The organism is Burkholderia cenocepacia, from assembly GCF_900446215.1.
GTDB lineage: Bacteria > Pseudomonadota > Gammaproteobacteria > Burkholderiales > Burkholderiaceae > Burkholderia > Burkholderia cenocepacia.
On sequence record NZ_UAQZ01000001.1, the window covers coordinates 1612044 to 1723730 of the forward strand.

A 111687-nucleotide genomic window follows, 5' to 3' on the forward strand; every position below is an offset into this window, starting at 1 on the left:
GACCACCGGCCACCTGACCGCGCAGGACGCGAACGGCAATGCGGAAGCGTCGATGTCGTATGTCGCGTACACCGCGCCCAGCACGAACGGCAAGCCGCGCCCGGTCACGTTCGTCTACAACGGCGGGCCCGGCTCGTCGTCGATCTGGCTGCGGCTCGGCTCGTTCGCGCCGACCCGCGTGGCCACGCCCGATCCGCTGTTCGGCAACAACTGGCCGAACTACCCGCTCGTCGACAATGCGGAGAGCCTGATCGACACCACCGACCTCGTGTTCATCGACCCGCCCGGCACCGGGCTGTCGGAAGCCGTGTTGCCGAACACCAACCAGAAGTACTGGGGCTCCGACGTGGACGTGAACATCATGCGCGACTTCATCCAGCGCTACCTGAACGTCAACAGTCGCGGCACGTCGCCGATCTACCTGTACGGCGAATCGTACGGCACGCCGCGGACCGACATGCTCGCGCTCGCGCTCGAATCGGCCGGCGTGCACCTGACGGGCATCGTGCTGCAGTCGTCGATCCTGAACTACTTCGCGGATGCGGTGGAAGCGGTGGCGATCACGCAGTCGACCGAAGGGCTGCTGCTCGATACCGATACGGTAGCCGGCTACCTGCCCGGCTACGCGGCGGTCGCCGCGTACTTCAACCAGGTGTCGCCGGCGCCGGTGAACCAGGATCTGTACGCATTCCAGACGGAACTGTTCACGACGCTGATCTACAGCCAGCTGCAGAAGTACTCGCAATCGTGGGTGTTGAGCCAGCTCGGCATTCCGGATGCGCTCGGCACGCCGGTGTTCCCGAGCGATGCGACGCTCAGGCTGTGGTCGATCCCGTCGAGCCTCACGCAGCAGGCGCTGCGCGGCTACTTCAACGCGAATCCGTTCGGCACGAGCCTGCTGCCCGGCACGACGATCGGCCGCTACGACGGGCGCGTGTCGTTGCCGAACTCGGACCCGCGGCTGCAGACCGACGGCGATCCGTCCGACATCCTGATCTCGCAGCCGTTCACGAACGCGCTCGCGACGCAGATGCCGGACTACCTCGGCTATACGGCCCCGAACGCGACGTACCTGCCGCTGAACGACAACATCATCGGCGTCTGGGACTTCTCGCACGACGGCCAGCCGATGCCGGACACGATCCCCGATCTGCTCGGCGCGCTGCAGCTCAACCCGAAGCTTCGCGTGCTCGCGGAGAACGGCTACCACGATCTCGCGACGCCGTTCTTCAACACCGAGAAGCAACTCGCGCGGCTGCAGACGGTGAAGGGCCTGAATCCGAAACTGCAGGTGAACTTCTTCCAGGGCGGCCACATGACTTACCTGGACGACGTCGCCCGTCCGCTGATGAAGCGGGACCTGCAGACGTTCTACAAGGGCGCGCGGATTCCGACGGCGCTGACGCTGCACACGCTGCCGCCGCCGTGGCCGGATGAAAACCCGCCGAGCGTTCCGACCGGCAGCGTCCCGGGCGCGACGGCCGCGACGACGCTGGCGGCAGCCCCTTGAGCGACGGCGTCCTTGTCGAAGGAACCCACTCTTCATCCATTGAATGCGAGCGATCATGTCCCTAATCCAATTGATGCGGCGTATGTCTCCGTTGATCGTGCTCGGTGCCGCGATGAGCAGTGCCTACGCGTTGCCGCCGCAGGCGGTGGCGCCGGTGAAGCTGCCGCACGGCGGGCGCGGTGTCGACGGTCCGTTCTTTCCGGCCACGCGCGCGGCGCCGGTGTTGCCGTCGACCGGCGCGGCGTTGCAGCAGCAGGCGCAGCAGCGCGTCGATGCGCGGCTCGGCGCCAATACCGTGCTGAGCAACGGCGCGGCCGTGACGAAGGCGCAGGCGCAGAGCAGCGGGCTCGGCTTCGTGTCGAAGCACTTCGACGAGATCGATGCGAAGCACACCGGCCGCGTGACGATGAGCGATGTACGGCAGTTCATCCGGCAGCGGCAGGTGCAGGCGCAGCAGGAACAGCAGGACGAGTGACGTAGTCGGGCAGGGCGGCGGCCGGCGCGATGGCGATCGCACCGGCCGCCGACTATTCAGCTGCGCGGGGGCGGGGTCGCCCGGCTTCCGTTGCATGTTTTCATCCCGCGTGCCGGAGAAGCGGGCGACGGCTTATTCCGTTTGCCGGTTGTCGCGTCGCGGTCCGAAGCGCGCGCGATAGTCGCGCGGCGAGATGCCGACGCGTTTCGAGAACGCACGCTGCAGCGCGTCCACGCTGCCGAATCCCGAGCGTTCCGCGATCCGTTCGAGCGGCCAGTCGGCCCGCTCCAGCAGCGCCTTCGCGCGCTCGACGCGCGCTGCCAGCACGTACTGCGCGGGCGATAGTCCGGTCTCCTTGACGAAATGGCGCGCGAACGTCCGTTCGCTCATGTGCATGCGGGCGGCCAGCGCGGCGACGCCGAGGTCGGCGGCCGGATCGTCGGCGATGTCGGCGAGCAGCGACCGCATGCGCGGCGTCGCCCCGGCCTGGATGTCGAGCCCGACGCTGAACTGCGCCTGTCCGCCGGGACGATGCATGAACAGCACGAGTTCGCGTGCGATCGCGAGCGCGGTCGGCGCACCGCAGTCCGCCTCGACGAGCGCCAGGCACAGATCGATACCGGCCGTCACGCCGGCCGACGTATGGAACGGCGGATCGCTCACGTAGATCGCGTCCGGCTCGATCCGCGCGTCGGGACAGAGCGCCTGTAGCGCCGAGCACGAACGCGCCGGTGCAGATGCTCGCGATGCGCCGCGTGCTCGCGATCCGGGTGCGGAGCCACGGCAGCACGCCGGCTTCCGACGCGGCGTGCCGTAGCGCCGCTTCATCGCCGCCCGCGACGATGATCGTGTCGATTCGTTCCGGCAGTGCCGCGAGGGCGGCCGCGCCGGCGAGCCGCAGGCCCGCGTGCGTGACGATATCGTCCCCGTGTTGCGACGCGAGCGTGAGCCGGTACGGAACGGCGTGATCCGGAAGATGACGGTTCGCGACCGCGAACACTTCCATCGGCCCCGTGATGTCGAGCGACTGGACACCTGCGAAGCCGACGACGACGACGTCGCGTGCCGAACGGGTTGACTGAGGCATGGCGGAAAGTGCGGTGGAGTTGTCCTTGTGACCGCGAGCATGATCCTTGTAATTTTCCGGACATGCAATCGATCGACACGGGTGGGCGATGCGGGAACGGAAGACAGGCGGCGCGGTGCTGCTCGTATGCGGGCTGCTGGGTGCGTGGGCATGGGGGTGGCCGGCGCGGGCGATGGCGGAGGACCCGCCGGCGGCGGCCCGGACGCTGACGATCGGCATGCCGAAGGCGGGCCGCCCGCGACCGCTCGTTGCGATCGTCGCGGACAACGCCGGAACGGAGACGACCGATTTCATCGTGCCGTACGCGATTCTGAAGCGCTCCGGTGCGGTCGATGTCGTCGCCGTGTCGGCCGACGAAGGCGCGGTCGAACTGATGCCCGCTCTGCGCGTGCTCGCCGATACCACGTTCGACCGGTTCGACGCGACGGTGCCCGCGGGGGCGGATGTCGTGATCGTTCCCGCGATGCATCGCGCGGACCGGCCGGCCGTGCTGGCCTGGCTACGCAAGCAGGCCGCTGCCGGCGCGACGATGGTGGCGATCTGCGATGGCGCCGAGGTGCTCGCGAACACCGGCCTGCTGCGGCATCGCACCGCGACGTCGCACTGGTATTCGCGCGAGCGCCTGCGTCGCCGCTTCACCGAGACGAAATGGGTCGACGATCGTCGCTACGTGATGGACGGCAACGTGATGACGACGACCGGCGTGTCCGCATCGATTCCCGCTTCGCTGGCATTGTTGAGCGCGCTGGCCGGGCCGACCGCCGCGCGCGACACGGCGCGCGGCCTCGGCGTGCAGGCATGGGGCGATGCGCACGACGGCAGCCGCTTCGGGGTGACCGCGCGCGCGGTGGCGATCGCATTGATGAACCGCGTCGCGTTCTGGCGGCACGAGACGTTCGATCTTCCGGTCGAAAGCGGGTTTGACGAGCTGCCGGTCGCGTTGAGCGCCGACGCGTGGGCGCGGACCTGGCGCAGTGACGTCGTCGCGACGGCCGATGCGGGCGTGGTCGAGTCGAGGTACGGGCTGCGGTTGCTGGCGCAGCCGGCCCATGGCCGGCACGCGCGCGTGACGACGTCGGCCGGCTGGCGGGGCGAATCGACGCTTGCCGGTGTGCTCGCGGATATCGCGGCGCGCTACGGCGACGCCACATCCGGGTGGGTCGCGTTGCAACTGGAGTATCCGGAGTAGCGCCCGCCGCGCTTACTTCACCCATTCCGCGAGCCGCGGATCGGGATAGGGCAGGAGATCTTGCGACGCGGTGGGCTCGGCCACCCATTTCTCGCCGTTCCAGTGGAAATCGGCCTGCGTTTCCGATCCGTGGCCGTTCGAGCGGATGGCCATGGTGCAGGCGGCCTGTCCGGGGTACGTCGGGTTCTTGGCACCGATGCAGGACCCGAGAAACACCATGACGTCGCCGAGGCCGAACCGCTCCTGCATCGCATAGGTTGCGTCGAGGTCGGAGAGCCGGTCCGGCACCGGCGTCGCGTCGCATGCAGCGACGCTCGCGGCCAGCAGCAGCGCGGCGGCGCGGCCGGCGCGCCGCCAGTGGTACGGGCCGTGGGCGGAAGGTGCGTCAGCGTCGGCGCGCTGCCGCGCGCGGGCATGTGACGGGCGGGGCATTCGGCGTCCAGCGGATGAACATGGCGGCCATTGTGACGGATTTCGCCGGCCGCCGCGACGTTCGCCAGGGGATCGACATGAAACTGCCGTGCCTCGACGTGCCGCTACCCGGCGCCAGCCCCGACGCGGCGTGATGGCGGCTCGCGTGCCGCGCGCGCGAACGCCAAGCCGCGATCACCGTCATCCTGAACGGCCCGCCGTGTTCCGCCGCATGCGCGACTGCGCCGTTCGCGACGTCGAGCGCGAAGCCCCTCACGTCGAAATGCCCGAGGTCGAGCGACCCGCCGCGAACGCGCCCGGTCATCGGCGTCACGGCTGCCGTCGGGTACATCCATTTGCCGCGCAGCGTCACGGCGGGGACGTTCAGGCCGTCCGTCGTGCAGACAGCCGGTTCCACAGCATGCCGGAGCGGCTCCCGCTGCGGCAATACGCAAGCACCGGCTTGGGCAGCGTATCGACCAGTGCGCCGAACGCGTCGACTTCCGCGTCGCCGATGCGATCGCGTTCGACCGGCAGGTAGCGCGCGTCCATCCCGAGTTCGCGCGCGGCCGCGGCGATTTCCTCGAACGCCGGCTGGTCGTCGCCTTCGCCATCCGGCCGGTTGCAGATCACCGCACGGAAGCCGGCATTGCGGATCGCCTTCAGGTCGGCCGGCGTGATCTGCCGCGACGCGGTGAAGCCGGTCGCCGCGGCCGCGCGACATTGCTCGATCGCTCGCGCGAAACAGCCGATCGCGAAGTCGACGTCCTGCTCCGTCGTGAACCGCCCGAAACTGATGCGCACGGTGCGACCGGCCGTTTCCGCATCGAGGCCGATCGCGGTCAGCACGTGGGACGGCGCGCCGCTGGTCGAATTGCACGCGGAGGTCGACGACACGGCGAGCGCATCGCCGAGCATGAACGGGAAGAAGCCCGGCGCATGCACCGTCAGGCTCAGCGTGTGCGGGATGCGGCGGGCGGCGGCCGCGTTCTGCGTGACGTCGCCGAGCGCGAACAGCGCGCCGGTCAGCCGTGCGCCGAGCGCCGCGATTCGCGCGGTCTCGCCGTCGAGTTTTTCCGCGGCGAGTGCGCACGCGACGCCCATGCCGACGATCTGGTGCGTCGCGAGCGTGCCCGAACGCAACCCGCGCTCGTGGCCGCCGCCGTGAATCTGCGGTGCGATCCGGCTGGCGATCTCGCGGCGGACGAACAGGGCGCCGATGCCTTTCGGGCCGTACACCTTGTGGGCGGACATCGACATCATGTCGATGCCGAGCGCGCGCACGTCGATCGGCGTCTTGCCGAGCGCCTGCGCGGCGTCGACGTGGAGCAGCGCGCCGGCGGCGTGCACGATGCCGGCGATCGCGCCGATGTCGGTCAGCGTGCCGATCTCGTTGTTCACGAGCATCAGCGACACGAGGCCCGTGTCGGGGCCGATCGCGGCCGCGACCGCGTCGGCGGTGATTTCGCCGTGCGCGTCGGGCGTCAGGAAGGTGACCTGCGTGCCGTGCTTCGACAGGTTCGCCATCGTGTCGAGAATGGCCTTGTGCTCGAGGCGGCTCGTGATCAGGTGGCGCTTGCCGGTCGCGTTTTCCGCATAGCCCTTCAGCGCGAGGTTGTTCGATTCGGTGGCGCCGGACGTCCAGACGATTTCGTCGGCATCCGCGCCGATCAAGGCGGCGACCTGCGCGCGGGCGTGCTCGACCTTGTCTTTCGCGAGCCGGCCGGCGGCGTGCGAACTGGAAGCGGGGTTGCCGAAGATGCCGTCGAAGCCGAGGCAGGCCGTCATCGCTTCGATCACGCGCGGATCGGCCGGGGTGGTGGCTGCGTAGTCGAGGTAGTGCAGCGGGGTGGGTTCGCTCATGTCCGTCTCTTGCTGATTGCGTAGTGACGGAAATGATACGGGGGACAGAAGGGAAAAAGGATCCAAAGTTGGCTGGCGATTCAGCTCGATGTGGAATAATATTTTCTCTGTTTATGAAGTTGGGGAATTTGTTTCTCGGTGGGCCAATTGTGCGCGGGGGCACCGGCTCGACCGGCGGGTTGGCCTGCCGCGGTCGGCCGGGTCGCACGGAGAAGCGTCGCGGGCCGGCATGGCAGCTGGCCATCGTGTCGCCGGGTTCGAGCCTGCCGGCGCCCGGCGGCACGTCGGGTCACGCGCGCATCAAGTCTCGATGAGATTGAGAAACTGCCGCACGCGCGGGTGCGTGCTCGCGGTAAAGAACGCATCGGGCGTCGTGTCCTGCACCACCACGCCGTTCTCCATGAACACCACGCGATCGGCGACGTCCTGCGCGAAGCGCACTTCGTGCGTGACGACGAGCATCGTCATTCCGTTGCCCGCGAGTTCCCGCATGACCGCGAGCACGTCTTCCCGCAATGCCGGATCGAGCGCGGAAGTCGGCTCGTCGAACAGGATGACTTCCGGGTCCATCGCGAGGCCGCGGGCGATGGCGACGCGCTGCTTCTGGCCGCCGGACAGTCGCGCCGGGTATTCGCCGGCCTTGTGCGCGAGGCCCACGCGGTCGAGCAGGTGCAGCCCGCGCTCGAGCGCTTCGCTTTTGCGCACGCCCTTGACGCTCACGAGCCCCTCGATGACGTTTTCCAGCGCGGTGCGGTGCGGAAACAGGTTGAACGACTGGAACACCATCGCCGTACGCTGGCGGATGGCCTTGATGCGTTTCTGCTCGTCGCGCGACAGCGCGGTGCCGCCCGCGCGTTCGATTTCGATGCCGCACACCGATACCTTGCCCGCATCGGGCAGTTCCAGAAAATTCAGCGAGCGCAACAACGTGGTCTTGCCGGAGCCGGACGGCCCCATCAGCACGACCACTTCGCCGCGTGCGACACGGAAGTCGACGCGCCGCAGCACGACGTTTTCCCCGAAGGACTTGGCCAGCCCCTGAACGACGATGGTATGCATAGGTGTAGTCATTGAAAGCGCCGCGACACGCGGCCTTCGAAGATCGTCTGGACGATCGTCAGGATCTGGTTGATGACCCAGTAGATCAGGCCGACCATCAGGAACATCTCCATGTAGCGGAAGGTCGACGCGCCGACCTGGTCGGCCACGCGGGTGAGTTCGACGACGGTGATCGTGGACGCCAGCGACGTATCCTTGATCAGCGCGATCATCCGGCTGCCGACGGGCGGGATCGCGATGCGCAGCCCCTGCGGCAGGATCACGCGCCACATCATCTTCCAGTAGTTCATGCCGAGCGAATGCGCGGCTTCCCACTGGCCGCGATCGACCGCGTTGATCCCGGAGCGGAAGTTCTCGCTCAGGTACGCCGCGGAGAACAGCGTGAGCGCGAGCAGCGCGGCCGGTACCGGGTCGAGCGTGATGCCGTAGCGCGGCAGCCCGAAGTAGATCAGCAGGATCTGCACCAGCAGCGGCGTGCCGCGAAAGATCGACACGTACGCGAACGCGATGCCGCGCAGGAAGCGGATCGACGACACCCGCGCGAGCGCGACGGCGAGCCCCAGCGCCGAGCCGAGCGCGAACGAAGCGAGGCCGAGGAACACGGTCATCGTCACCGCGCTTTCGAGCAGCGGCAGCGACCGCACGAAGAGATCGAGCATGCGTCACTCCTTCTGCGCTTTCGCCCGCGCGATGTTGCCGACCATGTCGTAGGTCGGGCCGACCCAGCGCTTCGCGAGCCGTTCGAGCGTGCCGTCGGCGGCCATGTCGTCGATCGCCTTGTCGACGGCGGCGAGCAGCGCCGGTTGTCCCTTCGCGAGCGCCGGCGCGGACAGCTGATAGATCAGCGGCTCGCCGACTTCCTTGACCGGCAGGTGATTCACGTTCGCGTATTTCATCCCGCCGAAGTGGGAAATGATGACCGCATCGAGGCGGCCGCTGCCGAGATCGTTGAACACGAGGCCGCCGTTGTCGTACGCGCGAATGTCGGCGTCCTTCAGGTGCGCGCGTGCCCAGGTTTCGTTCGACGAGCCCGTGGTCACGCCGACGCGCTTGCCTTTCAGGTCGGCCTGCCCGTGAATGTGGGTGTTGTCGGTGCGCACGAAGATCCGGAAATCCTCGACGCCGTACGGTTTCGCGAAATCGACCTGCTTGCTGCGCTCGGCCGTCGGCGTCAGGTCGTTCATCACCAGATCGTATTTGCCGGCCTTGAGCCCTTCGACGAAGTTCTTGTACGCGTCCGCGACGAACACGACCTGCTTCACGCCGATGCGCTTGCCGACTTCGCGCGCGACTTCGACGTCGTAGCCGGCCGGCTGGTTGCGCTCGTCCAGCAGGCTCCACGGCGGGCTGCTCTGCGTGTTCGCGACGCGCAGCGTGCCGCTGCCGCGCGCGGCAGCGAGCAGGTCGGCCGCGCCGGCATCGAGGCTCGACAACGCGAGCGCGCCCGCGATGCCGAGCGTGGCCAGGCCTCTGGCCAGAACGCGGGTGGTCTGAGGGTTCATGGTGTCTCCTTGGGTGGTGGCTTGTTCCGCACGGCGGGTGTGTACGAGCGCCGCGTTACGCTGCGTGGTTTCTGACGTCGGTGAACGCGGCGAGCCCCGTGTACAGATCGTCGATCAGCAGCTCGGGGGCTTCGAGTCCGATCGACAGGCGCACGATCGGCTGGTCGGTCAGCGGGAACCGGCGCTGCGCCTGCAGCGGCGCCGGGTAGTACGCGGCGAGGCTGTGGACGCCGCCCCAGCTCGCGCCGATCGCGAAGTGGCGCAGCGCATCGAAGAACGCGGTGAACGCGGCTTCCGGCGCGGGTTCGAGCATCAGCGAAAACAGGCAGCCGTTGCCGGAGAAATCGCGCTTCCAGATCGCGTGCCCCGCGTCGGACGGCAGTGCGGGAAACAGCACCTGGCGAACCGCCGGATGCGATTCGAGCGCCTGCGCGACGCGCAGCGCCGCCGCGCTTTGCGCATCGAAGCGCACCTTCAGGGTGTCGAGGCCGCGCAACACGAGGAAACAGTCGTCGGGGCTCGCCTGCTGACCGAGGATGCTCTGCGTCTCGCGCAGCGTCTCGTAGTAGCCGAAGTCGTTCATGCTGATCGCGCCGAGCAGCAGATCGGAGTGACCGCCGAACAGCTTCGTGGCCGCTTCGACGCTCAGGTCCACGCCATGTTCGAGCGGTCGAAACGCGAGCGGGCTGGCCCACGTGTTGTCCATCATCGTCATGATGCGATGGCGGCGCGCGACGTCGACGATCGCCGGCACGTCCGGCATTTCCATCGTCACCGTGCCCGGCGATTCCATGCAGATCATCCGCGTATTCGGTTTCACGTACCGCTCGATGTCGGCGCCGATCGCCGGTTCGTACAGCTCGACGTCCACGTCGAACAGCGCGAGCCATTTCTGCGCGAAGGTCTTCAGCGCGCCGTAGCACGCGGCCGACACGAGCAGGTGATCGCCGCCGCGCACGAAGCCCATCACGGACGTCATCAGCGCGGCCTGCCCGGACGGCGCCAGCACGCAGTGCGCGCCGCCTTCGAGCACGGCGATGCGGCGCTCCAGTTCGCGCGCGGTCGGCGTGCCGGTGATGCCGTAGCTGTAGCCGTCGGGCTGGCGTTCCTTGCGGCGGGCGAAATCGTCGAGCGAGTCGAATACGACGGTCGAGGCACGCATGACCGCCGGCGACAGGCTGCGGAACGGTTGCGGAGGGAGCGGCGGGGTGGTCGTCATGATGCGGGTCGGGACTCCATGGCTGGAAACGGGATGACAAGCAGTTTTACTTTCGCGCCGGTTTGCAGCAACATCGGAAATAATTAGGTTGATAAGCCGGAGTTATAGGTGAGCGTGCGCGATATCGAGGTGTTCCGGGCGGTGATGAACGCCGGCAGTACCAGCAAGGCGGCCGGCGTGCTGGAGATTTCGCAGCCGGCGGTGAGCCAGTCGATCCGGCGGCTCGAGGGCATGGCCGGGTTCCGCCTGTTCGAGCGCGTGCGCAGCCGGCTCGTGCCGACGCAGGAGGCCGTCGCGCTGATGCGCGACGTCGACCGGTACTTTCTCGGCTTCGAGGTGATCGAACACCGGATCCGCAGCCTGCGTTCGTATGGGTTGGGGCGCCTCGCGATCGCGTCGCTGCCCGCGCTCGGCACCGGCTTCCTGCCGCGCGTGATCGCGTCGTTCGACGCGGCGGCGCGCGACGTGCAGATTTCGCTGCAGGTGATGAGCTCCCGCGAGGTTCACGAGAAGGTGTCGGCCGGGCAGGTCGATTTCGGGCTGATGTCCGACGAGATGTCGATGGCCGGGCTCGAGCACTCGTCGTTCGTCAGCATGCCCGGTGTCGCGGTGATGAATGCCGCGCACCCGCTGGCGGCGAAAAGCGTGATCAAGGCCGACGATCTGTCGCAGGCGCCGTTCATCGCGCTGAACCCGGAGGACAGCACGCGGTTGCGGCTCGAAACGCAGTTGCGCGGGCTCGGCGTCGTGCTGAAGCCGCTGGTCGAAACGCCTTATTCGCATACCGTATGCGAACTCGCGCTGGCCGGCGTGGGCGTCGGTTTCGCGCATCCGCTGGTGGCGCTCGACTTCGCACAGCGCGGGCTCGTGGTCCGGCCGTTCGACGTCGATGTCGCGTTTACCGGCGTGCTGGTGTTTCGTCCGGGTACGCCGATGTCGGAGAACGCGCGCGTGTTTCTCCAGCACATGCGGATCCAGCTGGAGGCCGACCGGCATGCGCTGGCGGCGTTGTCAGGCAGGAAGGGGCGGGGTAGTGCGCGGGGGCCGGGCGGTGGCGGTTGAATCGACAGCTGCTCGGGGGCCGTCCACCGATATCCCGATGTCCATGAGGGATTCCCCCGTAGCACGTGGCCACGCGCCCGTTCGACGCGGTACCCGTTCGCTCCGCGCGTTCCGGTAGCGCCTCCCGGTCCGCCGCGCCCGATTGTTTGCGTTTCGCGAATGGCGCGTTCGCCGGTTGTTCCATACCCGATCGGCGTCCGCGCACCTATCGTGGTGGCGTCGGCCGAGCCCGTTCGATGCGTCGAATCGGGACGCCGGCCGGCACTTCCTCGCGATTCGCGTCGCACACAAAAACCATCGGACACGAACCGTGCGCAGGCGCTGCGGCGCGCGCGGGCGAACCGGCGTCCACGGAGACGGACATGAAAGCAAACGAGTGGGATACCTCATACGAGTGGAAGGCGGTCACGCTGCTGGCGCTCGGTTTCGGGCTGGTCGGCCTCGACCGCTGGCTCATCGCGCCGCTGTTTCCTTCGATCATGAAGGACCTGAACCTGAACGCGCAGGACGTCGGCAACTGCATCGGCGTGCTCGGCCTGTCGTGGGGCATCTTCGCCGCGCTGATGGGCGGCATCTCGGACAAGATCGGTCGCCGGAAGGTGCTGATTCCGGCCATCATCGCGTTCTCGCTGCTGTCGGGCTTCTCGGGGCTCGCGGGCGGGTTGCTCGGCCTGATGGCGATTCGCGGGCTGATGGGCGTCGCGGAAGGCTCGTTCTGTCCGACGAGTTTTGCCGCGACGGCCGATGCGTCGCATCCGCGGCGGCGCGGCCTGAACCTCGGCCTGCAGCAAAGCGGCTTCGCGCTGTTCGGGCTCGCGCTGTCGCCGATCATCGCCACGCAGTTGCTCGGTTTCGTGTCGTGGCGCTGGGTCTTCGCGCTCGTGGCCGTGCCCGGCCTGGTCCTCGGCGCGATCATGGTGTTCGTGATTCGCGAGCCGAAGGTCGCGCAGGACGTCGCGTCGGAGCATGCGCCCGCGTCGCTCGGCCACGTGCTCAAGCGCCGCAACATCCTCGTGGCGATGGCCGCGCTGTGCTGCGCGATGACCGGCGTCTTCGTGCTCGGCGCGCTGCTGCCGCTGTACCTGACCGATTACCTGTCGCTCGGCACGCAGAAGATGGGCCTCGTCGTATCCGCGATCGGCTTCGGCGGCTTTCTCGGCCAGTTCGGCCTGCCCGGCCTGTCCGATCTGGTCGGCCGCCGCATCGCCAGCATCGTCGGCTTCGCGGGCACGGCCGTGATGCTCTACGTGTTCCGCGGCCTCGGCCCGCAGCCGCTCGCGCTGTTCGGCGTGCTGTTCGTCGCGTCGTTCTTCACGCTCGGGCTGGTGTCGCTGCTGTCCGGCCCGGTCGCGACCGAGGCCGCGCCGGTCGGCCTCGTGTCCACGTCCATCGGCGTGGTGGTCGGCGTCGGCGAGATCTTCGGCGGCGGCATCGCGCCGGCGATGGGCGGCTACGTGGCCGCACACTTTGGCATCCAGAACATCCTGTGGCTGCCGATGGCCTCGGTGCTGCTCGGCATCGTGGTCAGCCTGCTGCTGAAGGAAACCGCGCCGGCCGTGCTGCAGCGCCGCGCGATCGTGCAGCCGGAGCTGGCCGCCGGAGAGCAAGCGCGGTAATGCCGGTGTCGATGGGTCGGGCGATTGACATCGATTTCGCGACACAGTGACGCCTTTCGCATGACACCGCCTTGTATCCGCACAGGTAGACTGCCGGTTTCGCTGTCGAAAAAGGGCGCGGTATGGACCGGTTTCTGAGCATCGAGGCATTCGTGAGGGTCGCGGAGGCGAGCAGCTTCGCCGAGGCGGCGCGGCAGCTGGGTGTGACGAGTTCGGTCGTGACGAACCGCATCCAGCAACTGGAGAAGTTCGTCAACGCGCCGTTGTTTCACCGCAGCACGCGCCACGTGCGGCTGTCCGAAGTCGGCGAAACGTTTTACCGCGAGTGCGCCGAGGTGGTGGGCCGCGTCAACGAGCTGACCGACCAGATGCGCGAGCTGCGCGCGACACCGACCGGGCGGCTGCGCATCCAGATGCTGCCCGGCTTCGCGCTCGATCACTTCGGCAAGCCGCTCGCCGCGTTCAACCAGCGTTATCCGGGCATCCAGCTCGACATCATCGTCAACGATCGCGTCGTCGACCCCGTCGAAGAAGGGTTCGACATCGCGTTCCAGATCTTCCCGCCGATTTCCGAGTCGCTGATCGAGCGACGGCTGTTCACGGTCCGGCGCCTCTTCTGTGCCGCGCCCGCGTATGTCGACGCGCATGGTGCACCACAACATCCGCGCGATCTGCTGCAACACACGACGGCGCTGTATTCGGGCTACCCGTCGCGCAACCGCTGGACGATGACGCGCGGCGACGAGGTCGTCGAGATGGAGTTGCCGGGCATGATTCGCTCGAACTCCGTTCATCTGTTGCGCGAATACGCGCTGACCGGCGGCGGGGTCGTCTGCCTGCCCACGCTCGTGGCCAGCGACGCGCTCGTCGCGGGCCGCCTGGTGCCGATCCTGACCGACTACCAGCTCGCGCCGCTGAGCTTCGCCGCCGTCTATCCCGCCACGCAGCGACAGGCGTTGAAGGTGAAGGCCTTGGTCGAGTTCCTCGCGGAATACATCGGCGACGAATCGCCGTGGGACCGGCCGCTGCTGGCGCGCGGCTGGGTACGCTGACCCGCGCGGATTATTCGCGAAACGCAAATGCCGTAATCGCCATCCGTTGCCTTGTTGCTGGTGTGCGTTGCCCCTAGAGTGGAATCCAACAAGCGGTTCAACTCAGGAGACAGACATGACCAGCACGGCATTCCACACCGTCTTCGGTTCGCTCGACGGTTACCGGAAGGGCGAGATCGAAATCACCAGCGGCAGCGCGCAGCACTACGCCTTCTCGAACGTCTTCGAGGTGGCGTCGAAGTCGGCCCCTTACGAAAAGGTCGTCGCCGGCAAGAACCTCGAATACGTGATCGAAGTGCTGCGGACCGACGGCCAGTCGCCGTGGTTCGCGTGCGCGCACGACGAGTTCACGATCCAGATGGACGGCGAAGTCCGGATCGACTTCATCAAGCTCGACCACCCGCCGCAAGCGGGCCGCGGCACCGTGAGCGCAGGCGCGCATCCGGCCGGCCGAAACATGGGGTACGTCGTGTTGCGCAACGGGCATCAGGCGCTGTTGCCGGCCGGCTGTGCGTATCGCTTCACCGCGAGCCGGCCGGGCGTCGCGCTCGTCCAGACCGTGCTCGGCGAACTGTCCGTCGAGAAGTGGGCCGAGATCTGCCTGCACTGACCGTCCGACCGCATTCGACTATTCCAGGAGACACGTTATGGCCACCCTCGAGACCCTCGACCTTTCCACGGGCTTCGCCGCCGATCTGGTGCGATCGACCGAAGCCGATGCCGTCACCGGCTACCGCCGCTTTCAGCTCGGCGAATTCGCATTCCAGCGCGACGAATATTTCGTGAAGATCAGCTGGCCCGCGAAAGGCCAGACCCGCACGCATGCGATGCCGGCCGACGCATTCCTGCGCGCGATGATGCGCGACGTCGCGTGGGGCTTCTTCTACGGCTGGGTGAATTTCGACCACGTATTCGGCACGCGCAATCACTACGGCAAGGTCGACATGTATGCGGGCACCTTCAACGGCATTCTGAAGGACGCCGGCGTCGACTACACCGAGACCTTCGACACGCCGACGATCATGGCGACCTTCAAGGCGATGCTGCACGACTGGACCAACGAAGGCTTCGACCCGTTCGCGGCGCCCGAGGAAACGGGCACGGCGTTCGGCCGCAAGCACGGCGACAACGGCGCGGCGATCGAGCGCACGCGGATCGCGACGCGCCGCATGCCGGGGCTCGAAGGCGACTCGCCGTTGCGCGACGACCTGCCGGTCAACCGCGCGTTTCTCGACGTCGCGCAGGACGAGCCGGAAGTGCACGTCGAGCCGGGCTTCGAGGGCGAGCTGCACGCGTTCAACCTGTTCAAGTACCTGTCGCGCTCGGACGTGACGTGGAATCCGTCGGTCACGTCGGTGTGCGGGCGCAGCCTGTTCTGCCCGACCACCGAGGAATTCATCCTGCCGGTCTTCCACGGCAACGACCGCGTCGAATGGTTCCTGCAACTGTCCGACGAAATCGTGTGGGATATCGGCGACAAGAACACCGGCGCGCCGCGCGCCCGCATCACGATGCGGGCCGGTGACATCTGCGCGATGCCGGCCGATATCCGGCACCAGGGATATTCGACGAAGCGCTCGATGCTGCTGGTCTGGGAAAACGCGACGCCGGATCTGCCGCAACGCTACGAGAGCGGCGAGCTCGCGCCGTACCCGATCGCGTTCTAGGCCGCGCGTCAGTGTCTGCTTCCGCTTCCGCATTACACCGAGGACGATTCATGCAAACCCAACTCTTCATCGACGGGCGCTTCGTTGACGCCGTCGATCGCGGCACGATCGACGTGCTGAACCCGCACGATGGCTCCGTCATCACGAAGATCGCGGCTGCCACCGCGGCGGACGTCGATCTGGCCGTCGACGCCGCGACGCGCGCCTTCCCGGCCTGGTCGGCGATGCCGGCCGCCGAGCGCGGCCGCCTGCTGCTGCGCCTGGCCGATGCGATCGAAGCGAACACGGAAGCGCTGGCGCAGCTCGAATCGCTGGACACCGGCCACCCGATTCGCGATTCGCGGGCGCTCGACGTGCCGCGCACGGCGGCCTGCTTCCGCTATTTCGGCGGCATGGCCGACAAGCTGCAAGGCTCGGTGATACCGGTCGACACCGGCTTCCTGAACTACGTGCAGCGCGCGCCGATCGGCGTGGTCGGCCAGATCGTGCCGTGGAATTTTCCGCTGATGTTCACGAGCTGGAAGATGGGCCCGGCGCTGGCGGCCGGCAACACGGTGGTGCTCAAGCCGTCGGAAATCACGCCGCTGTCGACGTTGCGCATCGTCGAGCTGATGGCCGAGGTCGGATTTCCTGCCGGCGTCGTCAACATCGTGCCCGGCTACGGCCATACGGCCGGCCAGCGGCTCGCCGAACATCCGGGCGTCGGCAAGATCGCGTTCACCGGCTCGACGGCGACCGGCCGGCGAATCGTCGAAGCATCGCAGGGCAACCTGAAGCGCGTGCAACTGGAACTGGGCGGCAAGGGCGCCAACATCGTGTTCGACGATGCCAACCTCGACGCGGCCATCAACGGCGCCGCGTGGGCGATCTTCCACAACCAGGGGCAGGCGTGTATCGCGGGGTCGCGTCTGGTGCTGCACGAACGCATCGCGGACGCGTTTCTCGAACGCTTCGTCGCGCTCGCGTCGTCGATCCGGATCGGCAATCCGCTCGACCCGAATACCGAAATGGGGCCGCTCACGTCGAAGCAGCACCTCGATCGCGTGCTGTCGTATGTCGACGTCGCGCGCGAGCAGGGCGGCCGCGTGCTGACGGGCGGCAGCGCGCCGCAGGACCCGGCGCTCGCCAATGGCTATTACGTGCGCCCGACGATCGTCGAGGCGAAGCATGCGACCGACCGCGTCGCGCAGGAAGAAGTGTTCGGCCCGTTCGTCACCGTGCTGCGCTTCGGCAGCGACGACGAAGCGCTGGCCATCGCCAACGCGACGGAATACGGGCTCGGCAGCGGCCTGTGGACCAACGACCTGTCGCGCGCCCACCGGATGGCGGCGCGGATCGACGCGGGCATGTGCTGGATCAACTGCTACAAGCGCGTGAATCCGGGCAGCCCGTTCGGCGGCGTCGGCAAGTCGGGCTACGGCCGCGAGATGGGCTTCGAGGCGATGCACGACTACACGGAAGCGCGCTCGGTGTGGGTCAACGTCGACGGCAACGTGCCGCCGCATTTCAAGCGCTGAGGCCCGTATGGAGCGCTTCGTCTATCAGGGCACCCCGTCGCGCGTGGTCTTCGAATGGGGCGCGCTCGACAGGCTGCCGGACGAGCTGTCGGCGCTCGGCGCCCGCCGCGCGCTCATCCTTTCCACGCCCGAACAGCAGCCGCTCGCCGATCGCGTGAAGGACGTGCTGGGCGAACGTGCGGCCGGCGTGTGCGCCGAGGCCGTCATGCACGTGCCGGTCGAGGTCGCCCGGGCGGCGCGCGAGACGGCCGCCGAACTGGGCGCGGATTGCTGCATCGCGATCGGCGGCGGTTCGACGATCGGGCTCGGCAAGGCCATCGCGCTCGAATCGTCGCTGCCGATCCTCGCCGTGCCGACGACCTACGCCGGCTCGGAGATGACGCCGATCTACGGGCTCACCGAGGGCCGGTTGAAGCGCACCGGGCGCGACGCACGCGTGCTGCCGCGGACCGTGATTTACGACCCGTCGCTGACGGTGTCGCTGCCGCCGGGTATTTCGGCGGCGTCCGGTGTCAATGCGATGGCGCATGCGGTCGAGGCGCTCTACGCGGAAGACGCGAACCCGGTCATCAGCTTGATGGCCGAGGAATCGATTCGTGCGCTCGGCGAAGCATTGCCCGTCGTGGTGCGCGATCCGCAAGATCGCGCAATGCGCAGCCGCGCGCTGTATGGCGCGTGGCTCGCCGGCACCTGCCTCGGCGCGGTCGGCATGGCGTTGCATCACAAGCTTTGTCACACGCTCGGCGGCACGTTCAACCTGCCGCACGCGCAGACGCACGCGGCGATGTTGCCGCATACCGCGCATTACAACCACGCCGCCGCGCCCGACGCGCTGCGTCGCGTCGCACGGGCGCTGGGCGGGAGCGACGCGGCTGACGCCGGGCCGCTGCTGTTCAGGCTGAACGCGCAACTCGGCATCGCGCCGGCGCTCGCCGATATCGGGATGCCGCAGCAGGGGCTCGACGAAGCGGCCGACCTCGCATGCAGGAACCCGTATGCGAACCCGCGGCCGATCGAACGCGCGGCGATTCGCGCGTTGCTTCAGCACGCATGGGAAGGACGCGCGCCGCATTGAACGCCGGACAGGCGAACGGAGAACGACGTGATGAATGACCAGACCGGCCTGCACGGCTTGCACCGCGAAGCGATGTTCTGCTTCGTCCTCGATCGGAGCTGATCGCCATGGCGCGTTTTTTTGCGGTGTTTGCCACCGACCAGCCGGGCATGCGTGACGTGCGCGACCGCATGCGGCCGATTCACCGGACATATCTGCGCTCGGCGGCCGAGCATGGCGTGTATGTGCGGCTCGGCGGCCCGACGCTGGACCCGCAGGACGATGCGATGAACGGCACGCTGCTCGTCGTCGAGGCGGACGACATCCATGCGGTGATGCAGTTCATCGGCAACGATCCGTATGTGAAGGAGGGCCTGTTCTCGCGCGTCGAGGTGCGCCCGTGGGACTGGAGCCTCGGCAACCCCGAGCACAGGGTGTGAGCGATGGAAGCGAAACAGCTGTGTCGCGTGGCCGATGTGCCCGACGGCGGCGCGCGGGTCGTCGACGAAGCCTGCATCGGCCGTCCCGTCATCGTCGTGCGGCGTGGCGAGCAGGTGTGGGCGTACGTGAATCGTTGCCCGCACTTTTCGGTGCCGCTCGATTTCGTGCCGGGCAATGTGTCGTGCTACCGGTCGCAGGTGTTGATGTGCGCGCATCACAGTGCGTTGTTCCGGTTCGATGATGGCGTGTGTATCGACGGACCCTGCACGGGGGCCGGGCTGGAAACCGTGGCCGTCGAGGTGGACGCATCCGCATGGATCGTCTTTCGGGGCGCTTGACTTGGCGCATGTTGAATGCGTGCGCGTCGATGCGGGTTCACCGGGAATTGTTCTGAATTGATCGATCGGTAAAACCCATTTCCGGTGTTGATGTGACTGCCTGAATCAACGCGATTTTCCACGAAGCAATGAGCGAACACCCGCCTCGCAGCGGGTGACGGACTCGCATTTTCATAAAAAAGACGGAGACGACATGAAACTCAGGTTTGGTGTATTGGCGGTGCTTGCCGTGGCGCAGGGCGCATGGGCGCAAAGCAGCGTGACGATGTTCGGGCTGATCGATTCCGGCATCACGTATGTCAGCAACGAGGGCGGCGGAAAGAACGTCAAGTTCGACGACGGCATATTCGCGCCCAACCTGTTCGGCCTGCGCGGCATCGAGGATCTCGGCGGCGGGTATCGCGCGACCTTCGCGCTCGTGAACCAGTTCTCGATGGCGAACGGCAGCATCATCGGGACCGGGATTTTCGGGCGCAATGCCTACGTGGGGATCGAGAGCGACCGCTTCGGCAGCATCACGCTGGGCAATCAGTACGACTTCATGGTCGATGCATTGTTTTCAAAGGGCAACGCGATTTCGCGGGACATTTCCGGGCTGTACGGCTTTCGGAACGGCCCGTTCCAGCGTCTCGCGCTGCCGGGCAATCCGACCGGCGCATTCGACTGGGACCGTACCGCAGGCAGCAAGCCGATCGCGAATTCGGTCAAGTACAGCTCGCCGACCGTCGCGGGTTTTTCCGGCGGCGTGATGTATGCGTTCGGCGGCGTCGCGGGTTCGATCGGCGCGGACAACGCCGTCAGCGCCGGCGTGAACTACGAGCTCGGGGCCTTCGGCGTGGGCGCGGCCTATACGAACGAGAAATACGGTCCGGCGCCGGGTGTGCCATCGACCAGCGTGCGCAACTGGGGTGTCGGGATGCACTACGACTTCGGTGTCGTGACCGCGAAGGCGCTGATGACCACCGTTCGCAATTCGTTCAACGATGCGGGCGTGTGGATGGCCGAGGCCGGCGGCTTGTGGCGAATCAGGCCGGACGTCGTGCTGGGCGCGAAATACATGTACATGAAGGGCAATGAAGCGTTGAACGACGACCATGCGCATCAGGTCAGCGTCGCGCTTCAATACCTGTTGTCGAAGCGGACGATGGTGTATGTGTCGGCGGATTATCAGCGCGCGAATGGCGGCGCGAATGCGCAGGTGAACGGCGTGCTGGATCCGAACGGGGCGTCGAGTTCCGCGAGTCAGGCGGTGGCGCGGGTGGGGGTGCATACGGTGTTTTGACGGGGCGGCGGTGCCGCGCTTCAGATGCGTCGTGGTGCGTCGCGTATGCGACGCCTGTCGTTGGACGGATCAAACGGAAAACGGGCCAGGCGGCCCGTTTTCTTTTCCACTTTTACGGCGTTTGCGATTGCCATACTCGCTTACGCGAGACTCATGACGACGCCGTTACTTGCGCCGAAGTAGTCCTTGACCACCCGTTTCGGCAAGGCCGTGCGGGTCAGTTCCGACAGATTGCGCAGGAGAGGGACGTCGCCGCCGCTCGCCTGCAGCGTCATTCCGCCCAGGGCGAAACAGGCGATGGCGTCCTCCAGTGTGCCTTGCGTCATGATTTCGGTAATGCGATTGACATTTCCGCGCAATTTAATGCCTTCCGCGATGCCGAGTTTGCTCATATTTGCCTCTTTTTCTAGAGAAGGTTGGCCACGAAGTGTGACTGGAGCGACTTTAGGCCATGGCGTCGTGTTCGGGCAGTCATGCTAAAGTGATTGCATGGTTGATAAACTGAAAGCGCGCACCGAGCCCCTGTTTGCTCGTATCCCGGCGAGTCTGAAGCGGAATCTGGTCGCCTCGGCGCAAGCGCGGGGAGTGGGCGTAGGCCAGGAGCTCGCCCGTCTTCTCGGGGAGCGCTTTGAATCCGGGTTGTCGGCATCGTTACAGCGCGGGATCGACGAATTCGGTCGTGCTCAAAGGGCCGAGCGAGCAGTGTGGCTCGAGAAATATCAGGTACTTCTCGAGGCGCATGTACTGGAGTGTGTAAAGGCGGCACAAAACGGCGATATTTCCGCGCTCGTCAAGCTCGGTGCCGATGTCCGAGCGGCCCGGCGAAATCGTCAACGTGGCCTTGCCGGGTTGAACTCCAGAATTGAAGCGCGAAAGCGCGAGTCGTTACAGGAACAGGCGGCAAAGGACGAAGCTGCGAGGGTTCGACAAAATTCCGCATTCGACACAGGCGGGCCTATCGAGGATTTTCAACTGCCTCCCGAGGAGCGGAGGCGGAGAAATTTGATCGCGCAGTTGGAAAAAATGCCGGTCGGCACTAAAAAGAATCTGGCTTTGCAGCTTGGGTGGCGTTCCATGTCTCGCGTAAGTCACATACTGACTCCCAAAGGGAAGAAAGGGCATCGGCCGATTTCCGCCGCGCTCGCAAAGGAAATTGCAAAAATTCTCGAAATCGATGTTGAGGTGCTCAACAAAATTGAGCCGAATCGTGACCTCGCGGCAATACTTCACCATGTCGACAAGCTGGAGAAGCTCTTCGATGACATTGCAAATGTCGGGCCTCGTTCCAGGTGAATGTCCGCACATGGCATACGCCTGACGGACTTCGCATCGCGGACCAGCCATTTCCCGTTCCCGTTTGTCTACGGCCGCAACGATTCGAGCGTGCCGTTTTACGGTGCGAAGGTCTTCCTGTCCGATATCGAGCAGGTTCTGTCCGCTTCCCCGATGCTGCACGACGCAATCAGCACCTTCCAGGTCGCCACCAACGAAGATGCGTACCTGACGAGCTTCCTGCACGTTCATCTCGAACGGGCGTCGACCAGTGCGCCGATACCGCTTGAGGACGCAGTACTGCATGCCGAGATGTTCGAGGGTATGAAACGCGTGAATCACGATTTTCGTGAGGTATCGAGGCTGTTCGATCCGACGCAGGTGATCGTGCATGTGCACGATCACGATACGGGCCGTTTCAGGGACGCGATATTCGGATCAAGAACAAGGACATCGCGTGAGAACGGGAGGAGGATGGGTTCGCGCTGCGTCGCCTCGCCTCGCCTCGCGTCGCGCCGAGCCATCCGGCGTATTCCCCTGTCGCTCTCCCGGTCCGGCAGCCTCGGCTGATCGTCCGCGAACTTGAACGTCGACGTACGCTCCCTCTCGTATGAGGGCCGGATCGGTGCAGGCACTCTAGCCGGAATGTGGCTTTTACTGGACAGCTTGTCAGCTTCCGGATTTTCGATATAATGAATCAACGTTCGGAATGTCGAACGTGAGAGTTCAAGCATCCAGAGTCGGGTTTCCCGACGCCAACCTGCCCTCCCGGGCAAGGTGGACGCCCTCGAGGCGATGCGGCCGATTGACGGCAACGAAACGGGAGCAGCGTGGCTGGCACCGGTTCGATAACCATTCATCCGGAGCTACCATGAGCCAAGTTTCCTCCGCTTCCCGCCCGACCGTCTGTGAAGACTGGTCGCACTTCCTTCCCGGTTTCACTTTGACGCATACGGTTCATCTCGTTTCGAGACGGAACCCGGGCATCGTCTCGACCGCGGCGGCCGTGCTCGAAGGGGAAACGGCTACGGTCGATCGGTGGGCCATCACCCGCTGTGGTGACGTTCTCGAGCAGAAGATCGTGCTCGGCGAAATGACGGAAGGGCAAGCGGTCCGGCTGCGTGAGCGGCTTGCCGCGCTGGAGGGGGTGCTCCGGACTCGGGTGGAGCACCATTTCGTGAGGGCGGCGGCGGCCGGAAGCACGCCGGAGAGCAGTCACTAGACGACGCATGCGCATCGTCGCTGTATCAGCCGACGAGGGGGAGAACCCGCTCCCCCTCACTCCACCGTCACCGACTTCGCCAAATTCCTCGGCTTATCAATATCCGTCCCCCGCGCCAACGCAGCGTGATACGCGAGCAACTGCATCGGCACCGTATGCAAGATCGGCGACAACGGCCCGTAATACTCGTTCAGCCGAATCACCTCGATCCCTTCACTCGGCACCAACCCACAGTCCACATCCGCAAACACGAACAGCCGTCCATTCCGCGCACTGACCTCATGCATGTTCGACCTGAGCTTCTCGAGCAGCACGTCATTCGGCGCAACCGCAATCACCGGCATTTCATTACTCACGAGCGCCAGCGGCCCATGCTTCAACTCCCCGGCCGGATAAGCCTCCGCATGAATATAGGAAATCTCCTTCATCTTCAGCGCGCCTTCCAACGCGATCGGGTAATGCATCCCGCGCCCGAGAAACAGCATGTTGTCGCGTCGCGCGAGCAACTCCGACCACGCCATGATCTGCGGCTCCAGCGCGAGCACCTTCGACATCGCATCGGGCAGATGCCGCAGCGCCCGCAGATGCTCCTTTTCCGCATCGTCACTCAACCGCCCGCGCACCTGCGCCAGTGACAACGTCAGCAGGAACAGCGCAACGAGCTGCGTCGTAAACGCCTTCGTCGACGCCACGCCGATCTCGATCCCCGCACGCGTCACGAACTGCAGCGCGCATTCGCGCATCAGCGCACTCGTCGCCACGTTGCAGATCGCGAGCGTATGCATCATCCCGCTGCGTTTCGCGACATGCACGGCGCCGAGCACGTCGGCCGTCTCGCCGCTCTGCGACACCGCAACCACCAGCGTGCGCGGATTCGGCACGCAGTCGCGATAACGAAACTCGCTGGCAATCTCGACGCTCGCCGGCAGCTTCGCGATGCTTTCGATCCAGTACTTCGCGGTCAGCGCCGCGTGATAGCTGCCGCCGCACGCGAGCAGCAGCACCGAATCGACGTCATTGAACACACGCCACGCGCCGTCGCCGAACAGCTCGGGCATGATCGACGAAACGTCGAGCAGCGTGTCGGCCACGGCCTGCGGCTGCTCGAAGATCTCCTTCTGCATGTAGTAGCGATACGATCCGAGATCGGCCGCGCCGCTATGCGCGGCGACGCGTTGCACCGCGCGCTCGACGCGCTGACCGTTCGCATCGACGATCCAGTAGCGATGCAGTTGGATATCGGCGACGTCGCCGTTCTCCAGGTAGGCAATGCGATCGGTAATGCCCGACAGCGCAATCGCGTCGGACGCCAGAAAATTCTCGCCTTCGCCGACCCCGACGACGAGCGGCATCCCGTCGCGCGCGCCGACGATCCGGTGCGGCTCGTCGCGGCACATCACCGCGATCGCATAGCTGCCGCGCAGTCGCGCGACCGCGCGCCGTACCGCGTCGAACAGGTCGCCGTCGTACAGGTGGTCGATCAGGTGCGCGATCGCCTCGCTGTCGGTCTGGCTCGCGAACACATAGCCATGCGCCTGCAGTTCCGCGCGCAGTTGATCGCAGTTTTCGATGATCCCGTTGTGCGACAGCGCGATGCGCGCATTCGCGTCGCTCGGCGAGAAGTGCGGATGCGCGTTGAGCGTGACGGGCGCGCCATGCGTGGCCCAGCGCGTATGCGCGATGCCCGTGTAACCGGACAACGCCAGCTCGGCGATCTCGCGCTGCAGGTTCGCGACGCGATCGACGCTGCGGGCGCGCGCCAGTGCGCGGTCGCGGTAGACCACGACGCCGCACGAATCGTAGCCGCGGTATTCGAGCCGCTTCAGGCCGTCGACGAGGTTTGGCAGGATGTCCCGCTGGGCAACCGCCCCGACAATTCCACACATATCGCGCTCCGTAAATGTCCTGTCTGGATCAGTGAGAGCGATGGTAGAGCCGGTGAAATGGAATTAAATTTCAAAAAACAAACAAATATGAAACAGACGGATGATTGTCTATCATGTTGAAATTAAATTTCACTCGCTAACCGGAAGGAGTGGCCGATGGCCGGCATCACCCTCGACGATCTCGACCTGCGCATCCTCGCGATCCTGCAGGACGATGCATCGGTATCGAACCTGCAACTCGCCGAGCGCGCGCTATCGTCGCCGCCCACCTGCATGCGTCGCGTGCGGCGGCTGACGGAGGCCGGCGTGATCCGCCGGCAGGTCGCGGTGCTCGACCCGGTCGCGATCGGCACGGCGGTTACCGCGTTGATCGAGATCAGCCTCGACCGGCAGACGGCCGAAGACTACGACGCGTTCGAAGCGTACGTGTGCGCGGAGCCGGCCGTCACGCAGTGCTATCGCGTGTCGCCGGGGCCCGACTTCGTCGTGATCGCCGATCTGGCCGACGTCGCCGAATACGACGAATTCGCGCGGCGGCTGTTCACCGGCGCGTCGAACGTCCGCAACGTGCGGACGTTTTTCTCGACACATCGCGCGAAATTCGAAGCGAACGCGCGGGTCGCGCATGCGATGCGCAAGCGCACCTAGCGTGCGGTAACCGCGTCGTTCGTCCCGCCTCACGCAGCCGGGGCCGCGTCCGCCAGTTGCAGCGGCTTGCCGTATCCGAAGCAATGCGCGGGCTCGGGAAACACGCGCTGCCGCACGTCGTGCGCGTACTGGCGGATCGCGTCGCGCATCACCGCGTTCGCATCCGCGTAACGCTTCACGAAGCGCGGCGTGTACGCATCGAACGCGCCGATCATGTCCTCGGTCACGAGCACCTGCCCGTCGCACGCGGGCGATGCGCCGATGCCGATCGTCGGGATCGTCAGCGTTTCGGTCAGGTGGCGCGCGAGCGCTTCGGCGGTGCCTTCGATGACGACGCCGAACGCGCCGGCCCGCTCGGCCGCGCACGCGGCGTCGAACACCTGCGCGGCCGAACGCGGGTCCATGCCCTGCGCACGGAAGCCGCCCGTCGCGTTGGCCTGCTGCGGCATGAGGCCGACATGTGCCATCACCGGAATGCCGCGATCGGTCAGGAAGCGGATCGTGTCGGTCATCTCGCAGCCGCCTTCGAGCTTCACGGCCTGCGCGCCGGTTTCGGCGAGCAGCCGCGCGGCGGAGCGATACGCCTGCGCGGGTGATTCCTGGAACGTGGAGAACGGCAGGTCGACGACGACGCACGCCTGCGCGGCGCCGCGCACGACGGCGGCCCCGTGTGCAATCATCATGTCGAGCGTGACGCGCAGCGTATCGGGCATCCCGTACAGCACCATGCCGACGGAGTCGCCGACGATGATCACGTCGGCCACGTCGTCGACGAGTTTCGCCATCGGCGCGGAATACGCGGTCAGCGACACGAGGCTGCCGATGCCTTTGGTCGAGCGGATCGCGGTGACGGTCTTGCGGGTGATGCGGGTATGAGCGCTCATGAGCGGAAGCCGTGTGAAAAAGGAGCCGCCACGGTAGCATCGCGCTCGTTCGTGCAATGACCTTCGGAGGACGTCTTATGTTGCTGGCGGGACAACCCGGCGACCTTTACGCGGTGCCGCCGATGGCGCGCCTGCCGCGGCCGCTGTACGTGCGGGCGTTCGGCATTCCCGGCAACGCGAGCGTCGATGCGCACAGTCATCCGTGGGCCCAGCTGATGTATGCGACGAGCGGCGTGCTCGAGGTGACGACGCCGTCGGGCCGGCAACTGCTGCCGCCGCACTACGCGATGTGGATTCCGCCGCACGTGCCGCACGCGGTGTCGACGCGCGATTGCGTCGCGTTTCACAGCCTGTATCTCGACGAAGCCATCGCGCGCCGCGACGTGAACGACGATTGCACGATCCTCTGCATGACGCCGCTGCTGCGCGAACTGATGATCGCGACCGGCGAGTTGCCGGTGAATTACGACGAGGCGGGGCCGGACGGTGCGCTCGTGTGCCTGATCGCGGACCGGATCGCGCGCATGCAGCCGGCGCCGCTCACGGTGCCGCTGCCGCGCGATCCGCGCCTGCTGAAAATCGCGCGCGCGTTGCACGCGGCGCCGGGCGACACGCGCAGTCTCGACGAATGGGGGCGTCAGGTCGGCGCGACGCGGCGCACGTTGTCGCGGCTGTTCCGGCAGGACACGGGGCTGTCGTTTACCGAATGGCGGCAGGCCGTGCGGCTGCTCGCATCGCTGCCGCTGCTCGATGCGGGCGCGCCGATCGGCACGGTGGCCGCGCAACTGGGTTACGACTCGACGTCGTCGTTCATCGCGCTGTTCCACGCGAAATTCCGCGTGACGCCCGGCGCGTATGCGAAGCGTGAAGCGCGCCGGCCGGTGTTGAGCGCGTGATGCGGTCCGCCGATCAGAACGCGAGCGCGTGCTGCATCGGATGATGCACACCGCGTGAAAGTTCTGCGCCTTCGAGCGACAGCAGCGCGCGTTTGCGGTCGATGCCGCCTGCATAGCCGGTCAGGCTGCCCGATGCGCCGACCACGCGGTGACACGGCACGATGATCGACACCGGATTGCGGCCGACCGCACCGCCCACGGCGCGCGCGCCGCTCATCGGCAGCCCGACGCGCTCGGTGATGTCGCCGTACGACACGAGTTCGCCGAACGGAATCGCCAGCAGTTCTTGCCATACGCGTCGCTGAAACGCGGTGCCGCGCAGGTGGATCGGCACCGAGAACGTGTCGCGCGCGCCGGTGAAGTATTCGGCGATTTCTTCCGCGACCTGGCGTGCGATGGGCGATGTGGCGAGCGCATCCGCTTCGCGCACGATCGCCAGCGACGGGAAGTATTTCTGGCCGACGAAGTACAGGCCGGTCAGCGCATCGTCCTCGATGCGCACGGCGATGTCGCCCAGCGGGCTCGGAATCAGATGAGCGGGCGTCATCGCAACCTCTCTCCATGAAGGCGCCACACGTGCAGCGCGGCATACGCGCGCCACGGCGCCCAGCGTGCCGCATGCGGCGCCGATGATGATACGCGCGTGCGCTCGGTGCGGGCGGGCAGCCACGCGTCGTCGGCGGGGAACGCATTCGGCCACGCCATCGCGCGCATCGCGACGTACTGCACCGCGCGTTCGTCGAAGCCGGGCAGCGCGCGCAGCGCGGCGAGCGTTGCGTCGAGCGGCGCCATCGGTTCGAGCGCGAGCGTGCCGTCGTCGACCGCGCGGGCGAGCGACACGATCGCGTGCGCCGTGTCGCGCTCGATGCCGATCGTTTCGAGGACCGAAGGCGGTAGCGCCGCCAGCGTCGCGGCGCAGGGCAGCGCATGCGCGAGGCCCGGCGGCGCGCCATCGACCGGATTGCCGAAGCGTGCCGCGATCCGTGCGAGCAGCGGCGTATCGGCCTGCGCCGCCGCAAGCTGCTCGCCCGCGATGGCACGGATCGCCATCTCGAGGCCATCGAACGCGCCGGGCACGCGCAGGCCCGGCGAACCGTTCGCGAGATCGCCGAGATGCGCATCGATCACGTCGGGGCGGCTGTCGAGATCGAACAGCCGGCGTACGCGCGCGAGCACGGCCGGCACGACCGGCGTCAGCGCGGGCGACACGGTGACGGCGAGCGCGAAGCGCTGCGGCACGTGCGCGATGGACAGCCAGCCGGCCACGAGCCCGCCGTCGTTCCGGTTCGGCAGTTCGACGATGCGTGCATAACCGTGCGCGTCGATCCGCTCGACGCCGTCGATCTGCCGCTGTGCGAGAAAGCGCATCAGGTCGGCCCACGCGAACGGGGGCCGGTACGGCAGCGGGAACGTCATGTCGCCGTCGGCCGACGCGCCGGCTCCTTTGCGCAGCCGCAGCGGATTGAGGCCGTAGCGCTGGCGGAACAGGTCGTTGAAGCGCCGTACGCTGCCGAACCCGGCCGTCGACGCGACGACGGCCACCGGCAGCGCGGTATCGGTCAGCAGCCGCTTGGCCATCAGCAGCCGCTGCGTCTGCGCGAACTCGACCGGCGACACGCCGAATTGTGCGCCGAAGATCCGCCGCAGATGGCGTTCGGTCACGCCGATGCGCCGTGCGAGCGCCGCGACGGAATGCGCGTTCAGGAAACCGTCGTCGATCAGCGTCGCGGCCGCGTCGGCGAGATTGCCGGACAGGTCGAGCAGCCCGTGGCCGGGCGCGAGCTCGGGGCGGCAGCGCATGCAGGGCCGGAAGCCGGCTTTCTCGGCGGCCGCGGCGGTCGGGTAGTAGCTGCAGTTTTGCGCTTTCGGCGGCTTCACCGGGCAGACCGGGCGACAGTACACGCCGGTCGTCGCGACGCCGACGAAGAACCAGCCGTCGAAGCGGCGGTTCCGCGAAAGCAGGGCGTCGTAGCAGGTGTCGGGATCGAGGCGCATGGGGCGACTGTAAACCATCCTCGCGGTCGATTCTGGCTGGAATCGGACATGTGTCCTGGCGGCCGCGCGCCCGTTGGTCCGCAGCGGGAAAATCAGGGGAAAAACGGTTAATACCAATCTGCGAAACAGTCGTCTCTTTTGCCGTGCCGAATTTGAGATGACTCATCGAAATCCCCGACTGACACGGCGCCGGCACCCGTCCTATCCTTTGAAAAACGTTTTCCAGATGGAGCGGCGAAACGGGCCGTGCGCCGCAGCGCACCGCCGTTCGCCCCGGCGCCGGTCGCCGGTCAACGAACTTCGTGCGGCGCGACGGGCGCGACCGTGCATCGGAGACATTCATGCCCTCTGCCGTCGTCGGCGCCGTGCGCGCGGCCGCCAGCCGTTATCGCTGGACCGTCTGTGCGCTGCTGTTTTTCGCGACCGTGATCAACTATATGGATCGGCAGATCCTCGGCCTGCTCGCGCCGATGCTCCAGCACGACATCGGCTGGAGCCAGGTGCAGTACGGCCGTATCGTGATGGCGTTTTCGGCGTTCTATGCGCTGGGCCTGCTCGGCTTCGGGCGCATCGTCGACTGGCTCGGCACGCGCGTGTCGTACGCGGTGGCGATGCTGGTGTGGAGCATCGCCGCGATGCTGCATGCGGCGGTCGGCTCGGTGACGGGCTTCGCGTTCGTGCGCGCGCTGCTCGGCATCGGCGAGGGCGGCAACTTCCCGGCCGCGATCAAGACCACGGCCGAATGGTTTCCGCGCCGCGAACGCGCGCTCGCCACGGGCATCTTCAACTCGGGCGCGAACATCGGCGCGGTGTTCGCGCCGGCGATCATCCCGGCGATCGCGGTGGCCTACGGCTGGCGCGCGGCGTTCGTGATCATCGGCGCGATCGGTATCGTATGGCTCGCCGTATGGCTCGCGATGTATCGCACCGCCGACACGCGCGCGCTCGCCGCGGAATACGACGAGCCGCGCGACGAAGCCGAAGCGCTCGACGCGGCGAACGCGGACGCCGGCGCGCCGCGCTGGGGCGAGCTGATCCGCAAGCGCGAGACGTGGGCGTTCCTGGTCGGCAAGTTCCTGACCGATCCGGTGTGGTGGTTCTACCTGTTCTGGCTGCCGAAGTGGCTCAACGAGTCGCGCGGGATGGACATGCAGCACATCGGCTTGCCGCTCGTCTGCATCTATGCGCTGACGACGGTCGGCAGCATCGGCGGCGGCTGGCTGTCGTCGATGCTGCTGCGCGCCGGCTGGAGCGTGAACCGTGCGCGCAAGACGGCGATGCTGATCTGCGCATGCTGCGTGCTGCCGATCGCGTTCGTGTCGCAGGTGCAGAGCCTGTGGGTCGCGGTGCTGATCGTCGGCCTTGCCGCCGCCGCGCACCAGGGCTGGTCGGCGAACCTGTTCACGACGGCGTCCGACCTGTTCCCGCGCCGCGCGGTCGCGTCGGTGGTCGGCATCGGCGGGATGGCCGGCTCGATCGGCGGCGTGCTGTTCTCGGAAGTGATCGGCCAGGTGCTGCAGCGCACCGGCCACTACTGGGTGCTGTTCGCGATCGGCGCATCGGCCTACCTGATCGCGCTGGCCGTGATGCACGGGCTCACGCCGAAGATGAAGCCCGCGAAACTCGACGCGTGATCGCGTATCGGCAAGCGAAAACGCCGCCCTCGGGCGGCGTTTTTTGTGGGCGGGGAAGCCGGGTGCCGCGAACGCGTCAGCCGGCCGGGGCCGTCGACGCGCGCATGATCAGCCGCGGCTCGAACGTCGAGTAGCTCGCGTCGGTGCGCCCCGCGAGCGCGTCGATCAGCTTCTGCATCGCGAGCTCGCCCATGTTTTCGCTCTGGATGTCGACGGTCGTCAGCGCGGGCGCCGCGTATTCGCCATACGGCACGTTGTCGACGCCGGCGACGGACACGTCCTGCGGCAGCCGGAAGCCGAGCGACGCGGCTTCCTTCATGAAGCCGAGCGCGATCAGGTCGTTGTAGCAGATCACGGCCTGCGGGCGCTGCGGCCCGAGCATCACGCGGGAGCACGCGCGCTCGCCGGCTTCGGCGGTCGGCGCATGCGCGTCGTGCACGTCCAGCGTGAGCCCCGCTTCGGCGAGGCAGTCGCGCGCGCCCTGGATCCGTTCGTCGTTCACGCGTGCGGTGCCGAAGCCGAGATACGCGATGCGCGTGTGGCCGAGGTTGAGCAGATGGCGCGCGAGCATGTACGTCGACAGCCGGTTGTCGATGCCGACGCTCGGAATCGGCAGGCCCGGGCTGCGACGCAGCAGCACGAGCGGCTTGTTGAGGTCGAGCATCCAGCCGGCTTCCTCGTCGGGCATCCGCGTGCTGACGATCAGCCCGTCGACGCGCTGCGCGAGCGCCTCGATCAGCGAGCGTTCGCGCGCCTGGCTCTCCTCGGTATCGACGAGCAGCAGCGTGTAGTCGTGCTGCAGCGCGACGCGGTTCGCGCCTTTCACCACGTTCGTGAAGTGCGGGTTGCTGATGTCGAGGATCACGAGGCCGATCGTGCGCGTGCGGCCGGTGATCATCGAACGCGCGAGCGGGTTCGAACGGTAGCCGAGCCGCTCGATGGCTTCCTTGAGCCGGGCCTCGACGGTCGGCGAGAAGCGCTGCGTGCCGTTCACGTACTTCGATACCGTCGCGACCGACACGCCGGCTTCCGCGGCCACGTCGCGGATCGTCGGGGAAACTTTTTTCATCGGAAGGGTAACGTTTTCGTTCGATAACGCCGGATTGTGGCAGAAAAAGCCGGCGCGCGGCCAGCCGTCGATATCGGGAAAGTGCGGATGGCTGCGAACGGGTTCGACCATTGACGTTCGACGGCGCGTCCGCGTATAGTTGGAAAACGTTTTCCGCTTCAGGTCAGATCCAAGGAGATTCGATGAACGCCTCATCCACCGCCGCGCGCAAACCGTTCGGCCGCCTGCTGCTGACGGGCGCGGCCGGCAACCTCGGCCGCCAGTTGCGCGGCGCGCTCGCCGACTGGGCCGACGTCGTGCGCGTCAGCGACATCGCGGCGCTGGACGACGCGGCCGCGCATGAAGAAATCCGCGTGGTCGACCTGGCCGACCGGCCGGCCGTGATGCAGCTCGTCGACGGCGTGGACGCGATCGTCCACCTCGGCGGCATTTCGGTCGATGCGCCGTTCGACGATCTGGTCGGCGCGAACATCACCGGCACGTACAACCTGTACGAAGCCGCGCGCAAGCACGGCGTAAAGCGCGTCGTGTTCGCGAGCTCGAACCATGCGATCGGTTTCCATCCGGTCACGGAAGTGCTCGACGCCGATGCGCCGCTGCGCCCCGACAGCCTGTACGGCGTGACGAAGTGCTTCGGCGAATCGCTGTCGAGGTATTACTTCGACCGCTTCGGGATCGAAACCGTATGTCTGCGGATCGGCTCGTCGTTCGAGGTGCCGAAGAATCCGCGGATGCTCGTCACGTTCCTCAGCTATCGCGATTTCATCGAGCTCGTGCGCTGCTCGCTGCTGACGAACCGCGTCGGGCACGCGATCGTCTACGGCGCGTCGGACAACCCGGTGAAGTGGTGGGACAACACGAAGGTCGGTTTCCTCGGCTTCCGTCCGCGCGACAGCTCCGAACAGTTCGCCGGGTTGTTCCCGGTGACGGCGCCGACCGCCGAGTACGACGATCCCGCACAGCGGTTCCAGGGCGGTGGATTCGTCGTCGGCGAGCCGATGGAGCGGAAGGCGTCGTAAGCGGTGTCGGCATCGCCGGCGTGATGATTCAGCGCAGGATGTCGGTCGCCTTGTGCCGTTCGTCGACGCCGTCGATCAGGATCAGCGGGCCGCTCGCGTGTCGCGCGCGCAGCGGCTGGATCTGCCGGTACGCATCCGATTCGTACCATGCGCGCGCCGTGTCGAGATCGGGAAACGCGATCGCGATCAGGTCGCCGCGCCATTCGCCTTCGCGCACTTCCGGGCGTGCGCCGTGAATCACGAAATGGCCGTCGTACGGCGCGAGCGTGCCGTCGATCCGTTCGAGGTATTCGACGATGTCGTCGCACATGTCGACGTCATGCAGGTGGGCGATGGCGTAGGCGGTCATGGCGGGCTCCTTGGCGTGATGCGGTTCGAGAGTCGATGGAGCCATGATCGCGGCGCGGACGGCGCGCGTCGATTACCTGCGACGTAAGCAAATCCTCGCAGCCGCGCCCGCCTCGCCGCCAGCCGGCCGCCGTCAATGCTTGCGGCAAGCCGGATCGTTGTTGCGCCGCTCGGCGGAATCGCACCAGTAACTCGGCCGCCACGCTTCGAACGAAACGGCCTTTGCCGCATTCGCACGCGTGACGCGTACCGGGTCGGCCTTCAGCGCATCGCCGTCCTGTTCGTAGTTGAATCGCCAGTTCCGGAACACTTCGCGATGGAACAGCCACGTGCGATGCGCGACGTCATAGCGAAACGTCACGCGGTCGCGCCAGTGGTTATGGCCTGCGAATACGCCCTGTTCGACGGTGAACATGCGAGGCTCGATCGTGAGCGCGTTCTCGGCGACGCCATCGAGATACGGGTCGCCCATGCCGCCTTCGTCGGCTTTCATGATCACGGTGTCGTTGCGGGCCGCCAGCCGGTAGCGTCCGTTCGCACCCTGCAGGAAGATCAGCAGCGGACGCAGCGACGGCGTCTGCATCGAATCGCCGGGCTGATGCGCGACGACGACGTAACCGTTGCGCGTGCCGTCGGTCAGGCGCCCCGATGCGGCATCCAGCGCTTCGTAACCGGCGGGCAGTTGCGCGACGATGTCGGCCGGCAGATCGGAGGTGTCCGGGCAACGGATCGACGAATGCGTGTCGTCGCACGTCGACGCGAAGGCACTGCCGATGCCGAACGTCAGCAGTACGGCGATGAAAAATCCTTTGATACGGGGGATCGTCATGCGGATACGGTCGTGAGGGTGCTCGGCGGAAGACGGTGCGCATGCGGCGACGCGTGTCGCCGCAGCGCCGGTTGATCGATGGGTGACGCAGTGTAGCCGGTCACGCGCGCTTGCGCGCCGGCCGCACCACAGGGGCGGACTCCAGCGGCTGGCTGGCCTGCTCGCACAGCCGGTCGAGCATCCGCTGCGCGGCGCCCGCGCAATCCTCGCCTTCGGGCTTGTTCTCGATTTCGTCGATCAGCGTCTCGAGGTGCTGCCGGTTCTGCGCGAGACGCCGTTCGAGCAGCGCGATTTCGTCGACCTTGTGCCGCAGCGCGACCAGCAGTTCGTCGTGCGGCCATGCGCCGAGATCGGGCGGCAGCACCGCGCGAATCTCGTCGAGCGAGAAGCCTGCGCGCTGCGCGCGATCGATGATCGCGAGCCGCGTCAACGCTTCCGGCCCGTATTCCCGATAGCCGTTCGCCTGGCGGCGGGCCGGTTCGAGCAGGCCGCTCGCTTCGTAGAAGCGGATGCGCGACGCCGCGAGGCCGCTCGCCTTCGCCAGTTCGCCGATTTTCATGATGGGCTCCAAAAGGGCTTGACCTTAAAGTTGACTTTAAAGTTATCGTTGGGCATCGTCAATCGAGGGTGTCCACCATGAATCTGTTTGCGCCGCTCACACTGCCCAACGGGGCGGTGATTCCGAACCGTCTGGCCAAGGCCGCGATGGAAGAAAACATGGCCGATGCGGACCACGCGCCGTCCGACGCGTTGCTGCGCCTGTACCAGGCGTGGGCCGACGGTCAGGTCGGCCTGATCCTGACCGGCAACGTGATGGTGGACGGCCGCGCGATGACGGGGCCGAACGGCGTCGTGCTCGAAAGCGACGCGCATCTCGACCGGTTCCGCCGCTGGGCGCAGATCGCGCGCTCGGGCGGCGCGCACGTATGGATGCAGATCAATCACCCGGGGCGCCAGATGCAGGCGGCGCTGGGCCAGACGACGCTCGCGCCGTCGGCCGTGCCGCTCGCGCTCGGCGCGCTGTCGAAGCAGTTTCCGGTGCCGAAGGAGATGACGGCGGCCGACATCGCCGACGTGCAGCAGCGCTTCGTGCGCGCCGCGCAGCTCGCGGAGCAAAGCGGCTTCACCGGCGTGCAGGTGCACGCGGCGCACGGCTATCTGCTGAGCCAGTTCCTGTCGCCGCTGACCAATCGCCGCCAGGATCAGTGGGGCGGCAGCATCGAGAATCGCGCGCGCCTGCTGCTCGATATCGTGAAGGCGGTGCGCGCGACGGTGTCGCCGGCCTTCGTTGTCGCGGTGAAGCTGAACTCGGCCGATTTCCAGCGCGGCGGCTTCAGCGCGGACGACGCGAAGCGGGTGGTCGAACTGCTGAATCCGCTCGGCGTCGATCTCGTCGAACTGTCGGGCGGCAGCTATGAAGTGCCGGCGATGCAGGGCGAGGCGCGCGACGGGCGCACGCTCGCGCGCGAAGCGTACTTCCTCGAATTCGCGCGCGACATCACGGCCGTCGCGCGGATGCCGCTGATGGTCACGGGCGGCATCCGGCGCCGTGCGGTGGCCGAGCAGGTAGTGAACAGCGGTGTCGCGATGGTCGGTATCGCGACCGCACTGTCGATCGACCCGAACCTGCCGCGCGACTGGCGCGCGGGCAAGGACAGCGCGCCGGTGCTGCAGCCGATCCGCTGGAAGAACAAGGCGTTGGGCGCGCTGGCGAACATGGCCGTCGTCAAGTTCCAGCTCACGCGGCTCAGCGAAGGGCGTCGCACGCATCCTCGGGTGTCGCCGCTGCGCGCGCTGGTGCGCCAGCAACTGGCCGCGCAGTGCCAGACGCGGCGCTACCGGAAGTGGATGGCCGGCCCGCGCGCGTGACGGGCCGTTTCGGGCGGGCAGCGGCGAGACCGGAAGCTGACCGACCCGCCGCCGCGCACGCATCGGCGGACGCGTTGCGCGGCGGCGCGCCGCATCAGAACCGGTAGTTCGCCAGCACCTCGACGCGCCGGTCGTTGCCGAGCAGATACTGCGTCTCGTTGTAGTACGCGGACTGCACGTAGCGGCGATTGAACACGTTGTACGCGCGGGCGGTGATCGTCGTGTCCTTGCGCGGTTTCCACGCGAGGCCGAGGTCGACGGTCGTGTACGACGGCATCACGAGCTGGTTCGCGGTATCGGCGAACCGCTTGCCGACGTACTTGACGCCCGCGATGCCGGTCCAGTCCGGCGCGAAGCGCCAGCTTATCCACAGGTTCGCGAGCCGCTGCGGCACCGACACCGGCACGTTGCCCGCGCGCGACACGGTCGTGCCGCCGGACGACTGCTGGAAATCGTCGTATTTCGCGCGCAGGATCGACACGTTCGCATCGACGCGCCAGTCCTTCGCGATCTCCGCGCCGACCGTCGCCTCCAGCCCGCGCGATGACTGCTGGCCGACCTGGATCGACTGGTTCGGATTCACCGGGTCGGCCGTCAGGAGGTTACGCTTCACGATCCGGTACGCGGCGAGCGTCCATTCGGCCTTGCCGTCGAGGAACGACTGCTTCACGCCGATCTCGATCTGCCGGCCGGTCGCGAGCGTGAAGTTGGCCTTCGACGCATTCAGCGACAGCAGCGAGCTGACCGGATCGGCCGCGACCGAATACTGGCCGTATACGGCGAGGCCGGGCCGCACGTCGTACACGGTGCCGAGGCGCCAGCCCGTGTTCGCGAATACCTTCGTGAACGCGCCGCCGTTCACGAGATCGTCGCGGTTCACGCTCGCATGGTCGTAGCGCAGCCCGCCGATCACCGACCAGCGCGGCGTGATCTCGAGCCGGTTCTCCGCGAACAGCGCGTACTGGTTCGACTGGCTACGGTACTTCGGAAACGTGCCGGCCGTGTTGAGGAAACTGCCCGGATCGACGTTGAACGGATCGACCGTCGACGTGCCCGCATACGGCGAATTGTTGTCGTGCTGGAACGTCGTGTGGTTGAACTCGACGCCCGCCGAAAACGTGTTGCGCATCCCGAACAGCGCGCTGCCGACGGTGGCCGTCGTCACGTTGCCGTATTGTTCCTGGTCGTGAAAGATCTCCGTGTAGCTGCTGCGCCGCGCCTGCGCGCTCGACGGCAGGTACGTGTAGTACTCGGCGTCCTTCCAGTGACGGTTGCTCTTCATCCGGTACAGCGTGCTCGTCACGTTCAGCGCGTCGCTCGGCTGCCAGTTCGCCGAGACGGTGGCCCAGCTGTCGCGGAACGCGATGTCGGCGTCGCCGACGTTGTAGTTTTTCTTGTCGAGCGCGCGATCGCGCGCACCGTCGACGAGCGGCACACCGAAATACTGCATCGGATGCATGAAGCCCTGCGCATACGACGCCGTCACGTACAGGTCGGGCGTCACGTCGTAGCGCAGCGCGCCGGACACCGACAGGTTGCGCGAGTCGCCGCGATCGACCCAGTTCGACGAGCGGTTGCCGCTGACGTCGAAGCGGTACGACAGCTTGTCGTTGATCGCGCCGCCGCTGCCGAACGCGGCGCGCGCCGTGCCTTCGGTGCCGCCGCCGACCTGCAGCTCGTTGCGGATCGGCGTGCGCGTCGGCTTCTTCGGCACGATGTTGACCACGCCGCCGATCGCGCCTTCGCCGTAGATCACCGAAGCGGGGCCGCGCAACACGTCGATGTGGTCGACTGACCACGTGTCGAACGGGAACGTGACGCCGATCGCGCCGTACGGGCGCATGCCGTCGTAGAGCTGCGTGACCGACGATGCACCGACGAAGCCGCGCGCGGCGAGCTCCGAGTTGCCGTTGCCGGGATGCGGCGATGCGCTGATGCCGGCGGCGCGGCTCACGGCGTCGATGATCGAGTTGTCGCCGCGCGTGTCCAGCGTCGCGCGGTTGATCTGCTCGACGCTCGCGGGCGTTTCGAGCGGCGACAGCCCGAGATGGCTGCCGGTGTCGAGCGGTTGCGTCAGGGCGGGCGCCTTCTGCGCGTCGACGAGAATCGGCGCGAGCGTGGCGCCGGCACCGTCGACGCCGCGTTCCTGTGCGTGGGCCTGCCCGGCCGGCGAGAGCGCCGCGAGCACGGCGGCGGGCAGCATCGATTTGAACTTCATTGTTTCGGTTTCCTTCGAATGGGGGAAGCGCTTGCGTCGATCACGCCGCGGCGCGCGCGGCGCGGCCGAACAGCAGTCGGTCGAGCAACCAGACCGCGACGATCGTCAGTCCCATCAGCGGGAACACGATGCCGAGCAGCACGAGCCCGGCGATCCAGCCGCGCATCGGCGGCGTGCCGCGTTCGCGCGACGGTGCGCCCAGCGTCCCGGCCGGGCGGCGCTTCCACCACATCACGGTGCCCGTGACGGCCATCGCGGCCAGCCCGAGCGACAGCACCGCGCAAATGATCTGGTTCGCGAGGCCGAAATAGCGGCCCATGTGCAGCGACGTGCCGTACGACACCGCTTTCGATACCGCGCCGTAGTCGCCATAGCGGATGTCCTTCAGGACCGCGCCGCTGTACTGGTCGACGTAGATCGTGCGTTCGGCCTTCGGGTCGGCCGGGAAGTACGACGCGGTGAACACGCCGTCCGCGCCGGACGGCAGCGCGAGCGTGTAGCCGCTCGTCACGCCGAGCCCGGCGACGATCGCGATCGCGCGGGCCAGCGGCAGCGGCGCGGGCGTCGGCGCGGACGGCGAATGCGGCACGGGCACGTTGCCGACCGCCCACGGCGTTTGCGGCAACGGCAGGTCGTCCATCACCATTCCCGGCATCGATTCGCCGGAATCGTGGTGATGGCCGGACGGCGCGGTGGCCTGCGCAGGCGCCTGCCCGGCCGTCGCGGCGGCACCGGGGCGCGTCGAGCGTACCGACGCGCCGCCCCATGCGCCTTCCGGCGCGCCGAGGTTCACGGTCGCGGCGAGCGCCTTGAAGTTCTTGCCCCACGAGCCCGACCACGGCAGCCCGGTCAGGATGAACGCGACCGTGCCGGCCGCGAGCCAGATGCCGGCCGTCGCATGAAGGCTCTTCCACAGCGGCCGGCCGCGCAGCGACAGGTCGGGCCGCAGCGCGCGCCCGACGCGTGCCGCGCCGCGCGGCCACCACAGCGCGATGCCGGTGCCGATCATCACGAAGGTCCAGCAGGCGGCGAGCTCCATCAGCCACTCGCCGGTCTTGCCGAGCAGCAGCTTGCGATGCAGCATCCGGTCGACCTGCATGAAGCGGTTCTCGACGCTCAGCGTGCCGAGCACGCGGCCGTCGTACGGGCTCACGTACACGCTCTCGCGGCTGCCGTCGCGCAGCCGAAAAACATACTCGGCGCTGCGGTCCGGCGCGGTGGCGACCTGCACGGATACCGGCGTCGCGTCGGCCGGCATCGCGGTGCGGGCGCGGGCGAGCAGCGTGTCGGCATCGAGCCGCGGCGTCGCGCGCGGTTCGACGACCAGCCGGTGCGGATACAGCAGCGGCTCGATCTGCGGCTGGAAGCCGTACAGCGTGCCCGTGATCGCGAGGATCACGAGGAACGGCATCACGAACAGGCCGGCATAGAAATGCCAGCGCCAGAGCGTCCGGTAACCGGCGCTGGCGGAACGGGCGGGCGCGACGGCCCGATCGACGGTGGTCGACATGGTGTGAACTCCTCGTATGCGTCGAGCGGCGGGACCGGCGCGGGCCGGCGGCCGTCAACGTGCGTCGCACCCGCGTGCAGGCCGCACCGCGGCAGGCGGCGCGGCACGTTGCGCGGACGATGCGCAGGGCGGCGTCGCCCGCGCGATGCGGGCTGGCGGGTGAACGCGTGAATCAGGTCGGGTGAAACGAACGGCGTGAACGCGCGTGCACGTCGACGTGCATGCGCCACGGGGTGGAACGTTCAGCAGAACCGAGGAGGGGCGCGGGAGGGCGGGCGATCGTCGAATAGCGATCGCACGAAAGGAAGACTGTCGAAGTGAACGCGGAAGCGTCGGGGAACCGCCGCGGGAAACAGCAGCACCAGCAGCACGAACGATGCGAGCGCGGTGAACAGCGCGGCGCCGAATGCGCACAGGCTGTCGCCGTTGCCGGAAGACGCCGCCTTGTCGGCGTGCGCGTCATGCTTCAGTGCATCGACGAGCGCCAGCGCGTCGTTGGCCGGCGTGATCGGCGCGCTCGCGTCGAAGCGGGCGGCCAGCGCGGCGGCGGTGACGATCAGCGGGCCCTGGCCTGAACACAGCACCACCGAGCCCGCATCCGGACCGTCCGGATCGAGCATCACGGCGCCCGACATCAGCGCGCGGGACAGCAGCGTCACGAGGAGGAACCCCCACAGCCACTGTCGTGCGACGCCTGGCCGGAGCAGGAAGCGGCGAAGTGCGTTCATGGCGCGCGATTGTACCTCCGTTTGCGTGGAGGGGCAGGCGGGCCGTGCGTGTGCGGGGTGGGTCGAGGTGGGTCGGGTTGCGTCAGACGGGACCGGAGTCCACACCCGATTGGTCTTCTTCGGTTGCGTCGTCGGCTGGCAGACCGGGGAGGTCGGCCGTCGACAGTCGCCTCATCGCGCGTTCGGTGTCGTTCGGGTCGAGGTGTTTCCGTGCGTTGCGCCCGTATTGCTTCACGAAGAGGCCGGGCTCGCCGGCCAGCCGGGATGTCCGGTTTCCGATGCGCATGCGGCGAGGTTATCCGGCATGCGAGCGCATCGCGGACGGCCGGCGCCGGCACGACGGCCGTGTGCGGCACGCGCTCCGTTGCGCCGGCTCACACCGGATACGCATCGTCGACCTTGAGGTTCGCGAGCCGGAACAGCGTGCGCAGCGTCTGCGGATGAATGTCGCGGTGCGCGGCGAGCGACGTCAGCATGAAATCGAGCACCTTCGCGTAGCGCAGCAGCACGAGGCAGCGCGCGAGATCGGGCGTGCGGCCGCGCATGTCTTCGGCGAGCGTGACCATTTGCGTCGACAGCGTGCGCGCCATCTCGAGTTCCATCTGCTGTTTCTCGGTCCAGTCGGGCAGCGGCTGTTCGAGCACCTTCGCGAGGAAGAGCTGGAACGACGTATCGGACGAATTGGGCTGCGCATCCATGAAGGGCCTCGTTGCGTGTGCACATCGTACGGGCGTAGCCGTTGGGGCGCCCGCGGGTGAATTCATGTCCGCGCGCCAGCGCGGCTTCTGCCCGAACGGAATGCAGATTCCGTACCAGCGCCGCCGGACGATTGTTGAGCAATGTTGAGCCGCGCTCCCGCATCGGTCGGCGAGTCCCGCCGGGACTGGATCGGGCTGGCGATCGAGGAGGGCGTCTACGCGCGCACGGCGGGCGGCGTCGGGCGCCTGCAGCGGCGCGACGAGGTGAAATGCTTCACGGATGTAACGTAACGCAGGTATCCGGCACGTCGCGCGTTTCCGTCGGCGCACGGCCGGCACGGCGCGTGTCGCGCGGTTCGGCCACGCCCGCCGTGCGTCCGCCGACGGGACCCGGCCGCGGGGAACGCGTGCCGCTGCGTCGCGCGAACCGGCGGCGGACGCGCCGGTTGTTTCAAAACAGAGACGGTCCGGCGTGCGGCGATCGGTTGCATGACCACGCAACTGGCCCAGCGATCGGCCGCACAATTGTCCATGGGCAGACGGCGCGGGTTTGCCAACAATCTCCGAACCATCCCCGCGAGATTCGACATGAGCGTCCACACCTTCTTCTCGGCCAATCTGCTGCTCGCCTACACGGCCTATTTCATCGGCACGGCCAGCCCCGGGCCGAGCAATCTCGCGATCATGTCGGTCGCCGCGAACCAGGGCCGCAAGGCGGCGCTGGCGTTCGCGCTCGGCGTGATTTCAGGGTCGATGTTCTGGGCGACGGTGGCGGCGCTCGGCGTATCGGCCGCGCTGCTCGCATGGTCGAAGCTGCTGATCGCGATCAAGGTCTTCGGCGGGCTGTACCTGCTGTGGCTCGCGTTCAAGTCGGCGCGCACGGCGCTGGCGGGGCCGCCGGCGGCATCGGCGAACGCGGCGCGCGAGCAGCGGCTGTCGCGCTTCTACGTGCGCGGCGCGATGCTGCACCTGACCAATCCGAAGGCGATTCTCGTGTGGGTGTCGATCGTCGCGCTGTCGTCGAACGGCGCGGGCGGCGCGCACGGCGCCGTCGTGCCGGGCTGCCTCGCGATCGGCTGCGCGGTGTTCGGCGGCTATGCGCTGGTGTTCTCGATGGACGGTGCGCGCCGGCTGTACGTGCGCGGCCGGCGTGCGATGGAGGCGTGTCTGGCCGTCGTGTTCGGCGTGGCGGGGGTGCGGCTGCTGGTGACGAACGTGTGAGGTGTCGCGCGCCGGCTGCGCGGGCCGCGAGAGGCGGTCAGCCCGCGCAATCGTCGCGCCGGTGACGGCGTCGTGCGTGCCGTCGATACCGGCGTGGCCGACGTGCCGGTTGACGTGCCCGCATCGGGCCTCGCACCGCCCGCTGCTGCGCGACCCGTGCAACGGCGAGGGCCGCGTCTTTCCGGGTACAGTGTCGGGCAACCCATGAAGGATGCACGAGGTACCGGAAGATGCTGATGGTTCGTCTTTTGCGCTGGTTCGGTGTGCTGGCGGGACTGTGTGCCTGCACTTCGGTGTTTTCCGCCGATCCGGCGACAAGCAATCCGCTGCTGTCCAAAGTACGTCCGTGGTGTATCGGCCGCCTGGTGTTCGATCGGCCGGTTTCGAGCGAGATCTCGAGTCAGCGTTACGCGTACCGCGGGGAGCAACTGCTCACGACGCACGAGGTGCCGCCGGATGCCTACCAGGCCGCCATCGCCGCTCGCGAGCAGGTGATGCGTACCCGGCTGCGCGCGAATCCGGTCGAGATGGATCGGAAGACCCGTCACGCGTGGCTGGAAATGGCCTTTTCCCCCGTACCGGATTCGCGTGTTTTCGTCTTCAACGAAGCGGCGGCGAAATCCGTCACATTGCCGTTCGATACCGAAGGCTATCTGTACGCGAACCGCACGCTCGTCCGCACGACGGGCAGCATCGGCGCCGATGCGCTGGATCGTGTCGAGGGCGTCTATGACGACACGTTCCGGCGCATCCGGATGCGCGACAACTGGGTCGTACCGACCGAACCGGGCTTCTGCTTCGACGGCGGGATTGTGACCGGATCGTCCACCTACCCCGAAGAAGTCAGGCAATCGTTCGCGTTGATGCCGGGCCGACCGGCGCTGCTCGTGATCCAGTCGCGCAATGCCTTCGGCGACGATCGCGAGCAGCCGTTCAGCCGTACGCTGCCCGCGTTGCGCGCGAAATTCGATCGCCTGCCCGGAAGCCATCGTCTCCTGCGCGAGGGGAAACGGTCGATTGCCGGCATGGATGCCGAGGAAGTGCTGTTCGAGCTCCGGGACGGCGCCGTCACGGCTTATCGCTTCTACCTGCTCGCGCCGGGCAATGCCGCCACGCTTGCGCAGCCGCATACCGCGATCGAGATGCTGCTGGGCGTGGCCGGGCAGAGCGACTTGCCGCCGGCGCAGGCCACCTCGCCGGTCGATGAGGCGCGCGCGCTGCAGGCATGGGACACGCTGCTGAACGGCCTGCACGCGCGACCGGGCGCGATCTGACCGGCGGCGGTGATGCGGGCGACGCGGGCGATGCGTTCGACCGGACGCCCCGCCGCGCCATGCACGGCGGGGGCCCCGCATCGAAGCGGCTTCAGAAAATGAAGCCCGTATTGATGAACTTCGAGTGGTGATCCGACACGATCGAGTCGAGCAGCTGCTTGCTGCCGTCGGTCTGCTTCGCCGCGACCATCGAGCGGATCGAGAACGCGCGCAGCGCGTCGCTCACCGACAGCGTGCCCTCGGCCGAATCCTTGCGTCCGGCGAACGGGAACACGTCGGGCCCGCGCTGGCACTGACAGTTGATGTTCACGCGGCACACCTGGTTCACGAGCGGATCGACGAGCGCGCCGATCTGCGCCGGATCGGAACCGAAGATGCTGACCTGCTGGCCGTGCTCCGACGTCGTCACGTAGTCGAGCGCGGTTTCCACGTCGTCGAACGGCGCGACCGGAATGATCGGCCCGAACTGCTCCTCGCGGTACAGCTTCATTCCTTCGGACACCGGATACACGACGGCCGGGTAGAACAGCGTCTTGCTGAATTCGCCGCCCTGATGGTTGACGACCTGCGCGCCCTTCGCCCTCGCGTCGTCGATCGCGTCCGTCATGTACGCGGTGCGATGCATGCCGGGCAGCGGGGTGATGCTGACGCCTTTTTCCCACGGCATGCCGATCTTCAGCTGTTCGAGCGCGGCGGTGAAGCGCTTCAGGAATTCGTCGACGATCGAGCGATGCACGAGCAGCATCTTCAGCGCGGTACAGCGCTGGCCGTTGAACGACAGCGCGCCGAGCAGGCACTCCTTCACGGTGAGGTCGAGATCGGCGTCGGGCAGCACGATCGCCGCGTTCTTCGCATCGAGACCGAGGATCGCGCGCAGCCGGTGCGACTTCGGGTGCTGCTTCTTCAGGTGATCGGCGACCTTGCTCGAGCCGATCAGCGCGAGCACGTTGATCTTGCCCGATGCGAGCATGTGCGGCACGACCACCGCGCCCGGCGCGTAGATCGTGTTGATCACGCCCTTCGGGAACGCGTCGCGGAACGCTTCCAGCAGCGGCTCGAACAGCAGCGTGCCGTACTGCGGCGGCTTGAACACCACGGTGTTGCCCATCAGCAGCGCGGGGATCAGCGTCGCGAAGGTTTCGTTCAGCGGATAGTTGTACGGGCCCATGCACAGCACGACGCCGAGCGGCGTGCGGCGGATCTGGCCGATCGTGCCCTCCGCGATCACGAAGCGCGAGTTCGCGTTGTCCAGCTCCTTCAGCGCGTCGATCGTCTGCGTCATGTACGTGACGGTGCGGTCGAATTCCTTCTGCGAATCGGCGAGGCTCTTGCCGATCTCCCACATGATCAGGTTCACGACGCGTTCGCGCTGCGCGACCATCCGCTTGATGAAATCCTGCATGCACGCGATGCGCTGCTCGACCTTCATCGTCGGCCACTCGCCGCGGCCGGCGTCGTACGCGCGTACCGCGGCGTCGAGCGCCGCGTCGCTTTCCGTTTCGCCCATCACCGGATAGCTGCCGATCTCGACCTGCTCGACGCCGCCGTCCGGCTGCCGCACGCACACGGGCGACAGCACGGTCTTGGTCGCGCCGTCCCACGGTCGCAATTCGCCGTCGACGAGCGACACGCGCTGGTGAATCGGCGAAGCCAGCCGGAATTCGGCGGGGATGTCCTGTAAGGCGGGAAAGAGGTGCTGCAGGGAGGCGGAATCGGGCATGACGGTCTCGTTTGACGGGGGTGTCCGGGAAGGACGGGCGATGCGAATCCTGAGCTGAATGATCCTCGATCCTGAATCGGCATCATGACCTGCACGCGACGGCGCGTCACGCGGGAACGTGGCCGATTCAGCGAATGGAACCAGTTCCATTAAAAAGGAACGCCGTCACGAATGCAACAATGACCGAATCGCGGCAGCGGCATCGTAAGTATTTAGAAAGACTGTTTCCGAATCGCCGGTATAACGGCCTGGGTGCAACCGCAAACGTTTTACTTCGGCCGAATTGAGCGGATAATGGCGCAGCGCGGTGAGGAAAAAAATGCAGTGAACCTGAGAGCAGACGTAGTGAAGAATAGAAGTCGGTCCGCCGCGCTGCCGATACGAGGTCGGCTGCCCGGAGCGCCGGGTCGGGGTTGCCCGGTCCGGCGCGCACCGGACCGTTGAATCCGTCCCGCCAGTCCCGCCAGCTTGGCCGATCCTTCGTGATCCTCTTCAGCTTCTCCGCCGTCGTATCCCGAATCCCCGCCTTTTACCGATCGTCGCCGCATGACGCGATCGATCCAATGCTTTCGTTTTTATTACGATTCGAGCCGCCCAATTGCTTGAAACAGAAAGGCATTCGTCAGGAATGCAGAGCGCATCGCGTATTCACGTTGTGGCCAGGCGACACGTTGAAAATTAATTAAAAACACGAATCATTCTCGTTTATTATTTCGCCGCATTACGAGCCGTGACGGGATGTCACGGCTTTTTTCGTGCCGCTTGCGCTGGCCGTTCGCCGTTTTCTTCACCACCTCTACGTTCACGATGAAACTCCACACGAGCGCGTGCCATGCGCTTCTGATCGCCACGTCGCTGGCCGGCGCCCGCACTTCGTTTGCGCAGGCGAGCGATGCCGCGGCGACCCTGCCCGCGATTTCCGTCAACGCGGCCGCCGAGCATGGGTCGTACGACGGCGGCCATTCGCGCGCGGCGACCAAGACCGACATGTCGCTGATGGACGTGCCGCAAACCGTGAACGTCGTGCCGCACGCGGTGATCGAGGATCAGAACGCGACGTCGCTGCAGGACGCGCTGCGCAACGTGCCGGGCGTCGGCTTCTCGGTCGGCGACGGCCAGCGCGACCAGATCACGATCCGCGGCTTCAACAGCATCACGGACCAGTACGTCGACGGCATTCGCGACGACGCGCTGTACTACCGCGACCTGTCGAACGTCGATCGCGTCGAGGTGCTGAAGGGGCCGGCGGCCGTGCTGTACGGGCGCGGCTCGGCGGGCGGCATCGTGAATCGCGTGCTGAAGCGGCCGCAGGCGAACCCGGTGAACGACGTGGGCGTGACGCTCGGCACGCGCGGCGAGCGGCGCGGCGAGTTCGATCTCGGCTGGAACCCGAACGACGCGGCGCGCTTTCGCATCACCGGCGCGGCCGAGAATTCGAACAGCTTCCGCGACCGGTTCCAGCTCAACCGGCAGGCGATCGCGCCGTCCGCGCAGTTCAAGCTCGACCGCGACACGGTGCTGAACGTCGAATTCGACTACCTGCACGACCGCCGCACGTCCGATCAGGGGTTGCCCGCGTATCGCGGCCGGCCGGTCGACGTGCCGATCAACACGTACTACGGGTCGGCCGACGGCGGGAACAGTTCGTACAACGACATCTCCGCGAAAAGCGCGACGGTGTCGCTCGATCACCGCTTCAACGATTCGCTGTCGTTCCACGGCGCGATCCGCGCGTACGACTTCTCGCTCGAGCGGAAGAACTACGTGACGTACGAGCCGATCAAGACCGCCGCGCACCCGGTCGTCACGCTCGATCAGTCGACGCGCCAGCGCACCGATCACGGCATCGACGGGCTGTTCGAACTCACGCAGAAGACCTCGCTGTTCGGCATGCGTCACGAGCTGCTGTACGGGCTGGAGCTGTCGCAGCAGCAGAAGTTCGACACGATCTACAGCGTGACGAAGGTCGCGACCTACGATCTGTTCAATCCGCAGCCGGTCGTCCTGCCCGGCGTGCCGGGCGGCACGCGTGCGAAGACGAACGCGTCGACCGTCGTCGGGCTCGCGGGCGTCTATGCGCAGGACCTGATCTCGCTGACCGAACACTGGAAGGTGCTCGCCGGCCTGCGCTTCGATTACCTGAACCAGATCCGCCACGACTACACGTCGTCGAACGTCAATCTCGACCGCACCGATCATGCATGGAGCCCGCGCGTCGGCCTGATCTACGAACCGCTCGACTGGCTCACGCTGTACGGGTCGTTCAGCCAGTCGTTCTCGCCGCTGGCCGACACGCTGATCAGTTCCGGCGCGTTCTCGAACGGCGCCGCGCTCGCGCCGCAGAAGACCACCGCGTATGAAGTGGGCTCGCGCTTCGACCTTGGCGGCAAGGCGACGGCCAGCGTCGCGCTGTTCGACATGCGCCAGACCAACCAGCAGATCGGCGACCCGGCGAATCCCGGCTATGCCCTGCCGATCGGCACGCAGCACGTGCGCGGGATGGAGCTCGGCTTCACCGGCGAGATCGCGCCGAAGTGGTCGGTGTATGCGGGTTACGCGTACCTGAACGGCACGGTGGACGGGTCCGCGCAATCGACGGCGGCCGGCCTGGCGGTGTCGAGCAACACGCCGGGGCTGATGCCGCGCCACAGCGCGAACCTGTGGCTCAAGCGCGAGCTGCCGTACGGCTTCTATGCGGCGGCCGGCATGCAGTTCCAGTCCGCGCGCTATACGTCGGCGAGCGATCTCGTCACGCTGCCGTCGTTCACGGTGTTCAACCTGGGCGCCGGCTATCGCAGCAAGAAGGTCGACGTGACGCTCACGCTCGACAACCTGTTCGATCGACGCTACTTCATCGCCGCGCACGGCAACGCGGACCTGTACAACATGCCGGGCGATCCGCGCACGCTGACCGCCACGGTGAAGTGGCACATGTAACGCACGCGGTGCGCGACAATGCGGGTCTTCGTCACGACGACCCGCACCCGACTGCCCATGAGCCGCCACGCGCTTGATGCGTCCAGCATGACCGCCCGCGCCCGCGCGCTGCTTTTATCGTTGCTGGCGTGCGGCCCGGTCGCGGCCGGTGCGCAGACGATTCCCGCGGATGCCGAGCCGGGTTGCCATGCCGTGCATGTCGACCGGACGATCACGCTGTCGGGGCGTTACGCGCTCGACTACGGCGACGAATCGATCGGGCCGGACGTGGGGTTCGAAGAGGACGACGCGTCGGCGCGGCACTTGCCTGATCACCCGCAGCGCGCAGGCGTGATCGTTTTCACGAACCAGTCCGACGCGCGGCGCCGGCTGCGGCTGCCCGCCGCGCAGCCGCGCGGCGTGTGCCGGTTCGACGGGCGTGCGACGCTCGTGATCCGCGATCTGGAGACCGCGTGCCCGGGGCTGGAAACGCCCGATCGTGCGCGGCTGGTGAAGGTCGTGTCAGCCGACGCGCCGGCGCGGCACGCATGCGGCGCCACCGCGCGGTGACACCGGCGCGGCAGCGCCGTTACTCGACGTCTTCGTCATCCTCTTCATCGGCGTCTCGCGCGTCGCGTTCCGGCGCCGCATACGCGCTCGCCTGTTCGAGCAGCCAGCCGCGGAACGATTCCAGCGGCTTGCTGTGGCTGAACTCCGTCGGATACACGAGGTAGTACGCCGAATCGCCGACGGTTGCCGCATCGCACGGCACGACGAGCCCGAGTTGCTGCAACTGTTCCTCGACGAAAAACTTCGGCACGAGCGCGACGCCGAGCCCGGCCGCGGCCGCGCTGATCAGCATCGTATGCAGCTCGTAGCGCACGCCCTGCATCGTGCGGATGTCCTCGACGCCGTGCGTCTCGAACCACTGCGCCCACGCGCCGGGGCGCGTCGTCGAGTGCAGCAGCGGGTACGCGAGCAGATCCTCGACGCGCTCGACCGGCCCGTTCAGCAGCGCGGGCGAGCAGATCGGCACGACTTCCTCGCCGAACAGATAGTCGGACGACGTGCCGGGCCAGGTCGGCTTGCCGTAGTGGATCGCGGCTTCGAAGTGCGTGTCCTCGAACGAGAACAGGTCGGTGCGGCTGCCCATGTTCACGCGCACGTCGGGCGTGCGGTCGTAGAAGCTCTTGATGCGCGGGATCAGCCAGTGCGACGCGAAGGTCGGCAGCACCGCGAGTTCCAGGTAGCCGCCGCCGCTGCCGTGCGCGATGATCGACAGCGTGTCGCGGTCGAGCGCTTCCAGCGCGCGCCGCACCTGCGTGCCGTACAGCTTGCCGGCGCGCGTCAGCACGACGCGCTGCTTCACGCGCGCGAACAGCCGCACGCCGAGGCTCGCCTCCAGCGTCGCGATCTGCCGCGACACCGCGCTTTCGGTCAGGAACAGCTCCTTGGCCGCGTGCGTGAAGCTCTCGTGGCGGGCGGCGGCTTCGAAAGCCACGAGCGCGCCCATGTTGGGGATCTTGAATTTGCGCATGATGCTCTATTTATCCGACAAAAAGGGCCGCGCCGCACGGGGGTGAAGGGGAGCGAAGGGCCGCCGATAATTCCAAAAACTCATCACATATCAATTTAATCTCGCTTTACGCCCCGCTGCAACCCTTTGAATAATGCTTCCCGTGCAAGGTCAGGCGCCCGCCGGGCGGCCGGCCGACGAGTTGCCGGCACGTTTGCCGGCGGGTCCCCCGAGACGAGAATCCTGATGCGCAATCCGAATATCGACAGCTTGCTGACGAAGCTGCTGGGACAGGCGAAGACCGACGCCCTGTTCTCGACCCTGAACATGCCGGCCATCCTCGAAGAATGGGAAGACGGCGTCGTGACGCGCGCGGAAATCGCGCAGGCGATGAACATGGCGCTGTTCGAAGGGCTGCTCGAGCGTTCGGCGAACGGCCGCGCGTACACGGCCGAGGCGATCGAAAACGGCGGCTCGGTCTATTTCGACCACGGCGCGTTGCGCACGGTGCGCTGGCCGCACACGGGCGCGCTGCCGCCGGGCGAGGCGGCGTTCACGCGCATCCTGCGTCCGCTCGGCTTCCGCCTGAACGGCCGTTACCCGCTCGACAAGCTCGGCATGACGGGCCGCGCGTATGCGCATGAAGACGCGCCGGACGAAATCGCGCAGTTTTTCGTCAGCGAACTGCATCCGGAGCGCTTCTCGAAGGAATTCCAGCAGGCGGTGACGAACGTCATCAGTTCGTCGTGCGACCCGCTGTCGCCGGCGGCCGTCGCGCTGCTGTGGGAAGTCGAGCGCGAAGGCTGGCTGTCGCTCGAAGCCGCGCACGTGCTGCTGCCGGAAATCGTCGGCGCGTTCGCGCGCCAGCACGATGTGCCGAACGAGCTTGACTACGAAACGCTGCTGATGGAATCGGCGGAGATGGCGTGGATCGCGACCGAAGGCAATGCGTTCAACCATGCGACCGACCGCGTCGCCGACGTGTTCAAGCTGTCCGACGACGAGAAGGCGAAGGGCCGGCCGATGAAGCCGGAGGTCGAGCGCTCGCGCTCGGGCCGCGTGTTCCAGACGGCCTATCGCGCGGATACCGTCGAGCGCGAATTCCGCACCCGCGACGGCGGCACGGTCAAGCGCAACGTGCCGGGGTCGTTCTACGAATTCATCACGCGCAAGCGCACGTTCGACCAGGCGGCGCGGCGCTGGGTGACCGACCTGCGCTTCGACGCGGGCAATGCGCAGGGCATCTTCAAGATGACGGCGAACGCGGCGAAGTAAGCACGGCGCGGCACGTATCGCGTGCACAAGCAGAAGGGCCGGCGGCTGGTTTCAGCCGTCGGCCCGTTTTCATTGACGGGGCGTCGCGTGCGTCAGAATAGGTGCGTGACCAGAAAAAACAGCACCAGCAGCCCGATCGGTACGCCGAGCAGCCATGCGATCAGATATTTGCCCATGTCGTTGTCCTCCGCGTGGCCGCGACGCGGTGCGCGTCGCGGCGGGGTGAGACGACTGGCGCGTTACAGCTCGCGGTCGAATTCCTTCAACTGCTTCTCGGCTTCGTCGCGGGCGATCCCGTAACGCTCCTGGATCTTGCCGGCCAGATAGTCGCGATTGCCTTCCGCGACCTGAAGATCGTCGTCGGTCAGCTTGCCCCACTTGGCCTTCAGCTTGCCGGTGAGCTGCTTCCACTGGCCCTTGATCTTGTCTTCGTTCATGGTGTGCTCCTTTCGTAAGGGGAGAAAAGTGCGGCGCTCGGCCGCGGGGTAGCTCAGGCCTTCGCCTTCAGGCCGGATGCGTCGACGTGCTTCACGCCCTTGATCGCGCGCGTCACGGCGATGGCCTTCTTCACGGCGACCTTCGTCGGCAGCACGCCCGTGAGCGTGACGACGCCGTCGACCGTCTTCACGCTGATGTCGGTGCTCTTCACGCCGTCGGTGGTTGCGAGCTCGCCCTTCACCTTGGTCGTGATCCACGTGTCGGTGACCGGCTGATTCGATTCGCTCGCCATGCCGCTGTCGGTCGACGAGGCCTGGGCGTGCGCGTTCGTGAGCGGGGCGGCGGACAGCAGGAAGGCCGCGCTGACGGCGAGCAGGGTCGAAAGGTGCGAGGTCTTGTTCATTGATGTTCTCCTTCGATTGGCGGGTTGAATCAATCAGTCGGTGAGCACGGCGCGTTCCCGTGCGTTCGTGTGCCTCAGCGGGCGATCGGCGTGTCGTAGCCGGGCTCGCGCGGCGGCATGTCCGGGCGCGGCACGTCGGGCGGCAGCGGTACCGGCGGGTCGGTGCCGGGCGCCGGCTCGGGCGGATTGTCCGGGGCCGGTTCGGGCCGCGTCGGATCGGGTGTCTGATGCAATTTCATCCGGGTGTCCTCCCTCTGCGGTATGAAAGGGCAGCGCATGAGCGCCGATGCAATACCAGCGTACCGACGCGAACGCGAGCGGACATCGCGCAAATTCACCGGATCGGTTAGTGCGTTTGCACTGGGGGACGGAACAGACCGGCGGGACGGGTACGTGCACCACGACCCGGGCAACGCGGCGCGACAGGCGAGCGGGCCGTGGCGCACCATTCGGCGGGGCACCGCACGATCACGGGCGGCATGCGAATGTACTATTCGAGATAGTGCATTCGCGCGTGTCGCGCCGTTGCGCGGCACGCGATCATCGCCGCACGCGCCGGCCGGGGCATGCCGTTGCAACGGGCGCCCGGCCGGCGCTCGGGTTGACCGCTCATGTTGACGACAGGGACAACGATTCGATGAACGAACAAGTAGACGAACAGGCGCTCAAGTCGCATACCGACCGGCGCCAGCTGCACCAGATCATCGCGGGACTCACCGAGGGCGTGATCCTGATCGAGCCGGACCAGCGGATCGTCTGGGCGAACGAGGCCGCGCTCGCGATGCATGGCGTGACCGAGCTGAAGGCGCTCGGCGCGGACGTCACCGAATACCGCGAGCGATTCCGGCTGCGCTACCGGAACAACCATCCGGTGCGCGACGGCCACTATCCGATGGATCGCGTGATCGCCGGAGAGGAGTTCAGCGACGTGACGGTCGAAGTCGAATCGGCCGCCGACGCGTCGGTGAGCTGGGTGCACCGCATCCGCAGCCTGGTGCTGACGAACGCGGCCGGCGAACCCGACTGCCTCGCGCTCGTGCTGCACGATGCGACCGAATGGGCGAGCGCCGAGGAGCGCTTCGAGCGCACCTTCAACGCGAACCCGGCGCCGGCGGTGATCTGCCGGCTCGACGACTTGCGCTACGTGAAGGTCAACCAGGGCTTTCTCGACATGACGGGCCACGCGCGCGACGACGTGCTCGGCCGCTCGGTGTACGAGATCGACGTGCTCGAACAGGCCGAACGGCGCGAGCTCGCGATCGAGCGGCTCGGCGAAGGCGCGACGATTCCGCAGATGGAGGCCGTGCTCAAGCTTGCCGACGGCAGCACCAAGGCGGTGGTCGTCGCCGGACAGCCGATCGACATGAACGGCGAGGCGTGCATGCTGTTCACGTTCATGGATCTCGAGCCGCGCAAGCAGGCCGAGCGCGCGCTGATGCAAAGCGAGGAACGCTTCGCGACGGCCTTCCGGATGGCGCCGGTCGCGATGGCGATCGTCACGGCCGACCGTTTCGAGCTGCTCGACGTGAACGATGGGTTTGCCGCGATGACGGGCCATGCGCAGGCCGACCTCCTTGGTAAATCCGCGGACGAGATCGGGCTGTGGGCCGAACGCGGTGCGTGGTCGCGCATCGAAGGCCGGCTCGCCGGCGACGGCCACGTGCGCAACGTGGACGTGCAGATCCGCACGCGCGACGGCGACGTGCGCGATTGCGTCGTGTCGGCCGACCCCGTCGCGATTCACGGACGCGACTGCCTGCTCGTCGCGCTGCTCGACATCAGCGACCGCAAGCGTACCGAGATGGAGCTCGTCTATGCGATCGAGACCGCGATGCAGGATGCGTCGTGGTTCAGCCGTACGCTGATCGAGAAGCTCGCGAACGTGCGGCGCGCGAATGCGCCGGATGCGGGCGCGCAGCTGTCCGACCTGACCGCGCGCGAGCGCGACGTGTTCGACCTGCTGTGCCACGGCCTGGCCGACAAGGAGATCGCCGGCCGCCTCGGGCTCGCGCCGAACACCGTGCGCAATCACGTCGCGACGATCTACGCGAAGCTCGACGTGCACAGCCGCGGCGAGGCGATCGTGTGGGCGCGCGAGCGCGGGATCGTCGGCACGGCCGAACCGAACGGCGCGCGCGGCGACAAGGGCGGCGCGAAGGGCAAGGACTGACCGCGGCGGTACGAATGCACCATGCCGATTGGTGCATCCGCATCTGCCGCCCGCGGCGTCCGCTTGCGATCCTGTCCACTCGGCGGTGCGGCGCAGGGGCGCGGCGTCGCCGGCTCTCCCCCAAACCATCGCAGGAGATGACCATGGACAGGAATCGCGTCGAAGGCAAGCTCAAACAGGTCAAGGGTTCGGTCAAGGAAGCACTCGGCAAGGTGACGGGCGACCGCGAAACCGAAGCGGAAGGCCTGGCCGAACAGCAGGCCGGCAAGCTTCAGGAGAAGGCCGGCGAGGCGGCCGATGCGATGCGCAAGCATACGGGCACCGATCGGCACTGAACGATGACGCGGCGCCCGCCACGGGCGTCGCGAAGGCCGGCCGGGCCGGCGTCGCAGCGATGATGCGTGGCCGGCATGACCACGGCCGGCCTTTCTCCACGGGCGCGGCCGCCATTTCCTGCACGAGCACTCCATCCACGGCCCCCGTCGTACGGGCCGCGGATCGGCCATGAACCCGGAACTTGATGATAAATCCTCACAACGTAGTTCCGATATTTCGTTTGCTGCACGGGTATTGGCTACCCACAATCCATTCACCTCTTTCGCGGTGAAAGGTTCTTCGGAGACGGAACCGCGGTGATTGGCCGGCCGGGCGGACGCATGAAATGCGCCTCTGGCAGTGCAAGCAGTCACCGGCGCGCAGGAGGTTGCCGACGCGCGTCATTCGCGCGTTGCATCCCGACCCTCAGAAGAAGGACTGCCATGACGTTCCGCATTCGTTCGCTTTCCGGCGCTGCACTGACCGCCGTGCTTCTCGCGTTCCAGACGGGCGCGGCCCATGCGCAGGAGACGATCGTCAAGGTCGGCGTGGCGGGCCCGCTGACGGGCGGCGGCGCCGCCTACGGCAAGGACATCGAGAACGGCGTGCGCATGGCGGTCGACGAAGCGAATGCCGCGCGCACGACGGTCGGCGGCAAGCCGGTGAAATTCGTGATCGCGTCGCAGGACGACCAGAGCGATCCGCGCACCGGCGTGCAGGCCGCGCAGCAGCTTGCCGATGCGCAGGTCGCCGTCGTGATCGGCCACTTCAATTCGGGCACGACGCTGCCCGCGTCGAAGATCTACGCGAAGGCCGGCATTCCGATGATCACGCCGTCGGCGACCAATCCCGACATCACGCGCGCCGGGCTCGACACCGTGTATCGCGTGATCGCGACCGACACGCAGAACGCCGGCAACGCCGGTGCGTATGCGGCGAGCGTGACGAAGGCGAAGCGCATCGCGATCATCGACGATCGCACCGCGTTCGGCCAGGGCGAAGCCGACGAATTCGAGAAGTCGGTGAGGGCGAACGGCGGCACGATCGTCGCGCGCGAATTCACGAACGACAAGGCCGTCGACTTCAGCGCGCAGCTCACGAAGATCAAGAGCACCAATGCCGATCTCGTGTTCTTCGGCGGCCTCGACGCACAGGCCGCGATGCTCGTGAAGCGCATGCGCCAGCTCGGCATCCGCGCGCAGTTCCTCGCGGGCGGCGGCGTGATGAACGCGAACTTCATCCGGCTGGCCGGCAATGCGGCCGAGGGCGCGTCGGTGTGGGAATACGGGCAGCCGCTGTCGCGGCTCGCGAAGGGCAAGCTGTTCGAAACGAAATTCAAGCAGAAGTACGGCGTCGACATGCTCGCGTATGCGCCGTTCGCGTACGACGCGACGTGGATCGCGATCAACGCGATGCAGAAGGCGAACTCGACGAAGCCGGCCGATTTCAACGGCGCGCTGAAGGGCACGCGCTACGACGGCATCACGGGCACGATCGCGTTCACGAACACGGGCGACCTGAAGAACCCGAGCTCGACGCTGTATGAAGTGAAGAACGCCGCGTGGCAGCCCGTCACGACCAAGTCGGCGGACTGAATGCAACCCGCGTGAGCGGGCTTTCGCGGCGATGCCGGACGTGCTGAAATAGCCGGAGCGATCGCCCACGAAGGCTGCCCGCGCGACGCCGCGCGAGTCGCGGCACGAACCACCCAACGGGCGCGGCCGGCTGGCTGCGCCTTTTACGTGTAACCGGAGTCAGTCGTGAGTTCTCAAGTCGTCATCGTCGGCGGTGGTGTGATCGGCAGCTCGATCGCGTATTTCCTGCGCGCCACCGATCCCACGGTCGCCGTGACCGTCATCGAACGCGATCCTACCTATGCAAGATCGTCGTCGGCGCTGTCGGCCGCGTCGATTCGCCAGCAGTTTTCCACGCCGCTGTCGATCGAGATGTCGCTGTTCGGCATCGAGTTCCTGCGCACGATCGGCGAGCGGCTCGAAGTGGACGGCAACCGGCCGTCGATCGATCTGCACGAAGGCGGCTACCTGTTCCTCGCGACGCCGGCCGGCGACGCGACGCTGCGCGAGAACCATGCGCTGCAGACCAGCCTCGGCGCCGATATCCGGCTGATGGACGGCGACGCGCTGCGCGCGAAGTTTCCGTGGCTGAACGTCGACGATCTCGTGTCGGGTGCGTACGGCGTGAGCGGCGAAGGCTGGTTCGACGGCTACGGGCTCGTGCAGGCGCTGCGCAAGAAGGCGCAGGCGCTCGGCGCGCGCTACGTGCCGGCCGACGTGAAGGACGTGGTGCGCGACGGCCGCAAGATTACGCATGTCGTGACGGACGACGGCGAGCGCTACGCGTGCGACACGCTCGTCAACGCGGCCGGCGCATGGACGCGCACGCTGTCGTCGATGATGGGCATCGACATTCCGGTGTTTGCACGGCGTCGCAGCATCTTCAACGTATCGTCGCCGGCGAAGCTTGCCGATTGCCCGCTGCTGATCGATCCGACCGGCGTGTATTTCCGGCCGGAAGGGCGCACGTATATCTGCGGCACGTCGCCGAGCCCCGATCGCGACCCGGACGACCTGCCGCTCGACGAAGTCGACCACGACCTGTTCGACGACGTGATCTGGCCGACGCTCGCGCATCGCGTACCGGAATTCGAGGCGCTGCGCGTCGAGAATTGCTGGTCCGGTTACTACGAGTACAACGTGTTCGATCACAACGCGATCATCGGCTACCACCCGGAACTCGACAACGTCGTGTTCGCGAACGGCTACAGCGGCCACGGGCTGCAGCAGGGGCCCGCGACGGGGCGCGGCGTCAGCGAACTCATTCTGGGCGGGCGTTACGACACGCTCGACCTGTCGTCGCTCGGCTGGGCGCGCGTGCTCGAAAACCGGCCGATCGTCGAAAAGAACGTCGTGTAGCGCGGCGTGACCGCCCGGTATGGGGTGGGCGGGATTCTCCTAGTGTCTCAAACCCGTTGGCCCGACTTTCGTCGGGCCTTTTTTTGTCGTCGGCAGGCTGCTCCGTACCCGATGTCGTCGATGTCGGAATGTGGCAACATCGCGGGGGTTTTTACACACTGACTGTCTACTCGAGCAACGGGGGCTCGCTGGAATGAGCGACATCGCCATCGATATACCGTGGCCGGTCATGATGCTGATTTTGGGCATCAGCTATTGGCCGTTGTGGCTGCTTGTCGGCGCCGGGTTGATGTATTTCGGTATGACGCGTCTGCGCGGGATCGGGCGTATTGCCTGTATCGTCGCTGCGGTCTTGTTCATCGCTTATACCGGCTTGGGCTTGTACGTGATTCTTGCCAGGTAGGGGAAACGTCCGTGACGGCGTGCGATAACGATGCGGTCAGCCGGGATTGGCGTTGCGTCGATTCAGGGCGCTCGCCGCACGTTATTCGCCATGCCGGGCGCGAGGAAGTGGCCGAGCCGCATGGAACGAGACTGGCCCGGCTTTGCCGGGCCTTTTCCATTCCGCGCTACCGCACGCCATAAATCGCATCGCGCAGATCGAGCGTGTACTGCCCGTTCATCCCTTCGTAGAGCGTGTTCGACAGCGACACGACGGTGAGCCCGCGTGCGCGGTCGACGAACCACGAATGACCGTAGACGCCGCCCCAGCGCCACGTGCCGACGGATTCCGGCGACGCGGCCGCCTGCGGGTCGTGCAGCACCGAGAAGCCGATTCCGAAGCCCGCGCCGGGCAGGTCCGGCAATTCCAGATCGCCGGTCTGTACGCGACCCATCTCGTCGACCAGCTCGGCGGGCAGGATCGCGCCGCCGCCCGCGCGCAACGTGTCCAGCACCGTCAGCACGTCGCCGGCGGTGCCGACCATCCCGGCGCCGCCCGACGGGAACGCGTGTGCATCCAGCGCACGCGACGGCGAGTACGTGACGCCGACGAACCCTTCGACGATGGGTACCGTCTCGTTCTCGGCGAGCCGGTGCGGCTGCGGCGTGTCGTTGACGTACGGCGTCGCGAGCCGCGCGGGATCGCGTGCGACGAACGCCGTGTCGTGCACGCCGAGCGGGCGCAGCACGAGCGCATCGATCGCATCGGCGAGCGGCACGCCGCAGACGGCCTCGATCAGCGCGCCGACGACGTCGATCGACAGCGAGTAGTTCCAGCTGGTGCCGGGCGCGAACAGCAGCGGCACGCTCGCGATCCGGCGCAGGTTGTCGGCGAGCGTGATCGATGCGGCATCGAGCCCGTCGGAGACGCCCGCACGCGCATACGGGCCGTTCGCATCGGTTTCGTTGAAGCGATAGTCGAGGCCGGCGGTATGCACGAGCAGCTGGCGCACCGTGATCGTCGGCACGCGGCCGTCGGGCAGCGCCGGACGGAATTCGGGCAGCCAGCGCGTGACGTCGTCGTCGAGCGACAGCTTGCGTTGCGCGACGAGCGCCATCGCGGCCGCCGAGACGATCGGCTTCGTCACCGACGCGAGCCGGAACAGCGTGTCCTCGCGCATCGGCGTACGCGATTCGCGGTCCGCGAAGCCGGCCGCGCGGCGATAGACGAGTTCGCCGTCGCGGGCGACGAGGACGACCGCGCCGACGAGGCGCTGCGTGTCGAGCTGGCGGGACAGGACCGCGTCGATGCGCCCGGCGAGCGCGCGATCGGTTGACGACTGCAGTGACGATGCGGGAGAGGAGGTCATCGAAAATTCCGTCGTGAAGGGCCTGGTCGACATGTTATGGGACGCGCGCCGCACGCGTCGTTAACCCTTACATGGAACGGGGCGATGTGCGCGGCAGGGGCCGGCGTCGACGAATACCGGGCCCCGCAGCAGACAAAATATGCCCCAATCGACCGGCGCCGTTCGTTAGAATCTGCTTTCGTCGAGGAAATGACGCATTTGCATGGGTGCAGAGCAGTATCGAATCGAAGACGCTGCTTGTCCTGATTCCATCGTTCATCTTTCACCGGAGGCGAGCATGCCAGGTTTACTTCCCGATGTTGACCGCGAGGGGCTCCTCGAATATTCGGTGGTGTACACCGATCGCTCCGTCAACCATATGTCGCAGCGCTTCCAGGGCGTCATGCGCGACATCTCCGCCACGCTGAAAAACGTCTACAACGCGAAGTCGGTCGCGATCGTCCCGGGCAGCGGGACGTTCGGCATGGAAGCCGTGGCGCGACAGTTCGCGACGAACAGGAAGTGCCTCGTCATCCGCAACGGCTGGTTCAGCTTCCGCTGGTCGCAGATTTTCGACATGGGCGGCATTCCGTCCGAGACGACGGTGCTGAAGGCGCGTCCGGTCGAAGCGGGCCGGCAGGCCGCCTATGCGCCGGCGCCGATCGACGAAGTGGTCGCCGCGATCAACGAGCACAAGCCCGATCTCGTGTTCGCGCCGCACGTCGAAACCGCGTCCGGCATGATGCTGCCCGATGCGTACTTGCGCGCGGTGGCCGATGCCGTGCATGCGGTCGGCGGCATGTTCGTGCTGGATTGCATCGCGTCGGGCACCGTGTGGGTCGACATGCAGGCGAGCGGCGTCGATATCCTGATCAGCGCGCCGCAAAAGGGCTGGAGCGCGTCGCCGTGTTGCGCGATGGTCGTGTTGAGCCCGCTCGCGCGGGAACGCATCGATTCGACGACGAGCACCAGCTTCGCGTGCGATCTGCGCAAGTGGCTGCAGATCATGGAAGCGTACGAGGGCGGCGGGTTCGCGTACCACGCGACGATGCCCACGGACAGCCTCACGACGCTGCGCGACGTGATGAAGGAAACCGAGGCATATGGCTTCGACAAGGTGAAGGCGGAACAGCTGGAACTCGGCGAGCGCGTTCGTGCCGTGCTGACGGAGAAGGGATTCAGAAGCGTGGCCGCGAAGGGGTTCGAGGCGCCGGGTGTCGTGGTCAGCTACACGGACGACGACGGTATTCGCACCGGGCAGAAATTCGCCGATGTCGGTTTGCAGATTGCGGCGGGCGTGCCGTTGCAATGCGACGAGCCGGCGGACTTCAAGACATTCCGGCTCGGGTTGTTCGGTCTCGACAAGCTGCATGACATCGATGGGGCGGTGAAGCGGTTTGCCGATGCGTTGAACCGGATTGTTTGACGCGGTTTTGCGCAATGGCGTGTTCCGGCGGCTGCCGCTCATTGGTTGAGCGGCGGCTTTCGAGTCGTTGAAAACGCAACCATTCAGGATCGTGTCATGACCGAATGCGCGCTGACGTTCGCCAGTCAGGCCGAATGGGAAAGCTGGTTGGGGCAAAACGGCGGCACGTCGACCGGAGTATGGCTGCGGCTCGCGAAAAAAGGCGTGGAGCAGCGAACCGTCACCTACGAACAGGCGGTTGAGAGCGCCCTCTGCCACGGCTGGATCGATGGCCAAAAGAAGGCCGAGAGCGGGCAGTATTGGTTGCAGCGCTTTAGCCCGCGTTCCGCGAAAAGCATCTGGTCAAAAATCAACAAGGACAAGGCCGAAGCGTTGATCGCCGCAGGCAGGATGCAGCCGTCTGGCCTGTCCGAGATCGACAGGGCCAGGAAGGACGGCCGCTGGGAGGCGGCCTATACGTCGGCCAGCAACTCGATCGTGCCGGACGATTTGCAGGCGGCGCTGGACGCCAATCCGAAAGCCGCGAAGTTTTTTGCAACGCTGAACAGCCGTAATCGCTATGCGATCCTGTTCCGGATACAGAACGCCAAGAAGCCGGAAACGCGGGCGCGCAAAATCGCGGAATTCATCGACATGCTGAAGCGGGGCGAGACTTTTCATCCGTAGAGTGCGGGCTTCTGACGGCGTGGAGCGCCCGATTGATCATCGCCCGTTCGCGAACGTTCGACGTCGCCCGAAGCCGCGTCGCCGCTGCACGGCTACGCGGGCAAAAGGCCTGCCTTACGATAACTGTCGATCAGCGCGTCGTAGAGCGAGAGATCGGCACGGCTGCGCGCGATGAGCTGAGCGCCGGCGATGGCGGCGAAGATGGCCCGCGCCCGCTGTTTGCTCTCCCGAGCGCCGACCACTGCCGCCGCGGACAGCACCTTGCTCAACCACGCCACGTTCACGTCGGCGAAGGCCAGCACTTCCTTCATCACGACTTCCGGCAGGTCGTCGGTTTCGGCGGCCATGAAGCTGCACAGGCACAGGCGGTTGCCGGTCTCGAGCGCCTTGCGAAAGGTATCCGGATAGCGACGCAGGCAATCCAGCGGATCGCGCGATCGGGCCAGCATGTCGTCCAGCGCCGCCGCTGAATCTTCCCGATAACGCCTCGCTACCGCCGCGCCGAGATCGGCCTTGCTTTCAAAATGGTGGTAGATGCTCGCGGCCTTGATCCCCACCTCGTTGGCGAGATCCCGATAGTTCAAGCCGCCGTAACCGTGCGTCTGCGTGAGCCGCGTGGCGGCCGCCAGAATTCTTTCTCTCGAGTTCGAGCTCGCGTCGTTCGTCACTGCGTCAGTCTCCGCGCACGGGAAATGGTGTTGACACTCCGGATTGTACCTTATATGGTTAACCTAACAAACGTTAGGTAGATTCGCGGGCGACGTGTGTTCATGTCGTCCGATCCAGTGCGAACGACCATGGAGCGCGCCTGCAATGACTTCCCGTACCGCCAATTTCGACGTAGCCCGACTGCCCCTGATGAAGGTCTACGATTTCCCGACCGGGCCCTATCCGACCCGCGTGCGCATCGCGCTGGCCGAAAAGGGGCTGCAATCGCGCGTCGAGTTCGTGATGGTCGATCTTTACAAGGGCGAGCATAAAAAGCCCGAGTTCATCGCCGGCAAGAATTATTCGGGTACGTTGCCGGTGCTGGAGCTCGACGACGGAACCTGTATCGCCGAGTGCACGGCCATTACCGAATACCTCGACGCACTCGATGGCGCGCCCACGCTCACCGGCAGCACGCCTCGCGAAAAGGGCATCATTCACATGATGAGCAAACGCGCCGAGCTGGAGCTGCTCGACGCCGTCAGCGTCTATTTCCATCACGGCACGCCGGGGCTCGGCCCCGACGTCGAGACGTATCAAAACCCGGAGTGGGGGTTCCGCCAGCGCGACAAGGCGCTGAGGGGCATGCGCTACTTCGATGCCGTTCTGCAAAGCCGGCCGTATGTCGCGGGTGCGACGTTCTCGATGGCCGACATCACCGTCATCGGCGGTCTGATCTTTGCGATGCTCGTGAAGCTGCCGGTGCCTGAGGAGTGCGAAGCGCTTCGCGCCTGGTACGCGCGCATGCTGGAACGTGAGAGCGTCAGGAGCCAGCCGGTGTTCGCCGCCTTGACCTGAGCCGCCGCGGATGCGCGGCGACGTGTGTGAGGGTGAATGGGGAAGCCCGTGCATTGCACGATCGGAGAGCGGCTTCGGTCACCGCTATTCCCGTATCATCTGTCCGGTTCGCCAGGACCGTATCACTGACCATCCCAAGCTCATTCATCCGGGGGAGCCCCATGTTCGACCACGTCAAATTCGGCGTCAGCGACTACGCCGCCAGCAAGGCGTTTTTCCTCAAGGCGCTTGAACCGCTGGGCGTCGTGATTGTCGGGGAAGGCGAGCCGTCGTACGGGATAGAGATCAGTGCGCCCGGCAAGCCTTCGCTGTGTTTGTTCCAGACCGACGAGAAGCCGGCGCATCTCCACATCGCATTCGTGGCCGACACGCGGCGGCAAGTCGATGCGTTTCATCGCGCGGCGCTGGAGGCGGGGGCGAAAGACAATGGCGCGCCCGGGCTGCGGCCGCATTATCACGCGAACTATTACGCGGCGTTCGTCATCGGTCCGGATGGACACAATATCGAGGTGGTGTGTCATCGGGCGGAGGGGTGATGCGCCGGATCGGTAAAACGCTCGCGGTGATCTCGAGCATGGCGGTCGTCGGCATCGCCCACGTTCAAGCAGCCTCCGGCGAAACTGCATTCCCGCGTTTCACGCAATCCGAAGGCAAGCTCGATGCCGACGGGCTTCCGCTGTCGGGCGTGAAGCTCTGCGTGCTGCCCGACCGTGCGCCGTGCTTCGAGATGCCGCCGAAGCTTGTCCCCGGTTCCGCCAAGGAGCTGTACCAGTTCGGTCTGAATCCACGCTCCGAACGGCTGCCGATTGCGTCGGGCGGCTCGTGGGTGTTTTTCTCGGGAATGTTCTCGGGTGGCGGCAGCGGAATGCTGGAACGCGTCGCTGTCCTGCGTGTCGGCGCGAATGGCAAGATCGAGAACCTGATGCCGATCGTCACCGAAACCGAGATGGCCGATCGTGCGATGTGGAGCGTGCCAGAGGTGTCGCCGTATCCGCTGTTCGTCCGGGCCGACTACGTGTGGGGCAAGGGCGAGGATCATTTCGGCAAGCACGTCTTCGACGTCGACGCATGGACGTTCGATCCCGCCGCCAATCGATACGCGAAGCGCTTTTCCTACCGGACGAGCAAACGCTATGACAGAGGCGAAGGCGCGGATCGCGTGCTGAGTGCCGAGCGTCCGGAAATCCTGCGGCGCCTCGCCGCCGCCCAATAGCGTGTTACCGCTGTGCGTCCCCGTAAGTCTCCTTGCACACCGCGCGTAGCGCGTCGACGAGCAGATCGCGCGCGGGCGACCGCGAATCGGCGGAGCGCGTGAACAGCGCGATGGGCGGCAGCGTCCACACCAGCGAATACGGCACGATCGCCACGCCGGCGATCCGCACCAGCTCTTCCGCGATATCGGCCGGCACGATCGACACGGCTTCGTCGCTCGACGCGATCATTTCGCCGATCAGCTTCGACGAATAGCTTTCGACGATCGGCACGGGCGGCGCGATGCCGGCCGACAGGAACAGGTCGGTCACCTGTTCGCGCATCGGCGTGTGCGGCGCGCCGAGAATCCAGTCGAGCGCGTGCAGCTTGTGCCAGTCCAGCGGCGTGCGTGCGAGCTTGGCCGCCAGGCGCCGGCTCGCGATCATGCGCGGCTGCTGCTGGTACAGCACTTCGAACGAAACCTGCCCGAGATCGATCGCCGACGACGCGCGCCCGATCACGATGTCGACACTGTGATCCTTGAGTTGCAGCAGCAGCTGATCGCTGGTGCCTTCGTGAATCGTCACGGTCAGGCGCCGCTCCATGCGCGCTTGCAGCCGCTTCAGCGCGGCCGACAGCATCTGGCCGGAGATGAACGGAATCACGCCGATGTGCAGATGGGCCGCATGCCCGGCGGCGACGGCCTCCATCTCGCGGGCGAGGTGGTCGAGATCCTTGATCATCGCCTTCGCGCGCTCGAGCACGACCGCGCCGAGCGCGGTGGGCCGCATGCCGCGCGACGAGCGCTCGAACAGCGCCGTGCCGAACATGCTTTCCAGTTCGGACAGCGCGTTCGTCACGGCCGGCTGGCTGCTGGCCATGTGTTCGGCGACCCGCGTCAGCGATCCGTGCTGCTGGATCTGCAGCAACAGCACCAGATGCCGGATCTTCAGACGCGCGCCGAGCCGCCTGACCACGTCGTTTGCGTCAAAATTCATTGACTGGTCATGTATTCATCAGAAAAAAGTGATGGGCCGATATTAAAACAGAATCATCACGTTATGGCGGATCCCTAGAATCCCCTTCATGGATCGCGCCGGGATTGGCCTGGCGCCCACGCCGGGACCCAAAACATGAAACAGACAGAGACACAGCAGCAGGCCGCGTTCGACTACCACGAGTTTCCGACCCCCGGGAAGATCTCGGTCGTCGCGAGCAAGCCGCTGGTGACCCAGCGCGATCTGGCGCTGGCCTATACGCCCGGCGTGGCGAGCGTGTGCGAGTCGATCGCCGCCGATCCGCTGCAGGCGCACCGCTTCACGAGCCGCGGCAACCTGGTCGGCGTGATCACGAACGGCACCGCGGTGCTCGGCCTCGGCAACATCGGCCCGCTCGCGTCGAAGCCGGTGATGGAAGGCAAGGCCGTCCTGTTCAAGAAGTTCGCCGGGATCGACGTGTTCGACATCGAGATCAACGAGACCGATCCGGACAAGCTGGTCGACATCATCGCCGGCCTCGAACCCACGTTCGGCGGCATCAACCTCGAGGACATCAAGGCGCCGGAATGCTTCACCGTCGAGCAGAAGCTGCGCGAGCGCATGAAGATTCCCGTTTTCCACGACGATCAGCACGGCACGGCCATCACCGTTTCCGCCGCGTTCATCAACGGGCTGAAGGTCGTCGGTAAGTCGATCAAGGAAGTGAAGGTCGTGACGTCGGGCGCCGGCGCGGCCGCGCTGGCGTGCCTGGACCTGCTGGTCGACCTCGGGCTGCCGGTGGAAAATGTGTGGGTGACCGACATCGAGGGCGTCGTCTATCGCGGCCGCACCACGCTGATGGACCCGGCCAAGTCGCGCTTCGCGCAGGAAACCGACGCGCGCAAACTCGCCGAAGTGATCGGCGGCGCGGACGTGTTCCTCGGCCTGTCGGTCGGCGGCATCCTCACGGCGGACATGCTGAAGGAAATGGCGGCGCGGCCGCTGATTCTCGCGCTGGCCAACCCGACGCCGGAAATCTTCCCGGAACTGGCGCACGAGACGCGCGATGACGTCGTCATCGCGACGGGCCGCTCGGACTACCCGAACCAGGTCAACAACGTGCTGTGCTTCCCGTACATTTTCCGCGGCGCGCTCGATGTGGGCGCGACGACGATCACGCGCGAGATGGAAATCGCCGCGGTGCACGCGATCGCCGGACTGGCCGAGGAAGAGCAGAACGAAGTCGTCGCGGCGGCCTACGGTGCCTACGACGTGTCGTTCGGCGCGCAATACCTGATTCCGAAGCCGTTCGATCCGCGCCTGATCGTGCGGATCGCGCCGGCGGTGGCGAAGGCGGCGATGGAAGGCGGCGTGGCGACGCGTCCGCTCGCGAATCTCGATGCGTACGTCGAGCAGTTGCAGCAATTCGTCTACCACTCGGGCGCATTCATGAAGCCGCTGTTCGCGACCGCGCGTCAGCTCGTGCGTGACGGCGGCAAGGCGCGGATCGTGTTCACCGAAGGCGAAGACGAGCGGGTGCTGCGCGCGGTGCAGGTGATCGTCGACGAGAAGCTTGCGCGGCCGATTCTGGTCGGGCGTCCGGAGGTGCTGCTCGCGCGCATCGAGCGATTTGGCCTGCGTTTGCGACTCGGTCAGGATGTCGAAGTGACCAATCCGGAATATGACGAGCGCTTCCCGCAATACTGGACGAAGTATTGGGAACTGCGCTGCCGCGACGGTATTTCGAAGGAAATGGCGCGCGTGGAAATGCGCCGCCGCCTGACGCTGATCGGCGCGATGATGGTGCAACTCGGCGATGCGGACGGGATGATCTGCGGGACGGTGGGCGAGTATCACAATCACTTGCGGTTCGTGGACGAAGTGATCGGCAAGAAGCCGGGTGCGTCGACCTATGCGGCGATGAACATCCTGTTGCTCGATCAGCGGACGGTCGCACTGGTGGATACGCACGTGAACGACAACCCCGATGCGGAGCAGATCGCGGAATTCACGATCGCGGCGGCGCGCCAGATGGAATGGTTGAACCTGACACCGAAGGTCGCGCTGCTGTCGCGGTCGAATTTCGGGTCGGGGAGCGCGGCTTCGGGTGTGAAGATGCGCCGGGCGCTGGAGATCGTGCGCGAGCAGGCGCCGGATATCGAAGCGGATGGCGAGATGCATGGCGACTGTGCGCTCGATGAAGGGCTGCGCGCGAAGCTGCTGCCGATGTCGCCGTTGAAGGGGGCCGCGAATTTGCTGGTTTGTCCGAATGTGGATGCGGGGAATATTGCTTACAACCTGCTCAAGACCGAGGCGGGGAGTAATGTGGCGGTGGGGCCGTTCCTGTTGGGCGTTAATGCGCCGGTGAATATTCTTACTTCCAGTGCGACCGTGCGGCGGATCGTGAATATGGCTGCGTTGACGGTGATTGAGGCGAATCGGGGTGTGGCGGGCTGATTGATTGGCTTCGTGGGGCGGCTACGGCCGCCCCATATATTCGACAGCCCATGGAGATGTCGTGGGCTGCACTAGACACGTGGAGTGATCCGCGCAGCTGTGCGAATATCTGCTATTTGGATCCCCTGTGCTGTTAGGGTTTGGCGCATCTCGTTGAATACGGGCTGCTCACCCTTAGGATCTGAAATCGTCAAAATTGCCGTGAAAGGTACGCCATCGTCGGGCATCTCTTCGCCAGATCTCGTCAAATACTCAATGGCTAAACGCCAGTTCGACGATGGGCCTACTCCCTTTGGAAATGTCTTCTCGTACATTTTTACGGGGCTCCATTTCATGCCGTGTTCGATCAGTTCGGCTTCGACTATGGGAACGTCAACTCCCCCGGGCAGATAAACTGCGTCAAGACGCCCCTTCCAGCGTCCGTTAGATTGCTCTTGTTGTAAAGCTGCTTCGATGTTTACACGGACAAATTCCGCGCCAAATCTTGGATCGATTGGTGGCGATGCAACAAGAGTCAATTTGGCACGACCTCTACACTTCCCGCCGTCTCCGACGAGGGATGAAGGCCACGGAAATCTGAATACAGCCTGCTGATTGCGTCGGATTCGCGATGCGATTACGAGTGTTATTTCGTGATCGTCCTTCTCAAGGATTTCATGTGCGGAGGGAGGGACGCCGAAGCCGACAAGATGTCGAGCGATTTGCGTCAGGGTCCGCTCTTCGAGGGTTCTTGGGATCTTGGCGTGATGTACCAACAGGCCAATCAGCGTCTCCCTCGATACCTCTCCTTCGATCAGGTGATCGAGTACCGATGCAGTTTTTGCCACCAATGGCGTGGCATAACTGGTTCCGCAGCCATCAGTGAGCGCACCATGAGGAGTAATAGAGAATAGGCCGTGTCCCAATGTTGGATGTGCGCTACCCCATCCTCCGATATGGGCTAGATCCGGCTTTCCTCCTGCTCGGAGTCCTGGCCCTCGGCGACTGTAACGACTAGGTGCATGCGCGATTGCAGTTTCGTGGCCAGGCGGATTTACTGCAGCTACGGTTACGCTCCGGACGCTCTCTGCTGGCATGAACAGGCCATCATTCCTAGCCGCCGCGAGGCCGGCAAGTGAAGTTGCTGGGTCGGATGACCATTCGGCTCGCAAGTCTCGGCCATCCAAGTTGCCAGCGGAAACGAACAACAGCACATCTTGCGCGTCGGCGATCTGATCTAATCGGCTGGCGTACGGGCTATATCTGTCCGGTCGTGCGGGCTGCACCACGTTCAAGCTCATGTTGTACACACGAACACCGTATCTGGCACGCGCGTCAGCAACAGCCGACTCGACTTCATCAAAAAACTGTGGCACGCCGTCGGGATAGTAGCTTTGAAAGACTCCCGGTTGGTCGGTATCGGGGAAGACCGCGATGTCTACCAATTCGGCGCCGTCGGCTTCTGGGCAGCAGCCGGGGCCATTTAGACCCAGGCCTGCTACAGCCAGACCTCCAATAAATGTTCCGTGCCGAGGATCACCGTCGCCATCAGCCATGAGATCCCATTTTCCTGTAACCCAGTCTGAAAGTGCTTCACCGACGCCACCGTCTATGATGCCAAGCTTCGGGTACGACCTCGTGGCGTCTCTAACTGGCAATTCGGCAGATTCTGGTCGCATGCGTGGCGATCCCCGCTCCGACTGAACAACAATGCCGGGTAGACTGATGCGGCGCACCAATGGATGTCTATCTAGGAATGCGAGCAACGAAGCATGTCGTACTGTGCTTGCATCGAAAAGCGCACTTTCGTGGCGGCGTTCCGTTGTTGCTAAGGACAAGCGCAGCAAAGGCGGGGAACTAGATTGTCAAACGCATTTGAAATCTGAGCCACTTCGCGCCTGATCGCGCAAAGTAAAACTGAGCCAGTCGTTACTTCTTCGATGACGAGACGTGACCGGCTTGACGTTGCTGTCTCAGTCTGTAGCTGTCTCCTTTGATCTGGATGATGTGGGCATGGTGCAGGATGCGGTCGAGCATCGCTGCAGTCAGTGTGGTGTTGCCACCGAAGGTCTCGTCCCACTGCGCAAACGGCAGGTTGCTGGTCAGGATCATTGAACCGCGCTCGTAGCGTTTGGCGACGATCTGGAAGAAGTGGCTGGCCTGATCTCCCGAGAGTGGCAGATAGCCAATCTCGTCGACGATGAGCAACCTCGGGCCGAGAATGTTGTGTCGAAGTACGGCGTCGTATCGCTCCTGTCGGCGTGCGGCCTCGAGCTGCAACATTAGATCCGCCGCCGTAATGAACTTCGTCTTGATGCCGGCCTGCGTTGCAGCGTATCCGATCGCTATCGCGAGATGCGTCTTGCCCACGCCTGACGGGCCAAGCAACACGGCGTTCTCGCCCCGTTCGATGAAGCGCAGGGTGGCGAGCTCGTCGATCGTCTTGCGCGGGGCCCCGACGGCGAAGCTGTAGTCGTAGTCATCCAGTGTCTTGAGAGCGGGGAACCCCGCCATGCGCACCAGTGTTTGCCGCGAACGAACTTGCCGCGTCTCTCGTTCGTGCGCGAGCGCGTTCTCGAGGAAATCGAGGAAACTCCATTGTTTGGCCGCCGCGTCGCTGGCCAGAGCGACGTATCGGTGCATGAGCCCCTCGAGCTTCAAACTCTGGCAGTGCCCGTCGATGCGTTCCTGCTGCAAGTTCATGCGCGCACCTCGGTCAGTAATTGCTGGTAGACGGACAACGGGTGCTGGATCGACATTGCTGGATCAACGCGTGGCCGAGCGACGGCACGAGCCGGCAATCGGGGCACCGCGTAACCCGGCATATCGCGCAAGCAAGCCCGTTCGCGTTGCTCCAACAGAATCGCGGGTGCCAGCCCTGTAACCGGATGCACTCGCTGGTTAGCCACGTCGCGCAGCCATTTACTCACCTCGACGTTCGCAGTCACGGCATCGAGCATCAAGCCGGATTGCTTGAGCCGGCTCGCCAGCGGCACATAGAAATTGCCACGCAGGTAGCGGTGGAATCGCTCGACCTTGCCTTTGGTTTGCGCGCGGTACGGTTGGCACAGTCTGGGTAGGAAGCCGTACCGCTTGGCCAGATCGAGCATGCCGGCGTGCCAGCGGTGTTGACCGTCGCCATATGCATCGCGCTCGACAACGATAGTCTTGGCGTTGTCGTAAAGGATCTCGCGAGGAACGCCACCCAAGGCTTCGAACAGCGCATGATGACAGGCGACCAGCGTCTCGGCGCGTTCATCGGTGGTGAAGCGTGCCCAGCGCCACCGACTAAACCCGAGCGTGGCGGTGAAGGCGTAAAGCGGGTCGGTGCCTCGGCGGAAGACCACGAAATCGCACTGCATCTGCCGGCCAGGCTCGGTCTCGAACCTCACGACCGGGTCTGGCTTGGGCACGGACTTATGCGCGTTCATGAAAGCCTGCAGGCTTCGCAGTTGGCCCTCGTAGCCGCGCGCACGCAGCTCGCGCAGCAGCGCCGGCGCAGCGATGATCTCGGGTGCTGCGGCGCTCATGCGATCGAGGATGTACGCCTCGAACGCTCCGAGCTTGGTTGGCCGCGGTTCACGCGGCTTGTAGCGCGGCACGTCCTCGGCCGACAGGTACCGCGCCACCGTGTTGCGAGAAATACCCAGGCGCCGCGCGATCTCGCGCTCCGATACGCCTTGGGCTTTGAGCACATGGATTTGCATCCACTGTTCCTTCTGGAGCATCGCCAGCCTTTGCGCGCAAAAGGCTGACTGTACTGAAAGGTGGCTCAGATTTACTTCGCGCGAAGTGGCTCATTATTACTTTGCGCCCAACAAGATTGACCGAGGCGGATGGATAGCAGCTTTTGGCCGGCTTCTCCCGATGCCAGCGCTTGTACTGAGAGCCCACGGCCGAGCCGAGACATGCCGTCGTAAAACGACTGGTACATGCGTCGATGACTCGCGTCAAATGTGTCCCACTGGGATCGAAGAGGGGGCGTCTCGAAGAGTTCGAGTAGATAAGCACTACCAGTCAACGGATTCGACAGCCACGCGACAGCCTCTTCTACGGAGAAGTCTCGTCGATCGTCTGCGCCATAGATTTCGAATCGGTCGATCGCTCCCGTCTCACTGCGGCGTTTGGTCGGATGAGGGATGGCACGCTCCTGCTTCTCTACGAAGCGCCAGTTTGTGTCCGGTTCGGCCCGAAGGATTTCGGATGCAATATCTCGAAGGGCATCGGGCGTTGCCTGGGCAACCATGACCCCTAGATCCGTCCCACCCACTATTGGGGTGCGTGGATTTTTGAACAACGCCTTAATCGGTCGATGACTCTTCGCCCATGCTTCGCGACGAAGGATTATCTTTATGTACCCTATGTCAGTCTCGGGCTGAGCTTCTAGGCCACTGGCTATTGAGCGCAGTTGCTCTGCAAGTCGGGTTTTGTGCTGAGCAAACTCTTGGTCCCGATCCGCGAAGAAATCCGTCTGCGGGCCACCTCCACCCGTTTCTCGGGCTTCGTGAAAATTCTCTGGATTAAGAACTATCTGGATCGGGCTAACCATTTCATATTCTCCAATGCAAACGCGTTAGCGAGCTGGTCGCCCGATTTGGCGACTCACGGTCGATTTGTCCTTTCCGGCAACTTCTCCGATATCGGTAAGGGAAAAGTTCAAGTCCGGATCACTCTTCATGGCTCTAAACAATGTACCCGGCTCGGCAAACAGCAGCGCTCGTCGCGATTCTTCGACGCGAGCAGCGTTTCGGGTCGCAAATTGTTGCAGTGTGTCAAGCAGACCTCTCGCTGATTCGTCGTTCACGACAGTTGCCTTCTTATATGTCCGAACGAGCATTTCAATCTCGGCACCACTTGCCCCTTCAGTGAACCAGGCGATAAGGCGAAGATGGCTTTCGGGAGGAGCCAAAGGTGCCATAAACGTTCTCGCTATGTCCATTCTCACCTGAAAATCGGGTTTCGGGATTTCCAGTTGGACTTCAAATCTTCGCCAGACTGCAGGGTCAAGCAGGCGAGCGTGATTCGTTACTCCAATGGTGAATCCATTTTCCTTTCGAAGATCAAGATTTTGAAGTAATGCATTAACCACCCGCTTTATTTCGCCAACCTCCTGAGGGTCATCGCGAACTTTTGCGATCGCGTCGAATTCGTCGAGAAGGAGTACGCATTGGTATCGATTAGCGAAACTAAACAGGTTGGCAATATTCCGTGCCGTTGTACCAAGGAATGAGGAAATTAATCCGTCTAGCTTCACAAGGACAACAGGGAGCTGAAGTTCATGGGCCATCCACAGTGCCAGTCGTGTTTTTCCGGTCCCAGGGGAGCCAAATATTAAACATGTCCTGGCGGGTGGGACGTCCATAGCCTCCAGTGCTTCTGCATGGGTCAGTTCTTGAAGAACGGATGTCACAGCTTGTGTGACCGCTGCGTTGAACAGTGGCGGCTGCGGCTGTATATCGGACGGAAAGATAATTTCAGCAAGAGGGGCCGCTGTCTCTCTGTCGACTGGCGGGAGCGTGTTCCGTGTGAGAGCCTCTCCGCCCCCAACGGTCTTGGAGGCGGTGAGGCGGCTTGGCGCAACTTCAATATTTTTATCGCTAGCTGCGATTAGGCCAGTAAGAGACGCTGCCTGTTTTGTCTCTCCCTGATTAGTAAGAGCGTCACGTAGTCGCTCCACTTGCTTGCGGACTGCTGGCGAGGGTGCTGCCAAGGCAGCACGGCACAACGCCTGCACGATGGGGAAATGTTCCATAACTACTCCAAAGACGGGGTTGCATCGGATTGACCCCTAATAAGCATGAGAAATTGAACGATTTTGGGGAATTGTACCGCAATCGTTGCGAAAAAATATATTTTTGTTGCAAGTACTGTGCTGTTTGTTGCGTTATGTATTGATGGTGTGGCGATTGATGAGGTCGAGGCGTGGGCGGCGGCGGGCGGCGTGAAGGCAGATTGAAGTCGATCATGCGCGACTTCTCATTTAGTTGACGTGTCCGTTTGCGCATCTGGGGCATCGCCATCTTCAACGACTGTCACGACCGCCTGAGAGGACGCACTACATCCGGCGAATCAATCACCCGAATCAAACATCCGTTCGACAACCCGCCCCGAACCCCGTATCACCGCGCATCGCCACCACACGCCCCACCCCGATGTAATGACCAAACCGCAAGACCTAGTGCATAGATATCGTTTGCCGAGCCCTTAATGACTATCGACAATCGTGGCTCGAATTCACCGCCGCGGCGCCAGAAGCGCCTTGGCGGCCGGCGCTCGACGGCTATCCCGGCCGTCCGCGCCCACCAGCTCACGACGACATGTACGCGTTCACGCCCTCATTCCAAAACCCTGCCGGCTCGCCGATCCGCGAGTTGTTCAAGTACCTGTCCGAACCGGGCATGATTTCCTTCGCGGGCGGCTATCCGGCCAGCGACCTGTTCGACGTCGACGGCCTGAACGCGGCCGCCGAACGCGCGTACGCGCAACCCGTCCGCTGCCTGCAATACGGCCCGACCGACGGCCTCGCCGAACTGAAGCAGCAACTGATCGCGCTGATGGCGCGGCGCGGCGTCGCGTGCACGCCGGCCGAACTGCTCGTCACGACCGGCTCGCAGCAGGGCCTCGACCTGCTGTTGCGCGTGATGGTGTCGCCCGGCGACGTCGTGCTGACCGAGCAGCCGGCTTACCCGGCCACGCTGCAGGCGATGCGTCTGCAGCAGGCGCGCATCGTGACGATCCCCGTCGACGGCGAAGGCCTCGACGTCGATCGTCTCGCGGCGCAGCTCGCGTCCGGCGCGATCGCGCAGCCGAAGCTGCTCTACACGGTCCCGACTTTCGCGAACCCGACGGGCGCGACGCTCACGCGCGAACGCCGGCTGAAGCTGCTGCGTCTCGCGGTGCAATACCGTTTCCTGATCGTCGAGGACGATCCGTATGGCGACCTGCGTTTCGCGGGCGAAGCCGTGCCGTCGATGCTCGCGCTGGCCGGCGAGGTGGGCGGCGCGCGCGACTGGCTCGTGCATTTCGCGAGCCTGTCGAAGATCGTCGCGCCGGGGCTGCGGGTGGGCTGGACGATCGCGCCGGCCGAGATCACGCGGCGCTGCGTGATCGCGAAGCAGACGGTCGATCTGTGCAGCACGCCGTGGACGCAGGCTACTGCCGCCGAATATCTGGCCGACGGTGCGCTCGAACGCCATCTGCCGCGTATCACGGCCGCGTACCGGCGCAAATGCGACGCGATGTGCGACGCGCTGCGCGACGGGTTCGGCGATGCGATCGAATTCCATCGTCCCGAAGGCGGGATGTTCGTGTGGGCGCGGCTTGGCGCGGTGCCGTCGGACGTGCTACTGCAACAGGCGATCGCCAACAAGATCGTGTTCGTGCCCGGCAAGGCGTTCTTCGCGGACAACGTCGACGCGGCATCGCTGCGCCTGTCGTTCGCCGCGCCGGACGTCGAGGCGATCCGGGAAGGCGTCGCGCGCCTCGTGCGCGCGTATGGTGCGGCGCTGGCCGCGTGAGGAGACATCAGCGTGAATATCACCGTCAACGAAACGGCATCGATGGGGGCGGCGGCGAGCGCCGCGTATAAGCAGCCGGCGAAGCATCGGTCGTCGCAGATCAGCGCCGGCCCGCAGTATGTGGCCGACGTGCTCGGCCGTTTCGGCGCGGAGCCGGCGGCCGACGCTGCCGATGCGGCGCCGGTCGTGCTCGGCTACAACTGACCGGCACAACGGCGGCGACGCATCCCATGCGCGCCGTCGCCGCAACAAACGGTTAAGCTTGCGCGATCGAAACACCGACGATCGCCGCCGCCTCATGTCCGACTCGACCTCCGCATCGCTCGCGCAAACCTACGATCGCCTCTGGTCCTGCCTCGAATCCGGCGTCAGCGTGCAGCGCTCGCCGTTCACGATGTTGCAGGCGGCGACGCTCGGCCTCGACGGTGCGCCGAAGGTTCGGACGATCGTGTTGCGTCGGGTGAATCGCACGGAGCGCGTGCTGTCGTTTCATACCGATGCACGTTCGGAGAAAGTCGCGGAGTTGCGTCGCGATCCGCGCATCTCGATCGTCGCCAATGACCTCGATGCACTCGTGCAGATTCGCGCGGAAGGCGTTGCGTCGATCTGCGACGACGAAGCGCAGCGGCGCGCGATCTGGGCATCGAGCCGTCCGCATACGCTGCTGCTGTATCGCGCACCGTTGCCGCCCGGTACGCCGGTCGCGTCACCGGAAGCCGCGCATCTCGACAGTACCGCGCCGACCGGCGACGGCTACGAAAACTTCTGCCTGATCCACATGACGGTCACGCGCATCGACTGGCTCGAACTCGCGCGCGCCGGCCATCGTCGAGCGGTATTCGACCTGAACGACAGCGGCGACGAAGCCCGCTGGATCGCTCCCTGACGCCAGCCAGGCGAGCCCACGCGGCTCAAGGCCGCCCGTCCGACGCGGCCTGGATCATCCACGCGCGCATCACCGCGATCGCGTCGTCGTCGCGGCGCTCGGCCGGATACACGAGATAGAACCCCATCGACAGCGGAAACGCGAAGACGAACGGCTTGCACAGCCGTCCGGCGGCGATGTCGCGCTCGACGAGCGGCTCGGTCGCGAGCGCGATGCCCTGGCCGGCGACGGCCGCGTCGATCGCGAGCGACGTCTGGTTGAAGCGCAGCCCCTTGTGCGGATCGACGTCGACCGGTTCGGGCATCGCCGCGAGGAATTCGGGCCACAGATCGTGCGCGTCGTGCAGCAGCACCTGGCCAGCGAGCGCGCGCGGCGAAGCCGGCGCGGTCAGCACCGACGGGCTGCACACCGCGTACACGTCGAGCGGGAACAGCGCATGGGTGGCGAGATGCTTGCCGAACGGCGGCTTGCCGTAGCGGATCGCGAGGTCGACGCCGTCGTGGCGGAACGTCGCGATCTGCGGATCGGCGATCACGCGCACGTCGTAGTCGGGATGCGCGTCGGTGAACTGCGCGAGCCGCGGGATCAGCCACTTCGACGCGAACGACGGCGTCGTGCTGATCGTCAGCGCGGCGCGGCGCTTGACGAGCTTGTCGGTCGCGTCGGCGATCGCATGCAGCGCGCGCTGCACGTCGGAGAAGTACGCGGCGCCGTCGTGCGTGAGCGCGAGGCCGCGCGGCAGGCGCTCGAACAGCTTCAGGCCGAGCACGTCCTCGAGGTGGCGCACCTGCTGCGCGACGGCGCCCTGCGTGACACCGATCTCGTCGGCGGCGGCGCGGAAATTGAGGTGCCGCGCGGACACTTCGAACGCACGAAGCGCATTCAGCGGCGGCAGGCGGGAAGGGCGTGGCGGCATCGTGAGGCTGTAGAAAAACTATCGGCTGGCGGCAGAAATACTGGTTCGACAGCCGGAATCGATGGGCCTACATTAACACCATGGCGCGCCGAATGGCGGCTGCGCGACGGCAGAATCGAAACGAGGAGCGGATCGTGACTGTAGAAAAAGTGGCGCTGATCACGGCGGCGGGCAAGGGCATGGGCGCGGCGATCGCGCGCGAACTGGCGGCGACCGGCTACCGCGTCGCGCTGATGTCGCCGTCGGGCAGCGCGGTGGCGCTCGGCGAGGAACTGGGCGGCTTCGGCATCCAGGGCTCGGTGACGGAAGAAGCCGATATCGACCGGCTCGTGCAGGAAACGGTCGCGCGCTACGGGCGGATCGACGCGGTCGTGAACAACACCGGCCATCCGCCGAAGGGCGAGCTGCTGGCGATCACCGACGACAACTGGCACGCGGGCCTCGACCTGATCCTGCTGAACGTGGTGCGCGTGATGCGCCGCGTGACGCCGATCTTCCAGAAGCAGGGCGGCGGCGCGGTGGTCAACATCTCGAGCTTCGCGGCGGACGCGCCCGAGCAGCCGATGCCCGTGTCGTCGGCGCTGCGCGCTGCGCTGAGCGCATGGACGCGCCTCTACGCGGAACGCTATGCGGCCGAGAACATCCGGATGAACGCGGTGCTGCCGGGCTTCATCGACAGCTGGCCGGAAACGCCGGACATCGTCGCGCGCATTCCGGCCGGCCGCTTCGGCAAGACCGGCGAGATCGCGAAGACGGTCGCGTTCCTGCTGTCGGACGGCGCGGGCTACATCACCGGGCAGAACATTCGCGTCGACGGCGCGATCGTCAAGGCGCTCTGAGCGCCGCATCGGCGAGCAGCCATACAGGCGTGGCCGCTCGCCGCGCAACAGCTACAAACGCGTACAAATCAGACAAATCCGGGATACATCAGACCTTTCGAATAGGCGACGCCGCGTGACGAGGGCGCGCCTGATTGAAAGCCTGGGCGCGATCTCGCGCGCGGCATGTTCACTTTCCACTTCACGAAAGGAGATGCCGAACGATGTCTTCCACACCGTTTTCCCCGATGCGTCGCCACCTGCTGGCCACTTCCGTGGCCGCCGGGGTGTCGGCGATGCTGCCCACCGCGCTGCATGCGGCTACCGGCGCGAGCGGCATACGCCCGTTCACCGCGCACATTCCCGATGAAGCCGTGGCCGACCTGCGCCGTCGCATCGCCGCGACGCGCTGGCCGGGCCGCGAGACCGTCGCCGACGAATCGCAGGGCGTGCGGCTCGCGCGCATGCAGGCGCTGCTGCGCTACTGGGGCACCGACTACGACTGGCGCAAGGGCGAGGCGCGCCTGAACGGTTTCCCGATGTTCATCACGGAAATCGACGGGCTCGACATTCATTTCATTCACGTCCGCTCGCGGCACGAGAACGCGATGCCGATGATCATGACGCACGGCTGGCCCGGTTCGATCTTCGAGTTGCTGAAGGCGATCGGCCCGCTGACCGATCCGACCGCGCACGGCGCGAGCGCGGACGATGCGTTCCATGTCGTCGTGCCGTCGCTGCCGGGTTTCGGTTTCTCGGGCCGGCCGACGAAGACCGGCTGGGGTTCGGATCACATCGCGCGCGCGTGGGGCGAGCTGATGGCGCGGCTCGGCTATACGCGCTTCGTGTCGCAGGGCGGCGACTGCGGCTCGGTGATCTCGCACCGGATGGCGATGCAGCGCGTGCAGGGCCTGGCCGGGATTCACGTGAACATGCCGGCGACGGTGCCGCCGGACATCGCCACGCTGCTCGCGACCGATGCGCCCGCGCCGGCTTCGCTGTCGCCGAAGGAGAAGGCCGCGTACGAGAAGCTCGCGACGTTCTATCGCGACAACTGCGGCTACTCGGCGATGATGGTCACGCGGCCGCAGACGGTCGGTTATGCGCTGGCGGATTCGCCGTCCGGACAGGCCGCGTGGATGTACGACAAGATCTCGCAGTGGACGTACAGCGGCGGCGTGCCCGAACGCTCGATTCCGCGCGACGAGATTCTCGACGACATTTCGTTGTACTGGTTGACCAATACAGCGACGTCGGCCGCGCAGATCTACTGGGAGGATCACTCGAACAACTTCAACGCGGTCGATATCTCGTTGCCGGCGGCGATCACGGTGTTTCCGGGCGAGATCTATCAGGCGCCGCGCAGTTGGGCCGAGCGCAGTTATCACAACCTGATCTACTTCAACGAAGTCGACAAGGGCGGGCACTTCGCGGCATGGGAGGAACCGGAATTGTTCGCGCGTGAAGTGCGTGCCGGGTTCCGGCCGTTGCGGCGCGTGTAAGCGGGGTCGGTGCGATGAATGCGGGCCGGCCTGTTGTGCGGCCCGCGTTTTTCAAACACCGGGTTTCGATACGGATTGAATCCTCGCGTGAGCATTAGAGTGGCGATGGGGTGCCTGTCAAAAGAGGCTGCACGACCAGTGTGAATCCATCAGCTTCCCGACAATCGCCGCGGCAAAGTAGATGCCGGTTAGCGTGACCAGGAACCCTATCCATGTCACCTCGATTCGTTGAAAACGTCGGACAATCGCCGCAGCCGCGGCGCAGACAACGAGTCCGATCAACATGCTGGGCGCATGATGGATGACGCCGGCCATCACGGCGAAGGCCGAGAGAAACAGCGCCCAGTTCAGCGCGTCGCCGAAGGAACTGCAGGAGGCCGTGGAATAGCCGAAGAAGCCCGCAAACGCGAGAGCCGGAAGCCCGAGCACGATCCAGATCATCGCGAGCCAGAATGGCGGTCCACTCGCGGTTCGTTTCAACGAATGCATGCCTTGTTCATCGATATCGGCCAAATCGATCACCTCGAATTGAATGGATGAATACCGCGCAACGTCGATGGCGAATCGCCGCACGGCTACGGTTGCTTCCCTTTTCCAACGACATGCCGCGCCTATGCAATCGCCTGCAACGCCTGCGCAAACCGCTTGTCCGCCAGATACGCAACGTTGAACCGGCAATACTTCGACGGACGATCGGCCTGCGGCGAGAACACCGCCCCCGGCGCGAGGATCACGCCGCGCTCCAGCAGCGCCTGTGCGAGCGACATCGAATCCGGCCAGCCGGGCAGCGCGGCCCACAGATACAGGTTCTGCTCGCACGGCCGATAGACCTCCGCGCCGAGACGGCCGAGCGCATCGAGTGCGGTGCCGGTCGCGCGCCGCAGCTTCTCCTGCAGATGATTCGTATGCCTGAGAAAGTGGCCATCGCTGACGATCGCGTCGAGCGTGCGTTCGCAGTATTCCGAGCTGCTGACGTGCGTCAGCATCTTCACGTCGGCGAGATCGCTGGCAAGCGCTGCATTGCACGCGAGAAACCCGACACGCAGCGCGGCCGACACCGATTTCGAAAAACTGCCGATATAGATCGTGCGGCGCAACTGGTCGAGCGTCGCGATGCGCGTGAGCGAGCGCGGCCGCAGGTCGGCCAGCGCATCGTCCTCGACGATGATCAGGTCGTGCGCGTCGGCGAGCTGCAGGATGCGGTGCGCCTTGGCCGCGCTCGTATCGGTCGCGGTCGGGTTGTGGCCGACCGATTGCGTGAAGAACAGCTTCGGCCGGTACGCGGCGATGTGCTCGGCCAGCTTCGCGACGTCGGGGCCGTCGATCTCGCGCGGCACGCCGACGATGTTCGCGCCGCTCAGCTTCAGCTTGCCGAACAGCGGGTAGTAGCCGGGGTCGTCGACGAGCACGGTGTCGCCGGGGCGCACGAAATAGCGCAGCACGAGGTCCATCGCCTGGTTCGCGCCGTGCGTGAGCACGATCTGCGCGGGCGGCGCCTCGATCTCGTAACCGGCGAGCTTCTGTTGCAGCGACTGGCGCAGCGGCAGGTAGCCGAAGCGGCTGCCGTAGCGGAACAGCGATGCGGCGCTCGTGCGCATGATGCGCTGCTGGTACTGGTTCAGTCGCGTTTCCTCGAGCCACTCGATCGGCGGGAAGCCTTCGCCGAGATTGAGCACGTCGGGCTTCACGTGCAGTTGCTCGCGCATCAGCCACACGATGTCCATCGCGCGGTCGAGCGAGCTCGGCTCGTCGAGGTCGGGCGTGGCCGCCGCGCGTCGCGTGACGAAGAAGCCGGAGCCGCGGCGCGGCTCGATCAGGCCGTCGGCCGCGAGCATCTCGAACGCGCTGATCACGGTGTTCTTCGAGCAGCCGGACGCCTCAGCGTATTCCCTGATCGACGGCAGTTTCGCGCCGGCCGGCAACACCCCTTCCTCGATCTGTCTGGCGAGATTGTCCGCCATCGCGCCAGACAGGCTGGCTTTTGCACGCTGTTTCATCGGAATCTTCCGTCGGGCCGGCTCACTGTCATGGGTACGGTTGAGGGACTGTCTGCGCCGTCTGTACCTTTTCAATGGGTACAGCGTGACTATTATTCGGCTATCCACTGCCCGCCGCAAGCACCGACGGGCAATACCGCCACCCCGCAACAGTCAACCCATCATGCCGATCGATTCCGCCTTGCCGAACTTCCGCTCGCTGACGCCCGAGCAACGCCTGTCCCACCTGGCCCGCGTCGTCGGGCTCGACGATGCCGAGCACGCGCTGCTCGCCCGACCGGGCGCGCTGCCGCTCGATACCGCGAACGGAATGATCGAGAACGTGATCGGCACGTTCGAGCTGCCGATGGCGGTGACCGGCTACTTCCGGATCAACGACCGGGACGTGATCGTGCCGATGGCCGTCGAGGAGCCGTCGATCGTGGCGGCCGCATCGTACATGGCGAAGCTGTCGCGCGCGGCGGGCGGCTTCCGCACGTCGAGCAGCGGCCCGCTGATGCGTGCGCAGGTCCAGGTGGTCGGCGTCGACGATCCGTACGGCGCGCGGCTCGCGATCCTGCGTCATGCGGCCGAACTGATCGCGCTCGCGAACAGCCGCGACAAGGTGCTGGTCGGGCTCGGCGGCGGCTGCCGCGACATCGAGGTTCATGTGTTTCCCGACACGCCGCGCGGCGCGATGATCGTCGCGCACCTGATCGTCGACGTGCGCGACGCGATGGGCGCGAACACGGTCAACACGATGGCCGAGACCGTCGCGACGCGCATCGAGGCGATTACCGGCGGCCAGGTACGGTTGCGGATACTGTCCAACCTCGCCGACCTGCGGCTGGCGCGCGCGGAGGTACGGTACTCGGCCGCGACGCTCGCGACCGACGATTACGCCGGCGAAGCGGTGATCGACCGTGTGATCGACGCATACGTGTTCGCGGCCACCGATCCGTACCGCGCGGCGACCCACAACAAGGGCATCATGAACGGCATCGATCCGGTGGTGGTCGCGACCGGCAACGACTGGCGCGCGGTCGAAGCCGGCGCGCATGCGTACGCGAGCCGCAGCGGCCGCTATACGTCGCTGACGACGTGGGAGAAGGCCGCGAACGGCGACCTCGTCGGCACGATCGAGATGCCGATGCCGGTCGGGCTCGTCGGCGGCGCGACGAAGACGCATCCGCTCGCGCGCCTCGCATTGAAGATCATGAACGTGACGTCCGCGCAGGAACTCGGCGAAATTGCGGTCGCGGTCGGGCTTGCGCAGAATCTCGGGGCGCTGCGTGCGCTCGCGACCGAAGGGATCCAGCGCGGCCACATGGCACTGCATGCGCGCAACATCGCCGTCGCGGCCGGCGCGACGGGCGCCGACATCGACCGGATCGCGCAGCGGATGGTCGCGGCGAAGGACGTGCGTACCGATTTCGCCGTCGAGCTGCTCGCAGGCCGCAGCGACGGCTGACGCGCGGCTGCGCGCCGCGTGATCGACGCGGTGTGCAGTCCGCGCCGCGCCGGCATGGCCGGCGACATATCAAACCAGGAGGAGACACATGGAACAGACCGGTTCAAGCGCCGTCGCACCCGCGCCGCATCGCACCCGGCCGTTGGCCGGCGCCGATGCGGCGGCCGCGACGCTCGTCGAGGTGTGGGGCGACACGGTGGCGACGAAGCATCTCGCGTGGTCGGTGCTGCTCGGCATCGCGATCAGCCTCGGCGCGTTCGAGATCGGCCGCATCGCGCTCGCATCGTTCGTGCACGACGCGGCGATCGCACGCGCTTATGCGATGCTGATCGGCCTCGGCGGCTGCCTGCTGGCCGGCACGATCTGCGCGGTGCTGTTCAAGCCGAAGCGCACGGTGATCGAGCATGCGGCGGGCAGCGCCGAGCGCGACGACGCCTTGCGGCAACTCGCCGAAGCATCGGGCGGACTGGGCGCGACGAGCGACCTGTCGGCCAGCGCGCGCGCCGAGATGGAGGAGCTCGGGCTGCTCGACCTGTTCGCGTCGTACGACGCGTCGACCGGGCGCGCACGCGCGGGAGGCCGCTGATGGACGCACTGCTGCAGGCGTTGCCGGCCGCGTTCGCGATGGGGCTGCTCGGCGCGATCGTGTTCTCCGGCATCGGGCTGATCTCCGGCACCGACGAAACGACGACGATCGCGCCGCTCACGTTGCTCGTCGCGCTGCTCGGCGTGCCGCCGGCCGGCGTGTTCACGTTCTTCCTCGCGGGCGCGGTGGCCAAGCACATCACGCATGCGATCCCGACCGCGCTGCTCGGCATTCCCGGCGACACGATGGCCGCGCCGCTGCTGCAACAGGCGACGCTGCTGCGCGCGCTCGGCGTGCCGCACATCGCGCTGCGCAAGATGATCTCTGGCGCGATCGTCGCCGCGTTCGTCGCGCTGCCGCTCGCGGTGCTGTTCGCGTCGCTGCTCGCGCCGTTCGGCGCGGCGATCGCGAAGGCCGCGCCGTGGGTGTTCCTCGCGGCGGCCGTCGGCATCGCGTACTGTTCGGCGGGGCGCTGGGCATCGGTGCTGCTGCTGGTGCCGTTCGTGATGCTGGTGGTCGGGCTGCAGGCGCTCACCGGTCATTACGGCGTGAAGCTGAGCGTCAGCTACTTCCTCGGGATCGCGATCGGCCCGCTGGTGGCCGACCTGTTCTCGATCCTGTCGCCGGCCGAGCGGCGGCGCATGCGCCGCGACGGGCCGTCGACGTTCGTGCTCGCGCCCGACGTGAAAAGCTGGCGTGGCTATTTCCCGAATCCGCTGAAGGTGCTCGACCGCGAGCAGGTCGCGTGGACGGTCGGCACGGCCGCCGTGTCGAGCGCGACGTTCGTGTTCAGCCCGGTCGCGATGACGGTGCTGATGGGCGAGATCGTCGGCGCGCGCGTGCGTCATGCGTACCAGCGCCTGACGACCGTGATCGCCGCGCGCAACGGCGTGACCGAGGCCACCTATATCGCCGAAGCGCTGATTCCGCTGATCGCGTTCGGGCTGCCGCTGAGCCCGGTGGCGGCCGGCCCGGCCGCGCCGCTGTTCAATGCGCCGCCGCGCTTCACGGTCGACGCGGCGAGCGGGCAGATCCACAACCTGCATACGCTGATGAGCTGGCCCGCGTTCCTCGGCTACGGGCTGCTGGCGATCGTGCTGGCCGCGCTGATCGCGTATCCGCTCGCGATGCACCACGCGCACCGCGCGGCGGCGTTCGTCGCGCGCAAGCTGAGCCATGAAGCGATCATCGCGACCTTCGCGGGGCTGATCGTCGTGATCGGCGTGTGGGAAGGGCAACTGCTCGGGCTCGCCGTGATCGTGACGATCGGCCTGTTCGGCGGGATGCTGTCGCGCCTGTTCGCGTTCAACACCGGCGTGCAGTTCATGGGCTATTACGTCGCGGTGCTCAGCGTGCCCGCGATCGCCAGGCTGTTCTGACACGCCGGCGCACCGGGCCGCGAGTGCCGCGCGGCCGCGCCGAAGCATCGTTTTCTCGCGATTTTTGAATCGCTGTGTGTCGTGTTCGCACACGGATACGTTGGGATACAAAGCGTCCGGATGGTTCGGATATAAAACCGGTGAAGCGATTCGCACGGCGGCGCGGTGCCATGCGCCGCCGCTGCGAACGGCGACACCCGATTGCCCGCACGTGCCGCGGGCCCTTTCCTGAGCGATCGACAATGGAGAACGAGTCATGCCTGATACCGTGAACACCCGCCGCCGCCTGATCCTGGGCTCGACGCTGGCGAGCCTGAGCCTGGCCGACCTCGGCTTCAGCGCGCTCGCGCATGCGCAGTCGGCGCCCGATGCATCGGCGGCGAAGCGCCCGGCCGGCGCTGCGTCGCTGGGCCCGATCCACCAGATCGACGCGGGCGTGCTCAACGTCGGTTATGCGGATCTCGGACCGAAGCAGGGCCCGGTCGTGTTCCTGCTGCACGGCTGGCCGTACGACATCTACAGCTACGCGGACGTCGCGCCGTTGCTCGTCGCGGCCGGCTATCGCGTGATCGTGCCGTACCTGCGCGGCTACGGCTCGACGACGTTCCGCTCGGCCGACACGGTGCGCAACGGCCAGCAGGCGGTGACGGCCGTCGACATCGTCGCGCTGATGGATGCGCTGAAGATCGACCGCGCGGTGTTCGGCGGCTACGACTGGGGTGCGCGCACGGCCGACATCATCGCGGCGCTGTGGCCGCAGCGCGTGAAGGCGCTGGTGTCGGTGAGCGGCTACCTGATCGGCAGCCAGGCGGCGAACGCCAAGCCGCTGCCGCCGCAGGCCGAATTCCAGTGGTGGTATCAGTTCTACTTCACGACCGAGCGCGGCGAACTCGGCTACGCGCAGAACCGCGATGCGTTCAACAAGCTGATCTGGCAACTCGCGTCGCCGAAGTGGCAGTTCTCCGACGAGACGTATGCGCGCTCGGCCGCGTCGTTCCGGAATCCCGATCACGTGGCCGTCGTGATCCACAACTATCGCTGGCGGCTCGGGCTCGCGAAGGGCGAAGCGCAATACGACGACATCGAGCGGCGTCTCGCGGCCGGGCCCGCGATCACCGTGCCGACGATCACGATGGAAGGCGACGCGAACGGCGCGCCGCATCCGGAGCCGGCCGCGTACGCGAAGAAGTTCACCGGCAAGTACCAGCACCGGACCATCACCGGCGGCATCGGCCACAACCTGCCGCAGGAAGCGCCGCAGGCATTCGCCGATGCGATCCTGCAAGTGGAGCATCTGTGATGCGGGCCCGCGTGGGAATGGGGCGGCGCGGCGCGCGCCATGTGCTCGTCGCGGGCGTGCTGCTGGCCGGTGCGTGGTCGGCGAGCGGTCCGGCCGCGTTCGCGGAGCAGCCGAAACCGGCCGCGGCCGCGTCGCCGATCTACGGCGTGACGATTCCGCCCGGCTACCGGAAGTGGGAGATGGTCGCGCCGGCCGAAGAGGCCGCACCGCTCGACGAACTGCGGGTGGTGCTCGGCAACCCGGTCGCGATCCGCGCGCTCGAACAGGCGACGCTGCCGTTTCCGGACGGCACGATCCTCGTGAAGCTCGCATACAAGCGCAAGCAGTCCGACGAGTTCGCGCCCGCGACGGTGCCAGGCCAGGCGACGACCGTGCAGGTGATGGTGAAGGATTCGCGCCGCTATGCGGCGACGGGCGGCTGGGGATTCGGGCGCTTCATCAACGGCGTGCCAGCCGACCTCGGCCAGCATCAGACATGCTTTGCATGCCATCAGGCGCGGGTAAAAAACCACGATTACGTGTTCACGCGGCTCGCGCCGTGACGTGACACGGAGAGGTGAAGGTGAAGGTGACGGAAAGGCGTGCCCTGCGAGGCACGCCTTTTTTCGTGGTGCGCGGGGAACGGCGCAGCGCGTCGGCAAGCCGGTTTGTATCGCACTGTATCTGCGGCCGCTCCTGAAAAACTGGCATGCAGAAAGCCCCGGTTTCGGAAACATGCCGGATACGTGCGCGGGTTCTACTGTCGACATGCAGCAAACGTTCGGTGCCAGGCGTTCGCACCGGATGCCAGGTGATCGACACCCCCAACTTCGTTCAAGGAGAAATCTCATGAAAGCCGCTCGAATCCTCGCCGTTGCCATTCTCGCCGTCGCACCCGCACTGTCGTTCGCCGATACCGGCCACGGCCTCACGCGTGCCGAAGTGCGCGCCGACCTCGTCCGTCTCGAGAAGGCCGGCTACAACCCGGCCGGCAGCGAAGCGCATTACCCGGACGACATCGCCGCCGCAGAGCATGCCGTCGCGGCTGCCGAGCAGGTCGCGCGTTCCGACCAGAACGGCCCGTCGAAGTCGCAAGGCGACAACGTGGCCGATGCGTCGGCGCCGGCCGGCCATCGCGACGCAGCGCAGTCGCGTGCCGCACGCACCGCCGCCGACGACCTGTACGCGCATTCGTGATTCCGCGCCGCGCCTGCCGCATGCAGGCGCGGCCTTCACTGCAGTCCTTCATTTGAACAACACGACAAGCAAAGGAGCATGACGATGGCCGGTTTGACGAAACGCGTTCTGGTATCCGCCGCGATGATCGGCGGACTGTTCGGTGCGGTCGCGGCGCAGGCCGCGCCGAAGGAAGACCTGAAGGGCACCAACGTCGTGCTCGTGCACGGCGCGTTCGCCGACGGATCGAGCTGGAACCGCGTGATTCCGCTGCTGGAAGCGCGCGGGCTGCACGTGGTGTCGGTGCAGAATCCGCTGAGCTCGCTCGCCGACGATGCGGCCGCGGCGAAGCGTACGATCGACGAACAGAAGGGGCCGGTCGTGCTGGTCGGCCATTCGTGGGCGGGCGTCGTGATCAGCGACGCGGGCAACGACGACAAGGTGAAGTCGCTCGTGTACGTCGCGGCGTTCGCCCCCGACAACGGCCAGTCGATCGCGGACGTCACGCAGGGGCTGCCGGCGCCGGCATGGGCCGGCGAGTTGCGCAAGGACGCGGGCGGTTTCGCACGGCTGTCGGACAAGGCGATCGCGCAGGACTTCGCGCCGGATCTGCCGCCCGCGCAGCAGCGCCTCGTCGCGGCGACCCAGGGGCCGTGGTATGGCGGATGCATTTCGGAGAAGGTCACGCAGGCCGCGTGGCATGCGAAGCCGTCGACGTTCGTCGTCGCGACGCAGGACCGGATGATCGACCCGACGCTGCAGGAAGCGATGGCGAAGCGGATCGGCGCGACGGTCACGCGCGTGAACGCGAGCCACGTCGCGATGTTGAGCCAGCCGAAGGCCGTGGCCGACGCGATCATCGCCGCGGCCGAGCGCGCGAAGCAGGATACGCAGTGAGCGCATGCGGCGCCGCGCTTTCGTGAGGGGCGCGGTTCCGCGCGTGATCGTGATGTCTTTTCACCAGGAGAAGTCATGACCGAACTCTGGCAACTGTCCGCGACCGAACTCGCGAAACGCGTGCGGCAGCGGGACGTATCCGCGCGCGAAGTGGCAGACGCGGTGCTCGATCGTCTCGATGCCGTGAATCCGGCGATCAACGCGGTGGTCGAACACCGTCCCGACGACGTGCGGCAGCAGGCCGACGAAGTCGATCGCGCGATCGCGCGCGGCGACGATCCGGGGCCGCTCGCGGGCGTCCCCGTCACCGTGAAGATCAACGTCGATCAGGCCGGCTTTGCGACGACCAACGGCACGCGTTTGCAGCGCAATCTGGTCGCGCCCGCCGACAGCCCGGTGGTCGCGAACATCCGGAAGGCCGGCGGGGTGCTGCTCGGCCGCACCAATTCCCCGACGTTCGCATTGCGCTGGTTCACGGCGAATCTCGTGCACGGCCACACGCGCAATCCGCGCAATGCGTCGCTGACGCCGGGCGGATCGAGCGGCGGCGCGGCGGCGGCCGTGGCTGCCGGGATCGGCCCGCTCGCGGTCGGCACTGACATCGGCGGCTCGGTGCGCTACCCGGCCTATGCATGCGGCGTACACGGGATCCGGCCGTCGCTCGGCCGCGTGCCGGCATTCAATGCATCGTCGCCCGAGCGGGCGATCGGCGCGCAACTGATGTCGACGGCCGGGCCGATCGCGCGCACGATCGACGATCTCTCGCTCGCGCTACGCGCCTTCTCCGCGCCGGATCCGCGCGATCCGTGGCACGTCGCGGTGCCGTTCGACGGGCGCGAGGTGCCGAAGCGCGCGGCGCTGTGCGTGCGTCCGCGCGGCCTGGAGGTCGTGCCCGAAGTCGAGGCCGCGCTGCGCGATGCCGCGCGCCGGCTGGTCGATGCCGGCTGGACCGTCGACGAGATCGACGATACGCCGCCGATGCGCGAGGCCGCGCTGCTGCAGGAACAGCTGTGGCTCGGCGACGGATTCGACGCGCTGGCGAACGCCGTGGCGCAAGACGGCGATCCGGGCGCGGCCGCGGTGATCGCCGCCGTGCGCGGCAAGGTGCGCGACCTGCCGGCCGACGTGATCAGCCGCGCGCTGGTCCGGCGTACCACGCTGACGCGAGCGTGGCGGCTGTTTCTCGACGACTATGCGGTGCTGCTGTTGCCCGTTTCGGCGGAACTGCCGTTCCCCGACGATCTCGACCGGCAAGGGCCGGACGGCTTCGAGCGCGTGTGGGAAGCGCAGCTCACGTTGCGCGCGCTGCCCGCGATGGGGCTGCCGGGGCTGGCCGTTACGACATCGATCGTGAACGGCGTGCCGGTGGGCGTGCAGGTGGTGGCCACGCATCATCGCGAGGATCTGTGTCTGCTTGCCGGGCGCGATATTGAAGCGCGCGGGGTGCCGATTGTGCCGGTCGATCCAGTGGTATGACATCCTGAAGAACCCATGCGCCGGCGACGCTCGGTGGCTTCGCCCGCGCATTTCGGATTCCATGACGACGCGCGGAATGCTGCGCTGCTCGTTCTTCCCCTTCCTTTCAAACTCCTTCGATGCACGACGTCGAACGGTCGTCGCCTTTCATTTCCCGCCCGCCATCAACCGCGCACCGATAGCGCGCGTCTGCTATTGCATTCCCCGCGGCGCTGATTAGGAAATGAATTTTTATTGGTTCTGCTTCCCCGACCGCACTCGCATAGTGACGCTGACGGCTATAGACAGCACGCAAGCTGCAACAGCCGCATTCCCGGTGTTTTTGTTCATACGAATCTGCGAAAACAAGGAAGTGTCATGACGGTTGAACTGGAAGAACGAACCGCCGCGCAGCAGGCGCTCGAAGACGCGCGCGCGGCAGCCGTGGCGGCCGGCACGCCCTATGCGGGCGGCGTCGCGCCGGAAGCCGCGTGGGCGCTGCTCTCGGCGGGCGATGCGTTGCTGGTGGACGTGCGCACGGCCGAGGAACGGAAATTCGTCGGTTACGTGCCTGAATCGCTGCACGTGCCGTGGGCGACCGGCACGAGCCTGACGCGCAACCCGCGCTTCGTGCGCGAACTGGAAGCGAAGACCGGCAAGGACGCGGTCGTGCTGTTGTTGTGCCGCAGCGGCAACCGCTCGGCGCAGGCGGCCGAGGCCGCGGCGAAGGCGGGCTTCACGCAGGTTTTCAATGTGCTCGAAGGCTTCGAGGGCGACCTCGACGAGCGGCAGCATCGCGGCGGCCAAAACGGCTGGCGCTTCCGCGGCCTGCCTTGGGCGCAGGATTGATTCACGGCCGTTACGGGGAGAAAGCAGCATGGCCGCATTCGAGATCGACGACATCGTTCAATCGCTGCAGACGGTGCGCCGTGCATGGCGCGAAAAGCAGCGGCGCTCGCTCGAACCGGGCGGGCGCGATTTGCCGGCGCGCGAGGCGCTCGCGCAGATCGTCGGTGCGCTGAAAGGCGTGCTGTTCCCGATGCGGCTCGGGCCGCCCGACCTGCGGCAGGAAAGCGAGAACTTCCACGTGGCCCACGCGCTCGACGCGGCGCTGAATGCGTTGCTCACGCAGGTGACGCTCGAATTGCGCTACGCGGCGCGTCACCGCCATGCCGACGGGCCGGCCGACAACCTCGACGAAGTCGCGTCGAAGGCCGTGCAGGCGTTCGCCGCACGCTTGCCGGAGATTCGCCGGCTGCTCGACAGCGACGTGCTGGCGGCGTTTCACGGCGATCCGGCGGCCGGCAGCGTCGACGAAGTGCTGCTGTGCTATCCCGGCATCCTGGCGATGATCCACCACCGGCTCGCGCACGAACTGTACGGGCTCGGCCTGCCGCTGCTCGCGCGGATCATCGCCGAGCAGGCGCATGCGGAAACGGGCATCGACATTCATCCGGGCGCGCGCATCGGCGCGGGCTTCTTCATCGACCACGGCACGGGCGTCGTGATCGGCGAGACGGCGATCATCGGCGAGCGCGTGCGCGTGTACCAGGCCGTCACGCTCGGCGCGAAGCGCTTCCCGCGCGATGCGGCCGGCCATCTGGAGAAAGGGCTCGCGCGCCATCCGATCGTCGAGGACGACGTGGTGATCTATGCGGGCGCAACGATCCTCGGCCGCGTGACGATCGGGCGCGGCGCGGTGATCGGCGGCAACGTGTGGCTCACGCAGGACGTGCCGGCCGGCGAAAACGTCACGCAGGCCGTGCTGCGCAGCGAAGCGAACGCCGCGCCGCGCACGGCGGCGCGCGTCGCCTAGGAGGCGCGATGAGCGACCTCATCCATCACTTCGGCGCCACCGTGCGCAAGCTGCGCGAAGCGCGCACGTGGTCGCAGGAGCAGCTGGCCGAGCATGCGGGGCTGAACCGCTCGTACGTCGGCGAGATCGAGCGCGGCGAGGCGATCGCGTCGATCGTCACGGCCGACAAGATCGCGCGCGCGTTCGACGTGTCGATCTCGACGCTGCTGCCGGGTGCGTACGTCACCTGAGGTCGCTTCGCCCCGTTTCCCCTTCGGTTGCACGACCTGACGGCTATAGCATGTTGAGTCGGCAGGGGCGTGCTTCCGATAATCACCCAGCGTCATAAGCAATCCCGTTTTTCATCTTAAGAACCCGGAGCCACACATGTCGACCGTTGCAAGCGGCACGGCCGCGCTGAGCGATCACGCCGCCCGCCAACTAGCGAACGCTACCAAGACCGTCCCCCAGCTTTCCACGATCACGCCGCGCTGGCTGACCCATCTGCTGCAATGGGTGCCGGTCGAGGCCGGCATCTACCGCCTGAACCAGGTGAAGAACCCGGAAGCCGTGCGCGCCGCATGCACGCAGCTCGAGGACGAAAGCGTGCTGCCGCAGACCTTCGTGCCGTACGAGGAACAGCCGCGCGAATACTTCCTGAACGCGGTGAGCACGGTGCTCGACGTGCATACGCGGATCTCCGATCTTTACAGCAGTCCTCATGACCAGATCAAGGAGCAGCTGCGCCTGACGATCGAGACGATCAAGGAGCTGCAGGAAAGCCAGCTGATCAACAACCCCGACTACGGGCTGCTCGCGAACGTGACCGACGAACAGCGGATCTTCCCGCTGACGGGCGCGCCGACGCCGGACGATCTCGACGAGCTGCTGACGAAGGTGTGGAAGGAGCCGGCATTCTTCCTCACGCACCCGCTCGCGATCGCCGCGTTCGGCCGCGAATGCACGCGGCGCGGCGTGCCGCCGCCGACGGTCAGCCTGTTCGGCTCGCAGTTCCTCACGTGGCGCGGCATTCCGCTGATTCCGTCGGACAAGGTGCCGGTCGCGGACGGCAAGACCAAGATCCTGCTGCTGCGCGTCGGCGACAAGCGCCAGGGCGTCGTCGGCCTGTATCAGCCGGGCGTCGCCGGCGAGCAGGGGCCGGGCCTGTCGGTGCGCTTCATGGGGATCAACAACCAGGCGATCGCGTCGTACCTGATCTCGCTGTATTGCTCGCTCGCGGTCCATTCGCCGGATGCGCTGGCTGTCCTCGATGACGTCGAAATCGCCAAGTTCCATGACTATCCCGACACCTACCGTTAATCCCGGCCTGGCCGGCGGCGACGCGCACGCGTTGCCGCATGCGCCGCTGCCGGCCGGGTTGCCCGACCCGGCGACGCTCGCGCGGCTCGCGTCCGAGTTCTTCGCGACGCCGCCCGGGCAGGCCACCGCGCCTGGGCTGTCGGCGGGCAGCGGCGCGGTCGGCGGCGTGCCGTCGGCCTTGCCTGCGGCGGCGCCGATTCTCGCGTCGGTGAGCAACCCGGTGCCGGGCGGCTCGCCGCTCGCGGGCCCGGGCGGGGCGGGCACCGGCGTGCCGGGGCTCGCGCTGCCGCAAGGCAAGGTACCGGGCGCGAACCTCGCGCCGTCCGCGCCGACGCACGTGCTGTCGCTCGGCAACCGCGCACCCGCGCTCGCGCCGCATGCGGCCGCGCAGAACGGGCTGCCCGACAACGTCGTATCGATCGCACCCGCGCTGGAGCCGCGCGTCGGCGGCGCGGCGCTCGGTGTGCCGCAGGTGAATGCGCCGGCACGGGAAGGCGCGGCGAAGGCGTCGCCGTACTACTTCACCGACGGTTCGCTGCAGGGCTGGCAGGCGACGCCGCAGGATATCGTCGTGCCGTCGAACGGCCTCGCGTCGCCGGAAGCGTTCGGGTTGCCGGGCGACGACGCGCTGCGCGCGCTGCTGACCGTGCATCGCGACGTGCCGGCGTCGCGCGCGTCGGGTGCCGACGTGCCGCGCTACTTCATCGACGATGCGCAGGCAGCCGAGCCGCACGGTCAGCTGCATCGCGGCGCCCATCCGCCGTTCGACGTGAACGCGATCCGCCGCGACTTCCCGATCCTGCAGGAACGCGTGAACGGCAAGCAGCTCGTCTGGTTCGACAACGCGGCGACGACGCACAAGCCGCAAGCCGTGATCGACCGACTCGCGTACTTCTACGCTCACGAGAACTCGAACATCCACCGCGCGGCGCATGCACTGGCGGGACGCGCGACGGATGCGTACGAGCATGCGCGGGAGACGGTGCAGCGCTTCATCGGCGCATCGTCGCCCGACGAGATCGTGTTCGTGCGCGGCACGACCGAGGCGATCAACCTGATCGCGAAGACGTGGGGCGTGCAGAACGTCGGCGAAGGCGACGAGATCGTCGTGTCGCATCTCGAGCATCACGCGAACATCGTGCCGTGGCAGCAGCTTGCCGCGCTCAAGGGTGCGAAGCTGCGCGTGATTCCGGTCGACGATTCGGGGCAGGTGCTGCTCGACGAATACCGGAAGCTGCTCAACGATCGCACGAAGATCGTGTCGGTCACGCAGGTGTCGAACGCGCTCGGCACGGTCGTGCCGGTGAAGGAGATCGTCGAGCTCGCGCATCGCGCGGGCGCGAAGGTGCTGGTCGACGGTGCGCAGTCGATCTCGCACATGCGCGTGGACGTGCAGGCGCTCGATGCGGATTTCTTCGTGTTCTCCGGGCACAAGATCTACGGGCCGACCGGGATCGGCGTCGTGTACGGCAAACGCGCGATCCTCGACGACATGCCGCCGTGGCAGGGTGGCGGCAACATGATCGCGGACGTGACGTTCGAGCGCACGGTGTTCCAGCCGCCGCCGAACCGCTTCGAAGCCGGCACCGGCAACATCGCGGATGCGGTGGGGCTCGGCGCGGCGCTCGACTACGTGAACCGCGTCGGCATCGAGAACATCGCGCGCTACGAGCACGATCTGCTCGCGTATGCGACGAGCGTGCTCGCGCCGGTGCCGGGCGTGCGGCTCGTCGGCACCGCGCGCGACAAGGCGAGCGTGCTGTCGTTCGTGCTGAAGGGCTATGAAACCGAGGAAGTCGGGCAGGCGCTGAACGAAGAGGGCATCGCGGTGCGCTCGGGGCACCACTGCGCGCAACCGATCCTGCGGCGCTTCGGGCTCGAAGCCACGGTGCGGCCGTCGCTCGCGTTCTACAACACGTGCGATGAAGTCGATGCGCTGGTGAGTGTCGTCAGGAGACTGGCGGCGCGGCGTTGACGTCGTTGCCGTGTCGATGCTTGCCCGCTTGCGGCGGCCTTTGCGGGCCGCTGCAAGCGTTTTCGTGCTGCCCGGTCAAAACCGCACGACCGGCTTCCGCTCGACGCTGAACCCGTCGCGCAGCACGCACGCCGAATCGGCGAAGTAACGACGGATTTCCGACAGCAGATCGGTGTTGCCGCGCCGGCAGAACACCACGCCCGATCCTTCGTCCGTCAACAGTTCGTCGATCAACGATTCGGGTTGCCCGATATCGGCGAGATGGACGTTCTGCACGCCGTGCGCGAGCGCATCGAGCGCGTCCCGCACGCACGGCGCCGCATCGGCGGCCGGATGCTCGGCGAGCCATTGCTCAAGCTCCGTGATGCCGTACAGCCCGGCCAGCTCGCCGAGTTCGCGCAGCAACCCTTTGTCGACCATCATCACCAACGAGACGGCGCACGTGTGTTGCGCGAGCACGCTGCCGAGCCGTTCAGGGCGCAGCAGGCAGTCGCGGCCCGCGTCGTCTGGTGCGATGGGCATCACGACGGGCACCAGTCCATTGTCGAGAAACGCATTCAATGCGGTGACGTCGAACCGCGCGACCTCGCTCGTGTTCGCGTGGCCGGATTCGGCGCTGGCGACCAGCAGGCCGCCGTCGTGACCGTCGACGCCGATTGCCCGCGCGCCGTGGCTGCCGATCAGGCGCACGAGTTCATGGTTGACGCCGGCCATGGCGGCGTGTGTCGCGTGGACCGATTGCGCGCCGGACGCAGTCGGAATGCTTTGGATCACGATCGGATGGATGCCGGTGAGCGCGAGCAGCGCGACATCCTGCGCGAAGGCCGAGCGCGTGTGGACGTCGCTGGCGGCACCACCGTCGACGATGACGACGGTCTGTCCGTGCAGCGCCTGCATGAACGGCAGTGAGCGGGCCAAGCCGGCCACGCGTCGAGTGGGAGTGTCAGGGTCTGGGAACATGGGCGTTCGAAAGGATGAAGGGGATACCTGTCGTTGCGGGACGCTGGATCAAACAGTGCGTTGCATGAGTCGGCGAATCTCGTCGGGCGTTTGTGCGTCGCGTGACGCTTGCCGGATCGCGCGTTCGCTGAACCATCGCGCGGCGTCGGCGAGCAGTTCGAGGTGTGCACGGTCGTCCGCGTGCGGCAGAACCAGCACGACGAATTCGCGCACGGGCTTGCGGTCGGGCGCGTTGAACGTGAACGGGTATCGCGCGCGGACGAACAGCGCGACGGCCGAGCCGATCCCGTCGACGCGCGCATGCGGAATCGCGACGCCCTGGCCGAGGCCGGTCGAGCCGAGTTGTTCGCGCTTGATCAGTTCGGCCCGGATCCGTTCCGCGGATACGCCGCTGTCGCGTGCGACATGGTGAGCGACGAGATCGAACAACTGGATCGCGCTTTCCACCGGTACGTCGAGCAGGATATTGTCCGGCGGACAGGCGTCGGCGAGCGCGGTCGCGAACGGTGTGCCACCGCGTTGCTGAGGGCGGCCGGATTGGCCGCCGACGGCGGCCTGATGCGTTTGCATGCGGATCTCTCCGTGTCGGGATGACAGGGAAATCCTAGACAAACCCGCGTAAAGACGGTGTCAGATACGCGGGGGCCGGGCATTAAAATCTCGTATATCGAGCGCCGATGCCGCCGCGCGCGATACGGACACCCTCAGGTTCCCGACAGCACGAACGGCAGCGTCGTCAGCAGAAACACTGAAATGCCGACGACCGGCGCGCCGAATGCGATTGCCGCGAACGCCACGATGGCGCTCGCCAGCACGAGCGTTCTCGATACCCGGCGGTGTCGGCCGTGCGCCGTCGTCCGGTCCTCGCAAAGAGCAGGGGTTCGCGCGCCTATCACGTGTTTCCAGAACGTCAAGCCCAGCATCATTCCATTGCTCCTGTATGAAAGACGATCGAGACGGGGCGTGCGCAGCTTCGGAAGCGGGAATCCCCGTGAATAAAATCAGTGATGCAAAATAAATGGATCGGATCGGCGGATCGATGACGTGCCGTTACGCGGAACGTGTCGCACGCATTGCGATGTGCGATGCGGGACGACCGCATCGACGTCGTGTTCAAGCATGCACGGGAAAGACTACGGCGCGCATCGTCCGCCTGTCGGCGGGACGGTGGCTCGGGAAGGAGACGCAGGCGTCCGGCCTGTCAGGCGGGGAAGCAACTCGGAGGACGAGGACTTCGGATGCGCATGGCGCGTGCTCGGTGGTGGATGGCGAATCCATTCTAGTGAACGGATGCGCGGGCGCAAGTAAAAAGGTCGTAAAGGTGCGTGAATCGCGCGTTACGTGCACTGCCACAGATGCGCGCTGGTCCGGCATGGCGCGCACCAGAACGTATAGTTCGCGCCGCCGCTGCCCCACAGCCATTCGCCGCCGTCGACTTGCGGAAGCTCGGAGTCGAGCTGCATGGCGAAGCGCATCTTGCGGCCGCAATCGGGGCAATCGGGATACCACGCGGACTGCACCCACGACGGCGGACCGCCGACGCGGCTGAGGTTCTGCCTGCCGTTCGACTCGCCCCATTCCTGCCAGGCCCAGCGCGCGGGCGCGGCGAAAACGTCGACGTCGGATTCGACGAAGGGGCTGGCCGGATAGTCGGGCTCGATCGCGGCATCGTGCCGCTGCGAGGGATGGGCGACCGCATGACCCGACTCGTCGTGCCGGTAGAACAGCGGGCCGTCGCTTTCCCAACCGAGGCACGCCAGGCAGGTGGCGAACGACACGGGCGTCGTGCTGTCGATACCCGCTTCGATCGGTTGCGGCAGCGTCAGCAGCCGATGCAACGGCTGATGGCACAGGCCGCATCGATGCGGCGACACGCCGCCGAAGTGCGCGTTCGACCGACGGGATTCGCCTGCTTGCCAGGTCGGATGATTCGCCTGAATCTCGCGTTTCCACTTCGGCATGTCGCGAAGTGCCGGCGCACGCAGCGCGCGTCCGAAGTCGATATGCAGCGGAGAATCGCCGTGCAATGCGCGCAACGTGCCGTGCTCCAGCGTGTAGCCCGCTGACATGAGCCAGTTCGCGGCTTGCTCCGGATCGTCCGGAAACAGCCGGGCCACCGCATCGAGCACGGCTGCTGGTTGTCGTGAATGGAGCAGTGCGACAGCGCGTGCGCGCGCCGCGTCGTCAACGGCGGGTGCTTGCGCAAGCCGCCGGCGCCACGCGTCGATCGTGGCCGCGTCGAGTGCCCGCCACGCGTATTCCGCACAATGCATGCGCGGCGAATGCCGGGGGACGACCACGTCGAGCAGTACGTCCCAGTGATCGGAAAACACCTGCGGCGATCGTAGCGCGACGCTGGACAGCACGTTCGCGAGTCGCGCGTTCCATGCGCCTTCGACGACCCGTCGCCACGCTTCGGCTGCAACGTTCGCGAACGCGATGTCGTCCATCAGGTCGATCGCGGCGTCGATGAACGTCGCATGCGCGAACGTGCGATCGAACGACGCGATCACGAGATCGACGAGTGCCGCTGGTTCGTCGCGCCGCAGTGCCAGCATCTGCGACATCGGATCGTTACCGGTCCAGCCGAGGCGTTCGTAGTCGTCCAGAAGGGTGTGTGCGGTCGGCATGATGATGAGCGACGGAAGCGATCGGGGCGCCGCGGATCAACGTCCGGCCAGCATCCGCCCACCCACGCCCATCAGCAACAGCCCGGCGGCCGTATCGAGCACGGCCTTGCGCCGGATCAGCAGCCGGCGCACCGACGGATGCGACGCGAGCAGCGCCATCGTGCAATACCACGCAGCCGAGATCGCGACCGACAGCACGACGACCGACAGATCGAGCCACGCCGGCGCATGGGCCGGCACCATCAGCGCGAAGATACTGCCGTAGAACGCGACGGACTTCGGGTTCGTCATGCTGACGACGTAGCCTTTTCTCGCCGCGCGCCAGTCGGACGTCGCGGCCGGTGCGGAAACGGGCAACGGCTTGCGCGCGGTCACGATCATTTTCAGGCCGAGCCAGATCAGGTAGGCGGCGCCCGCCAGCCGCAGCGCGGTGTGTACCCAGGCGACGTGGGTCACGAGCAGGCTCAGGCCGGCGATCGCGATCGCGGCCCAGGTGCCCGACGCGGCGGCGAGGCCGAGCCCCGTCATCATGCCCGCGTGGCGCGACACGACGGCGGTGGACGTGACGATCACGAAATTCGGGCCGGGACTGGCGACGCTCAGCAGCAGGACGCCGGCGAGCGGCAGCAGGATGTTGGCGATGGGCGACATGGCGTGGCGGTGGCGTGACGGGACGGGTCTTCATCTTACCCGAGCGCGGCAATCGGCCGGCCGGCAATCGTATTGCGTCGCGCCAAAGCGCACAACGCGTGACGACTTTCGTCGCCACGCGTTGCAGGGTCCTGCCCGGCCGCGCGCACGCCGGCGAACCGGCGCGCACGCTGCGTCGTCAGAAATCGAACCCCGGCCCGCCCGCGCCCGGGCCGCCCGGCGCGGCAGCGGGCGCCGCATCCTTCGGCGCTTCGAACACGGTCGCATCGGTCGTCAGCAGCAGCCCGGCCACCGACGCCGCGTTCTGCAGCGCGGTGCGCGTGACCTTGGTCGGATCGAGCACGCCCGATTCGACGAGGTCGCCGTACTCGCCCGTCTGCGCGTTGTACCCGAAGTTGCCGGTGCCTTCCGCGACCTTCGCGACGACGACGCTCGCTTCCTCGCCCGCATTCGTGACGATCTGGCGCAGCGGTTCCTCCAGCGCGCGCAGCACGATCTTGATGCCCGCGTCCTGGTCGGCGTTCGCGCCTTTCAGTTCGCGGATCGCCTGCCGCACGCGGATCAGCGCGACGCCGCCGCCCGGCACGATGCCTTCCTCGACGGCCGCGCGCGTGGCGTGCAGCGCGTCGTCGACGCGATCCTTCTTCTCCTTCACCTCGATTTCGGTCGCACCGCCGACCTTGATCACCGCCACGCCGCCCGCGAGCTTCGCGACGCGTTCCTGCAGCTTCTCGCGGTCGTAGTCGGACGTCGCTTCGTCGATCTGCACGCGGATCTGCTTCACGCGCGCCTCGATGTTCTTCGCATCGCCCGCGCCGTCGATCACCGTGGTGTTTTCCTTGCCGACCTCGATGCGCTTCGCCTGCCCCAGTTCGGCGAGCGTGGCCTTCTCGAGCGTCAGGCCCGTTTCCTCGGCGATCACCTGGCCGCCGGTGAGGATCGCGATGTCCTCGAGCAGCGCCTTGCGGCGATCGCCGAAGCCCGGCGCCTTGACCGCGACCGTCTTCAGGATGCCGCGGATGTTGTTGACGACCAGCGTCGCGAGCGCTTCGCCTTCGACGTCTTCCGCGATGATCAGCAGCGGCCGGCCCGACTTGGCGACCTGTTCGAGCACCGGCAGCAGGTCGCGGATGTTCGAGATCTTCTTGTCGTGCAGCAGGATGTACGGGCTTTCGATCTCGGCGATCTGCTTGTCCGGATTGTTGATGAAATACGGCGACAGGTAGCCGCGATCGAACTGCAGCCCTTCGACGACGTCGAGCTCGTCCGCGAGCGACTTGCCGTCCTCGACGGTGATCACGCCTTCCTTGCCGACCCGGTCGATTGCTTCCGCGATGCGCTGGCCGATCGATTCCTCGCCGTTCGCGGAGATCGTCGCGACCTGCGCGATTTCCTTGCTCGTGGTGGTCGGCTTGCTGATCTTCTTCAATTCGTCGACGGCCGACGCGACGGCCTTGTCGATGCCGCGCTTCAGATCGAGCGGATTGAGCCCGGCCGCCACGTATTTCTGGCCTTCGCGGACGATCGCCTGCGCGAGCACGGTGGCCGTCGTCGTGCCGTCGCCGGCCGCGTCGCTGGTGCGCGACGCGACTTCCTTCACGAGCTGCGCGCCGATGTTCTGCAGCTTGTCCGCGAGCTCGATTTCCTTCGCGACCGACACGCCGTCCTTCGTGACGACGGGTGCGCCGAAGCTGCGTTCGAGCACGACGTTGCGGCCTTTCGGCCCGAGCGTGACCTTCACCGCGTTCGCGAGGATGTTCACGCCTTCGGTCAGCTTCGACCGTGCGATGTCGCTGAAAATGATTTCCTTGGCTGCCATGATTGCGCTCCGTTATTGATTGACGACCGCGACGATGTCTTCTTCGCGCAGCACGAGAAACTCGTTGCCGTCCACCTTGACGGCTTGCCCCGCGTACTTGCCGAACAGCACGCGCTCGCCGACCTGCAGGTCGGGCACGATGCGCTGGCCGTCCGTGTCCTTGCGGCCGGGGCCCACGGCGATCACTTCGCCCTGGTCGGGTTTTTCGGCGGCGCTGTCGGGGATCACGATGCCCGACGCGGTGGTGGTTTCCTGATCGAGTCGCTTCACGATCACGCGATCGTGCAAGGGGCGTAGGCTCATTTTTTCGTCCTGTACGGTTCTGTCGAAGTTGGCTGGCACTCTTTGGCAGAGAGTGCTGACGAGTATAAAAATGGGCGGCGGCGCGATCCAATAACGGATTTGCACAAGCATTCGCGCCGTCGTGCAAAGCGCGGTGAACCGGCTATTGCGACACGGCCGGCTGCGCGGCAGGCGAGCAGACCGGGCGGATCGTCTCGCCGGCCAGCACGCGTTTCACGAACGGAATCGAATCGGCGAGCGACGCGTTCACGGTGCCGTTGTGCTCGCGGCCCGCATACAGGTGCGCCTCGACCGTCGTGCCAGCCGCGCACGCGTCCCTGGCGAGCGCGAGTTCGAGCGGCGCCAGCCCGTCGTCCGCGCCCGCGCCGATGAAGACGGGCGTCGCGATCTTCAGCGTCGGGTATTTCAGGTAGTCGTCCCACCACGCCTTCAGCCGCGCATCGCCGCCCGGCTTCACTGTGTTCGCGTGCGTGAGGTGCGCGAGCGCCGCATCGTCCTCGAGCGATGCGAGGCAACCGATGCGCGCCTGGTCGAGAATCGGCAGCGCGGTGTCGGTCAGTACCTCGTCGGCCCGCAGCGACGGATCGATCTGCTGCGCGGACAGCACCGAGTAGAACTGGTATGCGAGCGTTGGATCGACGCGGTCGGGATCGCGCCGGTACGCCGTTTCGAACTTCGGCAGCGCCGCCAGCGTGGCGTGCGACGCGTTGTAGATCGTGCCGGTCGCGACGGTCGCGCGGATCGCCAGTTCGGGCGCATAGGCCGGCGCGTAGCCGGCTGCCGCGATCACGGCCGAGCCGCCTTGCGACTGGCCGACCAGCACGACCTCGTTCGCGAGGCCCGGCACGCCGCCGAGCACCGCGCGCACGCTGTCGAGCAGCGTGTAGCTGTTCGAACGGTTGTTGAGCTGCGGATTCGGGCCCGGTGTGCCGAGCCCCTGATAGTCGGTGGCGACCACCGCGAACCCTTGCTGAAGCCAGGCGTTCAGGTAGCGCACGTCGCGATACGAGCGGCCGAACCACGACGGCGCGCAGATGTCGGCCATCCCGAACGTGCCGTGCGCCCACGCGACGATCGGCCAGCCGCCGGCCGGCGGCGTGCCGGGCGGCACGAACAGCGCGCCCGACACGGCGATCGGCGCATGGCCGCCGACGCCGTCAGTCGACGCGTACAGGATGCGCAATTGTCGCGCGGCGCTCGCGAGCCCGACCGTCGCGGGCAGCGGCTCGGTGCGCAGCAGCGCGCCTGGCGTGGCCGGAATGTCGCGGTCCCACGTGTAGAACGCGGATACGCGGCCGTCGCCCTGCAACGGGTCGGGGGCCGGGACGCGGCCGGGCGAAGCCGCGAGCGAAACGACGGAAGAAGCGGCGAGCGCCGATACGAGCAGCGTGCGCGCGGCGACGTCGCGCAGGGAAAGAAGCGTCATGGTCGGATGGAGGTCGATGAGATCGGATGCGCCGGGCAATGCGGGCGCGGGCCGAGTGCGATGCAAGTTTCGAACCAGAAGGGTCGTTGCGTACGCAACGCGCGGCACGACGGACGATCGGTCGATGCCGCGCGCATCGCACGCGTGCACCGGGCTGCGTGTCGCGCAGCAATCCCGGCCGGCACGGTGTTGCTTCCGCAACAAAACGCGCATGCGCGGGCTGCACGGCGCAACGCTGGCATCGCGTGCCTGCGCCACGCCGGCCGGCCCTCGATACGCAAATCGCAGCGCTGGCACGATTGCTGCTGATCCGTTGACCGTGCGTCGCGGCGTGGCGACGCGAGCCCTTCCGTTCAACCGTTCAACCGATCAAGGAAACGCCCTCATGTCCGTCACCCAAGCCATCGACAGCGGCGAACTCGTGGCCTTCGTCGAGCGCGCCACGCGCGAATTCGCGCAAGCCGCGCGCGTGCTGAAGGAAACGCGCACGCTCAGCGCCACCAACACGTTCCAGGCATTCCAGCGCGTGCCGGGCACGGAGCTCGTCGTCGCGCTGTCGGCGCCCAGCCCGTGGGCCGCGTCGCAGGAGATACAGCCGGTCGTCGTGACGCTCGACGGCGACGTGCTGCACGGCGACGCACGCGCCGGCGGCAACGGCCCGCGCTACGCAGGCGTATTCCGCGAGGCGCCGGAAGTCGACGTGGTGATTCACGTACACGGCCCGTATCTTGGCGCGTGGGCGAGCGCGCATCGTCCGCTGCCGATCCGTTATGCGCCCGCCGCGCGCTACACGCGGGCGCGTGAAATTCCCGTCTATGTCGATCGCCGCCCCGGCGAGCCGCGCTTCATCGTCGACACGATCCGGCGCGATCCCGACGTGCCGGCGATCATCGAGGCGAACGGCGGCGCGACGTTCTGGGGCAAGTCGATCCTCGACGTGTCGAAGTACATCCTGATCCTCGAGGAAGCCGCGTATTTCCAGGCGCTCGCGGAACCGCTCGGCGGCTCGCTCGAATTCGGGCCGGGCGCGCTCGAACAGCAATGGAAGATGACCGGCCTCGCATGACGCCGCGCGGCGGCCGGCGCAATCCGGCCGCCGTCATACCGATAGCTCGATGAATTGGTTCGTGGCCGGCGTGCGCCTTGCTATCGTCGAACCTTCCCCGTTCAACACGCCGGTCGTGCCATGGCCATCTTCAGCTTGCCGGACCCGACTTCGCACGCGATCACGATCCGTGCGAAGGCACTGACGTTCGACGATCCCAAATCGCGGGTGCTGCTCGAACGCATCCAGCTGGTCGCGCCGAGCGACGCGACGGTGCTCGTCACCGGCGAGAGCGGCACCGGCAAGGAGCTGATCGCGCGCCTCGTGCATTCGCTGAGCGAGCGTCACGACGGGCCGTTCGTCGCGGTGAACTGCGGCGCGTTTTCGGAAACGCTGATCGAAAGCGAACTGTTCGGCCACGAGCGCGGCGCGTTCACCGGCGCAATCAACAGCCAGCCCGGCTGGTTCGAATCCGCGAATCGCGGCACGCTGTTTCTCGACGAAGTGGGCGACCTGCCGCTGTCCGCGCAGGTCAAGCTGCTGCGCGTGCTGCAGGAGCGCGAGGTGACGCCGGTCGGGTCGCGCAAGACCGTGAAGATCGACGTCCGGCTCGTCGCGGCGACCAACGTGAATCTCGAAGCCGCGGTGCGCGCGGGCAATTTCCGCGAGGATCTGTACTACCGGCTCAATGTCGTGAAGCTGAGCCTGTTGCCGCTGCGCGAGCGGCCCGGCGACATCGCGCCGCTGATCGAACACTTCATCGATACCTATGCGAAGCGGCTGCGCGTCGCCGCGCCGACGCTGACCGACGCCGCGCGCAGCAGGCTGCATGCGCACGCGTGGCCCGGCAACATCCGCGAACTGGAGAACGTGATTCATCACGCGGTGCTGATCTGTGCAGGCGGCGCGATCGACGTCGGCGACCTGCAGTTTTCCGCGCTGTCGCTCGCCCCCGACCCGGCAGACGCACCGGGCCCGGCCGCCGCGCCGCCGCGTCGCGCGCGCGACGTGGCCGAGGCGACCGACGCGCTGCGCCGTGCGGTGATCGAGTTGCTGGATCTCGGCACGCCAGCGTTGTGGCAGCACATCGAGGACACCGTGTACCGCAGCGTGTTCGATTACAGCGAGCACAACCAGTTGCGGATGTCGCGCCTGCTCGACCAGTCGCGCAACATCGTGCGTGCCCGGCTCGCGCAACTCGGCATCCTGAAGCCGCGCGACGCAGGCGACGGCGACGCCGCCGACGCGCGGCTGCGCCGTCAGGCGTAATCGCGCCAGCGCAGCGCGCGCCGCGCGATCCGCTCGCATGACGCGCTCATACCGACGGCCAGCGCCGTCACGCCCAGCACGCACACCAGCAGCACGTCGGCGCGCGCGCCGGCTTGCGCGTTCTGCATCAGACTGCCGACGCCGGCGCCCGTGTTGAACAGCAACTCGCTGCTGGTCGCGGTGATCCACGCGAACGGCACGGCCTGCAGCACGCCCGCGAACAGGTCGGGCAACGCGCCGGGGATCAGCACGTCGCGCCACAGGCCGATGCGGGTCAGGCGATACGACTGCGCGAGCTCCACATAGCGCGGATCGACGCGGCGCAGCCCGTCGAAGCTGGCGGTGGTCATCGGATAGAACGCGGCGAGCGCGATGATGAACACCTTCGCGAATTCGCCGGTGCCGGCCCACAGGCTCAGCAGCGGAATCAGCCCGAGCAGCGGCACGTAGCGCAGCGCCTGGAACGCCGGCTCGCCGAGCTTGCGCGCGAGCGACGAACGCGCCATCGCCGCGCCGAATGCGAGCCCGAATGCGACACCGAACCCGAGCCCGAGCGTCGTGCGGCGCAGGCTCGCGCCGAGATCGGTCGCGAGTTCGCCGCTGCGCGCGAGTTCGAGCAACGCGGCGCCGACCTGCTGCAGCGGCACGAACGCATATTGATGGGCCGGATCGCCGGACGACGCGGCTTGCCACGCGGCCAGCAGCAGCGCCGGCACGACGAGGCCGCGCGCGCGGCGGCGCAGCGGGGCGAACGGGAAAGTACGAGTCACGAAGGTCATTCCGAAGCGATTCCGGTCGGGGTCAGCGCGCGGGCGTTTGCCAGCGCAACGCGTAGCGCTGCACGAGTGCGATCGAACGGTCGAGCGCGAAGCCGATCAGTCCGATGACCGCAACGTCGACGAGCACCACGTCGAGCCGCAGCATCTGCCGGGCGAGTTCCATCATCTGGCCGATGCCGCTGTCCGCACTGAGCAGCTCGACCGCGACGAGCGCGAGCCATGCACGCGCGAGCGCGATCCGTACGCCGGTCAGCAGCGGCGGCAGCGCGGCCGGCAGCAGCACGTCGCGCAGCAGCGCGAAGCGGCCGAGCCCGTAGTGGCGCGCCATCTCGACGAGATCGCGCGGCGCATCGTGCACGCCCGTGTATGCGGCCAGCGCGACCGGGAAGAACACGGCCTTGCCGACCACGACGAGCTTCAACTGCTCGTCGACGCCGATCAGCAGGATCAGCAGCGGAATCAGCGTGAGCGTCGGGAGTTGCCGCAGCAGGTCGAAGGTCGGCCGCAGGTAGTCGGAGAACAGCCGGCTGCGCGCGAGCAGGACGCCGAACGCGGCGCCGCCGGTCGCGCCGATCGCGAAACCGAGCGCAAGACGATGCAGCGTGATCGACAGGTTGTCCCGCAGTTCGCCGGTGTCGAGCAGCGTGCGCAGCGTCGCCGCGAGGCGGCCGGGCGGCACGACGAGCTGCGGCGGGAACCAGCGCTGCGCGCTCGCGAGCCACCACAGCGCGGCGAATGCGACGGGCGTGATCCACCACAGCGCGTAGTCGCGGAGCCGCGCGACGCTCGGCAGGCGAACCGCCGCGCGCAGGCCGTTCGGCGCGAGGGCGCGCGTCGCCATCAGCGGCTCGCGACGCGCGGCGCGTCGGCGCGCCAGTAGCCGTCGAGGCCGAGCTGCTTGAGCGCGGTCGACACGAAGGTCGGCGCGAGCAGCGCGTTCACGTCGACCGGCGCGGACGTCAGCCCGGCCTGGCGGCTGTACGCGACGACGTCGCGGTAATGGCCGGTCAGCGCCGGCGTGAAGAGCGGCGTCCATTGCTCCTTCCACGGCGTCGCTTCGTCCGCGTACTCGCGGCGCACGACGCTTTCCGGCTGGCCGGACGCGCTCAGGATCTTCACGTACGCGTCGCGGTTCTGCGGTTGCGAGATCCAGTGCGCGGCGCGCACGTAGGCCGTCGCGACGAGCTGCGTGATGTCCGGGTAGCGCCGCACGAAATCGTCGGACGCCCACAGTTCCGCCCGCATCTTCCAGTCGTCGGGCGCGCGCTTGGTCGACCAGATGATCTTGCCCACGTTCTTGTCGACGAGCGAATACGCGTCGGACAGCGTGAAGAAGCCGTCGACGCGGCCGGCCGCGACCGCAGCCGCGCCGGCCTGCGGATCGAGGTTGTAGATCCTGAAGTCGGACAGCTTCAGCCCGTTCTCGGCGAGCAGCTTGCTGAACGGCACTTCCCACGGCCGGCCGCGATTGAGCGCGATGCGCTTGCCCTTGAGGTCGACGATCGACTTCGCGGTCGAGCCGGCCGGCACGACCAGATACGTATTGCTGCCGACGCCGCCCGGCACGATCAGGCGCGTGCGCGTGCCCGACGCGTTGACGACGACTGACGGCAGGTCGCCGTAGCCGGCGAAATCGATGCTGCCGTTCGTGAATGCCTCGTTGACGAGCGTGCCGACCGCGGCGGTCGACACCGGCACCCATTGCAGCGTCACGTGCCGCGCGGCGAGCGCTTTTTCGAGCGACTTGTCGGCGTCGATCAATGCGGAGGCGCCCGCGTATTGCGTCTTGCCGCCGCTCGAATACGCGACGACGGCGATTCGCACGACCTTGGGTGCGTCTTCCGCGTGCGCGGCCGGGGCGGTGAGCGACGCGGCGGCCAACGGCAGCGCGGCGAGCAGCGCGCGCAGCGGGCGGCGCAGCGAGGCAAGGCAGAGCGTGTGTTTCATGATGGTCCCGAACAGTGAACGGTAAAGGGGCTCACGCACGTTTTTGCAGCGAGGGCTGCAGCACGTCGGCGAGCGGGCGCGGATCGATCCAGTCGGCGACGTCGAAGTCGGCTTCCAGAAAGCCGTGGTCGAGCAGGAAGGTCTTGAACTCGTCGAGCGCGGCGACCGATTCGTCGTCGAGGTTGACGCCGAGGTGCCGGTGCAACTGGTTGCCGTACGCGGCGCGCACCCAGTCGATCGACGACGCGGTTTCGCCGGCCACGTAGTGCGCGGTTTCGTCGGGATGCGTGCCGGCCCATTCGCCGGCGGCGACCACGAGTTTCAGGAAGCCGGCGACGATGTCGGGATGGTTCGCGAGCACGTCCGCGTTGACGGTCAGCGGTCGCGGCGTGCCGTTGTTGTTGCGGATCGAGCGCTCCGGATGAAAGCCGATGTCGATCACGACGTGCGCGCCGATCAGTTGCGCGATTTCGAGGCCCGTCGAACCCTTCACGTAGATCGCGTCGACTTCGCCGCGCAGCAGCGCGCCGGCTTCGGCCGCATACAGCGCGCGGCTCGAAAAGCCGTGCGGCGATGCGAACAGGTTCGCCGCCCGCGCCGGCCCGACGGCTTGCAGCGTGCGGGCGCGCACGTCGACGCGTTCGACGTCGCCGAGCGTCAGCCCGTCGAGGCTCAGCGCGTTGACGAAGCCGCGCAGCGCCGATGCGCGAAAGATGTCGATGCGATCGTCGGGGCGGTTCGGAATCGCGATCCGGCGCCCGCGCAACGCCTTCACGGAGCGGATACCCGACTCGGGGCGCGCGAGAATCAACTGCGACTCGTCGACCCACGACAGCCCGATCACGCGCGTATGCGCGTCGTTCGAGCGCGCCCACATCGCGGGGATGCTGCCGCCCTGGCGAAACGATTGCGCGAGCGTGTGATCGCTGATCGACGACACGTCGTGCCGCGTGGCGCCGCGCGGCGAACGGATCGCGACACCGTCGGCCGACGTCTCGCCGTTGAGCCAGCCGAGATGCACGGCGATGCCGAGCGGCGTCGGCACCGGCGATCGGGCGTACCAGAACGTCTGCTGCTTGTCCGATGACGAATCGGGCCTGTCTGTCATGTGTGAGATTCCCCTGTCTGGGTAAGCGTGGTCGAGGCGCGGTGTCGCCCGCGCGGGCCGTTCCACGTTGCAAGTTCCGGGCCAGTGAACGGAAGCGGCCGTATGACCGGCGGCGCGGGCCTGGCGGGCGATGCGCGGCACGGCGGCCGGCGAGCGGGCTGTTGCGTGAGCAACAGTCGCGTCGGGCGCTGTTGCGCGCGCAGCACCGGTGCGGCGGATGCAGCAGCGGCGCGTGTGCGTGTCGCGACGGGTTCGGCGGCAATCGGCGCACGTGATTCGATCGCCGCCTACGCCCGGCCCGCAAGGCGCGGCGCGCGTTCATCGGCGGCCCCGCGCGCGGCGCGGCGAGCCCGTTGGCACACCGCGTGCTTTACAGCGCTGCATACGCGCGGCACGCCGGTGCCGCACGCAATCCGAACGGGCCGACAAGGAGAATCCCGATGGCTGTTGAATTTCTGTGGCGCCTGCCGATGCACGGCGACGGCCGGCGCGCACACGATCTGCATACGCGCGGCGAATGGAATCGCCAGCGCGCGTCGCGTGTCGCGCCGAAAGTCGACGACGACGCGTTCGGCTACATCGACTATCTGTCGCAGGTCGCGCGTGCGGCCGACATCGCCGGTTTCCACGGCGCGCTGATTCCGATCTTCCGTTTCACCGAGGAGCCGTGGGTCGTGGCGGCCGCGCTGGCGCGCGAGACGCGCCGGCTGCGCCTGCTGATCGCGCTGCAACCGCATTTCGTGCATCCGGTCTATGCGGCGCAAATGGCCGCGAGCCTGCAGCGAATCAGCCGCGGCCGCGTCGAGTGGAACGTCGTCACGGGTGGCGGCGGCCCTGACCAGCGCGCGTACGGCGATTTCATCGATCACGACAGCCGCTATGCGCGTACCGACGAATTCCTCGACGTCGTGAAGGGCGTCGCGGCCGGCGCGCCGTTCACGTTCGACGGCCGCTTCTATCGCGTCGAGGCGGGCGGGCTGCTGCCGCCGCTGAGCGGCCAGAAGCCGCCGCGGATCTATCTGGCCGGCGCGAGCGACGCGGCGCTCGCGGTCGCCGCGAAGCACGGCGACGTGCACCTGAGCTGGGGCGAGCCGCTCGCGAAACAGAAGGAAGTGATCGATGCGGCCCGTCGCGCGCTCGACCGGCAGAACGCCGAGCGCGACCTGCGCTTCGGCATGCGCATCGACATCCTGGCGCGCGAGACCGAGGAGCAGGCGTGGGCCGAGCTGCGGCAGATGTTCGCGACGGTGGGCGACACGACGCGCAACGGATTCGGCGGGCGCGGCGAAGCGTCGGAGTCGGTCGGCGCGAAACGCCAGTTCGCCTTGCACCAGGGCAACACGCAGCACTTCGACGACCTGATCGTCGGCCCGAACCTGTGGGCCGGGATGTCGCAGATTCGCGGCGGCCCCGGCTGCGTGATCGTCGGCAGCCACGAGCAGGTGGCCGAACGGCTCGCGGAATACGTCGAGATCGGCGTATCGACGTTCATCCTCGCGAGCAACCCGCATCTCGAAGAGGCATACCGCGTGGGCGAGGAAGTGTTGCCGCTCGTCGACGGCGCGCTGAACGCGCGCGGCACGCAGGCAGCGCTGCGCGTGGCCGGCGCCTGAGCGCGGCGACCCGCCGCGACGCATCCACGACAACGACAAGGATACTCACCATGACGACACTCGCTGCGCAGGCCACGGCTTGCGACGCACTCTGGTACACGCGCTGCCCGGTGCCGACCGCGCTCGGCATCGCCGTGCATCGCGGCTGGTTCGACGAGGAGTTCGGGCCGGACGGCATCGCGCTGCATTCGCTGCAGGAGACGGCCGACGCCGACAAGCGCGAATCGCACTTCGATCACAGCCTGCCGCACTCGTTTCGGCAGGGCGGCAACATTCCCGCGCTGTGGGCGCGGGCACGCGGCGCCGATACACGCGTGATCGGCCTGTCGTGGACCAACGAATTCCAGGCGATTGTCACGCTGCCCGAGCGCGGCATTCGCACCGCGCGCGACCTGCGCGGGCGGCGGCTCGGCTTGCCGCGCCATCCGATCAGCATCGACTTCTGGCGCGCGGCCGCGCTGAAGGGTTTCCTGAGCGCGCTCGAACTGGAAGGGCTCGGCCACGGCGACGCCGAATGGGTCGATCTGCCCGATACACACGAGCGCCGCACCGGGCCTGCGTCGTTCACGCGCGGGCCGCACGAATACGGACTCGAAATCGCGGCGCTCGTGCGCGGTGACGTCGACGCGGTGTTCGTGAAGGGCGTGGCCGGGCTGGAAACCGTGCATCTGATCGACGCGCAGGTCGTCATCGATCTCGGCGCCCATCCCGATCCGCTGGTGCGGATCGGCAACGGCACGCCCCGCACGCTGACCGTCGATCGCGCGCTGATCGACGCGCGCCCCGATCTCGTGAGCCGCTTCCTGTCGGTCGTGGTCGGCGCGGGCGACTGGGCCGCGCGCCATCCGGCGGAGACGGTCGCCTATATCGGCCGCGAAACGCGCGCATCCGACGAGTGGGTGCGCTACGCGTATGGCGCGGACGTGCACCGCCATCTCGAGACCGGGCTCGCGCCGACGTCGATCGACGGGCTGGTCGCGTTCAAGGATTTTCTCGTCGAGTGGGGCTTTCTCGAACACGATTTCGACGCGCGCGCGTGGATCGATCCGGCGCCGTTCACGCAGATCGACCGGCACCGCCATGCGTGGGTCGCGTAGCGCGCCGCGGCGCGTCATTGCAAGGAGTCGAACATGACAGGGCTGACGATCGAATACGGCGTGCCGCCCGCACGCCGGCATGCGGCGCGTGCCGCGCCGCGCACGGTGAGCGTGACGGCGGCGACCCGGGCGCGACCGCTGTCGGTCGTGCCGTCCGCGCAGGCGGGCACGCGACCGGCGCAGGCGAACGGATGGCGCGGCGCGGCCGCGATCGCGCTGGCTGTCGCGGCACTGCATGCGGGCGTTGCGCTGCTGGCCGCGCGCGTGCCTGCCGCACCGCCCGCGCAGCCGCCCCGGCCGTTGCCGATGACGGTCGAATTGACGCGGCCGCCCGAACCGCTGCCGCAGGCCGCGCATCCGCCGCCGCCGGTCGTGCCGCCGAAACCGCCGAAGCAGGCGCCAATCCCGCTGAAGCCGCGCGCGGCCGTCGCGCATCCGGCGCCGGCTGCCACGCCGCAGGCGACGCGCGAAGCCGCACCCGCGCCGGCAACGCCGGCAACCCCGGCCGTCGCCGCGCCCGCCGCCCCGGTTCAGGCACCTGCGCCCGCACCCGCCGCGCCGGTGCGCGAAACCGCGCCGATCGGCGACGCGGCGTACCTGCGCAACCCGGCGCCCGACTATCCGGCGTTCGCGCAGGACCAGGGCTGGGAAGGGCGCGTCGTGCTGCGCGTGCACGTGCTCGCGAACGGCACGCCGGATTCGGTCGAGGTCCGCACGAGCAGCGGCCGCCGCATGCTCGACAGCGCGGCGGTGGCCGCCGTGAAGCGCTGGACCTTCGTGCCCGCGAAGCGCGGCGACGAAGCGGTCGACGGCTGGGTCAACGTGCCGATCGATTTCAAGCTGGGCTGACCCGCCGGGCCGCCCGCCACATTTTTCAAGGAACTCACATCATGAACGGTATTCCGACCAC

110 protein-coding genes, 1 pseudogene and 1 riboswitch (2 of these 112 running past the window's edge) are annotated in these 111687 nt (G+C 66.7%); of the genes and pseudogenes, 62 read left to right on the plus strand and 49 right to left on the minus strand.

All coding sequences use genetic code 11. The features are described from left to right. Together DTA15_RS07510 and DTA15_RS07515 are read left to right on the plus strand one after the other, a co-directional pair. Positions 1 to 1510, plus strand: the 3' portion of a protein-coding gene (locus DTA15_RS07510; RefSeq protein WP_006484566.1) for a S10 family serine carboxypeptidase-like protein. The gene continues 338 nt to the left of window position 1, outside the view; the window shows 1510 of its 1848 coding nt (coding positions 339-1848); the start codon falls outside the window, past its left edge; the stop codon is at positions 1508 to 1510. A gap of 82 nt (positions 1511 to 1592) precedes the next feature. Beyond that, entirely contained in the window at positions 1593 to 1985 is a 393-nt protein-coding gene (locus tag DTA15_RS07515; RefSeq protein WP_006484518.1) for a hypothetical protein, read from the plus strand. 132 nt (positions 1986 to 2117) lie between these two features. Here DTA15_RS07515 and DTA15_RS07520 read toward each other — a convergent pair. Then, a pseudogene (locus DTA15_RS07520) lies at positions 2118 to 3072 on the minus strand (GlxA family transcriptional regulator). A gap of 88 nt (positions 3073 to 3160) precedes the next feature. Between DTA15_RS07520 and DTA15_RS07525 the strand changes: the two are divergent. Beyond that, entirely contained in the window at positions 3161 to 4261 is a 1101-nt protein-coding gene (locus tag DTA15_RS07525; protein WP_012493102.1) for a DJ-1/PfpI family protein, read from the plus strand. Positions 4262 to 4273: 12 nt separating this feature from the next. Here the strand turns inward: DTA15_RS07525 and DTA15_RS07530 are convergent, their stop codons facing one another. From DTA15_RS07530 to metC, 6 genes are all read right to left on the minus strand, one after another. Next, a complete protein-coding gene (locus DTA15_RS07530; protein WP_006484559.1) occupies positions 4274 to 4693 on the minus strand; it encodes a hypothetical protein in 420 nt (139 codons plus the stop codon). A 363-nt stretch (positions 4694 to 5056) separates the two neighbouring features. Beyond that, positions 5057 to 6535, minus strand: coding sequence for an aminotransferase class V-fold PLP-dependent enzyme (locus tag DTA15_RS07540; RefSeq protein ID WP_006484541.1), 1479 nt, complete (start codon positions 6533 to 6535; stop codon positions 5057 to 5059). Between the two features lie 300 nt (positions 6536 to 6835). Further along, a complete protein-coding gene (locus tag DTA15_RS07545) occupies positions 6836 to 7594 on the minus strand; it encodes an amino acid ABC transporter ATP-binding protein (protein ID WP_006484591.1) in 759 nt (252 codons plus the stop codon). An 8-nt stretch (positions 7595 to 7602) separates the two neighbouring features. Then, entirely contained in the window at positions 7603 to 8253 is a 651-nt protein-coding gene (locus tag DTA15_RS07550; RefSeq protein WP_006484575.1) for an amino acid ABC transporter permease, read from the minus strand. Between the two features lie 3 nt (positions 8254 to 8256). After that, complete coding sequence (locus DTA15_RS07555) at positions 8257 to 9096, minus strand: ABC transporter substrate-binding protein (RefSeq protein ID WP_006484549.1); 840 nt, start codon at positions 9094 to 9096, stop codon at positions 8257 to 8259. A gap of 55 nt (positions 9097 to 9151) precedes the next feature. Beyond that, entirely contained in the window at positions 9152 to 10315 is a 1164-nt protein-coding gene (metC, locus tag DTA15_RS07560; RefSeq protein ID WP_006484553.1) for a cystathionine beta-lyase, read from the minus strand. 108 nt (positions 10316 to 10423) lie between these two features. Here metC and DTA15_RS07565 point away from each other — a divergent pair, with 108 nt between their 5' ends. The 10 genes from DTA15_RS07565 (at position 10424) to DTA15_RS07610 (ending at position 20344) form a co-directional block, all read left to right on the plus strand. Beyond that, the gene (locus DTA15_RS07565; RefSeq protein ID WP_006484620.1) at positions 10424 to 11377 is read left to right on the plus strand and encodes a LysR substrate-binding domain-containing protein; all 954 of its coding nucleotides are present in this window, start codon (positions 10424 to 10426) and stop codon (positions 11375 to 11377) included. A gap of 362 nt (positions 11378 to 11739) precedes the next feature. Next, a complete protein-coding gene (locus DTA15_RS07570; protein ID WP_006484557.1) occupies positions 11740 to 12993 on the plus strand; it encodes an MFS transporter in 1254 nt (417 codons plus the stop codon). Positions 12994 to 13115: 122 nt separating this feature from the next. Continuing rightward, a complete protein-coding gene (locus DTA15_RS07575) occupies positions 13116 to 14045 on the plus strand; it encodes a LysR family transcriptional regulator (RefSeq protein WP_006484594.1) in 930 nt (309 codons plus the stop codon). 115 nt (positions 14046 to 14160) lie between these two features. Next, positions 14161 to 14655, plus strand: coding sequence for a cupin domain-containing protein (locus DTA15_RS07580; RefSeq protein WP_006484626.1), 495 nt, complete (start codon positions 14161 to 14163; stop codon positions 14653 to 14655). A gap of 37 nt (positions 14656 to 14692) precedes the next feature. Continuing rightward, positions 14693 to 15712, plus strand: a complete 1020-nt coding sequence (locus tag DTA15_RS07585) for a hypothetical protein (protein ID WP_006484584.1) — start codon at positions 14693 to 14695, stop codon at positions 15710 to 15712. 50 nt (positions 15713 to 15762) lie between these two features. Beyond that, entirely contained in the window at positions 15763 to 17229 is a 1467-nt protein-coding gene (locus DTA15_RS07590) for an aldehyde dehydrogenase family protein (protein WP_006484608.1), read from the plus strand. A gap of 7 nt (positions 17230 to 17236) precedes the next feature. Beyond that, on the plus strand, positions 17237 to 18304 hold the full coding sequence (locus DTA15_RS07595; protein ID WP_006484510.1) for a maleylacetate reductase: 1068 nt from the start codon (positions 17237 to 17239) through the stop codon (positions 18302 to 18304). A 107-nt stretch (positions 18305 to 18411) separates the two neighbouring features. After that, positions 18412 to 18723: a YciI family protein gene (locus DTA15_RS07600; RefSeq protein ID WP_006484614.1), complete on the plus strand. Its 312-nt coding sequence runs from the start codon at positions 18412 to 18414 to the stop codon at positions 18721 to 18723. Positions 18724 to 18726: 3 nt separating this feature from the next. After that, a complete protein-coding gene (locus tag DTA15_RS07605; RefSeq protein ID WP_006484583.1) occupies positions 18727 to 19062 on the plus strand; it encodes a Rieske (2Fe-2S) protein in 336 nt (111 codons plus the stop codon). 193 nt (positions 19063 to 19255) lie between these two features. Then, complete coding sequence (locus DTA15_RS07610; protein ID WP_006484554.1) at positions 19256 to 20344, plus strand: porin; 1089 nt, start codon at positions 19256 to 19258, stop codon at positions 20342 to 20344. Positions 20345 to 20484: 140 nt separating this feature from the next. Here the strand turns inward: DTA15_RS07610 and DTA15_RS07615 are convergent, their stop codons facing one another. Next, positions 20485 to 20736, minus strand: a complete 252-nt coding sequence (locus DTA15_RS07615) for a hypothetical protein (protein ID WP_006484610.1) — start codon at positions 20734 to 20736, stop codon at positions 20485 to 20487. A 97-nt stretch (positions 20737 to 20833) separates the two neighbouring features. Between DTA15_RS07615 and DTA15_RS38970 the strand changes: the two genes are divergently transcribed. The 3 genes from DTA15_RS38970 (at position 20834) to DTA15_RS07635 (ending at position 22838) form a co-directional block, all read left to right on the plus strand. After that, positions 20834 to 21637: a hypothetical protein gene (locus DTA15_RS38970; RefSeq protein WP_012493105.1), complete on the plus strand. Its 804-nt coding sequence runs from the start codon at positions 20834 to 20836 to the stop codon at positions 21635 to 21637. Beyond that, positions 21638 to 22186 carry a hypothetical protein gene (locus tag DTA15_RS07630; protein WP_006484545.1) on the plus strand — a complete coding sequence of 183 codons (549 nt, stop codon included), beginning with the start codon at positions 21638 to 21640 and terminating at the stop codon, positions 22184 to 22186. It abuts the gene before it with no gap. A 155-nt stretch (positions 22187 to 22341) separates the two neighbouring features. After that, positions 22342 to 22445: riboswitch (SAM-I-IV-variant riboswitch) on the plus strand. Between the two features lie 42 nt (positions 22446 to 22487). Next, positions 22488 to 22838, plus strand: coding sequence for a hypothetical protein (locus DTA15_RS07635; RefSeq protein WP_012493106.1), 351 nt, complete (start codon positions 22488 to 22490; stop codon positions 22836 to 22838). A 56-nt stretch (positions 22839 to 22894) separates the two neighbouring features. Here DTA15_RS07635 and glmS read toward each other — a convergent pair whose 3' ends face one another. Beyond that, positions 22895 to 24724, minus strand: a complete 1830-nt coding sequence (gene glmS, locus DTA15_RS07640) for a glutamine--fructose-6-phosphate transaminase (isomerizing) (RefSeq protein WP_006484536.1) — start codon at positions 24722 to 24724, stop codon at positions 22895 to 22897. 156 nt (positions 24725 to 24880) lie between these two features. Between glmS and DTA15_RS07645 the strand changes: the two genes are divergently transcribed. Continuing rightward, the gene (locus tag DTA15_RS07645; protein ID WP_006479823.1) at positions 24881 to 25372 is read left to right on the plus strand and encodes an Lrp/AsnC family transcriptional regulator; all 492 of its coding nucleotides are present in this window, start codon (positions 24881 to 24883) and stop codon (positions 25370 to 25372) included. 29 nt (positions 25373 to 25401) lie between these two features. Here the strand turns inward: DTA15_RS07645 and panB are convergent, their stop codons facing one another. Next, positions 25402 to 26256 (minus strand): 3-methyl-2-oxobutanoate hydroxymethyltransferase, encoded by an 855-nt coding sequence (panB, locus tag DTA15_RS07650; RefSeq protein ID WP_006484638.1) that lies wholly within the window; start codon positions 26254 to 26256, stop codon positions 25402 to 25404. Positions 26257 to 26333: 77 nt separating this feature from the next. On the opposite strand from panB, the gene DTA15_RS07655 reads away from it, so the two are divergent. After that, positions 26334 to 27152 carry an AraC family transcriptional regulator gene (locus DTA15_RS07655; protein WP_006484596.1) on the plus strand — a complete coding sequence of 273 codons (819 nt, stop codon included), beginning with the start codon at positions 26334 to 26336 and terminating at the stop codon, positions 27150 to 27152. Positions 27153 to 27165: 13 nt separating this feature from the next. Here DTA15_RS07655 and DTA15_RS07660 read toward each other — a convergent pair whose 3' ends face one another. Both DTA15_RS07660 and DTA15_RS07665 read right to left on the minus strand, forming a co-directional pair. Then, positions 27166 to 27699 carry a methylated-DNA--[protein]-cysteine S-methyltransferase gene (locus DTA15_RS07660; protein WP_006484593.1) on the minus strand — a complete coding sequence of 178 codons (534 nt, stop codon included), beginning with the start codon at positions 27697 to 27699 and terminating at the stop codon, positions 27166 to 27168. After that, positions 27696 to 29165, minus strand: coding sequence for a DNA-3-methyladenine glycosylase 2 family protein (locus DTA15_RS07665; RefSeq protein ID WP_034178272.1), 1470 nt, complete (start codon positions 29163 to 29165; stop codon positions 27696 to 27698). Before DTA15_RS07665 ends, DTA15_RS07660 begins: the two co-directional genes overlap by 4 nt. A 323-nt stretch (positions 29166 to 29488) precedes the next feature. Here DTA15_RS07665 and DTA15_RS07670 point away from each other — a divergent pair, with 323 nt between their 5' ends. After that, positions 29489 to 30781: an MFS transporter gene (locus DTA15_RS07670; protein WP_034178276.1), complete on the plus strand. Its 1293-nt coding sequence runs from the start codon at positions 29489 to 29491 to the stop codon at positions 30779 to 30781. A gap of 76 nt (positions 30782 to 30857) precedes the next feature. Here the strand turns inward: DTA15_RS07670 and DTA15_RS07675 are convergent, their stop codons facing one another. Further along, the gene (locus DTA15_RS07675) at positions 30858 to 31961 is read right to left on the minus strand and encodes a LacI family DNA-binding transcriptional regulator (protein ID WP_006484546.1); all 1104 of its coding nucleotides are present in this window, start codon (positions 31959 to 31961) and stop codon (positions 30858 to 30860) included. Between the two features lie 71 nt (positions 31962 to 32032). Here DTA15_RS07675 and DTA15_RS07680 point away from each other — a divergent pair, with 71 nt between their 5' ends. Further along, positions 32033 to 32869, plus strand: coding sequence for an NAD-dependent epimerase/dehydratase family protein (locus DTA15_RS07680; RefSeq protein ID WP_006484602.1), 837 nt, complete (start codon positions 32033 to 32035; stop codon positions 32867 to 32869). A 28-nt stretch (positions 32870 to 32897) separates the two neighbouring features. On the opposite strand, the gene DTA15_RS07685 is transcribed toward DTA15_RS07680, so the two are convergent. The 3 genes from DTA15_RS07685 to DTA15_RS07695 form a co-directional block, all read right to left on the minus strand. Further along, a complete protein-coding gene (locus DTA15_RS07685) occupies positions 32898 to 33218 on the minus strand; it encodes a DUF1330 domain-containing protein (protein ID WP_006484625.1) in 321 nt (106 codons plus the stop codon). A 132-nt stretch (positions 33219 to 33350) separates the two neighbouring features. Continuing rightward, positions 33351 to 34046: a hypothetical protein gene (locus DTA15_RS07690; RefSeq protein ID WP_006484558.1), complete on the minus strand. Its 696-nt coding sequence runs from the start codon at positions 34044 to 34046 to the stop codon at positions 33351 to 33353. 100 nt (positions 34047 to 34146) lie between these two features. Continuing rightward, entirely contained in the window at positions 34147 to 34605 is a 459-nt protein-coding gene (locus tag DTA15_RS07695; RefSeq protein ID WP_006484623.1) for a MerR family transcriptional regulator, read from the minus strand. Between the two features lie 77 nt (positions 34606 to 34682). Between DTA15_RS07695 and DTA15_RS07700 the strand changes: the two genes are divergently transcribed. Then, on the plus strand, positions 34683 to 35915 hold the full coding sequence (locus DTA15_RS07700; RefSeq protein WP_006484563.1) for an NADH:flavin oxidoreductase/NADH oxidase family protein: 1233 nt from the start codon (positions 34683 to 34685) through the stop codon (positions 35913 to 35915). A gap of 94 nt (positions 35916 to 36009) precedes the next feature. On the opposite strand, the gene DTA15_RS07705 is transcribed toward DTA15_RS07700, so the two are convergent. The 5 genes from DTA15_RS07705 to DTA15_RS07725 form a co-directional block, all read right to left on the minus strand. Then, a complete protein-coding gene (locus tag DTA15_RS07705; RefSeq protein ID WP_006484616.1) occupies positions 36010 to 38133 on the minus strand; it encodes a TonB-dependent receptor in 2124 nt (707 codons plus the stop codon). A gap of 40 nt (positions 38134 to 38173) precedes the next feature. Beyond that, positions 38174 to 39643: a PepSY-associated TM helix domain-containing protein gene (locus DTA15_RS07710; RefSeq protein ID WP_006492865.1), complete on the minus strand. Its 1470-nt coding sequence runs from the start codon at positions 39641 to 39643 to the stop codon at positions 38174 to 38176. Positions 39644 to 39885: 242 nt separating this feature from the next. Further along, complete coding sequence (locus tag DTA15_RS07715; protein ID WP_006484540.1) at positions 39886 to 40371, minus strand: hypothetical protein; 486 nt, start codon at positions 40369 to 40371, stop codon at positions 39886 to 39888. 82 nt (positions 40372 to 40453) lie between these two features. Beyond that, positions 40454 to 40657, minus strand: a complete 204-nt coding sequence (locus DTA15_RS07720; protein WP_006492868.1) for a hypothetical protein — start codon at positions 40655 to 40657, stop codon at positions 40454 to 40456. An 88-nt stretch (positions 40658 to 40745) separates the two neighbouring features. Further along, positions 40746 to 41069, minus strand: a complete 324-nt coding sequence (locus DTA15_RS07725; protein WP_006484612.1) for a hypothetical protein — start codon at positions 41067 to 41069, stop codon at positions 40746 to 40748. 141 nt (positions 41070 to 41210) lie between these two features. Here DTA15_RS07725 and DTA15_RS38505 point away from each other — a divergent pair, with 141 nt between their 5' ends. The 3 genes from DTA15_RS38505 (at position 41211) to DTA15_RS07735 (ending at position 43564) form a co-directional block, all read left to right on the plus strand. Beyond that, a complete protein-coding gene (locus tag DTA15_RS38505) occupies positions 41211 to 41360 on the plus strand; it encodes a hypothetical protein (RefSeq protein WP_006484525.1) in 150 nt (49 codons plus the stop codon). A gap of 297 nt (positions 41361 to 41657) precedes the next feature. After that, positions 41658 to 42290, plus strand: a complete 633-nt coding sequence (locus DTA15_RS07730) for a LysE family translocator (RefSeq protein WP_006484586.1) — start codon at positions 41658 to 41660, stop codon at positions 42288 to 42290. Positions 42291 to 42520: 230 nt separating this feature from the next. Continuing rightward, complete coding sequence (locus DTA15_RS07735; protein WP_006494155.1) at positions 42521 to 43564, plus strand: T6SS immunity protein Tli4 family protein; 1044 nt, start codon at positions 42521 to 42523, stop codon at positions 43562 to 43564. 91 nt (positions 43565 to 43655) lie between these two features. Here the strand turns inward: DTA15_RS07735 and DTA15_RS07740 are convergent, their stop codons facing one another. Further along, complete coding sequence (locus DTA15_RS07740; RefSeq protein ID WP_006484641.1) at positions 43656 to 45284, minus strand: NADP-dependent glyceraldehyde-3-phosphate dehydrogenase; 1629 nt, start codon at positions 45282 to 45284, stop codon at positions 43656 to 43658. An 807-nt stretch (positions 45285 to 46091) separates the two neighbouring features. Between DTA15_RS07740 and DTA15_RS07745 the strand changes: the two genes are divergently transcribed. Together DTA15_RS07745 and DTA15_RS07750 are read left to right on the plus strand one after the other, a co-directional pair. Continuing rightward, on the plus strand, positions 46092 to 48221 hold the full coding sequence (locus tag DTA15_RS07745; protein WP_034178275.1) for a TonB-dependent receptor: 2130 nt from the start codon (positions 46092 to 46094) through the stop codon (positions 48219 to 48221). An 87-nt stretch (positions 48222 to 48308) separates the two neighbouring features. Continuing rightward, positions 48309 to 48770 carry a hypothetical protein gene (locus tag DTA15_RS07750; protein ID WP_006484524.1) on the plus strand — a complete coding sequence of 154 codons (462 nt, stop codon included), beginning with the start codon at positions 48309 to 48311 and terminating at the stop codon, positions 48768 to 48770. 19 nt (positions 48771 to 48789) lie between these two features. Here DTA15_RS07750 and DTA15_RS07755 read toward each other — a convergent pair whose 3' ends face one another. Further along, positions 48790 to 49737, minus strand: a complete 948-nt coding sequence (locus DTA15_RS07755; RefSeq protein WP_006484618.1) for a LysR family transcriptional regulator — start codon at positions 49735 to 49737, stop codon at positions 48790 to 48792. A gap of 225 nt (positions 49738 to 49962) precedes the next feature. Between DTA15_RS07755 and DTA15_RS07760 the strand changes: the two genes are divergently transcribed. Then, positions 49963 to 50991, plus strand: a complete 1029-nt coding sequence (locus DTA15_RS07760) for a DUF1338 domain-containing protein (RefSeq protein ID WP_006484508.1) — start codon at positions 49963 to 49965, stop codon at positions 50989 to 50991. Between the two features lie 239 nt (positions 50992 to 51230). On the opposite strand, the gene DTA15_RS07765 is transcribed toward DTA15_RS07760, so the two are convergent. The 3 genes from DTA15_RS07765 to DTA15_RS38510 form a co-directional block, all read right to left on the minus strand. Continuing rightward, positions 51231 to 51428 carry a CsbD family protein gene (locus DTA15_RS07765; RefSeq protein ID WP_006479804.1) on the minus strand — a complete coding sequence of 66 codons (198 nt, stop codon included), beginning with the start codon at positions 51426 to 51428 and terminating at the stop codon, positions 51231 to 51233. A 53-nt stretch (positions 51429 to 51481) separates the two neighbouring features. After that, positions 51482 to 51832 carry a BON domain-containing protein gene (locus DTA15_RS07770; RefSeq protein ID WP_006484592.1) on the minus strand — a complete coding sequence of 117 codons (351 nt, stop codon included), beginning with the start codon at positions 51830 to 51832 and terminating at the stop codon, positions 51482 to 51484. Between the two features lie 74 nt (positions 51833 to 51906). Next, on the minus strand, positions 51907 to 52071 hold the full coding sequence (locus DTA15_RS38510) for a hypothetical protein (protein WP_006484627.1): 165 nt from the start codon (positions 52069 to 52071) through the stop codon (positions 51907 to 51909). A gap of 398 nt (positions 52072 to 52469) precedes the next feature. Between DTA15_RS38510 and DTA15_RS07775 the strand changes: the two genes are divergently transcribed. The 5 genes from DTA15_RS07775 (at position 52470) to DTA15_RS07800 (ending at position 57653) form a co-directional block, all read left to right on the plus strand. Beyond that, the gene (locus DTA15_RS07775; RefSeq protein WP_006484519.1) at positions 52470 to 54002 is read left to right on the plus strand and encodes a helix-turn-helix transcriptional regulator; all 1533 of its coding nucleotides are present in this window, start codon (positions 52470 to 52472) and stop codon (positions 54000 to 54002) included. Positions 54003 to 54145: 143 nt separating this feature from the next. Next, complete coding sequence (locus DTA15_RS07780) at positions 54146 to 54337, plus strand: CsbD family protein (protein WP_006484576.1); 192 nt, start codon at positions 54146 to 54148, stop codon at positions 54335 to 54337. A 423-nt stretch (positions 54338 to 54760) separates the two neighbouring features. Next, positions 54761 to 55912: a branched-chain amino acid ABC transporter substrate-binding protein gene (locus DTA15_RS07790; protein WP_006484531.1), complete on the plus strand. Its 1152-nt coding sequence runs from the start codon at positions 54761 to 54763 to the stop codon at positions 55910 to 55912. A gap of 165 nt (positions 55913 to 56077) precedes the next feature. Next, positions 56078 to 57250, plus strand: a complete 1173-nt coding sequence (locus tag DTA15_RS07795; protein ID WP_006484555.1) for an NAD(P)/FAD-dependent oxidoreductase — start codon at positions 56078 to 56080, stop codon at positions 57248 to 57250. Positions 57251 to 57443: 193 nt separating this feature from the next. Beyond that, positions 57444 to 57653 (plus strand): hypothetical protein, encoded by a 210-nt coding sequence (locus tag DTA15_RS07800; protein WP_012493113.1) that lies wholly within the window; start codon positions 57444 to 57446, stop codon positions 57651 to 57653. Positions 57654 to 57819: 166 nt separating this feature from the next. Here DTA15_RS07800 and DTA15_RS07805 read toward each other — a convergent pair whose 3' ends face one another. Then, entirely contained in the window at positions 57820 to 59001 is a 1182-nt protein-coding gene (locus DTA15_RS07805) for a serine hydrolase domain-containing protein (RefSeq protein ID WP_006484601.1), read from the minus strand. 277 nt (positions 59002 to 59278) lie between these two features. Between DTA15_RS07805 and DTA15_RS07810 the strand changes: the two genes are divergently transcribed. Both DTA15_RS07810 and DTA15_RS07815 read left to right on the plus strand, forming a co-directional pair. Then, positions 59279 to 60406, plus strand: coding sequence for an aminotransferase class V-fold PLP-dependent enzyme (locus DTA15_RS07810; RefSeq protein ID WP_012493114.1), 1128 nt, complete (start codon positions 59279 to 59281; stop codon positions 60404 to 60406). A 96-nt stretch (positions 60407 to 60502) separates the two neighbouring features. Then, positions 60503 to 61072 carry a YdeI/OmpD-associated family protein gene (locus DTA15_RS07815; RefSeq protein WP_006484534.1) on the plus strand — a complete coding sequence of 190 codons (570 nt, stop codon included), beginning with the start codon at positions 60503 to 60505 and terminating at the stop codon, positions 61070 to 61072. Between the two features lie 92 nt (positions 61073 to 61164). Here DTA15_RS07815 and DTA15_RS07820 read toward each other — a convergent pair whose 3' ends face one another. After that, positions 61165 to 61740: a TetR/AcrR family transcriptional regulator gene (locus tag DTA15_RS07820; RefSeq protein ID WP_006484556.1), complete on the minus strand. Its 576-nt coding sequence runs from the start codon at positions 61738 to 61740 to the stop codon at positions 61165 to 61167. Between the two features lie 145 nt (positions 61741 to 61885). On the opposite strand from DTA15_RS07820, the gene DTA15_RS07825 reads away from it, so the two are divergent. The 3 genes from DTA15_RS07825 to DTA15_RS07835 all read left to right on the plus strand — a co-directional run bounded on the left by DTA15_RS07825 (position 61886) and on the right by DTA15_RS07835 (position 63791). Next, positions 61886 to 62578, plus strand: coding sequence for a glutathione S-transferase (locus DTA15_RS07825; protein WP_006484642.1), 693 nt, complete (start codon positions 61886 to 61888; stop codon positions 62576 to 62578). A gap of 161 nt (positions 62579 to 62739) precedes the next feature. Continuing rightward, on the plus strand, positions 62740 to 63114 hold the full coding sequence (locus DTA15_RS07830; RefSeq protein WP_006484605.1) for a VOC family protein: 375 nt from the start codon (positions 62740 to 62742) through the stop codon (positions 63112 to 63114). Further along, positions 63114 to 63791: a hypothetical protein gene (locus DTA15_RS07835; RefSeq protein WP_006484526.1), complete on the plus strand. Its 678-nt coding sequence runs from the start codon at positions 63114 to 63116 to the stop codon at positions 63789 to 63791. Before DTA15_RS07830 ends, DTA15_RS07835 begins: the two co-directional genes overlap by 1 nt. Positions 63792 to 63795: 4 nt before the next feature. Here DTA15_RS07835 and DTA15_RS07840 read toward each other — a convergent pair whose 3' ends face one another. Further along, the gene (locus DTA15_RS07840; RefSeq protein WP_006484599.1) at positions 63796 to 64767 is read right to left on the minus strand and encodes a LysR substrate-binding domain-containing protein; all 972 of its coding nucleotides are present in this window, start codon (positions 64765 to 64767) and stop codon (positions 63796 to 63798) included. A 135-nt stretch (positions 64768 to 64902) separates the two neighbouring features. On the opposite strand from DTA15_RS07840, the gene DTA15_RS07845 reads away from it, so the two are divergent. Continuing rightward, on the plus strand, positions 64903 to 67203 hold the full coding sequence (locus DTA15_RS07845) for an NADP-dependent malic enzyme (protein WP_006484543.1): 2301 nt from the start codon (positions 64903 to 64905) through the stop codon (positions 67201 to 67203). A 71-nt stretch (positions 67204 to 67274) separates the two neighbouring features. Here DTA15_RS07845 and DTA15_RS07850 read toward each other — a convergent pair whose 3' ends face one another. From DTA15_RS07850 to DTA15_RS07870, 5 genes are all read right to left on the minus strand, one after another. After that, on the minus strand, positions 67275 to 68738 hold the full coding sequence (locus tag DTA15_RS07850; RefSeq protein ID WP_227743189.1) for a S8 family peptidase: 1464 nt from the start codon (positions 68736 to 68738) through the stop codon (positions 67275 to 67277). 373 nt (positions 68739 to 69111) lie between these two features. After that, positions 69112 to 69885, minus strand: a complete 774-nt coding sequence (gene istB / locus DTA15_RS07855) for an IS21-like element ISBcen13 family helper ATPase IstB (RefSeq protein ID WP_006482411.1) — start codon at positions 69883 to 69885, stop codon at positions 69112 to 69114. After that, complete coding sequence (gene istA / locus DTA15_RS07860; RefSeq protein WP_006482449.1) at positions 69882 to 70910, minus strand: IS21-like element ISBcen13 family transposase; 1029 nt, start codon at positions 70908 to 70910, stop codon at positions 69882 to 69884. The genes istB and istA overlap by 4 nt, the downstream gene beginning before the upstream one ends. A 50-nt stretch (positions 70911 to 70960) precedes the next feature. Further along, positions 70961 to 71731 carry a hypothetical protein gene (locus DTA15_RS38515; RefSeq protein WP_154317710.1) on the minus strand — a complete coding sequence of 257 codons (771 nt, stop codon included), beginning with the start codon at positions 71729 to 71731 and terminating at the stop codon, positions 70961 to 70963. Positions 71732 to 71755: 24 nt separating this feature from the next. Next, on the minus strand, positions 71756 to 72934 hold the full coding sequence (locus tag DTA15_RS07870) for an AAA family ATPase (RefSeq protein ID WP_012493117.1): 1179 nt from the start codon (positions 72932 to 72934) through the stop codon (positions 71756 to 71758). Between the two features lie 565 nt (positions 72935 to 73499). Between DTA15_RS07870 and DTA15_RS07875 the strand changes: the two genes are divergently transcribed. From DTA15_RS07875 to DTA15_RS07885, 3 genes are all read left to right on the plus strand, one after another. Next, positions 73500 to 74699, plus strand: coding sequence for an aminotransferase-like domain-containing protein (locus DTA15_RS07875; protein ID WP_006484628.1), 1200 nt, complete (start codon positions 73500 to 73502; stop codon positions 74697 to 74699). A 12-nt stretch (positions 74700 to 74711) separates the two neighbouring features. After that, on the plus strand, positions 74712 to 74903 hold the full coding sequence (locus DTA15_RS07880; protein WP_006484538.1) for a hypothetical protein: 192 nt from the start codon (positions 74712 to 74714) through the stop codon (positions 74901 to 74903). A gap of 94 nt (positions 74904 to 74997) precedes the next feature. After that, positions 74998 to 75585 carry a pyridoxamine 5'-phosphate oxidase family protein gene (locus DTA15_RS07885; RefSeq protein ID WP_006484622.1) on the plus strand — a complete coding sequence of 196 codons (588 nt, stop codon included), beginning with the start codon at positions 74998 to 75000 and terminating at the stop codon, positions 75583 to 75585. Between the two features lie 25 nt (positions 75586 to 75610). Here the strand turns inward: DTA15_RS07885 and gcvA are convergent, their stop codons facing one another. Further along, the gene (gene gcvA, locus DTA15_RS07890; RefSeq protein ID WP_006484640.1) at positions 75611 to 76501 is read right to left on the minus strand and encodes a transcriptional regulator GcvA; all 891 of its coding nucleotides are present in this window, start codon (positions 76499 to 76501) and stop codon (positions 75611 to 75613) included. Positions 76502 to 76635: 134 nt separating this feature from the next. Here gcvA and DTA15_RS07895 point away from each other — a divergent pair, with 134 nt between their 5' ends. Continuing rightward, positions 76636 to 77340, plus strand: a complete 705-nt coding sequence (locus DTA15_RS07895; RefSeq protein ID WP_012493118.1) for an SDR family oxidoreductase — start codon at positions 76636 to 76638, stop codon at positions 77338 to 77340. A gap of 203 nt (positions 77341 to 77543) precedes the next feature. After that, positions 77544 to 78821 (plus strand): epoxide hydrolase family protein, encoded by a 1278-nt coding sequence (locus DTA15_RS07900; RefSeq protein WP_006484637.1) that lies wholly within the window; start codon positions 77544 to 77546, stop codon positions 78819 to 78821. 117 nt (positions 78822 to 78938) lie between these two features. Here DTA15_RS07900 and DTA15_RS07905 read toward each other — a convergent pair whose 3' ends face one another. Further along, positions 78939 to 79394, minus strand: a complete 456-nt coding sequence (locus tag DTA15_RS07905; protein ID WP_006493887.1) for a hypothetical protein — start codon at positions 79392 to 79394, stop codon at positions 78939 to 78941. A gap of 38 nt (positions 79395 to 79432) precedes the next feature. After that, positions 79433 to 80818, minus strand: coding sequence for an aminotransferase-like domain-containing protein (locus DTA15_RS07910; RefSeq protein ID WP_006484635.1), 1386 nt, complete (start codon positions 80816 to 80818; stop codon positions 79433 to 79435). Between the two features lie 163 nt (positions 80819 to 80981). Between DTA15_RS07910 and DTA15_RS07915 the strand changes: the two genes are divergently transcribed. The 13 genes from DTA15_RS07915 to DTA15_RS07980 all read left to right on the plus strand — a co-directional run bounded on the left by DTA15_RS07915 (position 80982) and on the right by DTA15_RS07980 (position 94130). Then, positions 80982 to 82268 carry a hydroxymethylglutaryl-CoA reductase, degradative gene (locus tag DTA15_RS07915; protein ID WP_006484539.1) on the plus strand — a complete coding sequence of 429 codons (1287 nt, stop codon included), beginning with the start codon at positions 80982 to 80984 and terminating at the stop codon, positions 82266 to 82268. 88 nt (positions 82269 to 82356) lie between these two features. After that, positions 82357 to 82854, plus strand: coding sequence for a hypothetical protein (locus DTA15_RS07920; protein WP_006484516.1), 498 nt, complete (start codon positions 82357 to 82359; stop codon positions 82852 to 82854). Then, positions 82854 to 84233 carry a tripartite tricarboxylate transporter permease gene (locus tag DTA15_RS07925; RefSeq protein WP_006484537.1) on the plus strand — a complete coding sequence of 460 codons (1380 nt, stop codon included), beginning with the start codon at positions 82854 to 82856 and terminating at the stop codon, positions 84231 to 84233. The genes DTA15_RS07920 and DTA15_RS07925 overlap by 1 nt, the downstream gene beginning before the upstream one ends. A 256-nt stretch (positions 84234 to 84489) precedes the next feature. Continuing rightward, positions 84490 to 85533 (plus strand): alpha/beta fold hydrolase, encoded by a 1044-nt coding sequence (locus DTA15_RS07935; protein WP_006484595.1) that lies wholly within the window; start codon positions 84490 to 84492, stop codon positions 85531 to 85533. Further along, positions 85533 to 86075 carry a cytochrome P460 family protein gene (locus DTA15_RS07940; RefSeq protein ID WP_012493119.1) on the plus strand — a complete coding sequence of 181 codons (543 nt, stop codon included), beginning with the start codon at positions 85533 to 85535 and terminating at the stop codon, positions 86073 to 86075. Before DTA15_RS07935 ends, DTA15_RS07940 begins: the two co-directional genes overlap by 1 nt. 286 nt (positions 86076 to 86361) lie before the next feature. Continuing rightward, positions 86362 to 86709 carry a DUF4148 domain-containing protein gene (locus DTA15_RS07945; protein WP_006484569.1) on the plus strand — a complete coding sequence of 116 codons (348 nt, stop codon included), beginning with the start codon at positions 86362 to 86364 and terminating at the stop codon, positions 86707 to 86709. 84 nt (positions 86710 to 86793) lie between these two features. Next, complete coding sequence (locus tag DTA15_RS07950; protein ID WP_006484617.1) at positions 86794 to 87585, plus strand: alpha/beta fold hydrolase; 792 nt, start codon at positions 86794 to 86796, stop codon at positions 87583 to 87585. 75 nt (positions 87586 to 87660) lie between these two features. Further along, positions 87661 to 89061: an amidase family protein gene (locus tag DTA15_RS07955; RefSeq protein ID WP_006484564.1), complete on the plus strand. Its 1401-nt coding sequence runs from the start codon at positions 87661 to 87663 to the stop codon at positions 89059 to 89061. 357 nt (positions 89062 to 89418) lie between these two features. Continuing rightward, positions 89419 to 89889 (plus strand): rhodanese-like domain-containing protein, encoded by a 471-nt coding sequence (locus DTA15_RS07960; protein ID WP_006484520.1) that lies wholly within the window; start codon positions 89419 to 89421, stop codon positions 89887 to 89889. Between the two features lie 28 nt (positions 89890 to 89917). Then, positions 89918 to 90856: a serine O-acetyltransferase EpsC gene (gene epsC, locus DTA15_RS07965; protein ID WP_006484590.1), complete on the plus strand. Its 939-nt coding sequence runs from the start codon at positions 89918 to 89920 to the stop codon at positions 90854 to 90856. An 8-nt stretch (positions 90857 to 90864) separates the two neighbouring features. After that, positions 90865 to 91086, plus strand: a complete 222-nt coding sequence (locus tag DTA15_RS07970) for a helix-turn-helix domain-containing protein (RefSeq protein WP_006484517.1) — start codon at positions 90865 to 90867, stop codon at positions 91084 to 91086. A 136-nt stretch (positions 91087 to 91222) separates the two neighbouring features. Next, positions 91223 to 92155, plus strand: coding sequence for a family 2A encapsulin nanocompartment shell protein (locus DTA15_RS07975; RefSeq protein WP_006479760.1), 933 nt, complete (start codon positions 91223 to 91225; stop codon positions 92153 to 92155). Further along, entirely contained in the window at positions 92130 to 94130 is a 2001-nt protein-coding gene (locus DTA15_RS07980; protein ID WP_020979559.1) for a family 2A encapsulin nanocompartment cargo protein cysteine desulfurase, read from the plus strand. Before DTA15_RS07975 ends, DTA15_RS07980 begins: the two co-directional genes overlap by 26 nt. 75 nt (positions 94131 to 94205) lie before the next feature. On the opposite strand, the gene DTA15_RS07985 is transcribed toward DTA15_RS07980, so the two are convergent. The 8 genes from DTA15_RS07985 to DTA15_RS08020 all read right to left on the minus strand — a co-directional run bounded on the left by DTA15_RS07985 (position 94206) and on the right by DTA15_RS08020 (position 101919). Continuing rightward, positions 94206 to 95090, minus strand: a complete 885-nt coding sequence (locus DTA15_RS07985) for an amino acid kinase family protein (protein WP_006491015.1) — start codon at positions 95088 to 95090, stop codon at positions 94206 to 94208. Positions 95091 to 95138: 48 nt separating this feature from the next. After that, positions 95139 to 95660, minus strand: coding sequence for a PTS sugar transporter subunit IIA (locus DTA15_RS07990; RefSeq protein WP_006491012.1), 522 nt, complete (start codon positions 95658 to 95660; stop codon positions 95139 to 95141). A 134-nt stretch (positions 95661 to 95794) separates the two neighbouring features. Then, entirely contained in the window at positions 95795 to 96016 is a 222-nt protein-coding gene (locus DTA15_RS07995) for a hypothetical protein (RefSeq protein WP_006491013.1), read from the minus strand. Between the two features lie 411 nt (positions 96017 to 96427). Next, positions 96428 to 97720 carry a hypothetical protein gene (locus DTA15_RS08000; protein WP_006491521.1) on the minus strand — a complete coding sequence of 431 codons (1293 nt, stop codon included), beginning with the start codon at positions 97718 to 97720 and terminating at the stop codon, positions 96428 to 96430. Positions 97721 to 97756: 36 nt separating this feature from the next. Next, positions 97757 to 98371, minus strand: a complete 615-nt coding sequence (locus DTA15_RS08005; protein ID WP_006491023.1) for a LysE family translocator — start codon at positions 98369 to 98371, stop codon at positions 97757 to 97759. Between the two features lie 178 nt (positions 98372 to 98549). Next, positions 98550 to 100190, minus strand: a complete 1641-nt coding sequence (groL, locus tag DTA15_RS08010; protein WP_006491016.1) for a chaperonin GroEL — start codon at positions 100188 to 100190, stop codon at positions 98550 to 98552. Positions 100191 to 100202: 12 nt separating this feature from the next. Then, a complete protein-coding gene (locus tag DTA15_RS08015) occupies positions 100203 to 100493 on the minus strand; it encodes a co-chaperone GroES (protein ID WP_011694564.1) in 291 nt (96 codons plus the stop codon). 142 nt (positions 100494 to 100635) lie between these two features. Beyond that, a complete protein-coding gene (locus tag DTA15_RS08020) occupies positions 100636 to 101919 on the minus strand; it encodes a lipase family protein (RefSeq protein ID WP_006491019.1) in 1284 nt (427 codons plus the stop codon). A gap of 385 nt (positions 101920 to 102304) precedes the next feature. On the opposite strand from DTA15_RS08020, the gene DTA15_RS08030 reads away from it, so the two are divergent. Together DTA15_RS08030 and DTA15_RS08035 are read left to right on the plus strand one after the other, a co-directional pair. Next, on the plus strand, positions 102305 to 102985 hold the full coding sequence (locus DTA15_RS08030; protein WP_006491011.1) for a class II aldolase/adducin family protein: 681 nt from the start codon (positions 102305 to 102307) through the stop codon (positions 102983 to 102985). 120 nt (positions 102986 to 103105) lie between these two features. Further along, positions 103106 to 104233, plus strand: coding sequence for a sigma-54 interaction domain-containing protein (locus DTA15_RS08035; RefSeq protein WP_012493122.1), 1128 nt, complete (start codon positions 103106 to 103108; stop codon positions 104231 to 104233). Here the strand turns inward: DTA15_RS08035 and DTA15_RS08040 are convergent. From DTA15_RS08040 to DTA15_RS08055, 4 genes are read right to left on the minus strand one after another with little or no spacing between them, the layout of a single operon-like run. Then, complete coding sequence (locus DTA15_RS08040; RefSeq protein ID WP_006489854.1) at positions 104224 to 105012, minus strand: ABC transporter permease; 789 nt, start codon at positions 105010 to 105012, stop codon at positions 104224 to 104226. The genes DTA15_RS08035 and DTA15_RS08040 overlap by 10 nt on opposite strands. A 22-nt stretch (positions 105013 to 105034) precedes the next feature. Then, positions 105035 to 105853, minus strand: coding sequence for an ABC transporter permease (locus DTA15_RS08045; RefSeq protein WP_012493124.1), 819 nt, complete (start codon positions 105851 to 105853; stop codon positions 105035 to 105037). Further along, complete coding sequence (locus DTA15_RS08050) at positions 105853 to 106959, minus strand: PhnD/SsuA/transferrin family substrate-binding protein (RefSeq protein WP_006493806.1); 1107 nt, start codon at positions 106957 to 106959, stop codon at positions 105853 to 105855. Before DTA15_RS08050 ends, DTA15_RS08045 begins: the two co-directional genes overlap by 1 nt. A gap of 31 nt (positions 106960 to 106990) precedes the next feature. Continuing rightward, on the minus strand, positions 106991 to 108067 hold the full coding sequence (locus DTA15_RS08055) for an ABC transporter substrate-binding protein (RefSeq protein WP_006482992.1): 1077 nt from the start codon (positions 108065 to 108067) through the stop codon (positions 106991 to 106993). Positions 108068 to 108507: 440 nt separating this feature from the next. Here DTA15_RS08055 and DTA15_RS08060 point away from each other — a divergent pair, with 440 nt between their 5' ends. The 4 genes in view from DTA15_RS08060 to DTA15_RS08075 are tightly spaced (at most 50 nt apart) and all read left to right on the plus strand, a layout consistent with a single transcriptional unit that may run on beyond the window. Further along, a complete protein-coding gene (locus DTA15_RS08060) occupies positions 108508 to 109680 on the plus strand; it encodes an LLM class flavin-dependent oxidoreductase (RefSeq protein WP_006482993.1) in 1173 nt (390 codons plus the stop codon). A 50-nt stretch (positions 109681 to 109730) separates the two neighbouring features. Continuing rightward, on the plus strand, positions 109731 to 110777 hold the full coding sequence (locus tag DTA15_RS08065; RefSeq protein ID WP_006482991.1) for an ABC transporter substrate-binding protein: 1047 nt from the start codon (positions 109731 to 109733) through the stop codon (positions 110775 to 110777). A gap of 33 nt (positions 110778 to 110810) precedes the next feature. After that, positions 110811 to 111626, plus strand: coding sequence for an energy transducer TonB (locus DTA15_RS08070; RefSeq protein WP_012493125.1), 816 nt, complete (start codon positions 110811 to 110813; stop codon positions 111624 to 111626). Between the two features lie 41 nt (positions 111627 to 111667). Further along, positions 111668 to 111687, plus strand: the 5' portion of a protein-coding gene (locus tag DTA15_RS08075; protein WP_006484339.1) for a MotA/TolQ/ExbB proton channel family protein. The gene runs 697 nt beyond the window's last position; only the first 20 of its 717 coding nucleotides appear in the window; the start codon lies at positions 111668 to 111670; its stop codon lies off the right edge, out of view.

Bases quoted from the DNA above. Each gene is read 5' to 3' on its own strand.
- DTA15_RS07515 (WP_006484518.1), top strand. From the start codon at position 1,593: ATGTCTCCGTTGATCGTGCTCGGTGCCGCGATGAGCAGTGCCTACGCG.
- DTA15_RS07525 (WP_012493102.1), top strand. From the start codon at position 3,161: ATGCGGGAACGGAAGACAGGCGGCGCGGTGCTGCTCGTATGCGGGCTG.
- DTA15_RS07530 (WP_006484559.1), bottom strand. From the start codon at position 4,693: ATGCCCCGCCCGTCACATGCCCGCGCGCGGCAGCGCGCCGACGCTGAC.
- DTA15_RS07540 (WP_006484541.1), bottom strand. From the start codon at position 6,535: ATGAGCGAACCCACCCCGCTGCACTACCTCGACTACGCAGCCACCACC.
- DTA15_RS07545 (WP_006484591.1), bottom strand. From the start codon at position 7,594: ATGCATACCATCGTCGTTCAGGGGCTGGCCAAGTCCTTCGGGGAAAAC.
- DTA15_RS07550 (WP_006484575.1), bottom strand. From the start codon at position 8,253: ATGCTCGATCTCTTCGTGCGGTCGCTGCCGCTGCTCGAAAGCGCGGTG.
- DTA15_RS07555 (WP_006484549.1), bottom strand. From the start codon at position 9,096: ATGAACCCTCAGACCACCCGCGTTCTGGCCAGAGGCCTGGCCACGCTC.
- metC (WP_006484553.1), bottom strand. From the start codon at position 10,315: ATGACGACCACCCCGCCGCTCCCTCCGCAACCGTTCCGCAGCCTGTCG.
- DTA15_RS07570 (WP_006484557.1), top strand. From the start codon at position 11,740: ATGAAAGCAAACGAGTGGGATACCTCATACGAGTGGAAGGCGGTCACG.
- DTA15_RS07575 (WP_006484594.1), top strand. From the start codon at position 13,116: ATGGACCGGTTTCTGAGCATCGAGGCATTCGTGAGGGTCGCGGAGGCG.
- DTA15_RS07580 (WP_006484626.1), top strand. From the start codon at position 14,161: ATGACCAGCACGGCATTCCACACCGTCTTCGGTTCGCTCGACGGTTAC.
- DTA15_RS07585 (WP_006484584.1), top strand. From the start codon at position 14,693: ATGGCCACCCTCGAGACCCTCGACCTTTCCACGGGCTTCGCCGCCGAT.
- DTA15_RS07590 (WP_006484608.1), top strand. From the start codon at position 15,763: ATGCAAACCCAACTCTTCATCGACGGGCGCTTCGTTGACGCCGTCGAT.
- DTA15_RS07595 (WP_006484510.1), top strand. From the start codon at position 17,237: ATGGAGCGCTTCGTCTATCAGGGCACCCCGTCGCGCGTGGTCTTCGAA.
- DTA15_RS07600 (WP_006484614.1), top strand. From the start codon at position 18,412: ATGGCGCGTTTTTTTGCGGTGTTTGCCACCGACCAGCCGGGCATGCGT.
- DTA15_RS07605 (WP_006484583.1), top strand. From the start codon at position 18,727: ATGGAAGCGAAACAGCTGTGTCGCGTGGCCGATGTGCCCGACGGCGGC.
- DTA15_RS07610 (WP_006484554.1), top strand. From the start codon at position 19,256: ATGAAACTCAGGTTTGGTGTATTGGCGGTGCTTGCCGTGGCGCAGGGC.
- DTA15_RS07615 (WP_006484610.1), bottom strand. From the start codon at position 20,736: ATGAGCAAACTCGGCATCGCGGAAGGCATTAAATTGCGCGGAAATGTC.
- DTA15_RS38970 (WP_012493105.1), top strand. From the start codon at position 20,834: ATGGTTGATAAACTGAAAGCGCGCACCGAGCCCCTGTTTGCTCGTATC.
- DTA15_RS07630 (WP_006484545.1), top strand. From the start codon at position 21,638: ATGTCCGCACATGGCATACGCCTGACGGACTTCGCATCGCGGACCAGC.
- DTA15_RS07635 (WP_012493106.1), top strand. From the start codon at position 22,488: ATGAGCCAAGTTTCCTCCGCTTCCCGCCCGACCGTCTGTGAAGACTGG.
- glmS (WP_006484536.1), bottom strand. From the start codon at position 24,724: ATGTGTGGAATTGTCGGGGCGGTTGCCCAGCGGGACATCCTGCCAAAC.
- DTA15_RS07645 (WP_006479823.1), top strand. From the start codon at position 24,881: ATGGCCGGCATCACCCTCGACGATCTCGACCTGCGCATCCTCGCGATC.
- panB (WP_006484638.1), bottom strand. From the start codon at position 26,256: ATGAGCGCTCATACCCGCATCACCCGCAAGACCGTCACCGCGATCCGC.
- DTA15_RS07655 (WP_006484596.1), top strand. From the start codon at position 26,334: ATGTTGCTGGCGGGACAACCCGGCGACCTTTACGCGGTGCCGCCGATG.
- DTA15_RS07660 (WP_006484593.1), bottom strand. From the start codon at position 27,699: ATGACGCCCGCTCATCTGATTCCGAGCCCGCTGGGCGACATCGCCGTG.
- DTA15_RS07665 (WP_034178272.1), bottom strand. From the start codon at position 29,165: ATGGTTTACAGTCGCCCCATGCGCCTCGATCCCGACACCTGCTACGAC.
- DTA15_RS07670 (WP_034178276.1), top strand. From the start codon at position 29,489: ATGCCCTCTGCCGTCGTCGGCGCCGTGCGCGCGGCCGCCAGCCGTTAT.
- DTA15_RS07675 (WP_006484546.1), bottom strand. From the start codon at position 31,961: ATGGTCGAACCCGTTCGCAGCCATCCGCACTTTCCCGATATCGACGGC.
- DTA15_RS07680 (WP_006484602.1), top strand. From the start codon at position 32,033: ATGAACGCCTCATCCACCGCCGCGCGCAAACCGTTCGGCCGCCTGCTG.
- DTA15_RS07685 (WP_006484625.1), bottom strand. From the start codon at position 33,218: ATGACCGCCTACGCCATCGCCCACCTGCATGACGTCGACATGTGCGAC.
- DTA15_RS07690 (WP_006484558.1), bottom strand. From the start codon at position 34,046: ATGACGATCCCCCGTATCAAAGGATTTTTCATCGCCGTACTGCTGACG.
- DTA15_RS07695 (WP_006484623.1), bottom strand. From the start codon at position 34,605: ATGAAAATCGGCGAACTGGCGAAGGCGAGCGGCCTCGCGGCGTCGCGC.
- DTA15_RS07700 (WP_006484563.1), top strand. From the start codon at position 34,683: ATGAATCTGTTTGCGCCGCTCACACTGCCCAACGGGGCGGTGATTCCG.
- DTA15_RS07705 (WP_006484616.1), bottom strand. From the start codon at position 38,133: ATGAAGTTCAAATCGATGCTGCCCGCCGCCGTGCTCGCGGCGCTCTCG.
- DTA15_RS07710 (WP_006492865.1), bottom strand. From the start codon at position 39,643: ATGTCGACCACCGTCGATCGGGCCGTCGCGCCCGCCCGTTCCGCCAGC.
- DTA15_RS07715 (WP_006484540.1), bottom strand. From the start codon at position 40,371: ATGAACGCACTTCGCCGCTTCCTGCTCCGGCCAGGCGTCGCACGACAG.
- DTA15_RS07720 (WP_006492868.1), bottom strand. From the start codon at position 40,657: ATGCGCATCGGAAACCGGACATCCCGGCTGGCCGGCGAGCCCGGCCTC.
- DTA15_RS07725 (WP_006484612.1), bottom strand. From the start codon at position 41,069: ATGGATGCGCAGCCCAATTCGTCCGATACGTCGTTCCAGCTCTTCCTC.
- DTA15_RS38505 (WP_006484525.1), top strand. From the start codon at position 41,211: ATGTTGAGCCGCGCTCCCGCATCGGTCGGCGAGTCCCGCCGGGACTGG.
- DTA15_RS07730 (WP_006484586.1), top strand. From the start codon at position 41,658: ATGAGCGTCCACACCTTCTTCTCGGCCAATCTGCTGCTCGCCTACACG.
- DTA15_RS07735 (WP_006494155.1), top strand. From the start codon at position 42,521: ATGCTGATGGTTCGTCTTTTGCGCTGGTTCGGTGTGCTGGCGGGACTG.
- DTA15_RS07740 (WP_006484641.1), bottom strand. From the start codon at position 45,284: ATGCCCGATTCCGCCTCCCTGCAGCACCTCTTTCCCGCCTTACAGGAC.
- DTA15_RS07745 (WP_034178275.1), top strand. From the start codon at position 46,092: ATGAAACTCCACACGAGCGCGTGCCATGCGCTTCTGATCGCCACGTCG.
- DTA15_RS07750 (WP_006484524.1), top strand. From the start codon at position 48,309: ATGACCGCCCGCGCCCGCGCGCTGCTTTTATCGTTGCTGGCGTGCGGC.
- DTA15_RS07755 (WP_006484618.1), bottom strand. From the start codon at position 49,737: ATGCGCAAATTCAAGATCCCCAACATGGGCGCGCTCGTGGCTTTCGAA.
- DTA15_RS07760 (WP_006484508.1), top strand. From the start codon at position 49,963: ATGCGCAATCCGAATATCGACAGCTTGCTGACGAAGCTGCTGGGACAG.
- DTA15_RS07765 (WP_006479804.1), bottom strand. From the start codon at position 51,428: ATGAACGAAGACAAGATCAAGGGCCAGTGGAAGCAGCTCACCGGCAAG.
- DTA15_RS07770 (WP_006484592.1), bottom strand. From the start codon at position 51,832: ATGAACAAGACCTCGCACCTTTCGACCCTGCTCGCCGTCAGCGCGGCC.
- DTA15_RS38510 (WP_006484627.1), bottom strand. From the start codon at position 52,071: ATGAAATTGCATCAGACACCCGATCCGACGCGGCCCGAACCGGCCCCG.
- DTA15_RS07775 (WP_006484519.1), top strand. From the start codon at position 52,470: ATGAACGAACAAGTAGACGAACAGGCGCTCAAGTCGCATACCGACCGG.
- DTA15_RS07780 (WP_006484576.1), top strand. From the start codon at position 54,146: ATGGACAGGAATCGCGTCGAAGGCAAGCTCAAACAGGTCAAGGGTTCG.
- DTA15_RS07790 (WP_006484531.1), top strand. From the start codon at position 54,761: ATGACGTTCCGCATTCGTTCGCTTTCCGGCGCTGCACTGACCGCCGTG.
- DTA15_RS07800 (WP_012493113.1), top strand. From the start codon at position 57,444: ATGAGCGACATCGCCATCGATATACCGTGGCCGGTCATGATGCTGATT.
- DTA15_RS07805 (WP_006484601.1), bottom strand. From the start codon at position 59,001: ATGACCTCCTCTCCCGCATCGTCACTGCAGTCGTCAACCGATCGCGCG.
- DTA15_RS07810 (WP_012493114.1), top strand. From the start codon at position 59,279: ATGCCAGGTTTACTTCCCGATGTTGACCGCGAGGGGCTCCTCGAATAT.
- DTA15_RS07815 (WP_006484534.1), top strand. From the start codon at position 60,503: ATGACCGAATGCGCGCTGACGTTCGCCAGTCAGGCCGAATGGGAAAGC.
- DTA15_RS07825 (WP_006484642.1), top strand. From the start codon at position 61,886: ATGACTTCCCGTACCGCCAATTTCGACGTAGCCCGACTGCCCCTGATG.
- DTA15_RS07830 (WP_006484605.1), top strand. From the start codon at position 62,740: ATGTTCGACCACGTCAAATTCGGCGTCAGCGACTACGCCGCCAGCAAG.
- DTA15_RS07835 (WP_006484526.1), top strand. From the start codon at position 63,114: ATGCGCCGGATCGGTAAAACGCTCGCGGTGATCTCGAGCATGGCGGTC.
- DTA15_RS07840 (WP_006484599.1), bottom strand. From the start codon at position 64,767: ATGAATTTTGACGCAAACGACGTGGTCAGGCGGCTCGGCGCGCGTCTG.
- DTA15_RS07845 (WP_006484543.1), top strand. From the start codon at position 64,903: ATGAAACAGACAGAGACACAGCAGCAGGCCGCGTTCGACTACCACGAG.
- DTA15_RS07850 (WP_227743189.1), bottom strand. From the start codon at position 68,738: ATGGCTGATGGCGACGGTGATCCTCGGCACGGAACATTTATTGGAGGT.
- istB (WP_006482411.1), bottom strand. From the start codon at position 69,885: ATGAACTTGCAGCAGGAACGCATCGACGGGCACTGCCAGAGTTTGAAG.
- istA (WP_006482449.1), bottom strand. From the start codon at position 70,910: ATGCTCCAGAAGGAACAGTGGATGCAAATCCATGTGCTCAAAGCCCAA.
- DTA15_RS38515 (WP_154317710.1), bottom strand. From the start codon at position 71,731: ATGGTTAGCCCGATCCAGATAGTTCTTAATCCAGAGAATTTTCACGAA.
- DTA15_RS07870 (WP_012493117.1), bottom strand. From the start codon at position 72,934: ATGGAACATTTCCCCATCGTGCAGGCGTTGTGCCGTGCTGCCTTGGCA.
- DTA15_RS07875 (WP_006484628.1), top strand. From the start codon at position 73,500: ATGTACGCGTTCACGCCCTCATTCCAAAACCCTGCCGGCTCGCCGATC.
- DTA15_RS07885 (WP_006484622.1), top strand. From the start codon at position 74,998: ATGTCCGACTCGACCTCCGCATCGCTCGCGCAAACCTACGATCGCCTC.
- gcvA (WP_006484640.1), bottom strand. From the start codon at position 76,501: ATGCCGCCACGCCCTTCCCGCCTGCCGCCGCTGAATGCGCTTCGTGCG.
- DTA15_RS07900 (WP_006484637.1), top strand. From the start codon at position 77,544: ATGTCTTCCACACCGTTTTCCCCGATGCGTCGCCACCTGCTGGCCACT.
- DTA15_RS07910 (WP_006484635.1), bottom strand. From the start codon at position 80,818: ATGAAACAGCGTGCAAAAGCCAGCCTGTCTGGCGCGATGGCGGACAAT.
- DTA15_RS07915 (WP_006484539.1), top strand. From the start codon at position 80,982: ATGCCGATCGATTCCGCCTTGCCGAACTTCCGCTCGCTGACGCCCGAG.
- DTA15_RS07920 (WP_006484516.1), top strand. From the start codon at position 82,357: ATGGAACAGACCGGTTCAAGCGCCGTCGCACCCGCGCCGCATCGCACC.
- DTA15_RS07925 (WP_006484537.1), top strand. From the start codon at position 82,854: ATGGACGCACTGCTGCAGGCGTTGCCGGCCGCGTTCGCGATGGGGCTG.
- DTA15_RS07935 (WP_006484595.1), top strand. From the start codon at position 84,490: ATGCCTGATACCGTGAACACCCGCCGCCGCCTGATCCTGGGCTCGACG.
- DTA15_RS07940 (WP_012493119.1), top strand. From the start codon at position 85,533: ATGCGGGCCCGCGTGGGAATGGGGCGGCGCGGCGCGCGCCATGTGCTC.
- DTA15_RS07945 (WP_006484569.1), top strand. From the start codon at position 86,362: ATGAAAGCCGCTCGAATCCTCGCCGTTGCCATTCTCGCCGTCGCACCC.
- DTA15_RS07950 (WP_006484617.1), top strand. From the start codon at position 86,794: ATGGCCGGTTTGACGAAACGCGTTCTGGTATCCGCCGCGATGATCGGC.
- DTA15_RS07955 (WP_006484564.1), top strand. From the start codon at position 87,661: ATGACCGAACTCTGGCAACTGTCCGCGACCGAACTCGCGAAACGCGTG.
- DTA15_RS07960 (WP_006484520.1), top strand. From the start codon at position 89,419: ATGACGGTTGAACTGGAAGAACGAACCGCCGCGCAGCAGGCGCTCGAA.
- epsC (WP_006484590.1), top strand. From the start codon at position 89,918: ATGGCCGCATTCGAGATCGACGACATCGTTCAATCGCTGCAGACGGTG.
- DTA15_RS07970 (WP_006484517.1), top strand. From the start codon at position 90,865: ATGAGCGACCTCATCCATCACTTCGGCGCCACCGTGCGCAAGCTGCGC.
- DTA15_RS07975 (WP_006479760.1), top strand. From the start codon at position 91,223: ATGTCGACCGTTGCAAGCGGCACGGCCGCGCTGAGCGATCACGCCGCC.
- DTA15_RS07980 (WP_020979559.1), top strand. From the start codon at position 92,130: ATGACTATCCCGACACCTACCGTTAATCCCGGCCTGGCCGGCGGCGAC.
- DTA15_RS07985 (WP_006491015.1), bottom strand. From the start codon at position 95,090: ATGTTCCCAGACCCTGACACTCCCACTCGACGCGTGGCCGGCTTGGCC.
- DTA15_RS07990 (WP_006491012.1), bottom strand. From the start codon at position 95,660: ATGCAAACGCATCAGGCCGCCGTCGGCGGCCAATCCGGCCGCCCTCAG.
- DTA15_RS07995 (WP_006491013.1), bottom strand. From the start codon at position 96,016: ATGATGCTGGGCTTGACGTTCTGGAAACACGTGATAGGCGCGCGAACC.
- DTA15_RS08000 (WP_006491521.1), bottom strand. From the start codon at position 97,720: ATGCCGACCGCACACACCCTTCTGGACGACTACGAACGCCTCGGCTGG.
- DTA15_RS08005 (WP_006491023.1), bottom strand. From the start codon at position 98,371: ATGTCGCCCATCGCCAACATCCTGCTGCCGCTCGCCGGCGTCCTGCTG.
- groL (WP_006491016.1), bottom strand. From the start codon at position 100,190: ATGGCAGCCAAGGAAATCATTTTCAGCGACATCGCACGGTCGAAGCTG.
- DTA15_RS08015 (WP_011694564.1), bottom strand. From the start codon at position 100,493: ATGAGCCTACGCCCCTTGCACGATCGCGTGATCGTGAAGCGACTCGAT.
- DTA15_RS08020 (WP_006491019.1), bottom strand. From the start codon at position 101,919: ATGACGCTTCTTTCCCTGCGCGACGTCGCCGCGCGCACGCTGCTCGTA.
- DTA15_RS08030 (WP_006491011.1), top strand. From the start codon at position 102,305: ATGTCCGTCACCCAAGCCATCGACAGCGGCGAACTCGTGGCCTTCGTC.
- DTA15_RS08035 (WP_012493122.1), top strand. From the start codon at position 103,106: ATGGCCATCTTCAGCTTGCCGGACCCGACTTCGCACGCGATCACGATC.
- DTA15_RS08040 (WP_006489854.1), bottom strand. From the start codon at position 105,012: ATGACCTTCGTGACTCGTACTTTCCCGTTCGCCCCGCTGCGCCGCCGC.
- DTA15_RS08045 (WP_012493124.1), bottom strand. From the start codon at position 105,853: ATGGCGACGCGCGCCCTCGCGCCGAACGGCCTGCGCGCGGCGGTTCGC.
- DTA15_RS08050 (WP_006493806.1), bottom strand. From the start codon at position 106,959: ATGAAACACACGCTCTGCCTTGCCTCGCTGCGCCGCCCGCTGCGCGCG.
- DTA15_RS08055 (WP_006482992.1), bottom strand. From the start codon at position 108,067: ATGACAGACAGGCCCGATTCGTCATCGGACAAGCAGCAGACGTTCTGG.
- DTA15_RS08060 (WP_006482993.1), top strand. From the start codon at position 108,508: ATGGCTGTTGAATTTCTGTGGCGCCTGCCGATGCACGGCGACGGCCGG.
- DTA15_RS08065 (WP_006482991.1), top strand. From the start codon at position 109,731: ATGACGACACTCGCTGCGCAGGCCACGGCTTGCGACGCACTCTGGTAC.
- DTA15_RS08070 (WP_012493125.1), top strand. From the start codon at position 110,811: ATGACAGGGCTGACGATCGAATACGGCGTGCCGCCCGCACGCCGGCAT.